Source organism: Thermochromatium tepidum ATCC 43061, from assembly GCF_009664085.1.
In the GTDB taxonomy this organism is placed as follows: domain Bacteria; phylum Pseudomonadota; class Gammaproteobacteria; order Chromatiales; family Chromatiaceae; genus Thermochromatium; species Thermochromatium tepidum.
On sequence record NZ_CP039268.1, the window covers coordinates 2,275,001 to 2,387,877 of the forward strand.

Consider the following 112,877-nt stretch of genomic DNA (forward strand, 5'->3'; position numbering starts at 1 on the left):
GGGTGCGTCGTCGCAGTTCCCGGTTGATGCGTTCCAGCCCGTTGGTGGTGCGCAGGCGCACGCGGTGGGCGGCGGGGAAGTCGAAGACCGTCAGACTTTCCGGGACGGCAACTTCAGCCCATTCGGCCAGCTTGGGGTGTTCCTTGCGCCAGGCTTCCAGGGCGGTTTTCAAAAGCTGCTCGGCCTGTGCCCTGTTCGGGGCGTTGAAGATCGTGCGCAGCTGGGCGGCGATGGTCTTTTTCGCCTCCTGCCGGGTGACGAACTGGCCGGCGTTCTGTTGCAGATGGAACTGGCAGCGCTGCCAGGGAACGGCGGGCAATACCGCCCGGCGGGCTGCCTTGAGCCCCGCATGGTCGTCGGCCACGATGAGCTTGACGCCATGAAGCCCGCGGGCAAGCAGACTCTCCAGGAAGCGCCGCCAATTGATCTCGGCTTCGCTCGTGGCCACCGTGCAACCGAGCACCCGGCGCTTGCCCGAAGCCTCGATGCCGACGGCGATCAACACGGCGCAATCATGGATGCGGCCTTCCAGACGCACCTTCTCGTAGCGGGCATCCAGGAACAGATAGGGCACGTCCCCCTGTGGGCGCTCGCGCCAAGCCTTGAGCCCCTCGTCGAGTTTGGCGGCGGCCCGGCTCACCTGGGCGGTCGAGAGCGAGATCTCCGGCCCCAGGAGGCGCTGCAACACCTCGATGACCCGGCGGGTGGAGACGCCTTGAACATACATCTCGGCCAAGGCGAGATTGACCGCCTGATCGGTACGGGTGCCTTTCTCCAGGGCGGAAGGATAGAAGTCGCCGGAACGCACTTGCGGCACCTGAAAGGTCAGCTCCCCCACACGGGTGAGCATGGTCTTGGGCTTGAAGCCGTTGGCGTAGTCACGGCGAGTGGCTGTGTGCTCGTAGGGCGCGGCGCCGAGAAACTCGGAACGTTCGATCTTGGCGGCCTCGTTGACGAGGATACGCAGGGCTTCGCCAGCGCCGTCCAGGCCGTTCTCAAGCAACACGGCATAGGCCGTCTCCAGGGGGTTGGTTTCGACACGCATCGCCATGAAAGTTTCTCCTTTCTCGAAGTCATGGCATCATGCCGCCGCCGCGCCGTTTTGCCGGGCGGTCGCCCCGGGCGCTACGCGCCCAGTTCGTCCGCCCGGCAAAACTTCTCGCCTGCGGTAAAAACGGAATTTACAGAAAAAACGATACACAACTCCATAGAGCTCCATAGCCGCCTTACCCCTTCACGCACACCACCTGCTTCAAGGTATGCAGCGTCTCGGTGAGGTCCTTCTGGTTCTCCATCACCGCATCGATGTCCTTGTAAGCGCCGGGAATCTCATCGATGACGCCCCGATCCTTGCGGCAGATCACACCCTTGGTCTGGCGGGCAAGATCGGCCTCGGTGAACCGCTTTTCGGCTGCGCTACGGCTCATCCTGCGCCCGGCGCCATGGGCGCTGGACATGAAACTTTCCGGATTGCCCAGGCCGCGCACGATGTAGCTGCGCGCGCCCATGCTGCCCGGGATGATGCCCAAATCGCCCGCGCGCGCCCGGATCGCCCCCTTGCGCGTCACCCATACGTCGGCGCCGAAGTGATGCTCGCGCGCGACATAGTTGTGATGGCAATTGACCACCTCGCTGGTGACCTCGAAGGGTGGCAGGTGACGTTTGAGCGCGGCCAGCACCAGCTCGACCATGCACTGCCGGTTCGCGAGGGCGTATTCCTGCGCCCAATGCACCGCCTCGACGTAATCGTCGAAATGCTCCGTGCCTTCGGGGAAGTAAGCCAGATCGCGATCCGGTAGATGGATCATCCAGCGCTCCATGTCCTTGCGGGCCAGATCGATAAAGTACTCGGCCAGGGCCTTGCCTATGCCGCGGCTGCCCGAGTGCAGCATGATCCACACCCGGTCGGCTTCATCCAGGCAGACCTCGATGAAGTGATTGCCGCCGCCGAGCGTGCCAAGCTGCCTGATCCATTTCGTCGTGCCGCCGATGGTCTTCCAAAGCGGCGGGTGTTTGTCCAGGATGCGTGCAAGGCGCGTTTCGAACGGTCGCGCCTGCTCGGCGAACGCACGGTCCTCGTCGTGCATCGCCCAGCCGACCGGCACATCGCGGCTGATCTGGTCGAAGACCTTTTTCAGGGATTTTTCATCCAAATCATTGGCAGTGAGCGAGAGCCGGCAGGCCACCATGCCGCAGCCGATATCGACGCCGACGGCGGCCGGGATGATGGCCTTGTGGGTGGCGATCACCGAGCCGATGGTCGCGCCGATGCCCAGATGCACGTCGGGCATCGCGGCGACGTGGTGGTGGATGAACGGCAGGCTGGCGAGGTTGGCAAGCTGTTTTTTCGCATCTTCCTCGACTTCGTCGGTCCAGATCTTGACCGGTACCCGCCCATCGGTCAGCACGTGCTTGATTGGCATGTCTCACTCCATTTCCGCCATCCATTCGTCAGCCGGCGCATTGTCGACCGACGAGTGGCCCAAAGGAAACGCTGAATAAATCGGCGAGCGGGATAGCGCCGTGCGCACGGAGCGCAGGATGCGAGACATATCAAGTAGATAGGCGAGCATCCGAAAACTGCCTCGCCCGCAATTCTTTTGGACACGAAATTGGGTTAAATAGACGTGTCTGAGAAAGGAGCGGGAAATGCTGAACGAGAATGAGGTTGGTGGGGTTGCGCTGGGCGGGCTGGAAGGAGCGCGTAGCGCGAATGGAAGCGCGCCCAGCGCGGCGGCCGAGGTCAAGCGCTGGTCGGCTGGACGAAAGAAGCAAGTCGTGCTGCGCCTGCTGCGTGGCGAATCCGTCGATGCGCTGCCAGACGACCTCGCCGGGCACCGGCAAGCCCTACGGCCTGGAACGGGTTTGCCGAGTGCTGGAGCTCCCCCGCTCGACGATCTACGCCCAGCGGGCCAGAGAAACCGCCAAGGTGGTGCCCCTGCACCCTGTCCGGCGCGGGCCGAAGCCGAAGGTCTCCGATGCCGATCTGCTGGCGGCCATCCGCGCCGATCTGGAAGCCTCGCCCTTTGTCGGCGAGGGGCATCGCAAGGTCTGGACGCGGCTGCGCATCCTCTCTGGCATCCGCGTGTCCAAGGATCGCGTCTGCCGGCTGATGCGTGAGAATGCCTTGCTGTCCCCGCATCGAGTGCCACAGGGTGCACCATCGGCGCACGATGGTTCGATCCAGGCCGAGGCGCCAAACCAGGTGTGGGGCACCGACGGCATTCGCATCCAGACCGTCGCTGGATGGTTGGGTGTGGGTGTTCTCGGCGGTCGATCATTTCGATGCCTGCTGCGTCGGCAGCATTCATGCTGTCAAGGTCGGCAATCTCATCAAGGCCCTGCAACCGATTGCCCAGGGGGCTTGAGACCCAGTTTGGCGCCACGGGCAAGGACGCCGGCAAGGGTTTGAAGCTGCGCATGGATCACGGCACGCAATACACAGCCGACGACTTCCTGAAGCAGATCGAGTTCTGGGGGATCGACAAAAGCTTCGCCTTCGTTGCCGAGCCCCAGACCAACGGTGTGGCCGAGCGCTTCAACCGGACGCTGAAGGAACAGGCCATCCACGGCCGCGTCTTCTGCAACCTCGAAGCGGTGCGACAGGCTGTCACCGAGTTCAGGGATCGTTACAATCGCCACTGGCGTCTCGAGAAACTGGGCTTCATGTCACCCCTGGAAGCCCGTCGGTCTTATGCCATCCGCAAGGCCGCATGAGCTGCAAATCAGTGTCCAATCAACTGCGGGCGGTATATGGGCTTGACCCTCACCAACCTGTCACTGCTGCTCTTTGCGACATTAGCGGGCGCGACACCCTGGGCACTCAACCGATCACTTCGTGTGCGCTCGATATAGCCGATCCGCTCACATCGCGACTCAAAAATCACACCACTGTCTCACTGGAGAACATCCCATGTCTTTGACTCGCAGACATTTCAATCGGCTCGTTCTCAGATCGCTCGCCCTTGCCACCTTACCGATGAGCGCCCTGGCCGATCTCATTGAAGGAGAGGACTGGCGCGCGATCACGCCGCCACAGCCGAGCAATACGCCCGGTAAGATCGAGGTGCTGGAATTCTTCTCCTATGGTTGCCCGCATTGCGCTTCCCTGAATCCACTACTCAAGCAGTGGGAATCGGTGCTGCCAGAAGACGTCGTGCTTCGGCGTGTACCCGTCACCTTCGGACGTCAGGCCTGGGCCAACCTTGCGCGTCTCTTCTATACGCTGGAAAGCCTCGAAGTGCTGGATCGTCTTGATCAGGCCGTCTTCACCGCCCTGCACGAGCAGCGCGTCAAGCTCTATACCGAACCCGCGATCATGGACTGGTTGAGCGACAAAGACGTCGACATCCAGCGCTTCAAGGACGTTTTCAATTCATTCGACATCCAGACCAAGCTGGGTCGCTCAGACTATCTGGCCGAGCGCTATCAGATCGACGCGGTGCCGACACTGACCGTTGCCGGGCGCTATGCCGTGCTGGGCCACAATGCCAAAGGGATGCCGGATCTCATCGCAATCGCCGATGCGCTGATCGTTCGAGCACGCGACGAGGGGGTGTTAGGGTAGGATATCGGATCCTGTGTCGCAGACCGGAGGTCTGGTCGAAGCGCGACTTGGCTCAAACCGAGCCGCGCGCTCAATCAAGCGATGGTGACCAGCGTCTAGGGCATCTGATCGAGGCCAATCTTGGATGAATCGCGCACAATGGGCTCGCTACGCTTCAGCGCCATCGGCACCAAGATGATCAAGGCCCCTACCAGCAACAGGATCTCGAATCCGTAAACGACGATGTATCCAACCTCAGGCCCTGTCAGTTCTGGCCCGAAGGTGCCGGCGCGAGCCATCCCGGACACTAGATCACGTATGCTACCGCCGAGCGCCATAGCGAGACCGTTGGCGGTTGCCTGAACCGCCCCCCAGGCACCAAGCGCTAAGCCACTATGCAGACCGCCATGATCCGCACCCGCCATATCCATAGCTGCCGTTAGAGTCCCAACGGCCAAGAACCCGCCGCCGAATCCGATCAAAGCAGTGCCGGCGCGAAACAGCATGAACGACCCGGAGCTGGCGGCATGAATGACCGCGTAGAAGGCGACCAGACCACAGAGCACGCCGATCGTCGTGAGCCGATAGGCATTGCCACCATGTCCTAGCCAATAGCCGGAGAGCACAAAGGCCACCAGGGTTCCTGTTGCCCAGAGCGCCGTCAGTGCGGTCGTTTGAGATACGGTCATCCCTAACACCTGACCGCCATAGGGTTCGAGCAGGATGTCCTGCATGGTGAAGCCGGCCGTGCCCAGACCGACGACGATCAGCAGTCGGCTGGCCTGACCACCAGCGGCGAACTCACGCCAGGTTTCGATGAAGGGAGGGCGCTTGACAGGATTGGCTGCACGCACCGCATCAATGGCTTCCTGCTTCCAGAGGGCGACGAGATTCAACGCGATCGTGGCTACGGCGGCCCCCTGGATGAGCTGAATTAGGAGTTGCTGCGAGAAATTGGTCAATAAGCGACCAAAGAGCAGCGCGCTGAGCACCATGCCGAGCAGCAGCGTGACATAGAGCAGCGCGACGACGCGGGGACGCTTGTCCGGTGGTGCCAGGTCGGTGGCCAGCGCCAAGCCAGCGGTTTGAGTGGTATGCAGACCCGCGCCGACCATCAAAAAGGCCAGACCTGCGCCCAACTTACCCAGGATATTGAATGTGTTCGAGGTATCGGCCAGCAACAGCAGGGCAAAGGGCATGATGGCGAAGCCGCCGAACTGCAACATGCTCCCCAACCAGATATAGGGAACGCGACGCAAACCAAACGCCGAGTGATGATAGTCCGAGCGATGCCCGATCAGGGCGCGGAATGGCGCAAAGACCAGCGGCAGGGCCAGCATAGTCGCCACCAGCCAGGTCGGAACACCGAGCTCAACCACCATGACGCGGTTGAGCGTTCCAGTGAGCAGCACCATGGCGATGGCGACCGAGACCTGAAACAACGACAAACGCAGCAGGCGCGGCATCGGCAAATCCGGGGTGGCCACGTCCGCGAAGGGCAGCAGTCGGCGTACGAGATCACGCCAGGCGAGTAACCTTGGATCAATGGGTTGACTCATGCCAATATCATCTCCGGGCTTGAATGAAACAGCGCGCAGCATGGACGCACGATAGATGACGGATGTCACCATCATTGTAAGGCGGCGATGGTACGCCCCCAGTGATGGGATTGGAAGCTCAGGGGTCACGCCGGACAGGCGCTGGAAACGGAGGGTCGGCGAGAGTCGTTCTTCAAAAACCACACTGCGGATGGAATGCACCCGAACATCGGGGATCCCATCCGCCGTACGATGTGCCGCATGACCTGGTATCGACCTCAGGGCCTGCCATCAGTCGGCACCTGAGATCGTCAGGCGTGCGATCACTGCCAGCCGAGACCGACCGAGAAGACGACCGCGTGGACAGCAATGGCCAGAACCAGCACGGCGTAGAAGATAGGCATCAGCCAGGTTGCGGGGTTGACGACCAGCCAGATCTTCCAATCGTCTTCGGGGTTACGCGGCTTTGCGACGTCGCTCATGGGATGTTCCTCTATTTCGAAAAGAGAAAATTAAAGACCTATTACCACCACGGATTGGCAGCGATCACCAGCAGATGCGCCAGGGCAGCCAGACTGACGAACGCGGTATAGGTCGTCTTGAACTGCTCGTGGAATTCCTTCGCCTGCTGCTCGGTCAGGCCCGACAGGGATTGCTCGGCCATCGTTTGATCTCCCACAGGGATAAAAGTGACTACTCAATGGTTTCATCGCGACTCTCTTCCGCGTCGCGACACGATGAATTCGGTGCTTACTGCGCCGCCGGAGCCGCCTCAACAGCCGCCGGAGCCGCCGGAGCATGCCAACCCTGACCTTCCAGACCAAAGGCCACGATGTGGACCAGCACCGCCGTCAGCGCCACAGCAATCAGCGTCGGGATCAACCAAGTCGCCGGATTGACCACCAGCCAGAACTTGTAGTCGTTTTCAAGAGGCTTGTAACCCATGAATTCAATAGTCATTGCTCAATACCTCTCGATTACCACCACGGATTGGCAGCGATCACCAGCAGATGCGCCAGAGCAGCCAGCCCTACAAACGCCGTGTAGGTCGTCTTGAACTGCTCGTGAAACTCCTTCGCCTGCTGCTCGGTCAGGCCCGACAGACTCTTCGTCTCAGCCATTGCTCAGTCTCCATATTCGGATATGCGATATCACCACTCGCACCTACAGCGGACCTCAAGCTCAGCCTCCGCCAGGTGCACACCCTGTCCTTCTCGGACTCGGAATCCTTAGGATCCTTCGAGATCCCAGGTGTCATTCTAGCTTGACACCTGTAGATGTCAAGTCCCCTGGACACTTTGTAAGAGCAAATTAGTAATGTCCGCCCCTGGCAAGTTAGAAATGTCCGCTTTGGATGGAAGCGGAGGTTCATGTGCAGGGGCGAATCGAGATGAGCGATCAGGAGGTCAAGCGGCTGCAAGTGATGGGTCAGCTGGTTGAGCGGGTCATCACCCAGGGGCAGGCAGCCGACAGACTCGGGCTGAGCAAACGGCAGGTGCGGCGGCTGTTGCGCCGCTATGAGAGGCAAGGGCAGCCGGACTGGTGAGCCAGCGGCACGGCAGGCCCTCCAACCGGCGCACCAAACAGGCGGTCAAGGATGCCATCCTCGCCCAGGTCCGGGCGCGCTATGGGGATTTTGGACCGACGCTGGCGTCAGAGTATCTGGCTGGGGACGGATTCAAGGTCTCCAAGGAGACTTTGCGACGGTGGATGATCGAGGCGGGTTTGTGGCAGGCCAAGATGGGGCGGATGCAACGGCCGCATCGAGCTGTGGCATGGGCAGGAGAGACTGCCCTTCAAGGTCTTCGATCCCGTGCAGTGCGTGCCCGAGCCGGTCGATGACAAGAGCCTCAATGCCCGCGTCGATGCCCTGGTCAAGGCGCGACACAAAGCCAGGAGCTATCGTCCCGCTCCCGATCACCCCTGGCGTCGCCGCACGCCGCAGCCTTCAGGGGGTGGCCAATTGGCCACCCCCTGAAGGCAAAACCACACCCCAACCGGACATTTCTATCTTGCCCAACTACCGGACATTTCTAATTTGCCTTTTTGCCTTGACAGTCCCCTGGACACTTATTTCTTGATCCTGGTCAACTCTTTGCGAATTTGCGGGAATCACCCAGGAAAATAGCGCTTTCTATGGGGGCGCAATGGGCGAATCCCAGGCCGGTAGGGACTTCCACCCCCAAGTCATCCCCTCACCACCACAGCTCGGAGATAACGCCAGTCACGACGCTGCGCGCCATGCCTCGTGCACCATAAAAAACCGGATCAAACCCGAGGCTTGATCCGGTTTCTTGGCCCCAGAAGAAACTTCTGGAGGCGGACTATCACACCATCAGGCGTGCCAGCCGAGACCGACCGCAAACACGACCCAGTGAACAGCGATGGCGATCGCCAACACAGTCAGCAGGATAGGCATCAGCCAGGTTGCGGGGTTGACGACCAGCCAGACCTTCCAATCGTCTTCGGGGTTACGCGGCTTTGCGACGTCGCTCATGGGATGTTCCTCTATTTCGAAAAGAGAAAATTAAAGACCTATTACCACCACGGATTGGCAGCGATCACCAGCAGATGCGCCAGGGCAGCCAGACTGACGAACGCGGTATAGGTCGTCTTGAACTGCTCGTGGAATTCCTTCGCCTGCTGCTCGGTCAGGCCCGACAGGGATTGCTCGGCCATCGTTTGATCTCCCACAGGGATAAAAGTGACTACTCAATGGTTTCATCGCGACTCTCTTCCGCGTCGCGACACGATGAATTCGGTGCTTACTGCGCCGCCGGAGCCGCCTCAACAGCCGCCGGAGCCGCCGGAGCATGCCAACCCTGACCTTCCAGACCAAAGGCCACGATGTGGACCAGCACCGCCGTCAGCGCCACAGCAATCAGCGTCGGGATCAACCAAGTCGCCGGATTGACCACCAGCCAGAACTTGTAGTCGTTTTCAAGAGGCTTGTAACCCATGAATTCAATAGTCATTGCTCAATACCTCTCGATTACCACCACGGATTGGCAGCGATCACCAGCAGATGCGCCAGAGCAGCCAGCCCTACAAACGCCGTGTAGGTCGTCTTGAACTGCTCGTGAAACTCCTTCGCCTGCTGCTCGGTTAGGCCCGACAGACTCTTCGCCTCAGCCATTGCTCAGTCTCCATATTCGGATATGTGATATCACCACTCGCACCTACAGCGGACCTCAAGCTCAGCCTCCGCCAGGTGCACACCCTGTCCTTCTCGGACTCGGAATCCTTAGGATCCTTCAAGATCCCAGGTGTCATCTTAGCTTGACACCAGTAGATGTCAAGTCTGTTTTACATCAGATAAAGACCATCGGCCTGACCGATGGGGCATCATCTGAAATACTCGATGACCAGGGCGATCAGGGCGATGGCCGCCGTCGCGATGAAGAGGACCTTTCCCATGTAGAACAGCATCGAGATCGCGGGACCCATACTGGGCAGGGTGACAGGTCGCTCATCACCCTGGCCGACATCATTACCCTGACCGGTGTCCTCCACGGCACCCTCGGCAACCGCCGTCGCCGATCCCGTCCGGCGCTGAGCAGGTTCCAAGCGGTAGGGTGCGGTACCAGCGACCCGGAAAAAGAATGGTTCGCTGACCTCGGTACCACGCGCCATGACGACAAACTCGGTATCGACCGCGAGCTGCTCGATGGTCGCAAATTCGAGGGCAAAGGACTGGGCATCGTCTGCTTCAGCGTGATGCTCCCAGGTGGGGGACTTGTCTGGCCAGGTTCTTTTAGCCGCAAACTTCACGTGCAATTCCTCTCTAAGATTTTATTCGGATCAACAAGGAACCTTGGCGCATCGTCGCGGCGGCGGCCCGTAGACGAGGCCATAGCGGTGAAAGCGCTGAAACGATGTTCTGCCAACAGAATGTTAGAAAATTGTATTGTTCGCTGCCTGGGTTGTCACGGTATCGTGCGCGGCCTGATTGTGCCGATTCCAGAAATTCATGGCGATGGGTTGCCGGAACATGATCCATCTTTGCACGCTGAGCCTCCAACATCAGTCATGCGTCTGTCGATCCATTCCAAGGTGTTCCTGACACTCCTGCTGGCCTGTGTGGTGGTATTGACGGGTTCCCATACCTTTGTGCAATGGTCGTTTCAGCGTGGACTGGTCGAGTTCGCCGACGCACGCGAACAGGAGCGCATCGCGCGCATCATCGAACGGCTGGCTGACATCCATCAGCGCGAAGGCTCTTGGCGTCCACTGATCGAGGATCGGCGTCTATGGTTTTACGCCTTGAACGGGCGGAGTGACCCTTGGGGCGAGCCACGCACCGCCCACCCGGAACGCGGACCATTCTGGATGCGCGAGACTGGATCCGATCCACGCGCCTGGCCGCCGCAACGTTGGCTTGATCAATTGCGTCAACACGAGCGCCCGGCGCCATTGGAACTGCGGCTCATGTTGCTCGACGCTCAGGGCGACATCCTCTATGGGCGTTCTGATCTGCTCGCCAAGACGCGCCGCTATCTCGTGGAGGTCGAAGGACGCAAGATCGGCGAGCTGGCGCTTTTGCCCGGCTCGCCCGTGCCAGAATCGGCCGAGCTGCACTTTCGTGCCACACTCGTCGACCGGCTCTGGATCATCGCCCTGGCCATGTTGCTGCTCGCCGCCGTCCTCGCCTATCCGCTCTCCAGCCGACTGGTGCGTCCGGTGCGCGCTGTCCAAGGTGTGGCGCGACGGCTGGCGGCCGGCGACTTCAGCGCGCGCGTGCCCACACATGGAGGCGACGAGCTGGCGCGTCTGGGTCAGGACATCAACGCCCTGGCGGCGGTGCTGGAGCGCAACGAACAGGCACGCCGTCGCTGGGCGGCCGACATCTCGCACGAGCTACGCACACCACTCGCCCTGCTGCGCGCCGAACTGGAAGCACTCCAGGATGGCGTGCGCCCCTTTGATCGCGACGCACTCGATGCCTTGCATGGCGATGTCCTACGTCTCGAGCGTTTGGTCGATGACCTCTATCAGCTGACCACCACAGACTTCGGCGCGCTCGGCTATCGCTTTGCCGACTGCGACATCACCGAGATCCTGGCGTCCGATGTCGATGCCTTCGCGCGGACCTTTCGCGAGGCAGGGCTGACGCTGGAGTTCGACGACACGCTCGGCGAACCCATCCTGATCCAGGCCGATGCCCAGCGGCTCTCGCAGCTCTTTCGCAATCTGCTGAGCAACAGCCTTAAATACACGGATCCAGGCGGCGGGCTGTACATCCGATTGCGGCGCGAGGCTGGACGGCTCGTCATCGACTTTCAAGACAGCGCGCCCGGGGTTCCGGCGGAAGACCTGCCGCGACTCTTCGAGCGGCTCTATCGGGTCGAGGGATCACGCAGCCGGCAGACGGGTGGGGCCGGACTGGGGCTGGCCATCGCGCATAACGTGGTCGAGGCCCATGGCGGAACCATCACGGCCCAGGCCGCCCCCCAGGGCGGGCTGTGGATTTGCGTGACCTTGCCGGTCAAGGGAACATCTGCGTAGCGTCGTGCCATTTTTGAGAGTCCTCACAAGGAGATCGTCATAATGACCACGACAGAGACAGCGTACATCCTGATCGTCGAGGACGAGGAACGGCTCGCCCGGCTGGTAGCAGACTATCTGCGGGCGAACGGACACCGGGTCGAGCATCTGGCCGAGGGAACAGGTGTCGTCGCCTGGGTGCGGCGCGAGCGCCCGGATCTGATCCTGCTGGACCTGATGCTGCCCGGCAAGGATGGATTGGACATCTGCCGCGAGATCCGCGCCGAGAGTTCGGTGCCGATCATCATGACCACGGCACGGGTCGAGGAGATCGACCGGCTGCTTGGTCTCGAGCTCGGTGCCGACGACTATGTCTGCAAGCCTTACAGCCCGCGCGAGCTGGTGGCGCGGGTCAAGGCGGTGCTCAGGCGCACCCTGGCGCCCGAACAGCCGGCAGCCGAGTCCGGGCCGTTGAGGCTGTACCGCGACGAGCTGCGCGTGCGCGCGGGTGAGCGCGAGATCGAGCTCACCGCCGTCGAGTTCGCCCTACTTGAAACCCTGTATGGTGCGCCGGGACGCATCTTTTCGCGCGATCGACTGATGGACCGTATCTATCGCGATCATCGGGTCGTCTCAGACCGGACCATCGACAGCCATGTCAAGAAGCTCAGGCGCAAGCTGGCCGAACTCGTGCCCGATCAGGAGTTGATCCATTCGGTCTATGGGGTCGGCTATCGCTACGAGTTGCCCGCCGCCGGCGATTAGGAATCAAGCGCCGTGCGGTCGAGGATATGGCGTGCCCAGCTGCTGTGGGTGGCCAGCTCGCACATGGAACCGCCGAACTTGAAGACCGCCTGCTCCGACTCTGCCAGGATGCGCCGCGCGGCCTCCAGATCGGTCGGCGAGACACGAAAGCTCTCCTCGATCAGCGGGAGCTGGCTCGGATGGATGGCGGTCTTGCCGCAGAGACCATGAGCGACGTCCTCGCCCAACTCCTCGCGCAGCAGCTCGGGGTGGTCGATGTGCTCGAACACCGGCGCGGTGAGTTGGAAGCCATAGGGTTTGAAGCAGGTCACGAGCTGGGCGATGGTCTGGCCCAGGGGTGTGCGATAGAGGGTACGGTCGCGCGGACGGCGCATACCGAGCAGGGAGAGCAGGTCATTACCGCCGATCCGCAGGGCCAGGATGCGTTCGTGAGAGCCGCGTTCGAGCAGATAATCGCGTAGGGCGACCATGCGCGCCGGATCGAAGGTATCGCGTGTCTCCAGGGTCGGCATGTATAGGTGGTTGGAGGCGTCCCAGTATTCGAGATAACGATCGGCGTTGCTCAAATCGAACTTGGGCAATACAAAGCCATCGAGCTTCTCGATCCCGGGCAACGCCAGCAGGCGAGCAAGGACCTCAGGACTGCGCACCCGCACGAACCTGAGCAGCGAGGGGCGCGGTTCCATCGCCTCCAGACAGGCGCCGAGCCTGGTCAACCCTGACTCGAGTGCGCGCGGGGCGATTGCATCCTCGGTGCAGAAGATGACTGAGCGCAGCTCGGGCCATTTGAGCCCGTTGGCGATATTGAGCACATCGCGATGGGTCGCTGGGACATAGAGGGAGCCGCCGAGGCGATAGGCATCAAGCATGGATCACCCCCTTGATGAGCGAAACGGCGTGATAGGGGAGGCTCGGGTCGCGCTGCCAGCAGACCCCCTTCTCGCGCGCGAGTTCCAGGAGATGGGCCACCTGTGGGTCCTCTGGATCGCGGAGGAGGACGCGATCAGGCACGCGGCGCAGCAGCACCCGCGTGGCCTCGCCGATCCCGGGTTTGATGCGGTTTTCATCCTCAATCCCAAACCGCGCCCGCAGCCTTGCAAGCAAGGCCCTGGAGTGTGCCTGAGCCCGGCGCGGATCGACCGGCTGGGCGTTGGGCATATAGCCTGCGGCGAGTAGGTCGCGCGTGTCCTCGAGCAGCTGCTCGATGAACCATACCGAGCGATCGGCGTGAGCGAATTCATGGTAATAGACACAGCCGTGGAAGTCCTCCGGGCCGATCTGCTCGTTGAGGATGGAACGGCTGACCAGTCCCGAAACGGTCGCATTGAGGATGCTCGACGGGATCAGATAGTCGGTGTCCGAGGGCGCGACCCCGACCCCGGCCAGGTCGGTGAGGGTATAGAGATCGGGATCGAGAGACAGGCCCCAATCGCGTTCGAGGTCGGCGAGCGCCCGGCGCAGTTCGCGCGCGATCACACCCTTGCCGGTCCAGCCGTCGACGAACACCAGCCCAGCCGGATCGCGCCTGGCCCGCTCGAGGATGAAGCGCAGTGCATTGCGGTCGATCCCGCGGTCGCGGATGATCGAGATCGAATAGTGCACGGGAGCGCGCCCGAAGACCTCGTGCAACACGTGCCTGAGCGCCACCCCGACCGGGGTGCCGGCCCGTGCCAGCGAGACCAGGGTGATCTCAGCTGACCGCCGCGCCGCGATGATCGCCGCCAGATCGAGCACGCCCTGGGCCATCGGCCTCAGACCCATGGCCAGTGCCTGCTGGAAGACCTCCAGATAGCGCGCTGAGGGCAGGGACTCGCGGCCGAGCATCTCGCTGTAGTGACGCCGGCCACTCTGAATGAGGCGCTCTTTCTCGACCAGATCGATGGGGTCGATGTCGATCGGCTTGAGCAGAAACTGGACATCGGTGGGCCGATAACTGCCGCAAAATGAGGCGGATCCCGGCTCCATGACTTCAGTCCCGTCGCACCAGATTGGCCAGGGTGGTGGCAAACAGCTGCGAGCCGCGCGGCAGGATGGCGTAGTCGCACTCGGCCATGAAGGACCCGTCGCTTAGGCTGTCACCGACCCCGATGGTCAAGAGCTCACCCCAGTCACGCTCAAGGCGCGTGATCAGATAGCGCACTGCCCACTCCTTGCCGAGCCAAGCCGGGAGTACGGCGAGGTTGTTGTCGTTACGGTGCAGGCGATAGCCCGGGCGGCGCTCGGCCACCCAAGGGGCGATCAGTTCGCCCTGCAGGCGCTCTAAGTCGGCGCTGCGACCCTCACGATACTTGGCGACTAGATAGAAATGGATCCCGAAATCGGCGATCAACCGCGCCTGGAGCGCGAGCCGCTCCTGGGCGACAAAGGTCAGGATCCGATCCAGCAGGGTATTGAGCTCGTCGAGCGAGTCATGCGCGTGTGCCGCCATGCGCGCCAGCCAGGCGCCATCTGGGTGGCCCTCGGGATCCAGGATGACCCCGCCATAGTCGAGGATGCGCCAGCTCCGGAACGGCAGGTCCACCCGGCACAGTGCATCATGATCCCGCGCCGTGGTAGGGATAAGGGTCGCCTGATCGTCCAGGAGCTGCCATAGCGAGCGCTGGCGCGCCGTCATGAACGAATGGGCGCGACCATCGGCCAGATAGGCGGCTGGGCGCAGCCCACCCGCGCTCGGACACTTGCGCCGGCTCTGGAACAGGGTGTCGTCCAGGTCCAGGAAGACCAGGCGGTGCAGGCTCAAAGCTCGAATTCAGACGGGTTGAGGTTTAGCTCCATCGCCATCCGCCGGGCGACGCGCTTCTCGCTGTCGTCGAAATGCCCATCGGCGCCACCGATGGCGATGGCCAACCGCAGGATCAGACGCGCCGCCTCGTCGTTGCCCTTCATCTTGCGGATGGCCTCATAGGCCTTGGCCTCGCCGAGGTCCTTGTCGAACTCGATCTGGGTCATGAGGTTCTGAAAGGCCTCGATGATCTCCTTGCTCGAGAACACCGACAGGGCCTCGTAGTTCTCGATGAAGCGCAGCATCTTCTGCTTTTCGTCGGACGAGACATGGCCATCGGCCATGGAGATGAGCACCGAGCCGCTGACGGCGGCGTTCAAGAAGTCCTTGTTCTTGAACTTCATCACCTCGTTCTTGAGGTCGGCGGCTTTCTGCTTGAGGTTGTTCAGGAAATCTTGGAAGGCCATGATCATCTCACCTGTAGATAAAAGGTCTTGAAAGGTCAATCCTTGCGGCCCCGGACCCACTCTAGTCCCCAATGATAGGCCTGGTCCATGTCCAGATGACCGCGATAATAGTCCACCAGCTTGGTGATCTTGATCGCCCCGTCCTGGTTCTCCAAGAGCGCGATGGCACACATGGGTCGATCATTGCGATGCGAGTCGAGTCGCACCTCGATCTCGGGCTGACCCGGCGTCTTGAGGATGATGCGCGCCTCGGCCTCGGCCCAGTTGGGCGCGCCCTCGTAGATGAAGGCATAGACCAGGACGCGCCTGATCTGATCCCAATGCTGACCATTGATGCGCAGATTCTCACCCTCGGCACTGGAGCCGGTGCGATCGTCGGCATCCAGGGCGATATAGGGCGGACCATAGTAGTTGCCGAAGGTATTGCCCAGGGCCTGCACCGCGCTCTTGTCGCCGTTGGCTAGCTCGTAGAGACACCCGAGGTCGAGATCGGTGCGGCCTGGGCCCAAGAGTCCGCTCAACCCTCCCCGCTTGTGTGCGGCGACCGGACGCCATCTGAGATTCACCAGGATCTCGCCGTAGGCGGCATCGGCCTGCTTTTGCAATGAGACCGAGTTGCCGCGCTTCTCCAGCGTGATCTTGTTGAGATTGACCGACGACGGCTGGGGCTTGGGCGGCGGGGCCTGGGACTCGATCGCCACGGTACCGCCGAAGTGAGTCACTAAGGCCGCCAGACCGCCCTTGAACCCCTGGCCGAGGGCACAGGTCCGCCAGCTACCGTCCTTGCGATAGATCTCAAGCAGCATGAGCGCGCGTTCCTCGGCGAAATCCGCACCAGTGAAGGCGAAGCGCCCGGCCTCGCGTCCGCTGTCCATGAAACGGACATGGCCCTGCCGGATCTGGGACATGGTCCCGGCACCATCGATGGAGGCCGTGACGGTCAGGCGCTCGATCGTCGCCGGCAGTCGCCCGAGATCGATCGCAAACCCCGCCTGATCACCTGGCGGCACCGCCAGCGCCACCCCGCCACAGGGCGAGGTCGGCTGGTTATAAAAGATCATGTAGCGCTCATCGGCAAGCCGCCCCGCCCCATCCAGCCCAAAACAGGTGAAATCGAGGATCAGACCGGGCGCGTCGATCGCCACGCCCAGGGTGAAGCGCTGGCCGTTTGGAATGAGATCAACAATCTTGGTGCGCTGTCCACGCGAGAGGTTCATCAGACGTTGACACCGTGTTGCAGCGCCAGGGCGCGCAGCCCGCCAGAATAGCCCTGACCTACGGCGCGGAACTTCCAGTCACCGCCATGGCGGTAGATCTCGCCGAAGATCATGGCCGTCTCGGTCGAATAGTCCTCCGACAGATCGAAGCGCACGACCTCCTGATTGGTGGCGCGGTTGACGATGCGCACGAAGGCATTGCTGACCTGACCGAAGTTCTGGCGGCGGGCCTCGGCCTCGTGGATGGTGACCACGATCACCAGGCGCTGGATCTCGGGCGGCACCTTGGAGAGTGTGACCAGGATCGCCTCATCATCGCCCTCGCCCGCACCAGTGCGATTGTCACCGGTGTGCTCGACCGAGCCCTCGGGCGACTTGAGCTGGTTGTAAAAGATGAAATAGGCATCGCTCGGGACCTTTCCGTCGGCCTTGACCATGAACACACTGGCATCCAGATCGAAGTCCTGACCGTCTGTGGCGCGCGCATCCCAACCCAGACCGACAAGCACGTTCTCGAGATTGGGGGCCTCCTTGCTCAGATTGACATTCCCGCCCTTGCTCAGACTGATGGCCATGCTTTGCTCCTTTGTAGAGTGGTCAGTCGTCAAATCGTTATTCGGCAGACCCAAGGTGATAGAGCCGATGATGCGGCCCTAGGGTCTGCAACAGCGCGTCGAGCCCCGCACGCGGCGTCTCGTGACAGACGATAAGGCGCGCATAGTCTCTCGGATCGACATTATAGAGATAATTCGGGATCCCCTCGCCGTAATTGTCCGCAAAGACGTGTCGCGACCCAACGTCGGCGCCGATCAAGATCGGCGAGCGGGTGGTGGCCTGGACCGCGACCTGAAAGCCCCAGGATTCCAGCCCCAACCCGACCCGGAAGGCAAGATGCATGAACTCGCCGGTGCCCAGGACCAGGAGTGGATCGCCGGGTCTTAGCCCCTCGACCAGGGGTTCTAGATCGGCGTGCGGTACGCGAATCGGGCGCTCGAGGCCGAACCGACCCAGATCCTCGGCGAGCTGGTGGGGTTCGAGTCGGTTGTCGCCGACAGCGGGCGGAGGCGCGTCGGTCGACCAGGACGCCGCCGGCTCGAAGCTGAACTCGCCATGCAGCGCGGCCACGCACTCGATCGGCAACCCCAGGCGTGCGGAGAAACGCGCTGCACGATCGGCACCACCGAATTGGGTGATGGAGACGAAGTGGACGCGCTCGATGTCGGGATTGAGTCGTCGGTAGGAGTCGACCAGATGGCACAGGGTATCGCCGGTGCTGATCTCGTCGTCGATCAGGACGAGCTCGCGTGCCGACTCAAAACACGCCCGTAAGTCGGGCCGGATCGGGACATAGAGCAGCTGATCGGGGGCGTGACAATGGGTTTCTTGAAACTCGAGCGCCGCGCGTCCGGCGATCCGGTAGCGGGTCGAATGGATGAACAGCGCCTGGGTCTCGGGGTGCTGTTCGCGCCAGGATTCGAACACGCCCTGACCCAACCCGGTCGCGGTCTCAGCCAGGGCGACGAACAGACAGGGGCCCTTGCCCAGGGCGAGCTGACCAGCCAGATAGGTATGAATCTCGCGCATCCGGGTCGGCGTGACCGGCCAGTGCTTACCCAAGACCTTGCTCAGGAACAGAAAGCCGCGCCGGCGGTTGTGGCGCGCCGCAAAGCCGCACAGCGCATCGAGGGCAAAGGCCGATTCATACACCCGCACCCACAGTCTGCCGGTGACCAGGGCGATGGTGCGTTCGACCGCGGCCACCTGGCTCATACTGCGCCCCCGTGGTGCTGGTACTGGGTCAGCTCCAGGACCCGCATCTCTGGTGCCAAGCGCGGGGCGTCCCGAGAGTCTTGCGCGTTAAAACCCCGGATCAGGCCGCGCAGCGCCAGATAGGGGAGGTTGAGTCCTGTCGGGCCAGTGTAGCCGATCCCACCCGAGAACCGTGGATTGACCTCCAGCAGACGCGGGCCATGCGACCCCTCGCGAAACTGGACGTTGAAGAGACCGCTCAGGCCAAAGTGCCCGGTCAGTTCGGAGACCGCCTGGGTCAACTCAGGCCGCGCGACGATCCGCTGACCATAGGCACCACCCGCCCGCTTGCAGCGTTGGGTCAGGGCGATCAGGCGCTGGCCATCACCGACCGCATCCAGGCTGTATTCATCACCCGCGAGATACTCCATCAGCAGCCAGGTCTGTTCGGGGGGGTGTTGGACCAATAACTGACGCAGACAGCCGAGCCGAATACTGTAAAGGCCGTCGCGGACCAGGCCGTCCAGCCCTGCATGTTCCTCCCGGATGACGCGAAAGCCCTCGCCGTTTACCCCCTTGGCGGGCTTGAGACACAGCACCTCATGGATAGAGCGCAGCCGCTCGTAGGCCGACTCGAACTCGTCTGCGGTGCGAAAGGCGATGGTCGCGGGCGTGGGAATATGAAACCGGCTTGCCTCGAGCGCAAAACGCGCCTTGTCGTACAACAGCCCCAGGACCTGGGGCGTGGCGACTGCCAGAACCTGGACCCCGATGGCGGCGAAGCGCGCGCGCTGCTCGACCAACAGAGTTGCCTCCTTGCCCGGCCAGAGCGCCTCGATCCGGTGGGTGCGACAGAACTCGAGACAGAACTCGACATAATCGGCGCCGCTTAGCCTGGGGGGCTCCAGGGCATGCTCGTCTGCCGCCAGGAAGCCTGGAAAGCCTGGATCCGGGTGGGTGCAGATCAGGCAAAACTCAGCGTCAGCGTCCCCCTGCCGGATGAGGTCGAGGACGGCGCGGACATTCGAGAAGGTCTGATTGAACCAGACGCGGGTCAGGGTCAAGTCCTCAGGCCAAGGCCTCGACATCCCGATCGCGCATCCCAAGCAGATAGAGGATGGCGTCGAGTCCCACGGTGGCGATGGCATGACGCGCCTGTTCGGTGACGATGGGCTTGGCGTGGAAGGCGATACCGAGTCCAGCGATGGCCAGCATCGGCAGGTCGTTGGCACCGTCACCGACCGCAATCACCTGCTCTAACCGAATGCCTTCCCGGGCGGCGATCTCGCGCAGGAGCTCAGCCTTGCGTGCACCATCGATGATCTCGCCTGCGACCTCGCCCGTGAGCTTGCCGTCCCTGAATTCGAGCCGGTTGGCATGGACATAATCGATGCCGAAGCGCCGGGCGAGATGCTCGGCGAAATAGGTGAAGCCGCCCGAGAGGATGGCGACCTTATAGCCAAGCCGCTTGAGCGTGGCAATCAGCCGGTCGGCGCCCTCGGTAATCGGCAGACGCGCGGCGATCTCGGCCAGCACGGATTCGTCTAATCCCTTGAGCAGGGCTAGGCGTCGCCGGAAGCTCTCCTTGAAGTCCAGCTCACCGCGCATCGCCGCCTCGGTGATGGACGCGACCTCGGCCCTCACGCCGGCAGCGGCCGCCAGCTCGTCGATGACCTCGGTCTGAATCAGGGTCGAGTCCATGTCAAAGCACACCAGCCGCCGGTTGCGGCGGAAGATGTCGTCCTCCTGGACCGAGATGTCGACGTCTAGCACCCGTCCGAGCGCCAGCAAGGCGCCATGGAGTTCGGTCAGGTCGGGCACGGCGCCGCGCACCGAAAGCTCGACCGAGGCCAGCGCCGATGGTGTAGGCGCGCGGCGCGAGATGCGCCCAGTCAGGCGCGCGATGCGGTCGACGTTCAGACCGCGCTCGGCAACCACAGCTGCGACGCGGGCGATGTGCTCGGCCTCGATCTCGCGTCCGACCAGGGTCAGGATATGACGCGGGCGTCCTTGCTCGCGCACCCAGCCTTCGTAATCATCCTCGGTGATGGGCGTGAAGCGGATATCCAGACCCAGGCGATGGGCACCAAACAGCAGTTCCTTAAACACCCCGCAGTCGGACCGGGGCAGCTCGACCATCAGCCCCAGCGCCAGGGCGTTGTGGATGGTCGACTGACCGATGTCGAGGATCGGCACCTGGTAACGGGCGAGGACGGCGGTCAGGGTCGCCGTGATCCCAGGACGATCCTCGCCGGTGACATTGATCAGGACGATTTCACTCATGGCACACTCATTCCCCGGCGATCGTCATGCGCTCGATCAGCCAGGAGCCGGTGCGGGTGCTGCCCGGAAAGTCGCAGTCATTGCCGACGGCGACCAGTCCGGCAAACATCTGCTTGAGGTTGCCGGCGATGGTGATCTCCTCGACCGGATACTGGATCGCACCGTTCTCGACCCAGAAGCCAGACACCCCACGCGAATAGTCGCCCGTGACTAGGTTGACGCCGTGGCCCATGAGCTCGGTGACCATCAGCCCGGTGCCCATCTCGCGCAGGAGTGCGTCGCGGTCCAGTGTGCCCATCTCGATGGTGAGATTGCGCACCCCGCCTGCATTGCCCGTGGTCGGCATCCCCAGCCGGCAGCCCGAATAGGTGTCGAGCACATAGGTCTGGAGCACACCGTCGCGCACCAGATCCTTGGCGCGCGTCGCCACGCCGTCGCCGTCATAGGGGGCGCTGGAGAGTCCACGCAACAGATGGGGCTGCTCATGGATGCGCACGAACTCGGGGAAGATCGGCTGGCCGAGCTGGTCGAGCAGGAAGCTCGAGCGCCGATAGAGACTGGCGCCGCTGATGGCCGAGACCAGATGGCGCAGGAGTCCGGTTGCGACCTCGGCACGAAACAGCACAGGCGCATCGCGCGTGCTGAGCCGCCGCGCGCCGAGCCGCGCGACCGTGCGCTCGGCCGCCCGCACGCCGACCGCCTGCGCCGAATCCAGATCGGAAGGTGCGCGCGCCGTGGTCCACCAATAGTCGCGCTGCATCGATTCCCCATCCTGGCCGATCACGGCGCAGCTGAGGCTGTGGCGCGTGCTCGCATAGCCGCCGAGGAAGCCATGCGTATTGCCGGCGACCTGGAGGCCGAGGTGGGTCGAGAGACTCGCACCCTCGGAGTTGACGATCCGCGGATCATGGGCACGCGCGGCGTCCTCGCAGGCGATGGCCAGCTCGATCGCCTGCTCGACCTCGATCGCCCAGGGGTGATAGAGATCGAGGTCCAGGATCTCTGTGGCCATGAGTTCGGGTGGGGCCAGATGGGCGCAGGGGTCGTCCTGGGTATGCTGAGCGATGGCGCGCGCGGCGCTGACGGCATCGCGCACGGCGGCAGGGCTCAGATCCGAGGTGCTGGCCGAGCCCTTGCGCTGGCCGAAGTAGAGGGTGACGCCCAGACCGTTGTCGCGCGTGTGCTCGACCGTCTCGACCTCGCCGAGCCGAACCGAGACCTCTAGGCCGGTGCTGCAGCCGACCGAGGCCTCGGCGGCGCTCGCGCCCTGGCGCTTGGCTTCCTTGAGGAGGTCTTCGATGATCTGTTGCAGCCGAGCCAGACGCTCGGCGGTGTCCTCTGTGGTCAGGATGGGCATGGTGGACTGTGGTGTCTCGGCTGGAGTTCGGATCGACGGGGTCGCCTTGTCAGCGGTTTGCGGGGACATGATAGCAGCTCGACTCGGAAAATCCGTGTCCAGGTTCGGGATCTACGCGCTGGCCTAGCGATTCGGTGAAGATCCCGGCGGGCGTGATCCTTTGGGGTATGGCAGATGCCGCCCCCGCTCACCCCTCTACCGGCGACGGGCGTTCTTGGTGGGCGGCCTGGGCGGGGCACGCCGACCCTCGGGCATCCTGCCCGTCCCCGGTGGCTGGATGCTTGGCACCAGGTGGCGCTTGCCGTTGCCGATCAGATCGGCGCGGCCCATGTCTTTGAGCGCCTGACGCAGCAGCGGCCAGTTCTCGGGGTCGTGATAGCGCAAAAAGGCCTTCTGCAAGCGGCGCTGACGCAGACCACGCACCACAGAGACGGTTTCTGAGTCACGGGTCACCCGTTTTAGCGGATTGCGCCCGGTGTGATACATGGCGGTGGCGATCGCCAGCGGTGTCGGCAGAAAGGACTGGACCTGATCGAGCCTGAGCCTGTGGCGCTTGAGCCAGACGGCGAGGTTGAGCATATCGACATCGGTGGTCCCGGGATGGCCGGCGATGAAATAGGGGATTAGATACTGCTCCTTGCCCGCCTCGCGTGAATAGCGCTCAAAGAGCGCCTTGAAGCGATCGAAGACCCCGATGCCGGGCTTCATCATCTTGCTCAAGGGCCCAGGCTCGGTGTGCTCGGGCGCGATCTTGAGATAGCCGCCGACATGGTGCGTCACCAGCTCGCGGATGTAGGCCGGCGAGCGCATGGCCAGGTCGTAGCGCAGACCCGAGGCGATGAGCACCCGTTTGATCCCAGGCACGGCGCGCGCCTTGCGGTAGAGCTGGATCAGGGGGCCGTGATCGGTGTTGAGGTTACGACAGATGTCGGGATAGACGCAGGACAGCTTGCGACAGGCGGCCTCGATACGTGGATCGCGACAGCCCAGGCACCACATGTTGGCCGAAGGCCCCCCGAGATCCGAGATGGTGCCGGTGAAACCGGGTGCGCGGTCGCGGACCTCGCCGATCTCGCGCAGGATCGAGTCCTCAGAACGGTTCTGGATGATGCGCCCCTCGTGCTCGGTGATCGAGCAAAAGGTACAGCCGCCGAAACAGCCGCGCAGGATGGTGATCGAGTGCCGGATCATCTCCCAGGCTGGCAGTCGCGCCTCGCCATAGCTCGAATGGGGGCGACGGGCGAAGGGCAGTTCATACAACCGGTCGAGTTCGGAACTGGTGAGCGGGATCGGCGGCGGGTTGAGCCAGACCTCCCGATCGCCATGCGCCTGGACCAGGGCGCGCGCATTGCCCGGGTTGGTCTCCAGATGAAAGACGCGCGAGGCATGGGCATAGAGCACCGGGTCGTCGCGCACCTGTTCGTAAGATGGCAGCCGGATCACGGTCCGGTCGCGCCCGGCACGCGGCGCCAGGGTCACCACTGGCACACCCTCGGCCCGCCGCTCACAGCGCGGGTCGTCTTCATAGGGGTCATTGTGGAGCCTGAGCGGTCCAGGCGTGTCGAGCCGGGTCGAGTCGATCACCGTCCAACCCTCCGGCAAAGGCCCCCGCCGCATGAAGGCCGTGCCGCGCAGATCGCGGATCGACTCGATCGGTTCGCCGCGCGCCAGGCGGTGCGAAAGCTCGACGATGGCGCGCTCGGCATTACCGTAGATGAGCAGATCGGCCTTGGAGTCGACCAGCACCGAGCGGCGCACTGTCTCCGACCAATAGTCGAAATGGGCGATGCGGCGCAGACTGGCCTCGATCCCGCCGATGACGATGGGCACCCCCGGATAGGCCTCGCGCGCGCGTTGAGCATAGACGATCACCGAGCGGTCGGGGCGGCGTCCGGGCTCGGCGTTCGGCGTATAGGCATCGTCGGAGCGCACCCGCCGGTCGGCGGTGTAGCGGTTGACCATGGAGTCCATGTTGCCCGCCGTGATGCCGAAGAACAGATTCGGCCGCCCGAGACGCCGGAAATCGTCCGCCGAGGTCCAGTCCGGCTGCGCGATGATCCCGACCCGAAAGCCCTGCGCCTCCAGCAGGCGCCCGATGATCGCCATGCCGAACGACGGATGATCAACATAGGCATCCCCGGTGACGATGACGATGTCGCAACTGTCCCAGCCGAGCAGGTCCATCTCGGCGCGCGAGAGCGGCAGCTCGGGGGCGGTGCCGAATTTATAGGCCCAGTACTTACGATAGGAGAAGAGATCAGGGGCAGAGCGCATGGTGGTCTGGGGCGTCGAACAGCGATCGGATTCGCATTGTAGCGTCAGGGCGCCGAGAAGATGTCTGGACCCATCGGGCACAATCACCGAAAATGCATCTCTTGCATGGTTCATTCAGTACATCGGACGCTCCGGCGGTTGTTGCAATCGAGGTTGATGACGTGGATCTGGCAACCCTCTTGGGCTTTGTTGGCGCCATCGGCGTCATGATCGGCGCGATCGTGCTCGGTGGCGATATCGGGGTCTTCATCGATGTCCCATCGATCGTGATCGTGTTCGTCGGTACCACCTTCGTGGTGCTCTTTCGCACCACCCTGGGTCAATTTCTGGGTAGTTTTAAGGTCGCCATGGGGGCCTTCTTCGCCAAGCCCGTCCAGCCCCAGTCGCTGATCGAGGAGGCGGTGGCCCTAGCCAATATCGCGCGTCGCGAGGGCCTGCTCGCCCTGGAGGGTAAGCAGATCTCGCATCCCTTCCTCCAGACCGGTATCTCGCTCTGTATCGACGGCCACCCGCCCGAGGTGGTGCAGAAGGTGCTGAGCAAGGACATCAATCTGGCCATCCAGCGCCAGGAGGCCGGCTACAGTGTCTTCAGGGCCACGGCCGAGGTCGCACCCGCTATGGGGATGATCGGTACCCTCATCGGTCTGGTCCAGATGCTGTCCAATATGTCTGACCCCAAGAGTATCGGTCCGGCCATGGCCGTGGCGCTCCTGACGACACTCTATGGTGCCGTACTTGCCAATGCCGTGGCCATCCCGATCGCCGAGAAGCTCAAGCTGCGCGCCAACGAGGAAAAACTCTCCAAAACTCTGATCCTGGAGTCGATCTCGGGCATCCAAGAGGGTCTGAATCCGCGCGTGCTCGAACAGCTCCTCATGACCTATCTCCCGGAGAACCAGCGCCAGAGCGGGAAGGACTAGCGACACCCCACTTCAATCCAATGAGGCCGGTACCATGGTAGAGGAATGCGAATGCCCAGATCCGCCGCCAGCCGGTGCGCCCGAATGGATGGCCACCTTCGCTGACCTCATGTCGCTGATGATGTGCTTCTTCGTGCTGTTGTTGTCGTTCTCCGAGATGGACGTCATCAAGTACAAACAGGTCGCAGGCTCACTCAAGGCCGCCTTCGGCGTGCAGCGCGACATCGAGGCCCAACAGGACCCGCTCGGCACCAGTATCATCATGCAGGAGTTCTCACCGGCCCAGCCGCAGCCGACCGTGGTCACTGAGGTCCGGCAACAGACCACGGACGAAACCAAGCGCTTGCTCGAGATCCTCGACCCAGCGGTCGAGGACGCCCAGGACAAGGCCGAGGATCTCAAGCATGAGCTCAAGCTCGAGATCGAAAAGGGTCTGATCGAGATCAACACCATCGACGATCAGGTCGTCATCCGGATCCTTGAGAAGGGTTCCTTCCCCTCGGCCTCGGCCCGGATTAGCCCTGATTTCAAGGCGATGCTGATGAAGATCGCCGACGCGCTCAATCAAATCGAGGGACGCATCCTGATTGCTGGACACACCGACAATGTCCCGATCGAGACGGCCGAGTTTCCCTCCAACTGGGTGCTCTCGGCGGCACGCGCGGCAGCCGTGGCCCATACCATGACCCAAAAGGGCGGGATCGCCCCCGAGCGCGTCGAGATCCGTGCCTATGGGGAGAACCGTCCGATCGATTCCAATGACACCCTGGAGGGCCGCGCCCACAATCGCCGCGTCGAGATTGTGGTGCTCGGCGATCGCAGCGCCCAGACGCTGCTCGAAAACATCGATGGCGACAACAATCCGCAGGCGAAGAAAGGGTTATGATGAGCAAAGACGAGCCAGTCCGGCCAAGCGCATCCGAGCCGGAAGACCATCAGGATCGCGACCGGCGGCGTTACTTTCGCATCGAAGATCGTTTGGGTCTGCTGGTCGTTCCACTCGGACCAGACGAGGAGGTCCGTCTGATCGAGAGCCTGGAGACCCCAAGTTCGCGCGCGGGTCTGCTAAACGATCTGCACGCCATCCGCGACCTGCATCTACCCGAGCGCCGCGCCCTGGAATACAAGTTCCCGACCGTGGCCGCCTATATCAAGGTGATCGAGACCCAGATCGAGATGCTGGCCCAGGCGATTGGCGATGGCGAGGGCTTTCCGAACTCGCCTGACACGGATGCCTGCCTCAGCGCCCAGGGCATCGGGTTCCACTGGCCGATGTCCCTTGAGATCGGCGGCTGTGTCGAGTTGCGTCTGACGCTCTTTCCCGACCGAGTGCATGTACGGGCGCTGGCGCGGGTGGTGCGTTGCGACGCGACCGAGGGTCAGGATTATCAAGTCGCCGTCGACTTCACGCATCTGCGCGAGGCCGACCGCGAGGCCATCATCCGCCATGTCCATCGCGTCCAGCGTCTGTGCCTCCAGGCCCAGGCCGAGGCGGCCTTCGAGGCGCGCCACCAGGCCGGCCTCAAGCCACTCCAGGACAAACCCAGCCGCGGTTAGGCCGGTGTGCGCTCGACCGTAGGGGTGACGATGGTTGCTGGGCGCCTCCGCCCCCGGATCAGCACGAAGAACAACGGCACGAACAGCACCCCGAGCAGGGTCGCGGCGACCACGCCGCCGAGCACACCGGTTCCGATCGCGTTCCGTCCGCCCGAACCAGCACCCGTGCTGAGCACCAGCGGCAGCACCCCAAAACCGAAGGCCAGCGAGGTCATGACGATGGGTCGGATCCGCATCCGCGCGGCCTCCAGCGCCGCAACCAAGGCGTCGCGCCCCTCCCCCTGGAGCGTCTTGGCGAACTCGACGATGAGGATCGCGTTCTTGGCCGAGAGTCCAATCGTTGCCAGCAACCCGACCTGAAAATAGATGTCGCTCGGCAGACCGCGTCCCAGGGCCGCAACCACAGCCCCGAGCACGCCGATCGGCACCACCAGCATGACGGCAAAGGGCACCGACCAGCTCTCGTAGAGCGCCGCGAGCGCCAGGAACACCACCAGTGCCGAGAGGGCATAGAGGGCCGGGGCCTGGGCGCCGGCCGCGCGCTCCTCATACGAGATCCCGGTCCATTCCAGACCGATCCCAGGCGGCAGTTTGCGCGCCAGTTCCTCGATGGCGGCCATGGCCTGGCCGGTGCTCAATCCAGGTGCCGCCTGACCGAGGATCTCGGCCGAGGGCAGACCGTTGTAGCGCTCGAGACGCGGTGAGCCATAGCTCCAGGTGCCGGTCGCAAAGGCCGAGAAGGGCACCATGTCGCCTTCGGCATTGCGCACATACCAGGCGTTCAGGTCCTCAGGGACCATCCGATAAGGCGCATCGGCCTGGACATAGACCTTCTTGACTCGACCCTGGTGGACGAAGTCATCGACATAGGCGCTGCCCCAGGCGATCGCCAGGGTGCGATTGATGTCGGATAAAGACAGACCGAACGCGCCGGCCTTGGTGCGATCGACCTCGACCTGATACTGGGCCTCGTCCTCGCGTCCGTTCGGACGCACCGCGATCAAGCGCGGATCCTGCATCGCCATCCCGAGGAATTGACCGCGCGCCTCGGCCAGCACCGCGCGTCCGACGCCACCCTTGTCCTGTAACTGCACATCCCAGCCCGAGGCCGTGCCCAGCTCGATGACCGCCGGCGGCGGGAAGGCAAAGACGCGCGCGTCGCGGATGCGCGAGAAGGCCATCATCGCCCGTCCGGCCACCGCCTTGACGTGCAGATCGGGCCGCCGACGTTCCGACCAGTCCCTGAGCTTGACGAAGCCGATGGCCATGTTCTGACCCTGACCAGCAAAGCTGAAGCCGGCCACGGTGATGAGCTCCTTGACCGCCGCCTTTTCGTCCTCCAGGAAGTGTCTCTCGACCTGTTCGAGCACCGCGCGCGTGCGTTCGAGCGTCGCCCCCGAGGGCAGCGTGACCTGCATGATCAGGATGCCCTGATCCTCGTCGGGGAGGAACGCCGTCGTCATGCGCTCGTGCAGCACGATCAGCATGCCGACCAGCCCCAGATAGACCACCAGGAAGATCCAGCGTCGCCGCGCGATGCCAGCCACACCCTTGCTGTAGAGATCGACGCTGCGCTGGAAGTTGCGGTTGAACCAACCGAAGAACCCAGACCGCGGCCCGGACGGCCTGGGCTTGAGCAGCGAGGCGGCCAGGGCCGGACTTAAGGTGAGCGCCACCACCACCGACAGCAGCATGGCCGAGACAATGGTGATCGAGAACTGGCGATAGATGACCCCGGTCGATCCGCCGAAGAAGGCCATGGGCACGAACACTGCCGCGAGCACCAGGGCGATGCCGATCAGGGCGCTGGTGATCTGATCCATGGATTTGCGCGTCGCCTCCTTGGGCGGCAATCCGTCCTCGTGCATCACGCGCTCGACGTTCTCGACCACCACGATGGCGTCGTCGACCAAGAGTCCGATCGCCAGCACCATCGCAAACAGGGTCAGGGTATTGATGCCGAAACCGAAGGCCGCCAGGACGCCAAAGGTCCCCAAGAGCACCACGGGCACCGCGATGGCCGGGATCAGGGTCGCGCGCAGGTTCTGGAGGAATAGATACATAACGATGACTACCAGGATCACCGCCTCGATCAGGGTCTTGACCACCTCGCTGATCGAGATACGCACGAAGGGTGTGGTGTCATAGGGATAGACCGCCTCCATCCCCGCTGGGAAGAAGGCCGAGAGTTCGGCGATCTTGCGCTTGACCGCATCGGACGTCTCCAGCGCATTGGCACCGGCGGCCAGCCGGATCGCCATGCCGGCGGCCGGGCTGCCATTGTGACGCGCCATCTTGCCGTAGCTCTCGCTGCCCAGCTCGATGCGGGCGACATCGCGCAGATGCACGGTCGAGCCGTCGGCCTGGGTACGCAGCCGGATGGCGCCGAACGCATCCGGGGTATTCAAACGATCCTGGACATTGACGGTGACATTGAGTTGTTGGCCCTCCAGCGCAGGGAGGGCGCCCAGCTGACCGGCCGAGACCTGGGCATTCTCGGCCTCGATCGCCGCGATCACGTCGCTCGGCGTCAGTCGGTACTGGTTGAGCCGATTGGGATCGAGCCAGACGCGCATCGCGTACTGGGTCTCAAACAGGGTGACCTCGCCCACCCCGGGGACGCGGCTGATCGGATCCTTGACCAGGCTGGCGGCATAGTCGGCGAGATCGGCATTGCTCAGGCGCCCATCGCGCGAGACGAAGGCCACCACCATCAAAAAGTTGCGCACGGATTTCGCGACCTGGATCCCCTGGCGTACCACCTCGTCCGGGAGGAGGGCCGTGGCCAGTTGCAGCTTGTTTTGGACCTGCATCTGAGCCAGGTCGGGATTGACGCCGTTCTCGAAGGTGAGTGTGATGGTCGCAACACCGTTGGACTCGCTGGTCGAGGACAGATAGCGCAGACCATCGAGACCATTCATCTGCTGCTCGATGACCTGAGTCACCGCGTCCTCGACGGTCTGGGCCGAGGCGCCGGGATAGATGGCGGTGATGGCGATCGCCGGCGGGGCGATGGCGGGATATTGCGCAACGGGCAGGATACGGATCGACAGCAGCCCGGCCAGCATGATGACGAGGGCGATGACCCAGGCGAAGACGGGTCGGTCGATGAAGAAACGGGCCATGGTGGGATGCTCGGTGATCAGTGGTCGGTGGTCAGTGCTCGGTAGTCAATGGCTGGTCGAGCACCACGGGCTGGGCCTTGTCGCCTGGACGCACCTTCTGCAGACCATCGAGGATCAGGCGGTCACCGGCCTCCAGACCCGCATCGACCAGCCAGTCGCTGTCCAGTGCCCGATCGATCTCGAGCAGGCGCTGCTCGACCAGGCCCGCGGCGTTCAGCACCAGGGCATAGGGCCGGCCACGCCGGTCGCGCTGCACCGCCCGTTGCGGGACCAGGATCGCCTCCGGCCGCGTACCCTCCTCCACCCGGGCCCGCACGAACATGCCAGGTAGCAGGACATGATCCGGATTGGGGACGATCGCGCGCAGCGTGACCGCGCCCGTGCTCGGATCGACGCTGACCTCGGAGAACGCAAGCCGCCCGGCGAGCGGATAGTCGCTGCCGTCCTCCAGCACCAGGGTCACGCGCGGCTGATCACCTTCGGGACGCTTCAGACGCCCGTCCTCCAGGGCGCGGCGCAGACGCAGCAGTTGCGCGCTCGATTGGGTGAGATCGACATAGATGGGATCGAGCTGCTGGATGGTCGCCAAGGCCAGTTCCTGATTGGCGGTGACCAGTGCGCCCTGGGTCACGGACGAGCGCCCGATGCGCCCGCCGATCGGTGCCGTGACTCGGGTGTATTCGAGATCAATGCGCGCGCGTGCCAACTGGGCCTCATCGACTGCCACGCCGGCGGCGGCCTCCTTGAGCGCGGCCTCGGCATCGTCGAAGTCCTCCTGACTGATGGCCTTGGCCTTGAGCAGATTGGCGTAGCGTTCGGCCTTGAGCCGGGCACGCTCGAAGGTGGCGCGTGAGCGGTTGAGCGCGGCCTGGGCGCTGTTGTAGGTCGACTGATAGACGGACGGGTCGATCTGATAGAGCACCTGTCCCGAGTGGATCAATGCGCCTTCCTGAAACAGCCGCTCCTTGATGATGCCGCCAACCTGGGGGCGAACCTCGGCGATCCGATAAGCGGCTGCACGCCCTGGTAGCTCGGTGGTCAGGGCCACTGCGTGTCTCTGGAGTGTCAGGATGCCCACCTCGGGTGGCAGTCCACCTGGACCACCGGGTCCGCCCGGTGGTGGACCGGGCGGCGCCGAGCGCCCACAGCCACCGCTGGCGACTGCCACAATCAGCACGCCTAGCCAGGCACAGGCCCAAGGCCAAGGGATCAAGGGGTTCATGCACACCTCGAAAGAAGATTAGGATATATAGAATGCCCACTCTAGAATGAGCGTTCAATCTAGGCATTCGAGGCCGATTCGTCAAGCACCAAGGCATGACCCAAGAACGAGGAGCGACCCCAGCATGACCCTGACGACCCAACCCGACCCAGAACAGACGCGCGCCCAGGCGCGCCGACGTCAGATCCTCGATGCCGCTGCGTACTGCTTTGCGCGCGAGGGCTTTCATGGCACCAGCATCGCCGCGCTCTCCCAGGCGTCTGGGATGAGCGCGGGGCACATCTATCACTTCTTCGCCAACAAGGAGGCGATCATCGCGGCCCTGGTCGAGCGCAGGCTGGAGCAGTCGCTGGAGCTGGTGCGCCAATTCGAGAACGCCGAGGACGTGTTTCAGGCGCTGATCGATCGCGTCGACCTGGGATTGAACGAGAAGGCGAATCTAGACCACGCCGCCCTGGAGCTGGAGATCCTGGCCGAGGCGGCGCGCAACCCGCGCGTCGCGGCCAGCGTGCGCGCGGCCGATCGCATCAAGCGCGACCGTCTGATCGGGGTCCTGGGACGGGCACGCCAGGGGCTGGGGCGCCAGGCTGACACTGCGGATGCCGAGGCCGTGACCGAGCTCTTGATGGCGCTGTTCGATGGATTGATGGTCCGGATCGTCAATCACCCCGATCTGGATCGCGCCGCCTTGGCCCCGCTGATCCGTACCGCGTTGCGGACCTTCATCGATGGCAACTGAAGGAAATACGGAAACACTCCATCCATGGAGTATCTCAGCCCGCCTCGTCCCGGTATCGGCCCAGGATGGGCACCTGTGTGGGTGCGACGGCCCCCACTATTCCATCAAGACCATCGGATAAGAAAGCTGCAACACGCTTCGAGCGGTCCGTGAACGATAGAACAATTTCAAGCCGTGGCCCTGTCAAGGTAGATCTCGGCAAAGCGGGTCGGCGTCTCTGTATAGGAGCGCCTTCAGGCGCGATCCACATCTGCCAAGATCGCGTCTAAAGCCGCCCCTACGGGAGGCGTGGGTGGGTAGGAGCGCCTTCAGCGCGATCCACATCTTTTTGAGGGCTGGTTAATAAAGGGCGCCATCCGCTTCCGGCCTAGTCGTTCCAATAGAAGGCTTGTTCCACAGCGCCCGTGGCCGGTATCTCGATCGTGCGGGTCTGGACCTGACCGGCGTTGTCGACCTGGAGGACATAGCGCCCCGGTGCCAGCTTGGCATAGAACCACGGGCCCTGTGAGACGGCCTCGAGTAGGGTCGGTCCGGCGGCATCGTCGATACGTACCCGTACATTGGCCAGATAGGACCCGGAGCCGGCAACAGCAAAGAGCAGGCGCAGGTTGAATTTGGATTTGACCTCCTGCATCTCGGTGCGCTCCGAGACACCGATGCCGCCGCTGATATAGGGCACACCGCTGGTCAGGTCGGCGGCAGGCAGGGGCGCGGGTGCTGGGGTCGGTATGGGAGTAGGCTGAGGCTGAGGCTGAGGCTGGACGGGCGCGGACGGTTCAGCAGGCAGGATGGCGCCACCCGGGAGGATGGTCCCGGGCGGCAACAACAGGCCCTCTTGCAGCACCGTACCCTCTGGGAGCTGCACCTGGGTCGGCGGCGGTTCATCCTCGGGCGCGATGGCCCATTCAGTCCTCAGCCCCTGTTCGACCGGCGCCGGCGGCGCCGACTCGTACTGGGCCTGGGCCAAGGCAACGCCCATCGGTAGGGTCAGCACCAGTACCAGGCTGATTCTCAAACACAGGTCGATGCGTGTCATAAGGCACCTCAGATGGCATTCCGATGATTCCAAAACCCTACGGGGAGGATAGTGGATTTTAGTCAGTCCGTCCCCGCCGCCTGACCGCTCCAGCGGCTCGGGAACTGGCTCTCGATGACGCCCGAGCGATGCAGGATGGCGATACCAAGCGCATAACCGCGATAGCTGGCGATGACCTGTCCCGGCGGATGGACGGCCCGCTGTTCGCGCGTGGGCGCGAAGGTCTCGCGCCGCAGATAGGCATCGCGCTGTTTGCGGCTGAGTTCGAGCCGAAAGCGCGTCACCTCTGGTCCAATGAGCAGGGCCCCGCTGGTGGTGGGCTTGGGCGGGTGGACATTGGTGCGATGGAAGAAGAGCCCGTGCCCCGCAGCCGGGGGGACGGCGGGCGGGGCATGATCGGCGGCCATCAGATGCAGACCGCGCCTGGTCTGACGGTGGACGCGGTAGCGGCACCAATAGCCCTCGGGCAGCCCATACTTGGACCGCAGTCCCTCCAGCCATTCATCGTGCCCGTCCCCGTCTAGGGTGGCGAGTTCTGGCTCGGGTTCTGGCGAGAGCCCGGCGTCCTTCTCCAGCAACGCGATGAAAAATCCGCCGGTGTCGTTGCGGTGGGGCCAAAAACGCCGGCATCGTGCGAGTTCAGGCGGTAGCACACGACCCTGCCACTGGGTCACACCGGGCGCGGTGTCGAAACCGGGGATGTCGATGGCCCTCAGCCTGAGCCTGCCGTCGCACTCGGCCAGGATGTCGGCCACCACCAGCTCATTTTCCTCGGGCGCGAAGGTGCAGGTCGAATACAGGATCAGACCACCGGGACGGCAACGCTGCACCGCCTTGCGCAACAGGGCGCGCTGGCGCGACCCGAACCGCTCGGCGTCGGACGGATCCAGTCGCTGCAACAGGGACGGATGGCGCCGGAGGGTGCCCTCAGCGGAGCAGGGGGCATCGAGCAGGATGCGGTCGAACTGACCGCCGGCGCTTGGCCAGTTGCTCGCATCGCTCTGGGTCGTGGTCACATTGAGCACACCGAGCCGATCCAGATTGCCCTGGAGCGCCTTGAGGCGCGCGTATGAGATATCGTTGGCGACGACCGTGCCCCGGTTGTCGAGCGCAAAGGCGATCTGGGCGGTTTTGCCGCCGGGAGCGGCGCACATGTCGAGCACGCGCTGACCGGGCTTGAGGTCCATGAGCGTCACCGGCAGCTGCGAGACGGCCTCCTGCGCATGGGCCAGGCCCACGCAGTACCACCACTGCTGACCGGCCCGGAACTCGGGCGGGAGGTTCAGGGCGTTGGGCAGCCCCTGGATCGGTTGTGGCGACAGCCCCTGCTCGACGAGCAGCTCGGTCAGCGCCGCGACCGAGATCCGCCCCGGATTGGCCCAGAGCGTGACCGGTAAGGGGCGACCAAGTGCTTCGGCGAAGGCGTCCCAGTCGTCGACCAGATCGCGATAGCGTGCGAGCCAGGAGGCGGCGATCTGGTCGGGCCTGAGAAGCGAGGCCGCGCTGACGCGGGCGGTGCGTTGGTTCATGACTGAGTATGACCCCTTTCTATTCAAATGACCCTTGGTCAGCCTCGCGTGCGGCCAGCAAGCACCCAGCGAATTCGGCAAACAGGTTGCGGATACTGGTGGCCTGCGAGAGCGAACGCGACACGGGTTGATTGGTCGGCGTCAGCTCCAGGGCGGCGGCGCGATCGAGTCGACGCTCGACCAAGTGCTCGCCGAGAACTCTGGCAGCGATGCGCCTAGGAGGCGTCTTGGAACGCGGAGAGGAATCGCTGAGCTTAGACAGCACGTTCGCCATTCCCTGAAACCTCGCGCCTGTCTATTTGTCCGCCTTGGCCTGACGCCGCCGATCGAGCCGCCGGACGAACTCGGCGATCAGGCGCGCATAGAGCGCATCGCCCAGCACCCCATCCTCGACCCCGGCATCCAGACTGGGATTGTCGTTGACCTCGATCACGACCGGACCCGCGGGCGTCTCCTTGAGGTCAACACCATAGAGCCCATCGCCGATCAGATCCGCCGCCTTGAGTGCGGTACGGATGACGGCCGGCGGAACATCCGCGATGGCGAGCGTCTCATAGCCCCCCTCGACGTGGCGCCCGTCGCTCTCGTGCTTGACGATCTGCCAATGATCACGGCTCATCAGATACTTGCAGGCATAGAAGGGCTGGCGTCCGAGGATGCCGATGCGCCAATCAAAGGGGGTATAGAGAAATTCCTGGGCCAGGATCAGATCGGACTCCTTGAACAAGCGCGCCGCGATGCGGGTCAGGCTGGCCCGATCCTCGGCCTTGTGGACACCGCGCGAGAAGGAGCCCTCCGGGATCTTGAGCACCACCGGATAGCCGATCCGCTCCTCGGCCTCCAGCAGTTGTTCCTTGCGCAGCACCAGGGTCTTGGGCCGGGGGATGCGATGCGCGGCCAGGAGTTCGGCCAGATAGACCTTGTTGGTGCAGCGCAGGATGGAGTCTGGATCATCGATGACGACCAGCCCCTCACTGTCGGCCTTCTTGGCGAAGCGGAAGGTGTGGTGCCCGATCCGGGTGGTCTCGCGGATGAAGAGCGCGTCGTACTCGGCGAGCCGGCTGTAGTCCTTGCGCTGGATGAGCTCGACGTTCACGCCCTGACTCTTGCCAGCCTTGACGAAGCGCGCCAGCGCCTTGGGGTCCGAAGGCGGCAGCTCCTCGGCCGGGTCGTAGAGGATCGCCAGGTCATAGCGATAGGACAGGCGCGCGCGCGGTTGGCGCCAGCGCTTGGACAGATAGCCCTCCAATGCCGCAAACAGCGGACCCTCGGTCTCATTGGTGATGCTCGTGATCGACAACGCCTTGATCGCGCCGATGCGCCAGGTGCCGTGGAGCCGGAACTCGACCCTGAGGATGGGACAACGAAAGGTCTCGAAGATCAGCCGCGCCAGGGGCTGCAATTCCTTCACATCACACTGACCAAAGCAGATCGTCAGCTCATAGGCGGTCGGGGTGAGCGCACTGGCCTTGCGCCGCCCAAGCAGACGCTGTGCCAGGGTGTTGAGCTCCTCGGTCGCCAGGTCGTAGAGCTCGCGGCTGGAGAGCTCCTGGATGGTGCGCACCGTCGGGATGACCTTGTGACCGCGCGCCTCGGCCAGCAAGGAGCAGTAATAGCCGAGCGAGAGATAGCGATAACTGCGGCAGAGGTTGATGACGCGCAGATCACGCTTGGCCGCCAGCTCGCCGCCGGCCAGATAGTCGCGCGCCGTGACCACGGGCAGACGCGGAAAGCCAGGCCTCCAATCGCCCGGCTGTTCCACCAACAGGAGATGTTCGGCCATGTGGATCGCATTCGTTCAGGGGCTGGAGACGAGCACGACGGCCTGCAAGCCGACCCGGCCATAGCGGGCCATGCGGGTGAATTCGTCGCGCCGGATCGGCATGTCGATAGAGTCGATGGCGGTCTCGCCGTTGTCGTAATCGACATAGGGGTCATGGACATAGACGAAGTGCTCGTCGAACCCTGTGATCACGACCCAGTGCGGGAACTTCTCGCCATAGATGCGGTAGGAGCTGATCAGCACCAGGGGCACGGCACCGGCATCCCAGCGCTGCTGGATGTCCTGGATGCTCAGGGTCTGATAGTGAATCGGGATGCCGAGCTGCTCGGCCTCGGCGAGCATGTCCTCATGGACCAGACGCATGACCTCTTTCTTCTCGGGGCTGCGGACTGAATCGACCAGCGGCACGCCGGTGTCGTTGACATGGACCTCGACGGCGAAGTTCCGGCGCTGGGCGGCCAGCGCCAGCCCGATTGGGCCACAGCCACCATGCCCCGAGGTCATGAAGATGGTGGTGGATTCGCGCCAGATACGCAGCTCCAGGGTACGGCTCAGTTCCAGACTCGGGCGCAGTGCCTGCATGGCCATCATCAGCGACGAGGGGCCACAGGTAAAGTCCAGGGTCTGCTCGTAGAAGGGGACACGCTTGAGCTCGGGTTTGAGACCGGGCGCCATCGCCTTCTCGTAGCGCAGCGCCTCCGTGTGGTCTTCGTAATAATCCGAGAGCACCCCGAAGCGCCGATAGCCGGCGCGCTCGAACAGCTGTTGCGAGGCCAGGTTGTCGCGCCGGATCTCTAGACGCATATAGGCACGCTCCTGCGCCCAGGCCGCCTGCTCGGCAGCGGCGACCAGGGCGCGACCGATCCCGCGCCTGCGCGCGTGTTCGGCGATGGCGATCGAATAGAGCCGGGCGACCGAGGTGGCGCGGCTAAAGAGCACCAGCACATAACCTAGCAGCTCGCCATCGGCCTCGGCCACCAGGGTACTCGCATGTCCGCGCGTGAGCAGATAGCGGAACTGGCGCCGGTTGATGCGATCGCCTGCGAAACAGTCCTGTTCCAGACGCAGCAGGGCGCTCAGATCGCTGAGGAGGGCCGGGCGGATGACGAATGGCGGGGTGTCGGAGGGCGTTGACACAAAGGGCGCGCTTAGGTGATTTCCATTGCAGCTTGCACGGGCAGCAATCTACAGTGTGGCCTAAAAAACGCAAGATCACCCCAACCATCGCCCTCGCTACCCGGAGCGCCCTCGGTAGACCATGACCACCCAGCCCCCACCCCTCAAGACCATGCTCGCAGGGTTGATCGAAACGCCATCGGTGAGCAGCGTCACACCCGCCCTCGACCAGAGCAATGAACCACTGGTCAGTCTGCTGGCCGGCTGGATGGAGAGCGCCGGATTCCGCGCCGAGATCCTGCCGGTCCCTGGACATCCGGGCAAGTTCAACCTGCTCGGCACACTCGGCTCCGGCCCCGGCGGTCTGGTGCTCTCGGGTCACACGGATACCGTCCCCTTCGACGCACCGCTCTGGACCCATGACCCGCTCAGGCTGACCGAGGCCGATGGGCGCTATTACGGGCTTGGCACCTCGGACATGAAGTCCTTCTTCGCGCTGGCGCTGGAGGCGGCGCGTCCATTCCGCGCCTCGGATCTCAAATGCCCGCTGATGATCCTGGCCACTGCCGACGAGGAATCGGCCATGCACGGCGCGCGCGCCCTCGCCGAGGCTGGACGCCCGCTCGGGCGCCATGCCCTCATCGGCGAGCCGACCAGCCTGCGCCCGGTGCGTCTGCACAAGGGGGTGATGGGCGAGGCGGTGCGGCTGATCGGACGCAGCGGCCATGCCAGTGATCCGAGTCTGGGCAACAACGCGCTCGATGGCATGCATGCGGTGATGTCGGTCATCCTCGACTGGCGCACCGAGTTGCAGAAGACCCATCGGCATACCGCCTTTGCGGTCCCCTACCCCACCGTCAATCTGGGCCACATCCATGGCGGCGACAATCCAAACCGCATCTGCGGTGAATGCGAGCTGCATCTGGACCTGCGTCTCCTGCCTGGGATGGATCCGGTGGAACTGCGCACCGCCCTGGCAGAGCGGGTCGCCGAGGTCGCCCACCGGCGCAGACTCCAATGGTCGGTCGAACCGCTGTTTACACCCATCCCCCCAGCCGAGACCCCGGCGACGGCGGCGATCGTGCGTGTCTGCGAGGCGCTGACCGGACAGGCGGCCGAGGCGGTCAACTTCGGCACCGAGATGCCGTTTTTGAACCGGCTTGGGATGGAGACCCTGATCCTAGGGCCGGGCGATATCGCCCAGGCCCATCAGCCCGATGAATTCCTGGCACTGGACCGCATCCCGCCGATGCTCGAGCTGCTGCGCGCGCTCATTCGGCGTTTTTGTGTCGAGGCCGAGGCCATCACAGGCTGAATCCTTCAGGACACCGGGATCGACCCGCCGCCGACTACCCACTGACGCTCGATCCCAGCCCGCCGCCCTGATCACGGGCGAGCGCCACGAAGGCGCGCAGATACTCGATGTCGGACTCGCGCTCACGGATGCCGACGAAGATCTGTTTGGCGATCCCCTGGGCTCCGAGCCGTATCGCGGCCAGATCGAGCGTTCCGGCCTGTTCGTCCACCAGCCAGCGGGGCAGGGCCGCGACACCACGACCGCTGGCGACCATCAGCAGCAGGATCTCGGTCGTCTCGATCGGTTTGTGACGCCTGGGCCGGATGCCGGCCGGCAACAGGAAGCGGGTATAGATGTCGAGCCGGTCGAGGGCGACCGGATAGGTGATCAGTGTCTCCTCGGCCAGGTGTTCCGGTTCGATGTAGGGCAGACCACGCAGCGGATGCCCTGGTCCGACCACCAGCACCTGCTCATAGTCGAACACCGGCTCGAACTTTAGGCCGTGGGTATAGAGCGGATCGGGCGTCACCAGCAGATCGATCTCGTGCGCGAAGAGTGCGCCGATCCCGCCGAACTGAAACTCCTGCCGGACATCCACATCCACGTCCGGCCAGGCGGCCAGATAGGGTGAGACCACCCTCAACAGCCATTGATGGCAGGGATGGCACTCGATACCGATGCGCAGGGTGCCGCGCTCACCCTGGGCGAACTGCCGCAGGCGCTCTTCGGCCTGGGTGAATTGCGGCAGCAGACGCCTGGCCACCGCCAGCAGATAGGCACCGGCCTGCGTCGGACGCAGACGGCGCCCCTCCCGGATCCAGATCGCTACCCCGAGCTGATCCTCCAGCTTGCGGATCGCATGGCTCAAGGCCGATTGGGTGAGGTGCAATTGCTCGGCGGCGGCGGTCAGCGAACCGTGCTGATCGACGGCACGGACGATCGCCAGATGGGTGCGTTCCAGTTGGGCCATCGCAGGGGTCTTATATGAATGCTATACATGATCGGATGAAATCATACCATTTCCATTCATGATTCACGCTGACGAGAATGGCGCCATCCTTCATCCGTCAGAGCAATCGACATGGTCATCACACACAACCTCGGCTTTCCGCGCATCGGGGCCAAGCGCGAACTGAAATTTGCCCTGGAATCCTACTGGAAGGGTGAGTCCTCACGCGACGCACTCAGGGCGGTCGGCGCCGAGCTGCGCGCGCGCCATTGGCAAGACCAAGCGGGTCTGGATCTGATCCCGGTGGGCGATTTTGCCTTCTATGATCAGGTGCTCGACATGAGCTTCACACTGGGCCATCTCCCCGAGCGCGTGCGCGGCGTCAAAGATGATGTCCTCGACACCTATTTCCGCGTGGCGCGCGGGCGCTCGGCGCCGGCGGCCGACGCACAGGCCGGTTGTACCAGCGGCGTCGCCGCCGGCGAGATGACCAAGTGGTTCGATACCAACTATCACTACATCGTGCCGGAGTTCACGGCGGCCACCGATTTCGCGCTCGATGCCTCGCGTCTGCTCGAACAACTGGCCGAGGCCAGGAGCCAGGGTCTCAATGCCAAACCGGTCATCATCGGTCCCGTCACCTATCTGGCCCTGGGCAAGAGCAAGGACGGCTCTGACCGGCTCGCACTGCTCGATCGTCTGCTGCCGGTCTATTCTGAGTTGCTGAATCAGTTGGCCGCGCAGGGTGTCCAATGGGTGCAGATCGACGAGCCGATCCTGGTCACCGAGCTGGACGAACGCTGGCGTCACGCCTTCGAGATCGCCTATCACGCCTTCAAGACCGCCCCGGTCAAGCTGCTGCTTACGACCTATTTCGGCGACCTCCAAGATCAAGGCTATCTGGCGGCCCATCTGCCGGTGGCTGGACTGCACCTCGACATGGTCAGGGGGCGAAACGACCTGGCACCGCTGCTGAATCTGCTGCCCTCGACCAAGATCCTATCGCTCGGCGTGATCGACGGACGCAATGTATGGAAGACGGATCTGAACGCCGTGCTCGACTGGCTGGAGCCGGTCCGGGACCAGCTCGGCGAGCGGCTGTGGATCGCGCCCTCCTGTTCGCTGCTGCATGTGCCTGTGGATCTGGACAGCGAGCAGAGGCTCGACCCTGAGGTCCGGCCCTGGCTGGCCTTCGCCCGGCAGAAGCTCGATGAGCTGCAGGTGTTGGCCAGGGCGCTGAATCAGGGTCGTGAGAGCGTCCGGGCCGAGCTGGACGCCAATCGCGCGGCCATCGATTCACGACGCCAATCAGCGCGCGTCAACGACCCCGCGATCAAGGCGGCGCTCAGCCGGATCGATGCGCAGATGGGCCAACGTCAGAGTCCCTACGCCGAGCGCGCCCTCAAGCAGGCCGAGCGGCTCAGGCTGCCCAGGTTCCCGACCACCACCATCGGCTCCTTCCCCCAGACGCCTGAGATCCGTCGAGCCCGCCAGCAATTTAGGTCTGGGGCGATCGATGAGGCAGGCTATGTCGGGTTCATGCGTGGCGAGATCGCCCGCTGCGTGCGCGAGCAGGAGAGGCTGGGGCTGGATGTCCTGGTGCACGGTGAGGCCGAGCGCAACGACATGGTCGAGTACTTCGGCGAACAGCTCACGGGCTTCACCTTCACCGAGTTTGGCTGGGTGCAGTCCTATGGTTCGCGCTGCGTCAAGCCGCCGATCCTGTTCGGTGACGTCCATCGTCCCAAGCCCATGACGGTAGACTGGATCACCTACGCCCAGTCGCTGACCGAGAGGCCCATGAAGGGCATGCTGACCGGCCCGGTGACGATGCTCAACTGGTCCTTTGTGCGCGACGACCAGCCGCGTTCGGTGTCCTGCCGGCAATTGGCGCTGGCGATCCGCGAAGAGGTGTTGGATCTGGAGCGCGCCGGGGTGCGCGTGATCCAGATCGACGAACCGGCGCTGCGCGAGGGCCTGCCGCTTCGGCGCTCGCAGTGGAAAGGGTATCTCGACTGGGCGATCGAATGCTTCCGGATCGCCGCCAATGGGGTGTCGGACGAGACCCAGATCCACACCCATATGTGCTATTCGGAGTTCAACGACATCATGGCGTCGATCGCCGACCTGGATGCCGATGTCATCACCATCGAGACCTCACGCTCGGATATGGAACTACTCGCGGCCTTTGAGCACTTCCAGTATCCGAATGCGATCGGTCCAGGCGTCTATGACGTCCACTCGCCTAATATACCGAGCGAGGCGCAGATGGTCGAACTCATCCGCAAGGCCGCTGAACGCATCCCACCCGAGCGGCTGTGGGTGAATCCGGACTGCGGACTCAAGACCCGGCAGTGGAACGAGGTCATTCCGGCACTCACCAACATGGTTGCGGCGGCCAAGACGCTGCGCGCCGGACTGGGCTGATCGCCTGAGGGGGGCTTTAAGCGACCCCATCGAACCTTGCTGCTCTCACACTAAAGTGCGCCAAAGTGCGCACTTTTGTTTCCTGCCCCGAGCCCAGGCCCGTCTCTGGCAGGCGTGCCCCCCAAGGCCCGTACCAGAGCGGCATTCTCATCGGGCGTGCCGACCGTAAAACGCAGGCAGTCGGCCAACAGCGGATGCGTGCCATCGAGATTCTTGACCAGGATCCCGGCCTGCTTGAGTCCGGCGAAGATCGCCCCGGCGCGCCCCGCAGGGACCCGGGTGAGGATGAAATTGGCCTCACTCGGATAGGGATGCAGCCCGGGGATCGAGTCGAGCGCCTCCAGAAGCCGGCTGCGTTCGGCACGGATGGCACGCGCCTGGGCATCGAACACCGCCTTGTGTCTGAGGGCAAAGGCCGCCGAGACCTGGGTGAGCACATTGATGTTATAAGGCAGGCGGACCTTGTCGATCTCGGCCAGCCACGCGGGCGGCCCGACCAGATAGCCAAGCCGCAGCCCGGCCAACCCCATCTTGGAGAGGGTACGCATGACCACGAGGTTGTTCCAGTCGCCGACCAGACCCAGGAAACTGGCGTCGGTGAAGGGTGCATAGGCCTCATCGACGACCACCAGACCGGATGCTGACTCGATGATCCGTACCATGTCGTCGGCGTCGAACCTGTTGCCGGTCGGGTTGTTGGGATAGGCCAGATAGATGAGCGCAGGGCGCTCGCGTTCGATGGCTGCGAGCACTGCCTGCAGGTCGAGCGAAAAGTCCTCGGACTGGAGCGGCACCCCGACATAGTCCATCCCGGCGAAGAGCCCGATCATCCGATACATGACGAAGCCCGGGTCGACCGAGAGGACCTTGGCACCCGGCTGAGCGAGCGTGAGCGCGAGCATCTGGATCAGCTCATCGGAGCCGTTGCCGAGCAAGACCCCCATCTCGTCCGGGATCGCCATCGCCTCGCGCAAGGCTGCTTGGAGCACGAGTCCCTTTGGATCGGGATAGCGGTTGAGTTCCAGCCCGCGCAACGTCTCCAGCCACTCGGACTGGAGCGCCTCCGGCCAGGTGTAAGGGTTCTCCATGGCATCCAGCTTGATCAGCCCGGCCGACTCGGGGACCTGATAGGCCCTGAGCGCGCGGATCTCGGGGCGAACCAGGGACTCGATGCGTGCATTCATGCCCCGAAGCCTCCGCGATACTCGGCCGAGCGCGCGTGCGCCGTGAGCCCCTCGCCCCGGGCCAATAGGGCGGTAGTCTGCGCCAGTCGCGCGGCGCCCGCAAACGAGGCCATGATCAGGCTGGAGCGCTTCTGGAAGTCATAGACCCCGAGCGGCGAAGAGAAGCGTGCCGTGCGCGCGGTCGGCAAGACGTGATTGGGTCCGGCGCAATAGTCACCCAGCGCCTCGGCGGTATAGCGCCCCATGAAGATGGCACCGGCGTGCCGGATGCGTCCGACGATCGACTCAGGATCGGCGACCGAGAGCTCCAGGTGCTCAGGCGCGATCTGGTTGGCGACCGCGATGGCCTCGTCCAGGTCGCGCACCAGGATCAGCGCCCCACGTGCGCGCAAGGCCGCCTCGATGATGGGCGCACGCTCCAGGGTCGGCAGCAGCGTGTCGATGCTCGTCGCCACCCGATCAAGGAACCCGGCGTCCCAGCTCACGAGGATCGACTGCGCATCCTCGTCGTGCTCGGCCTGGGAGAACAGATCCATGGCAATCCAGTCCGGCGGCGTGTCCCCGTCGCAGATCACCAGGATCTCGGACGGTCCGGCGACCATATCGATCCCGACCTGACCGAAGACGGCACGCTTGGCGGCAGCGACATAGATGTTGCCTGGTCCCACGATCTTGTCGACGGCAGGGACGGTCTCGGTGCCATAGGCAAGCGCGGCCACCGCCTGGGCCCCACCGATGGCAAAGGCGCAATCGACACCCGCGACATGCGCCGCCGCCAGCACCAGCTCGTTCAATTCGCCATCCGGTGTGGGCACCACCATGATGAGCTCAGAGACGCCCGCGACCTTGGCCGGGATGGCGTTCATCAGCACCGAAGACGGATAGGCCGCCTTGCCGCCAGGGACATAGAGTCCGACGCGATCCAGCGGCGTGACCTGCTGACCGAGCAGGGTGCCATCCGGGTCGCGGTAACTCCAACTCTCGAGGCGCTGATGCTCGGCATAGGCGCGGACGCGCTCGGCGGCGGCTTCGAGCGCGGCGCGCTGCTCGGCAGGGATGGCGCTCCAGGCCTGCTTAAGACGCACGCGCGGCAGTTCCAGGTCGGACGGTGTCGCCGGCGTCCAGCGATCGAGGCGCACGGTATAGTCTATGAGTGCGGCATCACCCCGCGCGCGCACCGCGCGGATGATCTCGGCGACGACCTGCTGGACCCGCTCATCGGCGACCGACTCCCAGGCCAGCAGTCCAGCGAGACGGGTGGCGAAATCTGCGTCCGAAGTGGAGAGACGTTGGATGTCAGTCACGGCGGTATGCTCCTAAACTCGGTCAAGAACGCTTGGGACACGAATGATGCGGTTTGCCAGCTCACCGCATCCAACGATAGATCAATGGATTGCGCAGAAATCGCTTGGTCATCTGGATCAGGCCCCGCGTTCGGACACGGCTGCGCGCAACGCCTCCAGGAGGGCCGTCACGGCCTCGTGCTTCATCTTCCACGCGGCCTTGTTGACCACCAGACGGGAGCTGATGTCGGCGATGTGCTCCAAGGGCACTAGTCCATTGGCCTTGAGTGTGTTGCCGCTCTCGACCAGATCGACGATGAGATCGGCCAGCCCGACCAGGGGCGCCAGCTCCATCGAGCCATAAAGCTTGATGATCTCGACCTGCTGGCCCTTGGCGGCGAAATGGCGCTCGGCCGAGCGGACATACTTGGTGGCGACGCGCAGTCGGCGCGTACCGGGTTCGGGCATCCCGGGGCGACCTGCGACCATCAAACGACAGCGAGCGATCCCCAGGTCCAAGGGTTCATAGAGCCCATCCCCTCCATGTTCCAAGAGCACGTCCTTGCCGGCCACGCCCAGATCGGCGGCCCCATATTCGACATAGGTGGGGACATCGCTCGCGCGGATGATGACGAATTTCACGCGCGGGTTCGAGGTCTCCAGGATCAGCTTGCGGCTGGTCTCCGGATCATCGCGCGGCTCGATCCCGGCATGGGCCAGGAGCGGCAGCGCCTGATCGAAGATGCGGCCCTTGGAGAGCGCGATGGTCAATGGCACGTTGAGATTCATGGGGATGGGGTCCGGTCAGCCCTGGTGATGCGCCGGATATCGGCGCCCAGGGTCGAGAGCTTGACCTCCATGGTCTCATAGCCGCGATCCAGGTGATAGACACGATCCACCAGGGTCTGGCCGTGTGCGACCAGCCCGGCCAGCACCAATCCAGCCGAGGCGCGGAGATCCGTGGCCATCACGGGGGCTGCCGTGAGACGATCCACCCCATGACAGACGGCGACATGTCCGTCGATGCGGATGTCGGCCCCCATGCGCTGGAGCTCGGGGACATGCATGAAGCGGTTCTCGAAGATGGTCTCGGCCACAGTGCCCACGCCCTCGGCGATGGCGTTGAGTGCGCAGAACTGGGCCTGCATGTCGGTCGGAAAGGCCGGATAGGGCGCGGTATGGATATCGACCGCGCGCGGACGCCGCCTGCCCATGTCGAGCTCGATCCAGTCGGCACCCGTGGTCACCTCGGCCCCAGACTCGCGCAGCTTGTGGAGCACGGCATCGAGACAGTCGGGCCTGGTATCCCGGACCCGGACCCGCCCCCCGGTCATGGCCGCGCCGACCAGGAAGGTGCCGGTCTCGATGCGGTCAGGCATGATCCGATGCTCGCCGCCGCCAAGCTGCGTCACGCCCTGGATGCGGATGAGATCCGTCCCCGCGCCCTCGATCCGCGCACCCAGGGTGTTGAGGAACTCGGCCAGATCCACGACCTCGGGCTCGCGCGCGGCGTTTTCGATCAGGGTCTCGCCGGAGGCCAGGGCGGCGGCCATCATCAGGTTCTCCGTCGCGGTGACCGAGACCAGCTCCATGACGATCCGTGTCCCGCGCAACCGGCGGGCGCGCGCCTGGATATAACCGCCCTCGACCCCGATCTCGGCGCCCAGGGCACGCAGCCCCTCGAGGTGCAGATTGACTGGGCGCGCCCCGATGGCACAGCCGCCCGGAAGCGAGACATCGGCCTGGCCATAACGCGCGACCAGTGGTCCGAGCACCAGGATCGAGGCGCGCATGGTCTTGACCAGATCATAGGGCGCGATGAAGCTGGTCAACTCGGCGGGCTCGCTGTGGAGACGGTCGGCCCCATCCTGGGTCAGGCGTGCGCCCAAACGTCGCAGCAGATCGAGCATGGTCTGGATGTCGCGCAGACGCGGCACATTGGTGAGGGTCACTGGCCCCTCGGCCAGCAGGGTGGCGGCCAGGATCGGGAGCGCCGCATTCTTGGCGCCTGAGGCGCATACCTCGCCCTGCAAGGGGATGCCGCCGGTGATGAGGAGTTTGTCCATGTGAAACGATGGAGTTTAAAGACTATGAGGCAGCGCCCGGTTTCCGGACACTAGCGTTCAGTGTCCGGATTGACCAGTGGCTGAAGGCCGGCGGCTGGTGGCTTGAAACTGGCAACCGGCAGCACGGCATCCAGGTTCGAGACAGCCGCGAGTCGTTGCAGCGACTCGGGTAGATGGACATAGCTCAGACTCAGGCCGCCGGCGTGGGCCACCTCCAGCCACTCCAGCAGCAACGCGAGCCCGGCACTATTGGCGCGTTCGACCCCGGATAGATCAACCACCACTGACGTCCGACCCTCTGCGACTGCAGCGCGCAACCATGCCCTCCCCTCGCTGGCGAGCCGAGCCACGGCGGCGAAGTCGAGCACGCCGGATATTAAGAGGGTGCCTGCCTCCAGAGGGGTCAGTGTTGCCGACGGATTCATAGACCCTCCGCAAGGAAACCCGCGACTTGAGTCGCGGGAGGAATGGCGGGCGCGCGAAGTGCGCCATGTGGTGTATAATGCACCGCAAGTGTGGTCTCCGGGCGCACGCCGACTGCAACGCCAGTCGAAACCTGGCCCGGATTGGCAGTGGAGCCCCGCTGCCAAGGGCGGCTGTAAACACGCCCAATGTTGGGGATGCGGTCAACCATGTTTGCTGCGTCTTACAATAAAGCCTTCGACTTCAGTCGAGGGTTGTTTACTCCTCGCCCCGCTGGTTCAGCGTGCTGAGCCGAGCGATGAGTCCGTCGATGCCGTTCTGACGGATCTCGGCGGCGAAACTGCTGCGATAGTTGCCGACCAGACTGGCATTGTTGATGACCACGTCATAGACCTTCCAGCCGCTTCCACCGTTGTACATCCGGTACTCGACCGGGATGGGCGCTGCCCCGGGCTCGCGCACCTCGGTCGCGACAGTCACCATCGTGGGGCGGTTGCCCGGCTTGGACGGCAGATAGCGGATCTCCTGGCCCGAATAGCTCAGGAGCGAGCGCGCATAGGTTCGGATCAGCACCTGTTTGAAGCCATCGACCAGTTGGCGCTGTTGGTCCGGGGTGGCCTGACGCCAGTATTGACCCACCGCACCCTGGGTGATGCGCTCGAAGTCGAAGTGCGGCAGGACGATGGTCTCGACCAGCCCATAGATCAGCGCCGGGTTGTGCTCGATCTCGGCACGGCGCGCCTCAAGCGTGCCAAGCATGCGCTCGGCGGTACGCCGGACCAGCGCAGTCGCCTCGTCGTCCTCAGCCAGGAGTGACCCGCTCGAAACCAGCAATACCGGGACTAACACAAGGGATAGGAAATGACGTCGTTTTAGAAACATCAACCGCTCTCACCTGCTTTTTTGAAAAGGAACTGTCCGATCATCTGTTCGAGCACCAGGGCCGACTGGGTATTGACGATCTCGTCGCCATCCCGCAGGACCTCGGGACTTCCGCCCGGCTCCAGCCCGATGTACTGCTCGCCGAGCAATCCCGCGGTGAAGATATTGGCGAAGGTGTCGTCCGGGATTGAATCGACCGCCGGATCGATCCGCATCGACACCACGGCCTCGTAAGTGTGCTTGTCGAAGCGGATCGATTCGACACGCCCGATCCGCACCCCGGCCATGGTCACTGGGGCGCGCACCCTGAGGCTGCCGACATTGGCAAAGCGCGCCTGGAGCAGATAGCCTTCACCAGAGGCACTCAGGCTGAGATTGCTCACCCGCATCGCCAAGAAGAAGAGCGCAACCAGGCCCAGGGCCACGAAGGCCCCGACCATCAGCTCGATGTTGCGTCGTTTCGCCATCGTCTCAGTCTCCAAACATCAGCGCCGTCAAGACGAAGTCCAATCCCAGCACGACCAGTGCTGAGTGCACCACGGTGCGGGTGGTCGAGCGGCTCACGCCCTCGGCAGTCGGGATGGTGTCATAGCCCTGAAAGAGCGCGATCCAGGTCACGACCAGCCCGAAAACCAGACTCTTGACCACGCCGTTGGCCAGATCCGCGGTAAAATCGATCCGGGCCTGCATCTGGCTCCAATAGGCCCCCTCATCGACCCCGAGCAGACCCACGCCGACGAAATAGCCGCCCAGCACCCCGACGGCACTGAAGATGGCTGCCAGCAGCGGCATCGCCAGGACCCCGCCGAGGAAGCGGGGTACCAGGAGGCGGTGCACCGGATCGACCGCCATCATCTCCAAGGCGGCGAGCTGCTCGGTCGCCTTCATGAGCCCGATCTCGGCGGTGAGGGCCGAACCGGCGCGTCCGGCGACCAGCAGGGCCGTGACCACGGGGCCAAGCTCGCGCACCAGCGAGGCGGCGACCATGACCCCCAGGCTCTCGGCGGCACCGAATTGGGAGAGCACATAATACCCCTGCAATCCCAGCACCATGCCGACGAACAGCCCCGAGACCCCGACGATCGAGAGCGACAGAACCCCGATGTTGAACAGCTGATCGATGAGCAGACGCGGACGGCGCAGCACCTCGCCCAATCCAAGCAGGATCGCCAAGAGCAACAGATGGGCACGCCCGAGCCGCTCCAGGGCATCGAGCACGCCGCGACCGAGTCGCGCCACGGCCTCGAGCATCAGCCCCTCCCCCCGAACAGATCCTCGGCCAGGGGGGGCGCTGGATAATGAAAGCGCACTGGACCATCGGGCAAACCGTCCAAGAACTGACGCACCCAGGGCGAACGATCGTTCGCCAGCGCGTCCGGCGTGCCCTGGGCCACGACCCGCCCCTCGAAGATCAGATAAAGATGATCGGCGATGCGGGCCGTCTCGCGCACATCGTGCGAGACCAGGATGCTGGTCAGGCCCGAGGCATCGTTGAGCTGGCGGATGAGCGCCATCAGCATCCCCATCGAGATCGGATCCTGACCGGTAAAGGGCTCGTCGTAGAGGATCATCATGGGATCGAGTGCGATCGCGCGCGCCAAGGCGACCCGACGCGCCATGCCCCCGGACAGCTCGTTCGGCATCAGGTCGCGCGCCCCGCGCAATCCCACGGCCTCGAGCTTGAGGAGGACCAGTTTGCGCACCAGCGAGTCGCTGAGCTTGGTGTGCTCGCGCAGCGGATAGGCGACATTGTCGAAGACGCTCAGATCGGTCAAGAGCGCGCCGGATTGAAACAGCATCCCCATGCGCCGACGCAGCCGGTAGAGCCCATCCCGACCAAGCCGGCCCACATCCTCTCCTGCGACCCGGATGGTCCCAGCCTCTGGATGCAATTGACCGGTGATGAGCTGAAGCAGCGTGGTCTTGCCGGTCCCGCTCGGGCCCATCACCGCCGTCACCATACCGCGACGGATGTCGAGATCGAGATCCTCGAAGATGACGCGCTCGCCGCGGCGAAAACAGAGGCCACGGATCTCGACGAGCACGTCCGGACCTGGCGCCTCATCCACCCTCAGAGGTTGCGCCTCATCCATCTCAGGATCCGACTCGACTCCTTGACCAGCCATTTGAAAACGTGCATCGACTCAAAGCGGCTGATTCTCGTCTTCCGGGCGATGGGGCGTCAAGCCGATTCAATCCTGGAGCTGGTGCGGATCCGCCCCAGGATTCAATATTAGGGAAACGCCGATTTATTCCATTCGTGGCCAAATCCTTTCTTGTAACCCATTGATTTATTAGGAGCGGCTTTAGCCGCGATTTAGAGTCTAGAAGACCCCAGCGGAATTGGTGGCCCGAACGGGAGTGTCCGAACACAAGGGTCTGACCGATCTGCACCTGGATGCGATGGCTGGAGTGGCGCTAAGGCCTCTGGTGTGGCGGGCCTGACGTCTGATCCAGGGCTCAGACGTGTTATTGTTTGCGCCGAATGTTGCTCCAGACAGCGGATCGATCGACATGACTGAACGACGACGACTCGGCACGACGCCAGCTGTGCTCTCACCGAGTGAGGCCGAGCAGATCGCGCGCCTCGGACGTGCCGTGATCGAGACCGAGGCCGAGGCCGTAGCCGCCCTGGCTGCACGCATCGACTCGGTCTTCGTCCGCGCCTGTGCCCAGATGCTCGCCTGCGACGGGCGGATCGTGGTGCTCGGCATGGGCAAGTCCGGCCACATCGGCGGCAAGATCGCCGCCACCCTGGCCAGCACCGGGACCCCAGCCTTCTTCGTCCATCCCGGCGAGGCCAGCCATGGCGATCTGGGTATGATCACGCCGCGCGACGTGGTACTGGCCATCTCCTACTCGGGCGAGACCCAGGAGCTGTTGACCCTCTTGCCCATCCTCAAACGGCTTGGCGTCCCCCTGATCGCCATGACCGGGCGATGTGAATCGACCCTGGCGCGCGCCGCCGATATCCATCTCGACATCAGCGTCGCCACAGAGGCCTGTCCGCTCGGTCTGGCACCGACATCCAGCACCACGGCGGCCCTGGCCATGGGTGATGCCCTGGCCATCGCGCTCCTGGAGAGCCGAGGGTTCACTGCCGAGGACTTCGCCCGCTCCCACCCAGGCGGACAGCTTGGGCGACGGCTGCTGCTCCATGTCGATGACATCATGCACCGGGATGAGCGCCTGCCCCGGGTCGAGCTCGGCACCCCCTTGCTCAAGGCCCTGGAAGAGATGTCGCGCAAGGGGCTCGGGATGACAGCCGTCCTGGACCAAGGGGGTGCCCTGGTCGGCATCTTCACCGACGGCGACCTGCGCCGTGCGCTCGATCGCGGCATTGACGTCCATCACACATCCATCGACACCGTCATGACCCGTCAGTGCACCACCATCCAATCGGGTGCGCTGGCCGTCGAGGCGGTGCAGCTCATGGAGTCGCGTGCCATCAATGGTTTGCTGGTGGTCGATGCCGAGGGACGGCTGATCGGGGCACTCAATATGCATGACCTGCTGCGGGCTGGAGTCGTCTGAGCCTTGACCCAATGAACTCGTATTGACCCCAGCGCGCGAAGCGGCTACAAGGCAAGCCTCCCACCCTGGACGCAGGCATCACGACCATGACAGAGCTTCGAGAACGCGCCTCTCGCATCCGGTTGGTCATCTTCGACGTCGATGGCGTACTCACCGACGGCAGCCTCTATCTCGGCGACGATGGCCAGGAATACAAGGCATTCAATGCGCGCGACGGTCACGGCATGGTCCTGCTTCAGGAGTCCGGGGTCCACCTGGCCGTGATCACGGGGCGCACCTCCAATGTGGTCCGGATGCGCATGGAGAGCCTCGGTGTCTCCGACATCTTCCAGGGCTATCGCCACAAACTCCCAGCCTACGAACAGATCAAACAGCGTCACGGGCTCAGCGACGACCAGATCGCCTATGTCGGCGATGACGTCATCGACCTGCCGGTAATGCGCCGGGTAGGATTGGCGATCGCGGTCGCGGATGCCGATCCCCGTGTGCGCGAGCTGGCCCACTGGCGCACCACGGCGCCCGGCGGACGCGGTGCGGCGCGCGAGGTCTGCGAGCTCATCCTCGACGCCCAAGGCCGGCTCGCCCCCTTGCTGGCCTCCTACGCATGATCCAATTCGCCGAGCGTCGGTCTGGGGCGCGTCGCCCATGGCTGCTTGGGGCCGGCTTCGCGCTCTTGGGACTCGCGGCCTGGTGGCAGTGGCGCTCGCTGCACGAGGACGATGCGGTGCGCCCGCCGCGCGAGCGACGCCCGGACGCTATCGTCCAGCAGCTCTCGGCCCTGGAGACCGACGCCACAGGCCGCCCGAGCCGGCGTCTGAGCGCCAAGCAACTGCGCCATTATGCCGACGAGGATCTCTCTGAACTCGACGAGCCGCACCTGGTGCTCTATCGCCCCGACGGACCGCCCTGGTTTGCCCGAGCACGCCGGGGCCAGGTGCGGGCCGGCGGTGATCAGGTGCATCTGATCGGGGACGTGCATCTCGATCGTGAAGGGGATGCCACAGGGCGAGCGCTCCATCTGCGGACCGAAGCCATGGTCATCTGGCGCCAGACCGGGCTGGCCGAGACCGATCGTCCGGTAACCATCGACAGCGACGGCGACTCGATCACCGCCAAGGGTATGAAGCTCTGGTATCTGGAAGACAACTCGCGCGTCAGCCTCCAAGGTCGTGCCCACATCCGGCTCTCACCCCAACCCGAACACCGTTCGGCACCATGAGACGTCCCATGTCCTCCAGCTTTTCCAAGTGGCTGCCGCTACTCGGCCTTCTGGTCGGTCTTGGTCTGGGCGCAAACGCCTGGTCGCTCGAAACCGACAGCAAACAGCCGATCTATATCGAGGCCGATGAGGTCGAGGTCCGCGAGTCCGACAACACCAGCATCTATGTCGGTCAGGTCCAGGTCGAACAGGGCAGCATGCAGCTGCGCGCCGACCATGTCACTGTCTATCATCGCGAGGACCGCCGCCCGCGTCTGATCATCGCCCTCGGCACGCCGGCCAGCTACAAACAATTGCTCGACGACGATCAGGGCGAGGTCCGGGCGTTTGCCAAGCGCATGGAATACGACGCTGACAAGGACGAGCTGGTGCTGATCGGTGAGGGTCTGCTGATCCAGGGCGAGGACCGTCTCACGGGGGAGCGCATCCTCTACGACCGGGCCAGGGCCCGTTTCCGTGCCGGCGGCGCAGGTCGGGTCAAGATCACCATCACCCCGGATGCCTCATGAGCGGTCTGAGCGCCGAACACCTGATGAAGCGCTACGGCAGTCGTCAGGTGCTCCAGGATGTCAGTGTCAAGGTCGAGCCGGGTAAGGTCGTGGGCCTGCTCGGGCCGAACGGCGCCGGCAAGACGACCTGCTTTTATCTGATCGTCGGTCTGATCCATGCCGACCAGGGTCGCATCCTGCTCGACGGGCGCGACCTTACCCGGCTGCCCATGCACGCCCGGGCGCGCGCCGGTCTGAGTTACCTACCCCAGGAACCCTCGGTCTTTCGCAAGCTGACTGCCCGCGAGAATATCCTGGCCATCCTCGAGACGCGGCGCGATCTCAAGCGCGCCGAACGCGAGGAACGCGGTGAGCGTCTGCTCGAGGACCTGGGCATCGCCCATGTGGCCGACTCGCTCGCCCTCAGCCTCTCGGGTGGCGAGCGCCGCCGGCTGGAGATCGCCCGCGCCCTGGCGGTTGAACCCAGGGTGATGCTGCTCGACGAGCCCTTCGCTGGTATCGATCCGATCGCCGTCGGCGACATCAAATCCATCGTCACCCATCTGCGTGATCGCTCCATCGGGGTACTCATCACCGATCACAATGTGCGCGAGACGCTCGCCATCTGCGACCATGGCTACATCATCGGCAGCGGCACCGTGATCGCCGCCGGCGAACCGGCCGAGTTGTTGGCCAACCAGCGGGTGCGCGATGTCTATCTAGGTGCCGATTTTTCCATGTAGACTAGACTCAGATTACGGACACCCCATGATGGCTTAAACAGCAATAGACAGACCACAGTTCGGACGCCAACTCGATCGATGAAGCCATCCCTTCAGCTTCGACTCAATCAGCAACTCACGATGACGCCCCAGTTGCAGCAAGCGATCAAACTGCTGCAGCTGTCAACGCTCGAGTTGCAGCGCGAGATCCAGGAGGCGCTCGAAAGCAATCTGATGCTTGAAGAAGGCGAGGAATCCGAACCGCTCGAGGCGGAGTCACTGGAAGATTCCCCTCTGACCCAGCTCGAAGATGATCCCTTCGGTTCTAGCGCATCCGAGTCCGAGTGGCTCCTGGAACGCGAGGTACAAGCCGAGTCGTATGAGATACCGGAGGAGCTGCCGGTCGATACCCAATGGACCGACGTCTTCGACAGCTACCTGCCGCCAACGGCCCACGGCATGAGGGATGACACAGACCAGGACCCACTGTCGAACCGCTCACGTCCGCAGACGCTCTGGGATCATTTGATCTGGCAGCTGAATCTCAGCCGTTTGAGCGAGCGCGATTTCATGATCGCCCAGGCCGTGGTCGACGCCATCGATGCCAACGGCTATCTGCGCGCCGATGTCGATGAACTGGTGGCCACACTCGCCGATCCCACGATCGGCGCCGATGAAGTCGAGACCCAGATCCATCGCGTCCAGTCACTCGACCCAGCTGGCGTCGGGGCGCGCAATCCGCGCGAGTGCCTGTTGATCCAGCTGCGCCAGCTGTCGCCCGAAACGCCCTGGCGCAACCTGGCCATCGCCGTGTGCGAGGCCGGATTCGAACATCTGCCGCGCGGCGACGTCACGGCCCTCTCACGCCTGCTCAAGGCGCCCGAGGACGACCTGACCCAGGCGCTCGATCTCATCCGCCGGCTCAACCCGAAGCCGGGCCGCTTGCTCGCAGAGACGCCCTCGGAGTACGTTGTACCCGACATCTTTGTGCGTAAGAAGGATGGCCGCTGGCAGGTCGAGTTGAACCCTGACATCACCCCCAGACTCAGGGTCAACGCCGACTATGCGCGCCTGGTACGCCGCGCCGACCAGAGCAGCGATGGCCAGACGCTCAAGAGTCACCTCCAGGAGGCGCGCTGGTTCATCAAAAGCCTGGCAAGCCGCAACGAAACTGTACTGCGCGTGGGCGCCAAGATCGTGGAGATGCAGCAGGACTTCCTCGAATACGGCGAAGTGGGGATGCGGCCCATGGTGCTGCGCGACATCGCCGAGGCCCTGAATCTGCACGAGTCGACCATTTCACGGGTGACCACGCAAAAATACATGCATACACCCCGAGGCACATTCGAGCTCAAGTATTTCTTCTCGTCCCACGTCAATACCACCTCTGGCGGCGAGTGCTCGTCGACGGCGATCCGCGCCCTGATCCGCAAGCTGATCGCGGGAGAATCCCCGCGCAGACCTCTCAGCGACAACAAGATCGCTGAGGAACTGGCAAGACAGGGCATCGACGTCGCACGCCTCACAGTCGCCAAATACCGTGAGGCTATGGGTATCCCGGCCTCGAGTGAGCGCAAACGCCTGGCTTAAACAGGCTGTTTGATTCTTTATCAAGGAGTTTAATGATGCAAATCAATCTGACGGGTCATCACATCGACGTCACCGATGCGCTGAAGTCCTATGTCGACAGCAAATTCGAGCGTCTGGCACGCCACTTCGACCACGTCATCAACGCCCATGTCGTCCTGAGCGTCGAAAAGCTCGAGCAGAAGGCCGAGGCCACACTCCATGTCAATGGCGGCAAGGTCTTCGCCGACTCTGTGCACGAGGACATGTATGCGGCCATCGACAGCCTGGTCGACAAGCTCGATCGCCAGGTCATCCGCTACAAGGAGAAGAAGAGCAGTCACCGCGGCGGAGCCGTCAAGACGGCCGAAGCGGAATGAGATCGGCCTCTCCAGTACCTTGGAAGCCGTGTCTTCCGAGGTGATGGAGGCAACACCCATCACACCTCGGTGGCCGGTGCCGCCGGCGCCTGAGGTGTCTTTACATCGAGAACACGACAGAGCGATCAGGCACCAAGTGCGCCCGTCCGCCCGAGGTACCCCAATCTATGACCAGCATCGAATGCCAGCAGCATCCTGGTTGGATCAGCCATTACCCCCGACCACCTGCGGGCGCGTCGGCGGTCAACAGGAGTTGGAGCCATGTTCGGCCCTGACCTGATCAACGAAGCCCGTATCGGATGCGGTCTCGAGATCGCCAGCAAGAAGCGTCTGCTCGAGACCCTCGCCGAACTCCTGGCCAGGGATCATCCCAGGCTCCAGCCCGAGACCGTCTTCGAGCATCTGCTCGAGCGTGAGCGCCTGGGCAGTACCGGACTCGGCCATGGCATCGCCCTGCCCCATGCGCGCATGAAGGACGTCGGCGAGGCGATCGGTGCCTTCGTGCAAACCGTCCGGGGCGTCGATTACGACGCGGCAGATGGCGAGCCGGTCGATCTGGCCTTCGCGCTGCTTGTGCCCGAGTTGGCCAACGAGGAGCATCTGCGGCTTTTGGCACACCTAGCCAGCCTGTTTAGCGACCCGAACGTGCGCGCTCGACTGCGTGAAGCCACCTCGCCTGCCGAGATCCTGCACGTCCTGAGCGCCTTCTAGACCCATGCGACCCGCCCGATTCGCATGATCGACAGCCTCCAGAGCGTCGTCATCCAGACCGGCGCCCAGCTCAAGCTGCGCTGGCTGACCCCAGAACCCCAGACCCCTCGTCCGTTGCGCGGGGTGGACCCAGAGCAGTCGCTGATCGGCTCGCTCAACCTCATCCACCCCAATCGACTCCAGGTCGTCGGCCCCCCCGAACAACGTTACCTGGCGGCACTTGGACGCACCGCCCACGACGAGGCGCTCGACAAGCTCTTCGCCGACCGGCCCGCCGCCGTGATCTTCAGCGATGGACTGGAACCGGGGGCCGATTTCTGCGAGCGCGCCCGCTCAACCCAGACCCCCCTGCTCGGGTCGCTGCTCGGCGATCAGGAACTCATCAACCATCTGCGCTATTTCCTCACCCAGGCCCTGGCCGAGCGCAAGACCATCCACGGCGTCTTCATCGAGGTGCTTGGGATGGGCGTGCTCCTGATCGGCGCGCCGGCCGTCGGCAAGAGCGAGCTCGCGCTCGATCTCATTACCCGCGGCCATCGGCTCATCGCCGACGATGCACCGCGTTTCGCCCGCATCGCCCCTGAAGTGATCGAGGGGAGCTGTCCGGAGACGCTTAGAGATTTCCTGGAGGTACGCGGTCTAGGGATCCTCAACATCCGCGCCATGTTCGGCGAGGGCGCAGTCCTACGTAACAAGACGCTCAACCTCGTCATCGATCTCCAGCCGCTGGCCCAAACCGAACTCGAGTGCATCGACAGGCTCACCGGCAGTCTATCGGCCATGAATGTGCTGGGCGTGGCCATCCCCAAGATCGTCATGCCGGTCGCCCCGGGTCGCAACCTGGCGATCCTGGTGGAGGCGGCCGTCAGACATCAGATCCTGCGCATCCGCGGCTATGATGCCGGCGTGGACTTCATCGACCGCCAGGCGCGCGCCATTCATCTGGACCGACCCGATCCACCCGTCGCCCGCGACTGATCCTATGCCAAATCGCTCGACAGGAGACCCGCCCATGCAGCTGATCATCCTCAGCGGTCTGTCCGGTTCCGGTAAGAGCATTGCGCTCCACACGCTGGAGGACATGGGCTTCTACTGCATCGACAATCTGCCCTTTTTCCTGCTCCAGGATCTGGTGTTCGGGTTGCGCGAGACGCTCGACGAGTCCTTCGGCAAGACGGCGGTCGGCATCGACGCGCGCGGCAATCTCGCGGCACTGCGCCAACTTCCTGAACTGGTGCGCGTCGCCCGCGAGCGCGGGATCGACTGCCGTGTGCTCTTTCTGGAGACCGCGCTGGAGATCCTGATCCAGCGCTATAGCGAGACCCGCCGTCGTCATCCACTCACCAATGGCGACCGCCCGCTCCGCGAGGCCATCCAGCTTGAACAGGAATTCCTGCAGCCGGTGCGTCGGCACGCCGACCTGGTGCTCGACACCACCAGAACCAATATGCATGAGCTGCGCGACCTGGTACGTGGCTGGCTGCTGAGCGGAGAGTCGCCCCGGATCTCGATCCTGCTCCAGTCCTTCGGCTTCAAGCATGGCGTGCCGCCCGACGTCGACTTCGTGCTCGATGTGCGCTGTCTGCCCAATCCGCACTGGGAGGCCGAGCTCAGGATGCTCACCGGGCTGGATCCCAGGGTGGCGCGCTTTATCGAATCCAGCCCCCAGGCGCTGGAGATGCGCGCCGATATCCTCGCCTTCTTCGAGCGCTGGGTTCCCCGATTCGAGACCGACGGGCGCAGCTATCTGACCATCGCCATCGGCTGCACCGGTGGTCAGCATCGTTCGGTCTACATGACCGAATGGCTCGGCGAGCACCTGAAGTCACTCGGTCATAGGGTCATCGTCCGTCATCGGGAGCTGGCGTGAGCGTCGGTATCCTGCTCCTTACCCATCGTCCCCTCGGGGAGGATCTGTTGCGTATCGCCAGCGAGATCCTCGGCCGGGTGCCGGACGGGATCGCCTGCTGTGAGGTCGTCAACGACACCCCACCCGATGAGATCCTCGACCGTTGCCGGTGTCTGGCCGAGACCCTTGACCAGGGCGAGGGCTTACTGGTGCTAACCGATCTCTATGGTGCCACACCGGCCAATGTCGCACGTGCGTTCGCCGACTCGCGCGCCCAGGTGCGTGTGGTCAGCGGTCTGAACCTGCCCATGCTGCTGCGCACCCTCAATTATGCCGCGCTCGATCTCGACCATCTGGCCGAAAAGGCCCTCAGCGGCGGTCGCGACGGTGTGCGCCGTGGCAACTGAGTCCGGCTTGATCCGCAGGCCACCTGGTCGATTCCAACGCATCCAAAGGCAGTTTGGGTACTAATCTTAAAGATCAGAAGGATCACAACTAGATGATTCGCCGAGAACTCGAGATCCGCAACAAGCTCGGGCTGCACGCGCGGGCCTCGGCCAAGCTGGTGCAATGCGCCAATCGCTTCGAGAGCGAGATCATGCTCGAGCGCTGCGGCCAAAGCGTCAACGGCAAGAGCATCATGGGGATCATGATGCTGGCTGCCAGTCAGGGCAGCAGGATCACGGTCGAGATCACAGGCAGGGACGAAGAGGAGGCCATAGCCGCTATCGAGCAACTCATACTGGACCGCTTCGGAGAACCAGAGTGACCCTCGCCTTCCAGGGTATCGGGATCGGCGCGTCGAATGCGATCGCGCTGGGTCCGGCCTTCATCGACATCAAAGGACAAAGGATCTTGACCCAAACGCCGATCCGCGCCGACGAGATCCAGGACGAGATCGCTCGCTTCGATCTGGCGGTCGAGGCGGCACGCCGCGCGCTCAAACGGGTGCATGCCCAGATCCCGCCGGACACACCGATTGAAATCGTCGAATTCATCGACACCCATCTGCTCATGCTCGAGGACACGGCGCTCATCGACGGCGTGCGCCATCTCGTGGCCGAGCAGCTATGCACCGCCGAATGGGCGCTGCAACGCCAGCGCGACATCCTAATCGCGGTCTTCGATCGCATGGATGACCCCTATTTGCGCACACGCCGCGACGATATCGAGCATGTCGTGCGCCAGATCCAGAGCTTTCTGCGCGGCGAGTCGAACGAACCGAATCTGGCGCAGCAGGATCTGGCCGGCCATGTCGTGGTGGCGCGCGACCTCATGCCCGCCGACGCCATCCTGCTGCATCATCGCGGCGCCGTGGCCTTCGTGACCGAGTACGGCGGACCCATGTCGCATACCGCGATCCTGGCGCGCAGTCTCGGCGTACCTGCGGTCATGGGGCTACACGACATCAGCCGCTATCTGCGCCCCGGGGAACTGCTGATCGTTGACAGCGCCAGCGGCACCGTCATCGCCAACGCCGACGCGCAACTCATCGCCGACTACCGTCGGCGCCTCAGCGCGATCCAGGCACGTCAGGGTCGCCTGCGCGCCCTCGTCAGCCGCCCGACCCGCACGCGCGACGGCGTCGAGATCCGGCTCCAGGCCAATCTGGAGCTGGCCGAGGACGTCGAGCTAGCCAAGATCAATGGCGCGCATGGTGTCGGACTCTATCGCACCGAATTCCTCTATATGAACCGCAGCGACCTGCCGGACGAAGAGGAACACCTGGCCGACTATAGCGCCATGTTGGCCGCGCTCGACGGACGTCCCCTCACCATACGCACACTCGATCTTGGGGTCGACAAGCACTGCGAGGCCCTGGCCCGCCCCGGCTCGAACGTCAGCAATCCCGCACTGGGGCTGCGCGCCATCCGGCTCTGTCTGAAGGAGCCCGAACTCTTTCGGCCCCAGGTGCGCGCCATCCTGCGTGCCTCGGCGCTCGGCCCGGTGCGGCTGATGCTGCCGTTGGTGACCAGCGTCCACGAGCTCGACCGTGCCCTGGCCATCATCGCCGAACTCAAGCGTCAGCTCGACCGCGATGGACTGGCCTATGACGATGCCATGCCGGTCGGCGCCATGATCGAGGTGCCGTCTGCCGCGCTCACCGCACGTGCCATTGCGCGCCGGATGGATTTTCTCTCGATCGGTACCAATGATCTGATCCAATACACCCTGGCCACCGACCGCCTGGACGACGCGGTCAACGATCTCTTCGACCCGGCGCATCCGGCCATCCTGCGTCTGATCCAGCTCACCATCGAGGCCGGACGCGCGCTCAACGTCCCGGTCGGGATGTGCGGTGAGATGGCCGGCGATCCGCGCTTCACGCGCCTCCTGCTCGGCATGGGGCTGCGTGAGTTCAGCATGCAGCCCGGCGCCCTGCTCGACATCAAGGAGATCCTGCTCGACTCGGATGTCGGCGCCCTGGCCAGGCGCGCCGAGCGACTCTTTGCCCAGATCGATGAGTTAGACTCCAGTGATCTGCTCTCGGCCTTCGAGTCGGTCTGAATGCCTGCTCACTCGAAACCGACCGGCGCTGCTTGGTGCCAGTGCGTCACGTGCTGGTAGCGGTGTGCCACATTGAGCAGACGGGCCTCTTGAAAGTAGTTGCCGATGATCTGCAAGCCGACCGGCAGGCCGTCGACGGGTTCAACCGGGATCGACAGCCCCGGCAATCCAGCCAGATTGGTGGCGATGGTGTAGATGTCGTTGAGATACATCGACACCGGATCGTCCAGCTTGGATCCGAGTGGAAAGGCAGTCGTGGGGCTGGTCGGCCCCATGATGACATCGACCTGCTCGAAGGCGCGCTTGAAGTCTTCGACGATCAGCCGACGGATCTTCTGCGCCTTGAGATAGTAGGCGTCGTAATAGCCGGCCGAGAGCACATAGGTGCCGATCATGATCCGACGCTGGACCTCGGGACCGAACCCCTCGGCGCGACTGCGCTCATAGAGGTCCAATAGGTCTTTCGGGTTCTCGCAACGATAGCCATAGCGTACCCCATCGAAGCGCGCCAGGTTCGATGAGCACTCGGCGGGCGCAACCACATAGTAGACGGGCACCGAGAGCGGACTGTTGGGTAGGCTGATCTCGATGATCTCGGCACCGAGCCGCTCATACTCCTTGATCGCGTCCATGACCACCTCACCGACGCGCGGATCGAGTCCCTCGCCGAAATATTCCTTGGGCAGACCGATGCGCAACCCTGTGATGTCGTCGTCGAGCGCGTCGACATAGTCAGGGACCGGGACCTCGGCGCTGGTCGAGTCGCGTTCGTCGAAACCGGCCATCTCATCGAGGATGAAGGCCGCATCCGCCGCCGAGCGCGCCATGACCCCAGCCTGATCAAGCGAAGAGGCAAAGGCGATCATGCCCCAGCGTGAACAGCGTCCATAGGTCGGTTTGATCCCGGTGACGCCGCACAGTGCCGCCGGCTGGCGGATCGAGCCGCCAGTGTCGCTCGCGGTGGCCGCTGCGCACAGCCGCGCGGCCACGGCTGCCGCCGAGCCGCCCGAGGAACCACCCGGAACTCGGGTCTGGTCCCAGGGATTCCTGACCGGACCATACCAGCTCGTCTCATTGCTCGACCCCATGGCGAACTCATCCATGTTGGTCTTGCCAAGCACCACAGCCCCGGCCGCCGCCAGCCGCTCGACGATGGTCGCATCATAGGGGGCAATGAAGTTATCGAGCATCCGCGAACCGCAGCTGGTCTTGAGTCCCTGGGTGCAGAAGATGTCCTTGTGGGCGATCGGGATGCCGGTCAGCGGCCCGGTCTCACCCGATCTGAGCGTCCGGTCGGCGCGCTCGGCCGCCGCAAGCGCCGATTCGGTCGCGACCGTGATGAAGGCGTTTAGCATCGGATCGAGCCGCGCGATGCGCTCCAGATAATGCTGCGTCAGCTCGACGCTGGAATAGGTACGTAGCCGCAGATCCGCGGCCATTTGCGCAATGGATTTGTTCTGCATCAGTCGATGACCTTCGGAACCAGATAGAGTCCAGCCTCGGTCAGGGGGGCGATGGACTGAAAGCGTTCGCGTTGATTGGTTTCATTGGGGACATCCGGACGCAGACGCTGGGTCATGTTCAGCGGATGGGCCAGGGGTTCGATGCCCGAGGTATCGACGGTATCCATCCGGGCGACCAGGTCGAGGATATTGGAAAGATCCGCCGCATAGCGCGCGCGCCGCTCGGGAGCGACGGCGAGCCGGGCCAAATGGGCGATCTTGTCGATGTCGGATAAGCTCAGTGACATGTTGGACAGCCGTTGGCGATGAAATTGGTTGAAAATAGCACAAATGAGCGTTCGGGCGGGCCACTCGACCCGAGGGTCCGGCGGAGCGACACAGCGGGCGCCTTGCCGATCGAGGTTCACGTTGCTAGATTAGCGCCCCAATTATCCAGGGATCCCGTATCGGAACCGAGATCCGGCTCACTCATCCTCGGCGACGCCGCGCCCATCCAAGGCGTTCCTTTACCACCCGGAAGGTGTCTTTACTGATGTTTTTCAGAAACATTCGCGGAATGTTCTCCAATGACCTATCGATCGACCTGGGGACCGCCAATACACTGATCTATGCCCGTGGCCGCGGCATCGTACTCAATGAACCCTCGGTCGTGGCCATCCGGCACGAACGCCATGGAGGAACCAAGACGGTGGTGGCCGTCGGCGAGGAGGCCAAGCAGATGCTCGGGCGCACCCCTCAAAACGTCACCGCGATCCGGCCGATGAAGGACGGCGTCATCGCCGACTTCACCGTCACCGAGAAGATGCTCCAGTATTTCATCCACAAGGTCCATGAAACCAGCTTCCTGCGTCCCAGCCCGCGCGTGCTCATCTGCGTGCCCTGCGGCTCGACCCAGGTCGAGCGCCGCGCCATCAAAGAATCGGCCGCGGGCGCTGGGGCGCGCGAGGTCTATCTGATCGAGGAGCCCATCTCGGCCGCCATCGGTGCCGGACTGGCGGTGCACGAGCCACGTGGCTGTATGGTCATCGACATTGGCGGCGGCACGGCCGAGGTGGCAGTGATCTCACTGAGCGGCATCGTCTATGCCGAGTCGGTGCGAGTCGGGGGCGATACCTTCGACGATGCCATCATCAACTATGTGCGCCGTAACTATGGCACCCAGATCGGTGAGGCCACCGCCGAACGCATCAAGCACAGCATCGGCTCGGCCTTCCCCGGCAATGAGGTACTGGAGATCGACGTCAAGGGCCGTAGTCTGGCCGAGGGCGTGCCGCGCAGCTTTACGCTTAACAGCAACGAGATCCTCGAGGCCTTGCAGGAGCCGTTATCGATGGTGGTCCAGGCGGTCAAGATGGCGCTCGAAAAGACCCCACCCGAGCTGGGCGCCGATATCGCCGAGCGCGGCATTGTGCTGACCGGCGGGGGTTCGCTCTTGCGCGGCTTCGACCGGCTGATCGAGGAGGAAACCGGGCTGCCGGTGATCGTGGCCGAGGATCCGCTGACCTGTGTTGCCCGTGGCGGCGGCATGGTGCTGGAGATGCTCGACTCCCAGGAGAGCGCCCTATTCGCGACCGAATGACATGACTCGGCCGCCAGTTACCAGCCGCCAGCGACCAGCCGAAGGAATGTTCTGGCTGGAGGCTGAAGGCTTGGAGCTGAACGCTGGAGGCTGGAAGCTGAGGTGCTGCCGTCATCAAACCGCTGTTCAATCCAGGTCCGTCACTCAATGCCCGCGTCATCCTGGCGATTCTGATGGCATTAGGGTTGTTGGTGGCCGATCATCGTCAGCATCATCTCGAATTGCTGCGCACGGCACTCTCACTCCTGACCTATCCGCTGCAGCTAGCCGCTGATCGCCCCAGTCAGCTCTTCCGTGAGGCGCGCGAACGTCTCGCCAGCCAGGACAGGCTGCGTGACGAAAACTCCGAGTTGCATCGCGAGAACCTATTGCTCAAGGCGCGACTCCAGCAGTTCGAGGCCCTGGAGGCCGAGAACGCGAGGCTGCGCGAGCTCCTCGGCTCCTCGCTCGACGTCGGCGAACGGGTGCTGATCGCCGAGATCATGGCCGTCGAACTCGCGCCCTATCGTCAGCAGGTCTTGCTCAACAAGGGGACCAACGCCGGGGTCTTCGTTGGTCAGCCGGTGCTCGACGCCAATGCCGTGATGGGACAGGTCATCCGCGTCAATCCCTTCTCCTCGGTGGTACTCCTGATCACCGACTCGGATCACGCCCTGCCGGTCGAGGTCAACCGCAACGGACTGCGCACCATCGCCGCTGGCACCGGGCCGAATCATGATCTGGAGCTGCTCTACATCCCCAAGAACGCCGACATCCAGGTCGGTGACCTGCTGGTGACATCGGGCATGGACGGGCGTTTTCCCCCCGGTTATCCGGTGGCGCGGGTCAAGACCGTGCGTCAGGATCCGGACAACCCCTTCACCACCGTCCTGGCCGAGCCCACAGCCCGACTCGATCGCAGCCGCGAAGTCCTCCTGGTCTGGAATCTGAATGAGACCTCGCGCCTGCAGGCCCTGACCGCCGAGGCACTCAAACCCAAAAACATGGCGCCGTGAAGATCATCAAGAAGCGTTCGGGCAAACCGTCCTACAGGCCTCATCAACCTTTCTGGCCGATCATGCTCTCATTCATCCTGGCGATGTATCTGACCATCCTGCCAGTGTCGGATTGGCCCTGGGACTATCGTCCCCCCTGGTCCGCCCTGGTCGTGCTCTTCTGGTGTTTCGCGACACCGCGCCAGGTCGGCATCTTCACCGCTTTCCTGGTTGGCCTGCTGCTCGACGTGCTCACAGGCGCCTTGCTCGGTCAGCACGCGCTGACCCTTTCGGTCACGGCCTATCTGGCCCTAGTGCTGCGCCCACGCATCCGGATCTTTCCGCAGTGGCAGCAGGCCTTCTTCGTGGCCCTGATCCTGCTGGCCGAACGCCTGCTGACGCTCTGGATCATCGCCGCGACCGGCCAGCCGATTCCGGCCCTGACTTACTGGATCTCGGCGTTGGTCGGCCTGGCCTTCTGGCCGATCATGGCCTGGCTGTTGGTGCCCTTCGAACGTCGTCTGGAGATGAGTTGACTGCCATGCTTGAGAGCAGTCTGGAGGATCGCCGGCGCGAACAGCGCCTGGTCAGGGCGCGGGCTGGCGTCGCCGCAGTATTTGTCGTCCTCGGTCTGAGCCTGATCCTGGCACGGCTGTACCATCTTCAGCTGGAGCTTCACGACCACTTCAGCGTGCTCTCGACCGAGAACCGGGTCAAGATCCAGCCGGTGCCGCCCAACCGGGGGCTGATCTTCGACGCCAAGGGCGTGGTGCTGGCTGAAAACAACCCCTCCTTCTCGCTGATGATCACGCTCGAGAAGGTCGAGGATCTGACCGCCACCATTGCCGAGCTCAGACGGATCCTATCGATCGAGGAGGTGGATCTGGCCCGCTTCGAGCGGCTCAAACGTCAGCGCATGCGCTTTCAACCGGTCCCGATCCGTTTGAACCTCACCCCCGAGGAGGTCGCGCGCTTTGCCGTCGATAGCTACCGTTTTCCCGGGGTTGAGGTCCAGGCCGAGCTGATCCGGTTCTATCCAAAACGCGAGCTCACGGCCCATGTGCTCGGCTATGTCGGACGCATCAACGACCGCGAGCTCGCGCACATCGACAAGGGCAACTATGCCGGTACCAACTTCATCGGCAAAAGCGGGGTCGAGCTGGCCCACGAGGACGTGCTCCACGGCAAGGTCGGCTATCGCCAGGTCGAGGTCAATGCGCGTGGCCGCATCCTGCGCACGCTCGAGAGCACACCCCCGGCCCCGGGTCAGGATCTCTATCTCTATCTCGACATCGGGCTGCAACAGGCGGCCACCGAGGCGCTTGGCACGCATCGCGGCGCGATCGTGGCCATCGATCCGCGCAGCGGTGGCGTGCTGGCCCTGGTCAGCACCCCGAGCTTCGATCCCAACCTCTTCGTTGAGGGCATCAGCCAGAGCGATTACAACGCCCTGCTCCATTCGCCCGACAAACCGCTCTACAATCGCGCCATTCGTGGTCAGTATCCGCCCGGCTCGACGGTCAAGCCCTTCGTCGGACTCGGCGGCCTGTCGCTCGGCTTCGTGACGCCGCGCAGCACGACCTATTGTCCGGGATACTTCTCACTGCCGGGCCAAAAACACCGCTTCCGCTGCTGGCGGCGCGGCGGACACGGCACGGTCGACCTGGAGTCGGCCATCGTGCAGTCCTGTGACACCTATTTCTACTGGCTGGCCAACCAGATGGGGGTCGACAAACTGCATGCCTTCCTCTCGGAGTTCGGCTTTGGTGCGCGCACCGGCGTCGACGTCTCGGGCGAGCTGCCCGGATTGCTGCCCTCGCGTGAATGGAAGGAGCGGGTGCGCAAGCAGTCCTGGTATCCGGGTGAGACCCTCATCATGGGCATCGGTCAGGGCTATTTCCTGGCCACACCCATGCAGCTGGCGGCGGCGGCCGCCGCCATAGCCAACAAGGGACGCTTCATCCAGCCGCGACTGGCCTATGCGCGCCGGGTTCCGGGTGCCGACGTAGCGACCGTCTTCCCCACGGTGGCGCGCCAGATCCGCATCTCGAATCCGTCCGACTGGGACATCATCATCGAGGACATGGCGAAGGTCATTGAGAGTCCACGCGGAACTGCCAAACACATCCGTTCCAACGATTACCGCATCGCCGGCAAGACCGGCACCTCACAGGTCTTCACCATCGGCCAGAAGGAACGCTATGACGCCTCCAAGATCTCGGAACGTCTGCGCGATCATGCCCTCTTTATCGCCTTCGCCCCGGTCGAGGATCCGCGCATCGCTGTGGCCGTGATGGTGGAAAACGGCGGTTCAGGGAGCGGGACCGCCGCGCCGATCGCACGCCGGGTGATCGATGCCTATCTCGGCGGTAGGCCGCTGGCAGACGCGTCGGAGTCGAAGGACGATGGCGACTGATCCCCTGTCCTCACGGGCGATCTGGGAGATCGAGACCACGGACGAGGGTTGGTTGCGTCGGCGCCACATCGACGCCCCGCTCCTGACCGGACTGCTGGCACTGTGCGGATTCGGTCTCATGGTGCTCTACAGCGCCGGCGACAAGGACTGGTTGATGATCGAGCGCCAGCTGGCACGACTGGTCGTCGCCTTCGGCCTCATGCTGGCCATTGCCCAGGTGCCTTCCAGCTACTTCAAGCGCTGGTCGCTGGGGCTCTATGTATTCGGTGTTCTGATGCTGGTGGCCGTACTCCTCTTCGGAGACATCGGCAAGGGTGCTCGACGTTGGCTGGATTTCGGCCTGGTGCGTTTCCAACCCTCGGAGTTGCTCAAGCTCGCCGTGCCCATGACTGTGGCCTGGGTGCTGTCCCTGCGTCCGCTGCCGCCACGTCTGTTGGGCGTGCTGCTGGCGTCCGTCCTGAGCCTGATCCCGGTCGGGCTGATCGCCAAGCAGCCGGATCTGGGCACCGCCCTGCTGGTGCTGAGCGCGGGCGTCATGGTGCTCTTCATCGCCGGGTTGAGCTGGCGCATGATCCTCGGAATGGCGCTCTTGGTGGCTGCCGTGATGCCTCTGGTCTGGATGCACATGCACGATTATCAACGCGAGCGTGTCATGACGCTGCTCGACCCGCAGTCCGATCCATTGGGGAGTGGTTATCACATCATCCAGTCACAGATCGCCATCGGCTCGGGCGGGCTCTCGGGCAAGGGCTGGCTCAACGGCACCCAATCGCATCTGGAGTTCCTGCCCGAGCGCCACACCGACTTCATCTTCGCCGTCATCGGCGAAGAATTCGGCTTTACCGGCATCCTGGCGCTGATGGCACTCTATCTGTTCATCATCGGACGCGGACTCATGATCGCCGTGCGCGCCCAGGATAACTACGAGCGTCTGCTCGCCGGGGGGCTGACGCTGGTGTTCTTTATCTATCTGTTCGTCAACACGGGGATGGTCACCGGCCTGCTGCCGGTGGTCGGCGTGCCTCTGCCATTGATCAGCTATGGAGGCACCTCGATGGTGACACTCATGGCCGGTTTCGGGATACTGATGTCGATCGAGACCCATCGTGCCAAAAAATGAGTCGGATCATGCGTGTTATGCTCGTCCTAACCCCCATCAGCGCCCTCCTGCTGCTCGCGCTGACAGGCTGTGCCAGTCGGGGTGAACTCGACGACGAGGCGATCGCCCGCATCCCGGACGCGGTGCCGAGGTTCGAGCCACTGGCCAGGTTGGGCAACCCCGATTCCTATGTGGTCTTCGGACGGCGCTATTACATCAAGAAGTCCGCGCGCGGCTATGTCGAACGCGGGCTGGCCTCCTGGTATGGGCAGCCCTTCCATGGTCGCCAGACCAGTTCGGGCGAGACCTACGACATGTACGCCATGAGCGCGGCGCACAAGACGCTCCCTCTGCCGACCTATGTGCGCGTCACCAATCTCGAGAACGGACGCAGCGTCGTGGTAAGGATCAACGATCGCGGTCCCTTTCAAGATGATCGCGTCATCGACCTCTCTTATACGGCCGCCGTCAAGCTCGGGATGAAAAACCAGGGTACGGCGCGGGTCGAGGTACGGGCCATCGAACCCAGGCGACGCTTCTGGGGCCTTTTATCCTTCCTGGCCGATCGGGCCGAGCGATCGACCGACACCAACTGACCAACCCAGCCCGCGGCTGCGCTGCAAAACTGAAACACTGTGCCATTTTTACGATTTAAGCGGTAAAATACGCGACAAACTCCCTCGTCACCCCGAGTGTTCGGATCATCCATGAAATCAGCCATCAAGCGCCTGCTCCCGTGGTTCCTGTTGCTGCTCAACTTCGGCCTGCCCGTCGGCGCGCAAACGACCACGCCCGCCCCACCCGAGCTGGAGGCCCGGGGTTATCTACTGGTCGACTTCCATACAGGCAAGGCCCTAGCCGAGCTCAATGCCGATGAGCGGGTCGAGCCGGCGAGCCTGACCAAGATCATGACCGCCTATACGGTGTTTCGCGAACTGGCCTCGGGGCGCATCAGTCTCAGCGATCGCGTGACGATCAGCGAGCGCGCCTGGCGCACCGGCGGCTCCAAGATGTTCATCGAGGTCGGCAAGCAGGTCAGTCTAGAGGATCTGCTCAAGGGCATGATCATCCAGTCGGGCAATGATGCCAGCGTGGCCCTGGCCGAATACGTCTCGGGCAATGTCGAGTCCTTCGCCAATCTCATGAACGCCCATGCCAAGCGGCTTGGCATGACCAACAGTCATTTCACCAATCCCAATGGCCTGCCGGACCCGGAGCTCTATACGACGGCGCGCGACATGGCCCGGGTCGCCGCGGCCCTGATCCGCGAGTTCCCCGAGTACTATGCCTGGTACTCCACCCTTGAGTTCACCTACAACGGAATCACCCAGCAGAACCGCAACCCGCTGCTCAGACGCGACCCCACGGCCGACGGCATCAAGACCGGCTACACCAAGGCGGCCGGTTACTGTCTGATCGGCTCGGCCAAACGCGACGACATGCGCCTGATCTCGGTCGTGATGGGTGCGCCCACGCCCCGCGCGCGCGCTGAGGCCAGCCTGGCGCTGCTCAACTATGGCTTCCGGACCTACGAGAGTCACAAGCTCTATCCGGTCGGTCAGCCGATCCAGAACCTGCGTGTCTGGTTTGGCGAACAGGAAACGCTGCCGGCGGGTCCGGAACGCGACGTGGTCGCCACCATTCCGCGCGGCCAGTATGCCAAGCTCAGCGCGCGCATCGAGAAGACCTCGGACATGAACGCCCCCATCGCCCGGGGCGAGCGACTCGGTGATATCGTCGTCTTGATGGGCGAGGAGGAGATTACGCGCATTCCGCTCATCGCCCTCCAGGATCTGCCCAAGGGCGGTCTCTGGCGTCAGGTCAAGGACAGCGTGTTGCGGATGTTCTAGTGGACGATCGCGCTCGATACCCGGCGTGCGGCCGACGAGATCTGGCTCAGCCGCTCGACGCGCGAGGTTCTACCGGTGACGCGGCTTCGAGGCGAGCCGGTGGGCGATGGGCGTCCAGGGTCGTTCTGGCGGCGGATGGATGCGCTTTATCAAGACGACAAGGCGTGGGTGCCTGAAGGCCATGTCTGATCCACAGCAAACCCTGCTGACCTTTCCCTGCCGCTTTGCGCTCAAGGTCATGGGACCGTCCGGGCGCGGTCTGGAGGCGGTGGTGGTCGAGATCGTCAGCCGTCATGCCGAGGGCGTCGACGAGACGGCGATCTCGGTGCGCGAGAGCCGAGGGGGCCAATGGATTGCCGTCACCCTGACCTTCGAGGCCCACAGCAAACACCAGCTCGACGCCATCTATCAGGAACTCTGCGCCCACGAGCTGGTGGCCTGGGCGCTGTGAACACACCACCCTGTCTGTTGCGCATCCGCTATCTGCCCGGGCTCCAGGACTATCGGGCGACCTGGGCCGCGATGCGCGCCTTCACAGATACGCGCGAGGCGGATACGCCGGACGAACTCTGGCTGCTCGAACATCCGCCGGTCTTCACCCTCGGTCAGGCCGGATGTCCCGAGCATCTGCTCGCCCCTGGGGAGATTCCGGTGATCCAGACCGACCGCGGCGGGCAGGTCACCTATCATGGTCCGGGGCAACTCGTTGCCTATCTGCTGCTCGATCTGCACCGCGCGGGGATCGGCATCAAACGGCTGGTGAATCGACTGGAACAGGCGATCATCGAGCTGCTGGCCACGCACGGCGTCGCGGCCGAGCGGCGCGCCAATGCACCTGGCGTCTATATCGCCGGGTCCAAGATCGCGTCATTGGGTCTGCGCGTGCGTCATGGCTGCTGTTATCACGGTCTGGCGCTCAATGTCGACCTGGACCTGGAGCCCTTCGGTCGCATCAATCCCTGCGGCTATGTCGGACTGACCGTCACCCGGCTCGTCGATCACGCCCCAGGGATCACGCTCATCGAGACGGCTCAGGCGCTGGGCGAGATCCTGCCGCGACACCTGAACCGACGGGATTGAGGCCGACTCAAGCAGCACTCGTCCTCGATCCGGTCGAGCAGATCCAGCCCTTCGCGGTGTCCGTAGTGCTTGAACAGGGCACGGATATGGTTGACCTGACTGCCGACGACGAGGCCAAATTCGCGTCTCAGGGCACCCGCGCCACCGGACGCATCTCCTTGTCACAGGTACCGCCGACACTCACCGCGCGCATCGTACCCGCCCCCTGGCAGGTCTCGCCGCGATCGGCGATCCGGCAATGGAGTTCAACCGGCTCACCTGAACCGAGCCAGTTCGGCACCTTGCGATAGCGTCCGGTACCAAGCGAAGGACAGCCGCCCGGGATGCCATAGGGCAAACAGTCATCCGGACGCTTCAGCGAGACCTTGCGCGCATCGACCAGAAAGCCCGGATAGCTGTCCTGGACGCGGACGACATCGCGATCCGGCTCCTGAGTGACCAGGAACTCCTTGAAGGTATAGCCCCAGCCGGACTTGATCCCGACCTCGATCCGGGTATTGGCGATGAGCGCAAAGTCACCATCCTTGCGTGCCACGGCGCCGGTCATGTACTCGACCCGGTCGTGGTTGGGAAAGCATTGGCCCATGGCCGGGGCGTGGTAGTAATGGCGCGTGTTGGTCAACTCGATCAGACTGTTGCCGGGGAAGACGGCGCGCAGACCCGAATCACCGCCATAGAGGATCTGCTCGGCATCCGGCACGGTCTGGGCATACATGGCCTGGAGCTTGGCATAATTGTCGTGTTCGGCCAGATCCGGACGCAGATAGCAGGCGGTCAACCCCGAGATCTGGGTCAGATACTCGTCCCAGATGTTGTATTGCGAGGGTGTAGAAGCGACGCCCTGGATGTCGCCTGGAAAGCGACAGCCTTGACGGACTTGACACTGGAGGGCGCGATTGCGGATCGACAACACCACGATACTGCGCTCGCAGGCGCCATAGGCCGAACAGCCCCGTCCCAGATGGCCCTCGTAGAGCGCGGTGCGCATGGCGTAATCCAGATGCTTGGCGCGTTCGAGCATGGTCGGCGAGCCGAGATCCGAGCGCCGGGCGATGAACGTCTCCCAGGCGCGCTCCAGGGCCTGACGGCGGCGCGTCAGACGCGCGTTGACCGAGGCGCATTCGTTGGAATCATGGAAGGCACGCACGATGCGGTCGAGTTCACTGACACCGCCCGCCGAGTCGCTGCGCCCGCCCGAGCGCGGCGGATCGAAGAAGGGCGCCTTTTCCAGTGCATAGAGCTCGCGTACATGGATGACGTTACGCACGCTCGCCGGGCAGTGATGGTTGGGTACCTGGAGTCCCTTGCGCTCGGCCAGGGCGCGCTTGAAGATCTCGGTCGAGTCCGGGGTCGCCGAGCGCGGATCGACCACGACCTCGAAGCCGACATAGGGCGTGCCATCCCTGTCGGTCAGCGGCTCGCCGTCGCGGATCATCAGACAGGGGATGAGTGAGGTGCCCTGCGCCAGGGTCCCGGCAGGTTCAGCGGCAGTACCGACCCTGGCGAAGCGGTCGGCGTCGTAATAGGGGACGTCCAGTGGGCCGTTGAACTTGTAGACCGTCATCACGGGTGTGGCCGGGATCGCGGCCGAGAGGTCGAACGAGACGAAGAGCGCGAGCGCGCCGAGCCAGAGACGCATGGGACTGAACCCTCTTCGAGGTCGGATACCATGGGTAGGTCCTAGGCTAGGTCAAGCCGGGGCGCGAATCCAGAGGCGATCTGCACGCACAGGGCGCCTCGATGGTCCCTATCAAGACAGTTTCAAGGATCAAGTCACCATGTCGAGTACACTCAGGCTATTCGTCGGGGCAGTGCTGATCGTCATGAACGGCCTGGTCATGGCCGGCGCGGACCGTCTCCAGCGCATCCAGACCACCCAGACCCTGCGTGTCTGCATCTGGCCCGATTACTACGGCATCTCGTTTCGCCACCCCAAGACGCTCCAACTCTCGGGGATCGATATCGATCTGGCACACGAACTGGCCCATGAACTCGGAGTCAAGGTCGAATTCGTCGACAGCAGCTTCGCCACCCTGATCGAGGACGTGCTCGGCGACCGCTGCGACATCGCCATGTTCGCCATCGGCATTACCCCGGCGCGTCAGCAACACCTGCGCTTTACCCAACCGCATCTCGCCAGCGACATCTACGCCATCACCACCCGCACCAATCGGCGCATCCGCGACTGGTCCGACATCGACCAACCGGGCACCGTGGTCGCCGTGGCCAAGGGCACGTTGCACGAGCCGATCATGCGCGAAAAACTCCAGTACGCCGAACTGCGCGTGTTCGATACCCCCCATGCCCGCGAGCAGGAGGTTCGATCGGGACGGGCCGATGTCTTCATGACCGACTATCCTTACAGCCGACGTATGCTCAAACACCATGACTGGGCGCGGCTCGTCTCGCCGAGCGCAAGCTATCACGTCACGCCTTACGCCTGGGCCATGGCGCCTGGCGACGACGCCTTCTACGCTCGCGTCGAGCGTTTCATCACCACGATCAAGACCGATGGCCGACTCCTGGAGGCGGCGCGGCGTCACGGACTCGAACCCATCGTGGTGCATTGAGCCAGCCTGGCATCTGGCCGTATTCATGCCGCACCGCGAATCACAGCGACACGGCCTGATCCTGGCCGCCCTGGTCTTATTGGCGAGCGGCTGGATGGCGGCCTTCGGCATTACGCTCTGGCGCTTGCATGCCAAGGCCATCAACGACGGTTTCATCGCGGCGCAGATGCACGCGCGCCACTTCGAGGACTCTCTGACCAAGACACTCCAGGTCATCGAGCTGGGCGTGGGCAATCTGCCGCCGGACCAGGATCTGACCGACCACAGCGCGCTCGCGGCCTATCTGACCGCATTGCTGCGTCCCTCGCCCTTTCTGCGTTCACTGTCGATCCTGACGTCGGAGGGACGGGTGATCGCCAGTTCGGACGCGCGCAACCTGGATCTGCGCATCGATCTGGGGGGGTTCTATCCGGATGCCGGTCTGGCCGGCACGCAATTGCGCATCGGTCGGCCCTGGATCGGACGGGATCTGGCGAACGCGACGCCGAGCACGGGTGATCCGCCGCCACCGCGTTCATCGAGTCTGGTGCCAGTCATGTACAGCTTTCGCCTCCATGAAGGGACCTACTGGTGGCTCGCCGCGCTCAACCCAGACGACTTCATCGACCATTTCAGCCAGGGGCTGCCGACCGAGGAAGGTCGCGTCCAGCTCCTACGCTACGACGGCCTGTTGCTACTCTCGTCCAGCCCTGACGACATCCCGGGACGATACGATCAGGCTGGCGCGGTGCGGGCCCAGCTCGAGCACCAAGAGCAGGGCGAGCTGGAACAGACACTCACTGGCAACCATCGGGTTCTGACGGCCTATCGGGTCTCGCGCCTCTACCCAGCCGTGATCGCCGTCCATCTCGACCGCCGGTTCATCCAGCGCCAATGGCTCGGCGAGGTGCACCGGCTGTCGATGATCGTCGTGCCGATCCTGGGGGCGCTCTCGGTCGCCATTCTCCTGCTGTGGTTACGAAGCCGGCATCTGGAACAGCAGCGCGCCGAGCTGGAGCGCCAGCGCCGGCTGACCTCCAGCGTCTTCGAGGCCAGCAGCGACGCCATCATGCTGACCACGCCCACAGGCGAGATCCTCTCGACCAATCCGGCCTTCGAGCGCATGACCGGCTACAGCAGCGCAGAGGTGCTGGGCCGTAATCCGCGCCTGCTCTCCTCTGGGCTACACGATCAGGCCTTCTATCGCGCCCTCTGGGACGCCGTCATCACCTATGGTCACTGGCGCGGCGAGATCGTCAACCGTCGCAAGGATGGCCAACTCTATACGGCGATCCTGACCATCGATGCCGTGCGCGACGAACAGGGCGAGCTCAAGCACTATGTCGGCGTCACCTCTGACATCACCGAACGCAAACGTCACGAGATCGAACTGCTGGCGGCCAAGGAGCACGCCGAGCGTGCCGCACGCGCCAAGACGACCTTCCTCTCGACCATGAGTCATGAGTTGCGCACGCCCATGCACGGCATCCTGGGCATGACCGAACTGCTGTTGGAATCGGACCTAAGCGAGCGCCAGCGTCGCCAGCTCGATGCCGTCAAGCGTTCCGCCGAGACGCTGCTGGCCATCCTAGCCGACATCCTGGATTACACCCGCATGGACGCCGAGCAACTCCAGATCCAGCCGGGCCCCTGCGATCCGCTCCGGATCGTGCGGGATGTCATGGCCGTCTATGCCCCCCAAGCCGAGAAAAAGGGACTGGCCCTCGTTCTAGACACCCACCGTCCAGCACCTGGATGCGTGGTCGTCGATGCGGGGCGCTTGCACCAAATACTCGACAAGCTGACAGCCAATGCCGTCAAATTCACCCACGAAGGCGAGGTCCGGCTTGCCGCCTGGCTCGACACCGAGACGGGCATCGATGGCCGTCTCTGGCTCGTCATCGATGTGACGGATACCGGGATTGGCATTCCGGTCGAGCTGCATGACTGCATCTTCGAGCCCTTCGTCCAGGCCGACGGCTCGCATACGCGCCGTTATGGCGGCACCGGGCTGGGTCTGGCCATCGCGCGTCGTCTGGCCGAGGCACTGGGCGCAACCCTGAGCCTAGAGAGCGAACCCGGACGGGGCAGCCGCTTTAGTCTGCGGATTCCGGTTCAGCCGTCGACGCATCGCCCTGATCCGTCTGCCGAATCTCCACCGCACTGATCCATGGGTCTAGCGTTCAATCTGCATCCACCCCCGTCGAGTCCTTCCATCTGGATCGGTCTTGGTAGCCTTGTGCTGCTGCTCTGGGCGTTTCCAAGCCTCGATTTGGCCGTCTCCGGGCTGTTTTACACGCCCGGCGCCGGATTCACGCTCAAAGGCACCCCCTGGGAGCGCGCGCTCCATGAGTCGGTCGCAGTCCTGATGGTGGTGGTGAATCCGGCGCTGATCACACTCTGGTGGTTCAACCGGCGCCTGGGGCGGCGCTGGCTGAACTTTGACGGGCGCAAGCTGGCGTTTTTACTCTGTCTGCTGATCCTAGTGCCGGGTCTAATCGTCAACCAGGGCCTCAAGGGGCATTGGGGACGGGCACGACCGGTCACCGTAGTCGAGTTTGGAGGAGACAAGACCTTTACCCCGGCCTTCGTGCCCTCGGACCAAGGTGGAGGGTCCTTCTGTTCGGGACACGTCGCGGCGGCGGCCTATCTGGTAGCTGTGGCCGCCACCCTGGCGGGGCCCAGTTCAGCCTGGGTGTGGATCGCACTCATCTATACACTCGCCATTGGGGTGGCACGTTTGGTCGCGGGCGGGCATTTCTTGAGCGATGTGCTCACGTCGCTACTGCTGGTGTGGTTCGGTTATCGGCTGCTCGGCTGGGTGTTCTTCAGAGCAGGCCGGATGACGGCAGATGGCCGTGATCGCTAAAACGGTAAAGACAGCATCGCCATCAGGAGCCCAGCAAACATCCGCCAATCCCTCGATTTAACGCGGCCTCGGCTCGACAGGCCAGACACCACCACGGATAATGACTAAAACACACTTCAGACACGCCAGCATGCAGACACGCGAGAATAGGATCTCGATCATCGGCCAATCCTTGCTCCTGGTGGTCGCCACGCTATTGATCGGGTTTCTGTTTCACTGGTCAGGGATTCCAGGGCCGGATGCCGACCAGGCGTCGCTGGAACTGTCCGCTCCGCCGGTCGGGGGGGATTTTACACTAGATTCGGCTACCGGCCCGGTGCGCTTGAGCAATCTACGTGGACAAGTGGTGTTGGTCTATTTCGGCTACACGTTTTGCCCAGACATCTGTCCGACCAATCTGGTCCAGATTGCCGAGGCCCTACGCTCGCTGCAACCGAGCGAATTGGAGCGTACCCGCGTGCTCTTCATCAGCGTCGATCCCGAGCGCGACGATCCAGGGCGTCTGGCGGGCTATGTCGCCTATTTTCACCCCAATATCCTGGGACTCACAGGCACACCTGAGCAGCTGGCCGAGATCGCCAAACGCTATGGCGCGGCCTATCGGCGCGTCGCCGACAGCGACTCGGCCTTCGGTGATCTGATCGATCACTCGGCCTTCACCTATGTGATCGACCCAAACGGGCGACTGGTTGAGACGCTCGGGCATGCCAGTCCTCCCGAGACCATCCGGGCCGCGATCCGCCGAGCATTCGGCCCAGAATCCTGATCGACATCACGGAGACCTTCGAAGATGCACCAGATCCGCACCCTGTTTGTCGGTGCCCTTTTGTCGAGCACCAGCCTGACCCTCAGCGCCGCTGGTCTGGAGGTCGGCGACCCCTATGTCCGCGCCGTACCACCCGGACAGCCAAACAGTGCCGCCTTCATGAGGCTACACAACCCCGGCACCGAGGCGCGCGCCCTGATCGGCGCCGAGAGTCCAGCCGCTGAGACCGTCGAGCTGCACACCCATGTCGAACAAAACGGCATGCTGCGGATGCGCCGCCTCGAGCGGATCGCGGTGAATGCCGGTGAGACCAAGACGCTGGCACCCGGCGGACTCCATCTCATGCTGATCGGACTCAAGTCCGAGCTGACGCCCGGTCAAAGGATCGAGCTGACACTGATCCAGGACGACGGCGAGCGCCTGGTGATCCAGGCGCCAGTGCGGCGGATCGAGTCGATGCCGCCCGCCATGTAATCTTGAGCCGGACGCGGTCTCTCTGCACCGAATGTCTCTTGATCCACCAAGCTATCCAGGTATCCGGTTTGACCCAAGGGTCAAGCGTCTGATATACATTAGCGGATTTTTACTCCCCTCCCTCGGGCGTTGGCCTGATTCGGCCGCGAATACGAACAAACATTTTAGGCACTCGCATGAAGAAGACTTGGCTGACAACGGTTTCAGTAGTGGCGGTTTTGGCGAGCGGTTCGACCTGGGCCGCAGAGGGGCTCCAACCGGCAGACCCCGCGCGGGGCGAAGCAAAGGCCAACGCCATCTGCATGGCGTGCCACGGACCGCAAGGCAATAGCATCGTACCCCTGTGGCCCAAACTCGCCGGCCAGCATCCTGAGTACATCATCAAGCAGTTGACGAACTTTAAGGCTGGAGAACGCTACAACGTCCAGATGACGCCCATGGCGATGCCGCTGACCGAGCAGGAGATCCGTGACGTAGCGGCCTACTTCTCGACCCAGACTCAGAGCGGTGGCCAGGCCGATCCTGAACTGGCCGCGAAGGGCGAGGTGCTCTATCGAGCAGGCAATCCTGCGACCGGCGTGCCTGCGTGCAGCGCCTGCCACGGTCCAGCCGGTATGGGCCAGGGTCTGTCGAAGTTCCCGCGCATCTCTGGCCAACACGCCGACTATGTCAAGCAGACCCTAGAGCACTTCCGCTCGGGTGAGCGCGCCAACGATCCCAACGGCATGATGCGTGGTGTCGCCGCGCGACTGACCGACCAGGAGATCGCCGCCGTGTCGCAATATATCCAGGGTCTCTCGAAGTAATTCGCAAGCCACAGGATCGATCGAAAAGGCCGCAACAAGCGGCCTTTTTCGCGCTGAGTGTGGGGCGCTCACTCTACCTTGCCACGGCTTGGACGAACAGGCGATCGGCTAGTCATGCCTGCGTTCGACCCAACTCGTGATATTAATGTGGCTGACGACGATACCACCGCGGACATGTCGGATCGGTGCGACATACATCAGATACCGTTGAGTCACGCCGTCGGTCGGCGCCGAATACTCCAGACAAAAAGAAGAACGCTCACCGGTCATGACCTGCTTGATCCCTTCCAGCGCCTCGGCGGCATGGGGCGCACTCGCGAGCCGCCCGTTTTCACAGGCGACGAGATAATCGGCCCCGACCCCAATCTCTTTAAGATCGGGATCGCCGTGCGCGCGCGCAAAATCACGCCAGGCGTTGTTGACCATGGTCACGACACCCTTGCTGTCGAGCACGGCGATATGTTCGGGTAGAGAATCGAGCACTGCCTGTAGGTGCTCGATGTCGCGCAGGGTGGTCACATCCACAAAGGTCGCGACCGCCCCGCGCGGTTCGCTGGCACGCACCGCATAGGGGAGGACGCGCACCAGATACTGACGGTCGTTAGCGGCCTTGATCTCGTGTTCGAACATCTCCCCCCGGTCGATGGTCTGGCGCAGATCGGTGATAAAGTCCGGGTACTGGAGCAGATTGGTGAAGTCATCGATCGGACGACCCAGGTCGCCGTCGCGGATCTTGAAGAGCGTCGTGGCCTCGGGCGTGAAGCGGGTCAGACGGAGCTGCGAGTCGACAAAGACGGTGGCGATGGAGGCGGCCTTGGCCATGCCATCGAGATCGGCGTTGAGCCGGTTGAGGATCTCGATCTTTTCTTGGTTTTCGGCGTTGACGGTATAGAGCTCCTCGTTGACCGATTGCAGCTCCTCGTTGGAGCTTTGCAGCTCCTCATTGGAGGCCATGAGCTCCTCGTTGGTCGCTTGAAGCTCCTCATTGGCCGTTTCAAGCTCCTCAATGGTCGCCTGGAGGCTCTCGCGGGTCGCGGCCAGCTCGCGCTCCAGGTTCTCGATGCGCTGGACGGTCTCTTGATCCAGACTGATGGTCTCGATCTTCTCGGCGCCCTCGCCATCGATGAGGCGCAACGGACCCGACTCGGGCGGCAGCACATCGTTCGGGCCATGACGGGTCACTGGCTCGAAGGACAACAGCAGATGCAGCTCGCCGCCCGGCGGCTCGACCGGACGGGCCACCAGACGCAGGCGCTCGGTGCGATCGTCGGCAAGCGTCAGCCCGATGATGTCCGAACGCAAGGGTACCCGATCGCGCGCGGCCTTGTAGAGGAGCGCCTTGGCGACGGCGACCAGGGCGCTGGGCAGGAGCTTGGACAGATCCAGGCTGACGCTGCCCTCGCCGATGCGTAGATAGGGGCCGACGTCGCCAAAGACATGCAGCAGGTCGTGGTGCTGGTTGAGCAGCAGGCTGGTCGGTGCATAGCTGTGCAGAAGCAACCCCTGGGCCGTATCGATCGCGGCGGCATCGGTTGCTATGCCATGGGTACGCACACCTGGACGCGGCGGCGTGGTCGCGATCGCCGTCTGACGTGCGCGTGGCGGATTGGTCGCGTCCAACGGCAGGGCGACATGGCGCAGGATGCGATAGATCTTGTGCTTGGAGCTGACCGCTGTGAAATCCGTATGCAGGTTGGCGATGGTCTCGCTCGGGCCGAGGAACAGAAAACCGCCGGGCGCCAGGGCATATTGCAACCGGCGCAGGGCGCGCTCCTGGGCCTCGGGCCGGAAATAGATCAGTAGATTGCGACAGGAGACCAGATCCATCCGGGTGAAGGGTGGATCCTCGAGCAGATTGTGGCGCGCAAAGACGATGCTCTGACGGATCTCGGTCTTGACCACAAAGTGATTGCCGCGCCTGATGAAGAACTGCTCCAGGCGCTCGGGCGAGATCTCGGCGGTGATGGCCTCGGTGAAGACCCCAGCGCCGGCGACCTCGATGTTCTGCGGCTCGACATCGGTGGCGAACAGCTTGAAGTTCGGCCAGCGACGCGCCTTTTCGAACGCCTCGGCAAACAGGATGGCGATCGAGTAGGCCTCCTCGCCGGTCGCCACACCCGGCACCCAGACCCGGATTGGCTGATTGCCGTTGTGATCGCTGACGATGGTACGCACGGCGGTCTCGGCCAGCACCTCGAAGGCGTCTGGATCGCGGAAGAAGCTGGTCACCGGGATCAGCAGCTCGCGCCTGAGCGTTGCCAGCTCGCCGCGATCGCTGCTCAGGAGCCGCACATAGTTGAGCAGATCCGGGGTCTGGCGTACTTGCATCCGGCGCTCCATTCGCCGCATCACGGTGGCCGGTTTGTACTCGCGGAAATCGATACCGCCTGCATGTTGTAACAGATGCATGACCTCTTCATGGGCGCTGTCGCGGTCGATCTCCATCGCCATCGAGGGCGGGCGCACCTTGGGCTGGGGGCGCTGATGGATATGGTCGAGCAGACGCGGCCCGATCTCCTCGGGCGGCAGGATGGCATCGACCAGACTGGTGGCGATGACACTGCGCGGCATACCGTCGAACTTGGCCGTCTCCGGATCCTGGGCCACCAGGAAGCCACCGGCGTCGTTGATGGCCACGGCGCCGCGCGTGCCGTCCGAACCGGTGCCGGAGAGGATGACGCCGATGGCGTGATTACCGAATTCCTTGGCCAGCGAACTAAAGAACAGATCGATCGGCAGGGTTAGACCGCGCGGATTCTTGGGGCTCAGACGCAGCACATCGCCGCTGACGGTCATCAGGCTCGCCGGCGGGATCAGATGCACCCGATTGGCCTCGATACGCATGTCGTGCTCGACGGTCACCACCGGCATGCGCGTGTGACGCGCAAGCAGATTGGCCATCATGCTCTTGTGGTCGGGCGACAGATGCTGGACCACGACATAGGCCGCGCCCGTGTCCGCTGGCAGTCCCTGGAAGAACCGCTCCAGGGCATCGAGCCCACCGGCCGAGGCGCCGATGGCCACCACATAGCCGTCAAATCGGCCTGGACTCGGACTCTGATCAGCATGGCCTGTCGCTTTCGGGTCGCTAGACATAAACCACTCGGCTCCTTATCGACAGATTGGTGTCGAACCGCGTTCCAGCTAACCAGCTGGTCTGGCGAGCCTGCGGGTCCTCGACAAAGCGATTCGAATATCCGGCTTATTATAAGCAAACCCGCACGCGGATCAGTTCCGGAGGCTCGCTGGTCGCGCCAGGTCTAGACCATCGATCACCTGCATGGCGCCGATCCCGACCAGACCACCGATCAGCATCGCCAGATAGAGCACGGCGACGGGCTGCTCGACCAGGGCGAATCCGAGCAAGGCTAGACCCGCACCGAGTTCCAGTGCCCCATTGCGCCAGATGGGCGCGTACCCTGTCTTGCGATCGCGGGCCTTGGGTGTGCGCACGAACTCGGTGCGATGCCCAAGCAGGGCCTCCAGACCGCCACGCGCGTTCGACAGCAACAAACCACTTGTCAGCACCAGGGCGCTCAGGATCTCGATGAAGGTCAGATGCAGACCCTCTCCGCGCCCAGCCTGGGCCAGAAACGCGATGGGGGCCACGAAGCCCAGAAACGAGGTGACGAAGGCCACCAGACTCAGCCCGGAGCCGCCGACCACGGCGCCGGCCATGAAGGGCAGTCCCATGATGAGACAGGCCACGCCCACCACAAACGCCAAGGACTGGCCAATCTGGAAGCTGATCATGAGCTTCTGCCAGGCAGCCAAGTGCCGACTCCGCCAGACCAGCGGAATCAGCTTGATAAAACACTGCGCAAAGCCCTTGGTCCAGCGAAACTGCTGCACACGCCAGGCACGCGGCGAGGTCGGCAGCGCGCCGGGCACCACCAGATCGCCCATGAAGCCCGAACGCCAGCCGGCGAGCGTGGCGCGCAGGCTCAGATCCAGATCCTCGGTGAGGGTGTCGCCGTCCCAGCCCCCAGCCGAGTCGATGGCCGCGCGGCGCCACAACCCGCAGGTGCCGTTAAAGGGCAGCGGCAGACCCAGACGCCAGCGCGCCTCTTGCTCGACGCCAAAGTGCGAGTCGAGCAGGCGTGCCTGAACGCGGGTGAGCAGACTCTCATCGCGATTGAGATGGCCCCAGCGGGTCTGGACATAGGCCAGGTCGGGATTGGCGACGAGTGCGCCGACCGTCCGGCGCAGAAAGTCGGGTGGTGGTACGAAATCGGCGTCGAAGATGGCGACGAAGGGGGCCTTGGAGCGTTCGAGTCCAGCGGCGAGCGCCCCGGCCTTAAAGGCCGTGCGCTGGACGCGGTGCAGGAGCTCGATGTGCACGCCCTGCTGCTTGAGTGCGGCGACCGCTCGCTGGCTGATGGCGAGCGAACCGTCGAGGCTGTCGTCGAGCACCTGGATCTCCAGTCGATCGCGCGGCCAGTCGAGCGCCATGACCGCTCCCAGGAGGCGCTCGATCAGATCGCCCTCATTAAAGAGCGGTAATTGCACCAGGACACGCGGACATTCGGCGTCGGCGAACTTGGCCACAGCGAGCCGCCGATCGGGTATAAAGCGGCGCACCAGGGTCAACACGATCAGATTGAGCGAACAGAGTGCGAGGATGACGAGGCCGAGTATCAGGTAGTACTCGACCGAGGTTTCGGCCGCAAGCATGGATTAAATTCCGCTGGCTGAGGGATGGACTGGAGACAGAACGAACACCGGACACCCAGTCGACCATGAACGGCCGTTGATCTGGGACTTACTAGATTCTGATGTCCTACCGAAATCTACCGGCGGGGGCCGGAAAACGCCTCCCGGACAGGAGGCATGGGTCGCAGCGACCAATGGTGCTACAGCATAGATCGGCCCCCTAAGAACAACAAGCCCGACACGCAAGGAAATTTCGACGACGGCCCGATGGTCCGCACGACACCAAAGGTGTTTTCATAACAAACGCCCCCGCGGCGGAGGGCGCTTTCAGCGTGATCCTCCCCGGATGGCTGGAGTCAGCCTTCGCCAGTGAGGCGCTTGTACTTGGCGAGCAGCTCTTCCTCGCTCTCCTCGTGGTTGGGATCCTTAATGATGCAGTCGACCGGGCAGACCTCGACGCACTGCGAGGTCTCGTAGTGACCGACACACTCGGTGCAGAGATTGGGGTCGATCACATAGGTCTCGTCACCCTGCGAGATGGCGCCGTTGGGGCACTCGGGCTCACACACATCGCAATTGATGCACTCATCGGTAATCATCAAGGCCATCGGAATACTCCTTGCTGCTTTTTAGTTAGACAAATCTGGCTGGGGTTGAGTGTAGCGTAGATCTTATCCAAACCGGGCGTGCAATGCAGCCTGTACCGCTGGCGTGACGAAGGCCGAGACATCGCCCTTGAGTCGGGCGATCTCGCGTACCAGCGACGAAGAGATATAGGCATATTGCTCGGACGGGGTAAGAAAGAGCGTCTCGATCTCCGGAGCCATGTGTCGATTCATACCCGCGAGCTGGAACTCGTACTCGAAATCCGAGACGGCCCGCAGCCCGCGTATGATGACCGAAACCCCGAGGGCACGCGCGAAGTTCACGAGCAGGCCCTCGAAGGGCAGGATCTCGACATTGGGATGATCCATGACACTGCCACGCACCAGCTCTACGCGCTCCTCGATCGAGAACACCGGCGTCTTGCCAGTGTCAGCCGCAACCGCCACAACCACTCGATCGAACAGCCGGGCCGCGCGATGGATGAGATCCACGTGTCCTTTGGTGATGGGATCGAAGGTTCCTGGATAGACCACGGTGCGCAAGCGTCGGCTCCTTTAATAGTTGACGTGCTCGGCTTGACGGCGACTTTGCTCGGTGGTCGAGCGTGATATGGCCAAGCCCCCTTCGGACCACCGGCGCGCAACATAGCACAAACCCAGCGGGCTGAACGAACGCCAGAATTCCACCCGGAGGATCTAAACCGATGATCGGTGCGCAGCACCTGTGCCTGCGGACGTGCCTAGAACGGGCTGACCCTGATCAGGCCGTAACGGACCTGCCCAGCCGTCTTGTCGCGGATCAGTTCCCAGGAGAGGGGCAAGGGCGGAAAGCCGCTTTGGACCTGAGCCTCGAGATAGACCCTGGCCTCAGGCGCCAACCAGCCATGACGGTCAAGCCCGGTGATCGCCGGGGCAAGCAAACCCTCAGCGAAGGGCGGATCGAGAAAGACCAGGTCGAATAGCTGCTCGCTGCCCTGCTCCAGCCAGACCAGGGCATCGGCCTCATGGACCTGGAGATTGGCGGCACCGAGCCGCTTGGCATTGGCGCGCAGCTGGCGGGCGACGGCGGCAGCGCGCTCGACCATCACCACCTCGCCGGCGCCGCGCGAGAGGGCCTCGAAGCCGAGCGCCCCGCTGCCGGCGAACAGGTCGAGACAGCGCGCCCCCTCGATCAGGGGCGCGACCCAGTTGAACAGCGTCTCGCGCACCCGATCCGGGGTCGGACGCAGTCCCGGCTGGTCGGGGAAGCTCAGACGGCGCCCGCGATGGCGGCCACCGATGATCCGCAGCCGATTGGCAAGACGCGCCCTAGGGCGTGCCACGGGCCAGTGAGACCTGCGCGGCCCCGGCGTCGCCCAGGGCCCCCGTGGCGGGTGCCCCGACCATGACGATGGCCAACCGCTCGGGATGGAGGCGCCGCGCGAAGGCATCGCGGATCTGCTCGACCGTGACCGACTCGATGCGCTCGCGGAAGCGCTCGAGATAGTCGAGCGGCAGGCCGTAGAATCCGATCACGGCCAGATACTGCACGATGTTGCTGTTGCTCGCGATCTTGAGCGGAAAGCCGCCAGTGATGTTCTTCTTGGCCGCCATCAGTTCCGCCTCGGTCGGTCCCCGCTCGATGAAGCGCTTGAGCGTATCGATCATCACGGACCGTGCCTGCTCGGCCTGATCGTTACGCGTCTGAAGCGACATCAGAAAGGGTCCGGGTTGGGCGAGCGGCAGGAAGGCGCTGTAGGTGCTGTAGGACAGGCCGCGTTTCTCGCGGATCTCGTCCATCAAGATGGAGATCAGGCCGCTCCCGCCCAGGATGTGATTGCCGACATAGAGCGCGAAATAGTCCGGATCACCGCGCCGCATCCCCGGCTGACCGGCCAAGACTGTGGTCTGGCTCGATGGGAAGTCGATCGCGGTCAGGGTGGCCTCGGCCAGTGGCGGCACCTCGGGCAGGGGGGCGGCCGGCTCGCCCCTCGGTAGGCCGCCAACGAGTCGATTGGCCAGCGTCTCTGCCCCGGCCCGGTCGAGCGCGCCGACGATGGCCAGCACGGCGTTGGAACCCACATAGTGACGGGCATGAAAGGCGATCAGCTCCTCGCGCCTGAGATCTGCCACCGACTCGGGCGTACCTGAAGGGTCGGCGGCATAGGGGTGGGTGCCGAAGACCGCACGATAGAGCGCCTTTTGTGCGACGCGACGCGGCGATTCATCCTCCTGACGCAGGGCGACGAGTCGATTCTGACGTACCCGCTCCAGCGCCTCGGGCGCAAAGGTCGGACGTGCGATCAGGGTCGCGAAGGTATCGATGGCGGTGTCGAAGGCCGGCTGACGGGTCAGGGTGCGCAGGGCGACCGTGGCCATGTCGCGATCGACATCGGTACTCAGGACGGCGCCGACGCCATCGAGCCGGTCGGCAATGGCATCGGCACCCCAGTCGCCCGCACCCTCGCTGAGCATGGCGGCCGTCAGCGCGGCCAGACCGGAACGCCCGCCGTCGCGTGCACTGCCCGCCGCGAACACCAGATGCACATCGACCATAGGGATCTCGGGCGCGGCGACGAAGAGCACGCGCGTGCCATTCTCGGTGTTCCAGGTCTGGATCTCGGGCATGGCCTGAGTCAGGAGCGGGCTGGTGAACAATAGGGTCCCGGCGAGCCAGGCGCTCAGGGTCCGGATGGCGCGCTCGATCCGGTCGGATTGTCGTTCAACGCACATGGGTCGATCCTCCCTGGTGAGAAGAGAGAGCGGCCTGGGCCTTGGAGCCCAGGGGTTGTGGGTCGAGGATGGCGACCGTCAGTCGCTCGGGGGTCAGATAGGTGCGCGCCACGGCCTGGATCTGTTCAGGCGTCACCTCGGCAAGCCGATCGACATAGGTATCGGCCAGACGCCAGTCGAGCCCGATGGTCTCCAAGAGCCCGATCTGCATTGCCTGATAAAAGAGCGAGTCGCGCTCGAAGACCTTGGCAGCGATCACCTGATTGCGCACCCGCTCTAGTTCGAGCGGATCGACCGGCACTGACTGGAGGCGCGCGACCTGTTCGCGCAAGGCGGCCTCGAGCGTCTCAGCGGTCTGCCCCTTGGCCGGCACGCCCTCAAACAAGAACAGACCTGGCAGACGCTCGAAGGCACTATAGTCCGCACTCACCGAGGCGGCGATCTGGTGCCCACGCACCAGCTCGCGCGCCAGGCGTGCGCTGTCGCCGCCGTCGAGGATATAAGACAACATCTCCAGCGCATAGGGCTCCCAGGGCGCCTTGGCCGTGGCCAGCGCGGGCGTCTTGTAGCCCATCAGTAGATAGGGCTCCTTGGCCGGTATCTTGAGGCGCAAGCGCTTCTCGCCGAGCGGCTCGGGCTCCAGTTGGGCCTTGGGCGGGCGGATGTCTTCGGCGGCGAGCGGTCCGAAGTGTTTCTCGGCCAACGCGAAGACCGACTCGGGTTCGACATCGCCCGCGACCACCAGGGTGGCGTTGTTGGGTGCGTACCAGAGCCGGTACCAATTGCGCAGGTCATCCAGACTGAGCTGTTCCAGATCGCCCGGCCAACCGATCACCGGATGGCGATAGGGCGAGGCGTCATAGGCCACAGCACTGAAACGCTCGTAGGTCAGGGCGTGCGGATCGTCTTCGGTCCGCATACGCCTTTCTTCCTTGACCACCTCCAGTTCCTTCAGAAACTCCGGCTCGCTGAGCTTGAGATGGCGCATCCGCTCAGCCTCTAGCTCAAAGGCCACCTCCAGCCGGTCATTGGCGAGATTTTGATAGTAGGCCGTGTAGTCGCGCCCGGTGAAGGCATTCTCCTCACCACCGTTCTCGGCAATGATGCGCGAGAATTCACCCGGCGCCAGATGCTCGGTGCCCTGGAACATCATGTGTTCCAGGAGGTGTGAGACACCGGTGATGCCGCCGTATTCATAGCTCGACCCGATGCGATACCAGACCTGCGAGGTCAGGATGGGCGCGCGATGATCCGGTTTGACCAGGATCTTGAGTCCATTGTTGAGCCGACGCTCGTGGACCTCGGTCGCGGCCAGGGTGGACCCAAAGGTCAATAAAAGTAGCATAAACGCGACTAAGTGTTGCACAATGGAAACTCCAAATATTGAATGCCATGAGTCGAGCTTGCGTTAGTCAGTCGGGTCGATGCCTGAGTTCCCCGTCTCAGTACAGTACAAGAAAATAGCCTCCCCTGCCTCACCGAGAGGGGCAGCCGAAGCAGAGGTCCTGTTCGACCTGGTAGGGTTGTCCATCCAGCCGGGATCCCAGCACACAGGGGGAGCCCGGGGTGAAGGTCTCGAGCTTGGCGATGCAGATGCTGGACTTCCTTGTCCCAAGGCATATTCACGCTGGTAGTCCGGGACGATGTAGAAGCATTCTTGGAACCCCTCCTCGATGATGTAATTTGTGATTTTCGATGCGGGCCATCTCTCTGCGCCTTCTTGGCTGTTTCGATCAGCGGGTTACGCGATGCGAAACCGACCACCCCGACAACACCGCCTCGGCCTGCGCGAGCACCGTTTGCACCGCGCTGTCCTGAAGGTCGGGCGGGTAGCCATACTTGCGCAGAATGCGCTTGACCAGCACGCGCATGCGCGCGCGGGCCGATTCGCGGTGCGCCCAATCGACGGTCACGTTTTCGCGTAGGCTCACCAGCAACTCATGGGCGATCACCTTGAGCTGGTCATTGCCCATCACCTGCACGGCGCTCTCGTTCTCGGCCAGGGCGTCGTAAAAGGCGATCTCCTCGTCTGACAGCCCGGACTCTTCGCCACGCTGGCGCGCTGCACGGATGTCCTTGGCCAGCTGGATCAGCTCCTGCAGCACCTCGGCGGTGGTGATGGCGTTGGCGTGGTAGCGCGCCACCGCGTCCTCCAATCGTTCGGAGAACGCGCGGGTCTCGACCACATTGGCCTTACTGCGCGAGCGTATGCCGTCGTTGATCAGCTTGCGCAAGGCTTCCAACGCAAGGTTCTTCTTCTCCATCTGCTGCACTTCGGCGAGGAATTCGTCCGAGAGGATGGAGATATCGGGGCTCTTGATGCCAGCAGCGGCCAGGATGTCCACGATCTCGGTCGAGACCACCGCACGACTGACGATCTGCTGGATAGCCAGCTCGCGCTCTTGCTGGGTCACGCCGGAGCCCTTGCTGCTCTTGACCAGCGCGGCACGGATGGCCTGAAAGAAGCCGACTTCCTCCCGGATTTCGCGGGCCTCGTCCGAGGCGGAAGCCAGTGCGAACGCCTTGGACAAGGCCAGCACGGCGTCCGGGTATCGACGGTGCGCGTTCTTCTTGCCTTTTTTGGTCTCCTCTTTCGCTGCCAGCTTCTGTTGCAGGTCGAGAATCCACTCGATGGCCCCCGCCATCATCGCAAGGCGCTCCTGCGGCGTACCGTTCAACGCGGAGACGTAGTCAAACCTGTGGAACATGTCCCGCACGACCTCGTACTTCTCCATCATCACCGCAATGGCTTGCGCTTCGTCGACGCCCGTGTTTTCCTGATCGTTCTTGGAGTACTGCTGCAACGCCGACTTCAGGTTCTGCGCAATGCCGATGTAATCGACGATCAACCCAGCCGGTTTGTCGCGGAACACGCGGTTGACGCGCGCAATCGCCTGCATCAACCCGTGGCCGCGCATCGGCTTGTCCACGTACATCGTGTGCATGCAGGGGGCATCGAAACCGGTCAGCCACATATCGCGCACGATCACGAGCTTCAAGGGATCGTTCGGATCGCGCGCACGCTTGGCCAGCAAATCCCGCCGCGCCTTGTTGCCGATGTGCTGCTGCCACTCGGGCGGGTCGCTCGCTGCGCCCGTCATCACGATCTTGACCGCGCCCGCGTTGTCATCAAGGCTGTGCCAGTCCGGGCGCAGCTTGACGATCTCATCGTAGAGCTTCACGCAGATGCGCCGGCTCATGCAGACGATCATCGCCTTGCCATCGAGCGCGGCGACGCGGTCTTCGAAGTGGCGCACGATGTCTTCCGCCACCAGCCGCAGGCGCTTCTCCGCGCCGACCAGCGCCTCGACCGTGGCCCATTTTTGCTTGACGCGCTCGCGCACCGGCTCCGCCTCGTCTTCGAGCAGTTCCTCGATTTCCGCATCGATCTTCGGCTTTTCGTCCTCGGCGAGTTCGATACGCGCCAGCCGCGATTCATAGTAGATCGGCACCGTCGCGCCATCCTCCACCGCCCGGCTGATGTCGTAGATGTCGATGTAGTGACCGAACACTGCCGGGGTGTTGACGTCGTCCGCCTCGATGGGCGTGCCGGTAAAGCCGATGAAGGATGCGTTCGGCAGGGCGTCGCGCATGTATTTGGCAAAGCCGTAGGAGATTTCCCCGGTCTTGGCGTCCACCTTGGCTTTGAAGCCGTATTGACTGCGGTGCGCTTCATCCGCGATCACGACCACATTGCGGCGCGTGGTGAGCGGCCCGTCGATCTCACCGAACTTCTGCAGCGTCGTGAAGATCACCCCGCCCGAGGCGCGATTGAGCAGTTCCTTCAAATGTTCGCGCCCCTCGGCCTGCACCGGTGTTTGGCGGATCAAATCGCGGCACATGGAGAAGGTCGAAAAGAGCTGGTCATCCAGATCGTTGCGATCGGTCAGCACCACCAGCGTGGGGTTTTCCAGTGCCGGGTGTTTGACCAACTGCCCCGCATAGAACGCCATCAACAGGCTTTTGCCCGACCCTTGGGTGTGCCAGATGACGCCGACGCGGCGGTCGCCTGGGCGTTGGTCCTTGACCGAAGGCAGGCCATAGCGGGCCGGGTCTTCCCGCACGAGGTTCGCGGGCGGCATCGCGCGGATGGTTTGCTCCACCGCCTTCTTGACCGCATGGAACTGGTGGTAGCCCGCGATGATCTTGACCAGGCCCGAACCGGTTTCGCCGAAGACCGTGAAATCGCGCAACAAATCAAGCAGGCGGCGATGCTCGAACACGCCCTCGATCAACGTCGAAAGTTCCGCCGTCCCCTTCGCAGCAATGTCCGAGCCGTCGGTGGTGCGCCACCGCATGAAGCGCTCGATGTCCGCGGAGAGTGAACCCACCCGGGCGGCAATGCCATCCGATGTCACCAGCAGCGCATTGGTATGAAACAGCTGCGGAATCTGCTGTTTGTAGGTCTGCATCTGGTTGAAGGCACCCAGTAGATCTGCGCCAACGCTGCCCGGCGCTTTCAGCTCAATCACGCCCAGCGGCAAGCCGTTCACGAACACCACCACATCGGGCCGCCGGTTGTTCTGGCCGTGGATCACCACGAACTGGCTCACCGCCAACCAGTCGTTCTGTTCTGGATGGTCGAAGTCGATCAAGCGCACCTTGCCTGCCGTCAGCGTGCCATCCTCGGCGAAGTACTCGACGTCTACGCCTTCTGTCATCAGCTTGTGGAGGCGGCGGTTTTCTTCGAGCAATGAGGGGAGTTCAGACTGCGTTACCTTCCGAATGGCATCCTGACGCGCCTCCAAGGGCAGGCCAGGGTTCAGACGCGCGACGGCATCTTCAAACCGCTTCTTGAGCACAACCTCATCGTGACTTTCGCGTTCCGGTCGATGACCATCGGGGCCGATCTCCTCCTCACGTTCGATGCTGTAGTCGAGCGCGTGTAGCTGATCCAGCAGCGCCTGCTCCACGGCGACCTCCGGCAGAAACGCCATTACGGTTCTCCTCTTGCCTGACCTGAATTCATCGGATTCTCGCGATCCAACGCCCATTGCAGCGGATTGTTGACGATGTATTCACGGATGCGCGCCAAGTCGTCATCGTTACGGATGATGTGTTCGTAGTAGTTGCGTTGCCAGAGTGAATCGCCTGGTGTGCCGCGTAATTCATTGATGCGTTTGGTGACGGCAGATTTGAATGCACGAATGATGGTTGGAATCGAACCCGGGACTGGCTGCCCGAACTGTTCCACCGTAGGGGCACGGCGCGCCGTGCCCCTACCATCATCATTCAACACCACAATACCGTGGAAATGGTTGGGCATCACAACCCATGCATCCAATTCGATTTCGTCGCGGATTTCGGCGGTTTTCATCCATTCGTCGCCAACGATGTGTCCCCATTCATTCAACCGCATCTCCCCATCCACCACCTCTCCGAACAAGCATTCCCTGCCTTGGGTGCAGATCGTCACGAAATACGCGCCGGCCTGAGCGTAGTCGTAGCCGCGCAAACGCAGGGAATGGCGATGGTGTGGTATTGCGTGCGAGAAGCCAGGCATGCTCAATCTTCCTGAGCAACCGGCAACGCCAGCATGTTTTCGATCAGGCGGATCATCACGTCCTTGTTCTTGGCGTCCGATTCGGCCACGAGCAGCGCGCGCGCGGCCAGGCCGACGTCGTTGATGACGGGCTGCCCGCGCGGATCAGCCGCCCGTTGCGGGCCAAAAAATCGACGAACAAGAACGCCCCCGTGCGCTTGTTGCCGTCAGAAAACGGGTGGTTTTTGATCACGAAATAGAGCAGATGCGCCGCCTTGGTCTCCACCGTGGGATAGGCCGGCTCGCCAAACACCGTCTGCTCCAGATTGCCCAGAAGCGCCGCGAAGGCGTCGCCCCGCTCGCGCCCGAACAGGTCGGAGGCCTCGCCGCGCGCCATCAGGTCGGCCTTGAGCCGCGCAATCGCGGCGCGGGCTTCGTCTAGCGTGGGAAGTACGCCGCCGGGGCTGCCCGCAGGTTCGGTGAGCAGCCCCTCGTCATAGCGTTGCAGCCACAGAAAGGTCTGCGTGTAGCGGGCGATCACGTCCACCAGCCCGCGCCCCTGATCGAGCGTGAGCGCTTCGCCTGCGGCGGCCTTCTTCACCAGTTGCAGCGCGGCTTCCAGCTCGGCGGCGTTCTGCTCGAAGCGCTGGCGGTCGAGCGAAAACCCGCGGGTCAGGTGCTCGCGCAGCACGCGCGTGGCCCACTGGCGAAAGCGGGTCGCGCGTGGAGTTCACCCGGTAGCCCACCGAGATGATGGCATCGAGGTTGTAGTGCTCGATCTCCCGCACCACCTCGCGTTCGCCCTCCCGTTGAACTGTTGCATTTTTTGCAACGGTTGCTGCACGCTCCAGCTCGCCGCTGGCAAAGATCGCCTTCAGGTGGCGCGAGATCACCGACTTGTCGCGCCCGAACAGCTCCGCCAGCTGCTGAAGGCTCAGCCAGACGCTTTCGCGCTCGACGCGCACCTCGACGCGGGCTTCGCCGCCTTCGTAAATCACCACTTGGTTATCGGCTTTCACAACCCCCGCTCCTTGAGAAAGGCTTCGGCGTCTTGGATGCGCAGCGCGCCTGAGATCAGCTTGGGCAGCAGGGCGTCGCGCAGTTGGGCGAGGGTGCGGGATTCGCGGTCATTACCTGCAATGCCTGCAATCATTGGGCTGACTTGTTGCGAGAACCTATTGATTAGTTCTTGACTAACACGCGGAACATGTGTCGCAGATACGATCTCTGGACGAACAGCAGGATATGCTCCGCCGTCCGCCAAATTCGAAAGTCTCTCGATGTTCTCCCGTGAAGTAGCGGCGAGATAAACAAATTCGGCGCATTCACGCCGCAGTGGCCTAAGCACAGCGAACCCGGTACTGCCTGTCAGCCCTTCATCTGAGATCAAGGCATAGGAGCCATTTCCAGGGCGGACGATGCCGACAATCGTATCTAGAGGACGCAATATTCGTTGTGCTCGGCTCGGTGCATCGTCGCCTTCGTAGTTCGTGACGCTTTCAACTCGCCCCCACTTTGTGTTTGAAAGATCGACGTACCGAATCTGCTTTGGGCGTGTCCGCTTTGTCCAAGATTCAGGATTCAGAGAAGAATATTCCGAAAGCGATGTTATTTCCCACCCCTCCGGAATCTCCCCCAGCTCCGATTCGACGAGCCGGTCGGGGAAAAGGTCGTAGAACCTGCCTGCCGCGCCTGCGGCAGCAGCGCAGGCAGGGTGCGCGGGCAGGCCGGGGAGCGACTGACCGGGCTGCCAGCCTGCCTGGGCGTTGCACGCAGACAGGCGGCCTTCGAGCTTGGCGCGCACCGGCTCGAAATCCACGAACCAGGCCTTGAACAAGGCGCGGGCCATCGCCTCCAGCGTTTCGTTCTGCCTGCGGTTGAGTTCGATCTTGTCGTCCAGCGTGCCGAGGATGTGGGCGATCGCGCGTTGTTCGGGGAGGGGAGGAACTGGAACAACCAAATAGTCCAATGAGTCAATCGGCACCCTTTGACGGCCCGACGTTCCTGTCATCTGGCAGATCGCGTAATCGCGTACCTCCTCCCACTGCGTCAGATAGTAGGCAAAGTTGGTATCCGTGATACCAGGACGCCCTCGAATCACAATGAACTCTGTTGAGCCATGCGCAACTCCGGAGCCTTGATGAGCGCAAAAGCGGGCGATCTTCCCGTTTTCAAGGCAGGGCGTGATGCGGGCCATCAGCGTGTCACCGTGCTGGAATCGAGAACCGCCGCCGGAAAACTCGCGTTCCTCTATCGCATATGCACAGCGTGATCCGGGCCTCACGGCGCCAATGTCAACGAACGGGTAGCGCCGGCCGCGTTCGAGTCGCACCGTTGGATTGACGAGTACCGCCTCGCTGAACGGGAGCTTTCGCCACTCACCCCCCATCCCCAATCTCCATCAACTTTGTCTCGATCATCGCAACCCCCGCGCTATTTCCCGCGCCTCCACTCTCGACTGCACGATGCCACGCTTTCATCCCTGGCTTTCTTCGTTGAGGATCGCCATATAGGCCCGGTACGCAAAGACGCGCTCGCGTTTTTTGCCGGTGATTTCCTGCACGATCTCCAACCGCTGTAAGGCTTCGATGGCGCGCGCGGCGGTGGCGAAGCTCAGGCCCGTGCGCAGGGCCAGCGCGTCGATGCTGGCGAGCGGCTGCCGCCGCAGCGCATCGAAGACGCGCAGGGTGTTGGCCGCGGCCCGCCCCAGGGTCTGGATGCGGGCGGCGTCCCGCTCGAAGAGGGCAAGCAGCCGGTGTGCGGTGTCCACCGCGCCGCGGGCGGTTTGGTGCACCCCCTCCAGAAAGAAATCGAGCCACGCCTCCCAGTCGCCGGTTTGCCGCACGGCGTCGAGCAGCCGGTAGTATTCGGCGCGGTGCCGCTTGAAGTAGAGGGAAAAGTAGAGCAGCGGTTGGCGAAGCACGCCGTCGTGGTGCAGGATCAGGGCGATCAGCAGCCGCCCCACGCGCCCGTTGCCGTCGAGGAAGGGGTGGATGGTCTCGAACTGCACGTGGGCAAGCGCCGCCTTGACGAGCGCGCCGGGGGCCTCGGGCGAATGCAGGAAACGCTCCAGCGCCGCCATGCAGGGTTCGACCTCGGTCGGGGGCGGTGGCACGAAGGCGGCGTTGCCGGGCCGCGTGCCGCCAATCCAGTTCTGGCTGCGGCGGAACTCGCCGGGCTGCTTGTCGGCGCCGCGCCCGTGGGCGAGCAGCTTGGCGTGCACTTCGCGCAGCAGTCGGTTGCAGAGCGGAAAGCCCTCGCGCAGTCGGGCCAGCCCGTGTTCCAGCGCAGCGACGTAGTTGGAGACTTCGACCACGTCGTCGAAGGGCACGCCCGGCGCGGCGTCGAGCTCGAAGAGCAGCAGGTCGGAGAGCGAAGATTGCGTGCCTTCGATCTGACAGGACGCCACCGCCTCGCGCCGCACGTAGGCGTAGAGGAAGAGGTCGGGATCGGGCAGCAGCGCGGTGATCGCATCCAGCCGCCCGCAGGCAAGCCACGCGCGCTCGAGCAGCGCCTGCCGCGCAGCCTCCATCGCCAGCGGCGGCTCCGGCAGCAGCGGGTGCGGCACGAAGGCGCGAACCGCCTCGCCCAGGGTGGTCGTCGTCCGGTATTGGCCGGTGGGGCCGCGCTGCATCGATCCTCCCGCTGTTTTCAGTGGCGTGAATAGCGTTGAGCGCTATTTTCAAAAGTGGCGCTTCGTGTGAATAGTATCACGGCCTAAGGAACCGCAGCGTCGTAGTAACCCTCGGTTGCCGGTCGATCCGCGCGGACTGGCGCTACCCAGAAATACACGCTCCGCGTAAATGAATGCACGCGCGTTAACCGGATAACCGCGCGCGGTTATTTATGCGCGGCGCTCATACCAAGCCCCTTTCTTACTCCCGTGGCGCACGATCCGCCCATCCTCCACCAACCGAGTCAGCAGGCGGTAGGCCTGATCGGGGGAAAGTCGACAAAGCTCCGCCGCATCCTTGCGCGTGATGCGCCCGTGCTTTTCCACGTATTGCAGCACCATCTGTTCCTGTTGCAGCGGCTCGAATCCGCGCTGGCGGACGTAGGCGGCCTTGTCTCCCAGCGCCCGGTAGGTGGCGGCCGAGAGATGCCAGGTGCGCCCCTTTTTGTGGCCCCGCTCTTCGATGAGTCCTGCCTCCACCAGCCGGTGCAGCGTGGCGCGGGTCTCAGCCTCGGGATTCTGGGTGAGGTGCGCCGCCCCCTCCGTCGTCAGGCTGCGCTCCTGCCAGAGGGCGTTGAGAATGAGCAGTTCGTCGAGCCCAAGGGTGCGCCCCCCTTGTGCTTCGGTAACCAAGAGGCGCACGAAGTCAAGGTTGGCTTCGCCGCCGGGGATGATCACGACCACGCCGGCGCTGTCGCTACGCGCGTAGGACGGTGCAGGGCGGCCGTTACGCAATTGTTCGTAGAAGATCGTGTCGATGCCGCGCGCGGTGCGTTCGACGATGCCGGCGCGCTTGAAGGCATCGGCCAGCAAGGGATTGCGCGGGCGCGGGGCGGTGACGAGCAGGTTGTCGAGTCGCACGCCGTCAGGAAATCCGCCCGGGCTGCTGATCTCGATATGGTCGGAATACCATTGAAAATGTACGGCACCCAGACGCTGGTAGTCACGGTGGATGAGGGCGTTGGCCACCGCTTCGCGCAGCGCGCGCTCGGGGTAGTCCGGGACGCCCACGCGCAGCAGCCCGACCATCAGCTCCTGCTCGCGGTTGCGCACACGGATGCGCGCCTCGATCTCCTCCATCAGCCGCAACAGCGGCCAGCGGAAGAAATCGTTGACCTCGACGTCAAGACCGCGCAGCGCCTGGAACGCCACCTCATGGGTAGGAACGAAGCGCCGCAGCGCCTCTTCTTTCCCAAACAGCAGCAGGGCGGCCAGGCGCACCCCACGGACGCTGCCATTGGTCTCGACCACACCCAGCGCCTTGGCCAGCTCCAAGTCCGAGAGTTCGAGCAGGGTTTCATCGCTGCGGCCGCGCCGCTCGCGGATGCTGCGGCGGAAACGTTCGAACTCCAGCGGGTCGAGGTCCTGCCAGACGGCGCCGGGGACGATCTGCGCCGAAGGATCAAGCTGTCCCCGACCCGATTGCAGGGATTGCACGGCATAGGCATCCATCGGCACGCAGGCGGGTTTGCCGTCACCACCGATCGCACGACGCAGAAACTGACCGTCGGCGGAGGCGACCGGGTGCTGCTGCGGGGGAATTTCGATCACGATGATCGAGTGGCCATCGAGCTCGACCCGCTCGACCCGCACGGCCACGGAAGGCCGGGTCTGGTTGGCGATCAGGGCGGCCAGCTTGTCGGGATCGGTCGCATCGCCATGTCGCGGCCGCGCGCCGGTGATGCGGCCATCGTCTTCGACGCCGACCAGGAGATAGGCCGGTTCATTTCCGCTGCGATTGGCCAGGCACACAACGGTTTTCACCAGATCGCGGTCGTTGAGCGCAGCTCGCGCCTCGCCCTTGAACTCGACGGCGAGCGTCTCGCCTGCCGCGATCAGGCGCCGTAGTTTATCGGGACTCATTGCTCGTTCCATGGACCGCCACGGTCAAAACCCCAACGCCCGCAAATTCGCCTCAATCGCCGCATCGAGCTTCGCCGCCTCGTCCCGCTGCGCGCGCCATTGGGCCGAAAGCCGCGCCATCTTCTCGGCGAAGGGCTCGCCGTCGTCGTCTTGTTCCGCTGCGCCGACGTAGCGCCCCGGCGTCAGCACGTGGCCGTGCTTGCGGATGTCCTCCAGCGTGGCGGATTTGCAGAAGCCCGTCACGTCGGCGTACTCGCCCGCGCCGGGTTCGCCGCGCCAGGCGTGGTAGGTGTCGGCGATGCGTTTGATCTCGTCATCGGTGAGTTCGCGCCGGGTGCGGTCCACCAGCACGCCCATCTTGCGGGCGTCGATGAACAGCACCTGCCCGCGCCGGTCGCGCCAGCCTTTGCCCGGGTTTTTGTTGCGGGCCAGAAACCAGAGGCAGGCGGGGATTTGGGTGGAGTAGAACAGCTTGTCGGGCAGCGCCACCATGCAGTCCACGGCGTCGGCCTCGATCATCGCGCGGCGGATGTCGCCCTCGCCTGACTGGTTGGAGCTCATCGAGCCATTGGCCAGCACCACGCCCGCCGTGCCGTTGGGCGCGAGGTGGTGCCAGATGTGCTGCAGCCAGGCGTAGTTGGCGTTGCCCACGGGCGGAACGCCAAACTTCCAGCGCACGTCTTCGCGCAGGCGCTCGCCGCCCCAGTCGGAGATGTTGAAGGGCGGGTTGGCGAGGATGTAGTCGGCCTTGAGGTCAGGGAGTTCGTCCTTGTGGAAGCTGCCCTCGTTGTTCCAGCGGATGTCGGCATCGATCCCGCGCACCGCCAGGTTCATCTTGGCCAGCCGCCAGGTGGTGTAGTTGCTCTCCTGCCCGTAGATGGCGATGTCGCCGATGCGGCCGCCGTGCTCCTGCACGAACTTTTCACTCTGCACGAACATCCCGCCCGAGCCGCAACAGGGGTCGTACACGCGGCCTTGAAACGGTTCCAGCATTTCGACCAGCACGCGCACGACCGAGCGGGGCGTGTAGAACTCACCGCCGCGCTTGCCTTCGGCACCGGCAAACTGGCCAAGGAAGTATTCGTACACGCGCCCGAGGATGTCTTTGGAACGGCTGCCTTCCTCACCCAGCGCGATGCCGGACATGAGGTCGATGAGCTCACCGAGCATCACCTTGTTGAGCGCGGGGCGGGCGTAATCCTTGGGCAGCACGCCCTTCAAGGACTCGTTGTCCTTCTCGATGGCGCGCATCGCCTCGTCGATGAACACGCCGATGGCGGGATGTTTGGCGTTGGCGCGCAGGTGCGACCAGCGCGCCTCCTTGGGCACCCAGAACACGTTGTCGGCGGTGTACTCGTCTTTGTCCTCCGCGGCCAGCGGGTCCTCGCCCATCAGGGCGGCATGCTTGGCCTCGAAGGCATCCGAGATGTATTTCAAAAAAATCAGGCCCAGCACGACGTGTTTGTAGTCGCTGGGCTCCATGTTGCCGCGCAGTTTGTCGGCGGCTTTGAAGAGTTCGGCCTCGAAGCCGATGGTGCCTCCGTTGGCGTTCTTGCTGGTGTCGTTCTGTGCCATCGTGTTCTTATCCTTTGCGTGATGTCTTGGCTCCAAGGCTTGATACCTGTTTTATTTAGCCCCGGCGCAGGCTTGGCGTTGTCCGACCGTTCGTTGGTCTACGGCGCAAGACGCTTCCAGGGGAGGTTGGTTTCGATACGCAACGCCACGGATGGCGATCTCTTCATCGCTTGTTGACGACCTGCGTGCGTCTGTGTCCTGCGATTGATCCTGCTCGACCAAGCCGGATCCGACAGCGATCCAGGGGGCGATCTGGTAGCATTACTGATCCCCGATCACCCTCAATCGCGAAAATCTGCCTTATGTTCGGTTTTGGAAAGAAAAACCAGACCACCGCCCCTTCCGAACCTCGTTCGCTCGACAATCGCGAACCATCGATGCCGGCAACTGCCTCGAGCGAAAGCCCGGCACAACCGCAGGCTCCCAGTCATGCCGAAGCACCCAAGAGGCCCTGGTTCGGCAAGCTCTTCCGCTCAAACAAACCAGCGACCACCGAGCTGGAGTCGGTCCCTGCCGCCGCTGAACCCGCACGCGAACCGTCGCCGCCGAAGGCTCGACCTCTATTGACCAAGCCCCTGGAGGCCAGGGCCCCCGTCAAGGCTCCTGAACCCGTCGGGTCCTCGTCCCTCGTCAGCCCCCTGCCCCAGCTCGAACCCAGGTCCGAGACGGAGCCTCCCCCAAAACGCAGCGCACTCGCACGTCTGCGCGAACGTCTCTCCAAGTCGCGCGCCCAACTTGGCGGCGGACTCGGTAACCTGCGGCGCGGACGCCAGAAGATCGACGACGAGCTGCTCGAAGAGCTCGAAACCCTGCTCATTACTGCCGACGTCGGCATCGAGACCAGCACCCGCCTCATCGCCGATCTCAGCGCGCGGGTGAAGCGCAAAAAGATCACCGACCCCGAGACCCTGTTTGCGGCACTCAAGGAGGATCTGCGCGAGATCCTGCGGGCCGCCGATGGCCCGGTCAAGCAACCCGCCCCCGGGAGACCACAGGTTGTACTCATGGTCGGCGTCAATGGTGCTGGCAAGACCACGACCATCGGCAAACTTGCCAAGCGACTCCAGGAAGAAGGCAACAGCGTCATGCTCGCCGCTGGTGACACCTTCCGCGCCGCCGCCATCGAGCAGCTCGCGACCTGGGGTGAGCGCAACGGCGTACCGGTCGTCGCCCAGCATACCGGGGCCGACTCGGCCTCGGTGATCTTCGATGCCCTCCAGGCTGCCACAGCGCGCGGGATCGACGTGTTGATCGCCGACACCGCCGGACGCCTGCACACCAAAACCAATCTGATGGACGAGCTGTCCAAGGTCGCGCGCGTGCTCAAGAAGCTCGACCCGGAGGCCCCGCACGAGGTGATGCTGGTGGTCGATGCCACCACGGGCCAAAATGCCCTCACCCAGGCCGAGCACTTCCATCGCGCCCTGGGCCTGACCGGCATCACGCTCACCAAGCTCGACGGCACGGCCAAGGGCGGCATCCTGTTTGCCATCGCCGAACGGCTGCGGGTCCCGATCCGCTTCATCGGCGTGGGCGAGTCGATCGAGGATCTACGCCCCTTCGACCCCGACGAATTCGTCGAGGCCCTATTCGGCTGACGCACAGACACGGGCGACGGTCAGCCTCAGGCCGAGAGCGTCTGGAAACCATTCGATGAGGTGCGAGCGACCATGATCCGCTTCCAGAACGTCTTCAAGCGTTATCCCGAGCGCGGCGAGGCCCTGTCCGCGATCAACTTCGAGATCCAGACCGGCGAGATGGTCTTCCTGACCGGGCACTCGGGCGCCGGCAAGAGTACCCTGCTGCGTCTGATCGGCCTGCTCGAACGACCATCGCGTGGACAGGTCTTGGTCAACGGACGCAATCTCAGCACCCTGCCGCGCCGCGAGATCCCCTACCATCGCCGCCAGGTCGGAATGATCTTTCAGGATCATCGGCTCTTGCCCGATCGCACCGTCTTCGACAACGTGGCCCTGCCGCTGGTGGTCATGGGCGTGCATCCGCGCGAGATCGGGCGACGGGTGCGCGCCGCGCTCGATCAGGTGGGACTCCTCAAGCGCGAACAGGCCACACCCATGGCGCTCTCGAGTGGTGAGCAGCAGCGTGTCGGCATCGCCCGGGCCCTGGTCGGGCGCCCGCCGGTGCTTTTGGCCGACGAGCCGACTGGCAACCTCGACCCCAACCTCTCGCGCGAGATCTTCGAGCTTTTCGAGCGCTTCAAATACGTCGGCATGACCCTACTGATCGCGACCCATGATTTCGGCCTGGTGAATGATCTGCGCCACCGCACCCTGACCCTGGACGAGGGTCGACTCGTCGGCGACACGGGAATCTGGTGAGCCATGGGCAGAGGACGTCTCTTTTCGCGCCCTCCCCGTACGCCACCCAGGTCCCGCGCCCGTAGCTCCAGGTTCCTAGAACGTCCCGGGATCTGGTTCAACCTGCATCTGCGGACCCTCGTCGAGACCCTGGGCCGGCTGCGCGCCAACCCACTGGCCTCGACCATGACCGTGGCCGTCATCGGCATCTCGCTCACCCTGCCCTCAGCGCTCTATGTGTTGAGTGAGAATCTGCGCGCCATGGCGGGCAGCTGGGACCAGACTGCGGCCATCTCGATCTTTCTCCATCTCGACGTCGACGACCAGAAGGCGGCCGCCCTGGCCGATCAACTCAGAAACTGGGAGGAGATCGCGCGTATCCAGCTCATCACACGCGATCAGGCCCTGGCCGAGTTCCGCGACCTCGGCGGCTTCGAGGACGCACTCGACAAGATCACCAAGAACCCCTTGCCGAACGTGCTGGCCGTCTATCCAGAACACGAGCAGGCCAGCCCAGAGCGGCTGGAGATCCTGCAAGAACGCCTGCTCAACCTGCCAGAGGTGGATTTCGCACGCATGGATACGCTATGGCTGCAACGGTTGCAGGCGATTCTGGACCTGATCGAGGTCGTTGCACTCTTGCTCGGCGGACTGCTCGGCATCGGTGTACTGCTGATCGTGGGCAACACCATCCGGCTAGAGATCCTCAACAGGCACGTCGAGATCGAGATCATGGAGCTGGTCGGCGCCACGGCGGCCTTCATCCGCCGCCCCTTCCTCTATACCGGTCTCTGGTATGGGCTGTTGGGCGGGGTGACGGCCTGGTTGCTGGTGACCGCGGCGATCCTGATCTTGCAAGGCTCGGTGTCGCGCCTGGCCTCGCTCTACCACAGCGAATTCAGGCTCGTTGGCCTGGGGTTCGGCGATACCCTCAAACTGTTCGGCATCAGCATCCTACTAAGCCTCACTGGCAGCTGGCTGGCGGTCAATCATCATTTGCATGAAACCGAGGCGCACTGAGTCGCTTCCTTAGAGAGCAGGCTCACACGGGAATTCGAGCAGTCGCACCCCGACCGGCAACTCGATCCGCATACTGATGGGCAGATGGTCCGAGAGTGCATAATCGACCACGCGCGCCGAGACGACCTCAATCGGGCGTGACACCAGGATATGATCGAGATTGTGACGCGGGCGCCAGCTCGGGAAGGTCTTGAGCTCGCAATCCAGTCCTCGCATCCCGGAGCGACTCACCATGTCGCGCAGTCCCCGGGAGCCGCAGCCGCAGTTGAAGTCCCCCATCAGAACCAGATAGGGATAGGCACGGGTGAGACGGCTCAGGTAGTCTAGCTGGAGCCGGCGCGCGTTCCAGCCGAGCGCTAGATGCACGATGCCGATGGCCAGAACCTCGCCGTCGTCGAGCGCGAACTCGGCCAACACCATGCCCCGCCCGGGCAGACCGGGCAACCGATGCTCGATAATACGCGCCGGACGCGGACGAGCCAGCAGGCCATTGCTATGCTGGGCGAAGGGGGCCAGATTGCGGTTGACTTGACGATACCAGTGCGGAAAGTCGCCCTGGACAGCCAGATACCGGGTCTGATCGATATTGGAACTGCGCAGACTGCCGGCGTCGACCTCTTGCAGTCCAACCACGTCGAACTGACGCAGCAGCTGGGCGATACGCCCCAGATTGACCACGCGCTCGGGATGGGGAAGCAGATGCTTCCAGCTCTGGAACAGATAATCACTGTACTGACGCGACGCGATCCCGACCTGGACGTTGTAGCTCAGGAGGCTTAATTGTTGTCGCATGTCGGGGTTCCAACCGGCAGCGGTAGGGCGCGTGGATGCCGGATGCGCAGACGTTTGTAGCGTGCCTGCTCGCCGCCGAGGAGTTCGACCTGGGACAAGGGTACATCGAAGGCAGCGGCGATGAAGCGTCGCAGCGCCTGATTGGCCTTGCCCTCGACCGGCGGCGCCTTGAGCCTGAGTCGGTAGTAGTCGCCGCTGGGATCTGGCGCCACGAAGGCATCCCTGGGCGCGCGCGGCTGGACCCGCACCCTTAGTTCCAGATCCTCACCGTCCCAGCGATACCAGTTCAAGCCGGCAGGCCCATCAGAAAGGGCTGGCGACCAGCCATTTGAGTGGCGGGATCAGCAGCATATTGAGCAGCACCAGAGCGATCATCACCAGCATTGGCGCAAGATCGATGCCGCTGATCGGTCGAATCAGTCGCTGGGCCGGACGCATCACGGGCGCGGTCAGCCGGTCGAGCAAGGCAGTGGCCGGATTATAGGGGTCGGGATTGACCCAGCTTAGGATGACCTGGATCAGGACTGCGAACAGAAAGATATTGATGAAGAGCTCGACCATGCTCGGGATCGCCCAGCCGAAGGCCATGAACAACGAGCGGTCCAACCCGACGACCAGCGCGATCAGCCCTAGCTCGACTGTCGTCAGCAGCCAGATCAACACGAGCGCGGCCAGGTCCAATCCGCCATAGCCGGGGATGATGCGACGCAGCGGACGCAAGATTGGCGAAGTCAGGCGCACCACAAACTGCGAGATGGGGTTATAGAAATCGGCCCGCACCCATTGCAGCAGAAAACGCAGCGCAACCACAACCACATAGAGCCCGAACAGGGTCTGGATCAAGAACACCAGCGGATCGAGCAGATAGGAACCCGTCATGGCGCCTCCGAGAGCGTTTGTGACAGCTCGACGGCGCGATCGTGCGCGGCACGGGCGGCGCGTTCGACCAGGGCACGCAGGTCGGCCGCGTCGAAGACCTTGAGCGCGCACTCGGTGGTCCCGCCGGGCGAGGTCACCTGTTCGCGCAGACGCGCTGGCGGGGCGTCGCTCTCCATCGCCATCTTGGCCGCACCGAGTGCAGTCTGGATGGTCAGCAGGCGTGCCGTCTCGGTGTCTAGGCCGAGTTCGATCGCGGCCTGTTCCAGCGCCTCCATAAGCAGGAAGAAATAGGCCGGTCCACTGCCCGAGATGGCCGTGACGGCGTCGATGCGCGATTCGCTCTCGACCCAGCGCACCAGCCCGACGGCACGCAGGATGGTCTCGGCCCGGTTGCGGCCCTCGGCGTCGACCTCGGGGCTGGCGTGCAGTCCGATGGCGCCGGTCTGGACCATGGCTGGGGTATTGGGCATGGCGCGCACGATTGGCAGGGATGCGCCGAGCCAACGCTGGATGGACTGTTCGAGTACGCCGGCCATTACCGAGACGATCAGCGGGCGCCGCTCGGCCAGAAAGGGCGCGAGTTCGGCACAGACCGAGGCGGCCATCTGTGGCTTGACACAGAGCACCAGGGTCTCGGCCTCGTCGAGCGCCTCGACATTGCTGGCGAGCGCACGCACACCCAGGCGGGCCTGCAACGCATGGCGCCGTTCGGGATTGGGGTCCGAGACTTGGATGCTGTGCGGTTCATAGCCATCGGCGATCAGACCGGCAATCAGACTGGTGGCCATGTTGCCGCCACCGATGAAGCGAATGTTGGCTGTACTCATGGCAATCGCGACAGGTTCAGTGTGAAGAACGACGCAGATTGTACGGCAACTTACAATCCGTCATCAGCCAGCAAGACGCAGGTCGATCCCCGCGTACGCGGGGCAGACTGGGTGTGTGTATGTTTTGAGACTTGAATAACAGGTCGATCCCCGCGTACGCGGGGCAGACCCTATTCGTCATCCTTTCCTAGTGCCATCTCAAGGTCGATCCCCGCGTACGCGGGGCAGACACTAGGTACGCGAACAATACTCCCCCAACATGGGGTCGATCCCCGCGTACGCGGGGCAGACGCGTCGGGGTCGGCGTCGACGTCGGGGTCGGGGGGTCGATCCCCGCGTACGCGGGGCAGACGGCTTTGTCATGATAAGCCTGATGCTTATAGAAGGTCGATCCCCGCGTACGCGGGGCAGACCTCCATAGGAGAAAAAAATGGACTCCCTTCGTGGGTCGATCCCCGCGTACGCGGGGCAGACGTTGTATCCCGGACTGCACCATCCGGGATACGAGGTCGATCCCCGCGTACGCGGGGCAGACGAAATGATCTCGACCTTATCGGCCGCCAACAAAGGTCGATCCCCGCGTACGCGGGGCAGACGCGCCGAATGTACGATGTATCTAACAGCGTACAGGTCGATCCCCGCGTACGCGGGGCAGACGGCAACATACACCAAGGTCCGACCGCGTATTAGGGTCGATCCCCGCGTACGCGGGGCAGACACGCGCTTGCGGAACATTTGGATGCCGATGCTGGGTCGATCCCCGCGTACGCGGGGCAGACTCTTCATTGTAACCCTTTGAACGAGCTTAAAAACCGGTTTTTAAAGATCATTCGTTACCAGGAGACGCAGGTCGGCGGGCGAGAATCAGCCCATCGACTTCGGCAAACGCGATGGGCGGCGTGCCCAGCGTACGCACAGCTTGACCTCCCGGCATTTCCCGCTCCTGCCAGATCATGACGATGCTGGCCCCTTCTTCGTTGGGAAACCAGTCGGCCAGCACGCTCCAAATGCGCTCGCGCACCGCCGGCGAAATGCGCGGGGCGCTATAGACCCCGGGCGCCAGCTCCAGCATCGCGGAAGCCAGAAATCCGCGCACACGCGCCGAAACGTTACGCGTCACCACCACGGTCATCGACATCGAACAGCGCCTTAATCCGGTCGATCATTTTGGGAATGAGCTTTTCCTGCCGAAACAGCCGGGCCGCGCGCTTGCGCACTTCGCGTTCAATCGATGCGTCGCCTTTTCCACTCTTGACGGCCTGCACGCTGGCAAAGGCCAATGGTAGCGTCACCTCCACACGCCACAAATCGGCGATGTCAAGGGTGAAGGCGTTGCTGGAGCCCTCATGGATGAAGCCCAGCGGCGGCAGCGCACCGACTGCGGCCACGGCGATGTCGGCAGCGGCCTCGACGAAGGTCGCAGCATGGTTGACGGCCTGGTTGGGCAGGTCGGCGGCCTCTGGATTGTCGCGGTCGTAGCGTCTTCCATGCCACTCGATGCCGAAGCGTTGCGCGACGAGTCTGTAACTTTCCTTCATACGCGCGCCTTCAATGCCGCGCAAGGTTTCGATGTCCCGATGCGGCAAGACACGGCCGAAGCGCCAGGCATAAAGCCGGCGCGCGGTGTCGAGCCGCAGACCAGGGTCGGCCCAGCGTTCGGCATGAAGGCGCGCAACATCCGACCGACCCTGCCCCATCGGCGGGGCGGTGTAGCTTTTTACACCCCCCTCGCCTACCGCGGCGATCAAAACGCCGTGACGGGCGCACAGGCGCAGCACATCCTGCGTGAGACTCGTCCCCGGCCCCAGCAGGATCATCGACACCACCTGGTACGGTATGGCGTAGTCGCCAGCATCCAGGGTTTCACTTTGTGCAGCGACGAAGCGCAGCGTGCCGTCCTCGACCGACAGTCGCCCATACTCCAGATACAGCAGGCCATGCCGGTCGGCATACGGAATGCGCGCGGCGGCCAGTCCAAGACGACCGGGCAGCAGACCGGGAGCGGGATTCATCGCGGCGGGCCGAGCAAGATCATGCCAAAGCCAAAAGCCCGGTGGCGGCCAATGCCGCGGGTGAGCAGCGCAGCGAACCCTCCAGGGTCACGAATCATTCCCTCGCCGGCAAAGAGCGCCAGGGGCCGCTCGATACGCTTCAATCGGTTCGCGCCATTGCGATCCCGGCGAAGCAGCGGCACGCAGGCGCGCATGCCCAGTAGTTCGAGATGTTCAAACTCCACGGTTCCTTGCCACTGCCGCAGAAACCACCGCCGATAGACTTCGCCGCGAGGTGGGACGGCATCGCCTTGCCGATCGAGCGCGCGCAGAAAGACATCTTTTTCCTCGTCATCCCTGCGGGAAACGGGGCAGGCGAGCACTTCGAGATGCAAGCGCTGGCCGAGGCGCCAGTCTTCAGGCATCGGTTTGCTCGCCACGTTTGCTCTATCCAGCGCCGCCAAGGCAGCGAGCGAGCCGCAGCGTTCCGCCCGATCCAAGAGTGTTGGCGCATCGTGCGGCGCATAGGCAAGCACTTCGCGGCGGGATTCGAAGTAACGGAAGGGTTTGGGAGCCGCCTCGCCAAAGAGCGCAGCCAACCAGGCATGCAGCGTGTAGCCGAGCGTCTCGTCCTCCTCACGGATGCCATGCTCGAAGGCAAAGCGTAGCAGCCGAGGTGGATCGATGGGCAACCGAAGCAGGTGCAGCGCGCTCATGCGGTGATCTCCATGAGTCCCACTGCATAGCGCCGGCTGCCGCGGTGGATGTTGTTGCGCCAGTCGCGTAGGTCATAGCGCTCTTCCGTTCCCTGCCCCGCCTCCTCATCCAGCGGCCAGAGGGCTTCGATCATGCGGGGATGCCGGCGAGGGCCGATGTTGGCAGGGGGCTCGGCGGCAAGCGCTGCCTTGACACCCGGAGCCTCGCGCCGGCCAATCAGGAGCGGGCCTGCCGGCAGACAGGGTTTGCGGCCGATGAAAAGGGGCCGCGCCGGCGCGCGCAGGGCGGCTTCCAGCTCATCGAGGGCGGGAGCGCCTTCACCGTCGAGCGCGATGGCGACGGTGGCCACACCGTTGGCCCAGTAGTCGCGCAGCCGAATGTGGGTGCCGGTGGCGGCCGGTCCGCCCTTGCGGTCCTCCCGCCTGCCGCGGGTGGTCCAGCCGGTGTCGACGAGAAAATCCTGTCTGAGATCGACGGTCTGGTAGTCGGTGACGGGTTGCGGTTCGGCATCCCAGCGCGCGGCAAAGCGCAGCCGATCCTGCAAGGCCTGAAGTTTGTCTGTATCGCGGTGATCCCAGCCGAGTGCGTTGCCCAGCAACCCGGTGAGCATCGCAGCGCCCGGAAAGCGCCAGGTGGGGTTGTTCTGGTCGACCACCACCGCCCCGAAACTCATCAATGGCGCGTCGAAGCGTAAGATGAGGCAGTCCATGATCAGCTCCAGAGCGCATCGAGGGCTGCCTTCACGTTATCCGTCACCGACTGTCTAGACGGGAGAGCGTCGGGAAGGGAATCGAGCGATGCAGAAAGCCCGCGGTAGCCGTCAGGTTTTCCATACATCGCATCAAGCTCAGTCAGGTATTTCGCGAGCTTTTCCGCGGCGATGACGCGCAGATCGCGGTTTGCGCCCTTGTACGGGATGGCCTCCAGAAAAGCGTTGGCGAGCGTGCGGGGTTGAGCGCGTCCTGTCTCAAGCAGCAAGAGGTCAGACCAAGCGTAAGGCGCGGTGCTGCCCTTCTTGGCGCCAGGGCTTTGCTGCAGGATGCTGGAAATGAGCGCCGCCAGCACCCGGCGTAGCAGGTCTTGCTCTTGGTTGCGCCAGTCTTTGGCTTCACAGCCGGTGAGGTTGGAAACGAGAAGGGGGATATCGATGGCCACGTAGCCATAGTAGAGGCCGGCGCCGAGTTCGGTCTGGTTGGTGTGCGCCGCCCCCGTTTCATCGTCGCGGTTGAGATCATCGACAACCGTGAAGTAGTCCATCTCGGTGTTGGCGGCATGCACCGTAAAGGCATGGGCCACATGCACGGGGGCATTGACGCGGGAGAGGAGATCAGAAGTGACCATGCGGCCGAACAGCGCCGCCGTGAGTCCCGCAGCAGCTTTGCCCATTGCTTCGAGGTTCTTTTTTTCTTCTTTGGACTTGAATCGCTCGGTGAATGCTTTGACGGGGTCGGGTTGTTTTGCCGCTTCCGCGAGCAATTGGGCGAAATAGTCGGCCTCGCGCAAGCCGAACAACACAGGCTGGCTCAAGTCTCCACCTTCCTTGACGCCGCCATCGATCACCGCCTTGGCCAGCGGCTCGATCAGCGATTGGGCCAATGCAGCATCGACTCCAGCTCTGATCGCTTTGGGTAACACCGTCCGGGTGAAAAACGAGCGCGTGCGCTGGGCATCGGGAATATCCGGCAGCTGCGCGGTCATATCTTCGCGCCAGTGGCGTTTGAGGCATTGGCTGGAGATGCGTAGCCGTACGGCGTTGCCAAAGGGGATGCGTTTGGCGAGCTCCGCATCGTCGCGGTTCAAGAGGCTGGCCGGGTAGCTGGTGAGGGTATGGATTTGCAGGAACATAACATCTCTCCTCGTGGTTCAGAACTCTTTGTGTTGGTGGCGATAGAAGGCCGCGGCGATGCGGCGATGCAAGGCCTCGCGCTTGGCGGGGTCGGTGATGAGCAAAAACTGCGCTGCCTCGCGCCAATCGAAGGATTCGCCTTTGGCGGCCAGAAAACGCACCGCATCCATGAAAAGCTTGAGGCGCACCTCTTCTGGCGCGGAGAGGAGCCGCTCCAGCCGCCCTTCGGCAAATTTGGTTTCCGCGAGCGCCTGGCCAAGGGGGCGGCGCGGGTCATGCGCGCCTTCTCCCAGCATTGCCAGTCCCCAGGCGAGCGTCATCCACGCCGGGGTTTGCCCTTCTGGCGGTAGATCAGCAGCGAGGTAATGCAGCCAGAGGCGGTAAAACGCCAGTGGCACGGCTTGATCGGGCGCCCAGCGGCGCAGCGCGGCGTGATCCCCTTTGGGGTAGTGGCTGGCGGCGATCGCATTGGCCATCTGGGCGACCAGGGATCCGAGTGAAGATTCGGCTGTAGTCTGTGCGGTATCAGCGAGTGTCATGACGTGGCTTCCTCCGGGGTGAGCGATTCAATGCGGTTTCGTTGCGGCCTGAGCAGTTCCTTTTTGTGCAACATCGCCCTAAAAACACCTTGCGCCTGGGTAATCGCCCGCCAGGTGCGGTTGGCGGGCAGCGGCAGCCGTTCGATGGCTTGATCGAGCAGCGCCTGGGCGCCATCGATGAGGTATTGCTGCCAGCCCTGGCGCACCGCCTCTGGGGCCTCTTCTGCCCCACGCCACAAGGCGGGGAAAAACTGCGCCTCCCAATGGCGGCTGAAGTCCTTGCGGCTATTGGCAAGCCAGGCCTTGACCCGTTCGAAATCGGGTTTCTCCGGTTCGCAATCGGGTTTCTCCGGCCCGCACCCGCCTTCGGAAAGCAGCACAAGCGCAGTGTCCAGGATTTGCTGCACCGTCTTGGCGTCGGCCAATAACTGCTGGGCTAGATGCCCCAGCGTTTCGCGCGATTGTTTGTTGATGATGGCCAGGCGGGCTTTGGGGGGGACAGGGAGCTCAATGTGATAAAACCCATCTGTTTTACAATTTCCATCACTAGCTAATACGCTCCCTATTAGAAATCCGTAGTCATCTAGTTGCTCTGCTAAAAGAAAACCATGTTTCTCAATCCTATTGAAAAAAACAAGATCTGTAATAATCTGTGGAGAAAAGCCGGGCGCTTTTATGTTTAGCGCAGCCTGAGTTTTTGAAACAATTGGAAGCCAAGGATCTCCTACATTTCCATTTCTAAAGCTATCCGGGCCAACTTGGGGGCGGGTAGGTGCTCTCCGCACACTGATTTCCCCATTTGTACTCACTAGTCTTATAAAACGGCACGATTCAATAAAAAAAGGTTCCAAATCTTCAATCGTGAACTGATTCTCTTTTCTATTCCATGGCTTTATCCATGTAAGGCAAACCCCTTGTTGGCGAAACTTAAAGCCTTGCTCCAAAATTTTCGAGCGTTCTCTAATTGAGCGCTGGGTTTCTCTGATGAACCGTTTTGATGGATGAGGGTCTGCAACCCAAGCCACAATGCACCGACTTCCTATGCCTGAATTCATCCGCACGACGCCATGGATCGTTCCTTTCCCGCCGCCGTAAGGACTTATGGTCTGCGAGGTCACGATTGCAAAGAGCCATGCTTCAATATCACTGTTATGTGTTCTTGCACTTTTGATGTCATGCCCCCTTGCTGTCATTACCACATCTAATTCATCCGGAGAGGTTGCAGTCACCTTGAAAGTTGAAGATTCATCTTTGTCCGTATCCGTCCACGGATGCTGCATGAACGCCGGCTGGGTGACCTCTTCCCAAACCAGATGCCAGGCGCTTGGTTTGCCCTCGGCCAGATCGAGCAGCCCATCGCGCCAATAGCCAGGGTCGGTGGGCAGGGCAGCGGTGGGATGGCGCGCCTGGATGCTGGCGGCCAGTTGCACGAGGAAGACATGCCAGGGGTCGGCTTGGTGGGCTCTTAAGCCCGTGTAGCCATTGATCTTGCCAGCGCTTAATCCTGCTAGGAGTTCGGGCAGGGTGACGCGCTGCACGCCTTCGGGGGTGTGCACGCCGATGAGCGGGTCGGTCAGCAGGTCATACATCGTCTTGCTCCAGTCCAAAGCGGGTGTAACGGAATTTTCTGTCCGCCACGGCAAAGCGGAAGCCCTCAGGGGTCTTTTCTGCGGCGACAGTACCGGGCAGCTCGCTGCCTTCCAGCCAGCGCGCCGGGATCGTGACGCGGTGAATGGTCGCCCCAAAGGGAGAGGGCATGGGCTGGGCAAGCGGCAGATCGAAGGTCGGGTCGCCCAGGCGGGTGAGTACGCGTTCGCCCTTATCGGGATAGTGGAGTTCGCCAAAAGGTTGTTCGTCGAGCAGCGAGCGCATCGCCTGGATGATTTCGGCCTGTATCCGCCCTTCCAGCAACTGCCGGTGTTTCCGCCAGAGGTCAGGTAGGGCATCGAGCGCTTCCGGGTGGGTGGTGCGCTCGATCAGTTCGCGCGCCTCACCGGGCAGAGCAATTTCCTGCCGTGCTGCGAGTAACTCCCAGGTGGCCGCCAACACCCGCCCGTCGGCATAGACGGGACCTAAGCCCGCAGGGGCGCGCAGCTCCCCCTTGTCGTTGAGGTAGGCGCTGAGCTCCTTGCTTGGGACGCGCACCAGCGCTTGCGGGGTTGCGAACCCAGCGGGACGTTCAGGCCGCGCATGCCGGTGCAGCCGCCCAAAGCGCTGGATGAGCACATCCATCGGCGCAAGATCGGTGACGAGCCAGTCGGCATCGATGTCCAGGCTCTGTTCCAACGTCTGGGTGCCGATAAGGAGCTTGGCGCCAGAACGCGAGTCTTTGCCCAGTTGCGCGGTCACCGCGGCATCCAACAATTCGCGGTCTTCCCGCGCAAAGCGGCCGTGGTGCGGGCAGCGCACGCCGTCCAGGCCAAAGAGTGCAGGGAGCAGATGCGGATGTGTCGCGGCAAGCGCCGCCTCGAGCTTGCGAAAGAGGGCGTTGGCCCGGCTTACGGTGTTGCACACCACCAGAACACGGGCACCGGCTTCGAGCG

At 63.5% G+C, this 112,877-nt stretch carries 113 protein-coding genes, 2 pseudogenes and 1 CRISPR repeat array (2 of these 116 running past the window's edge); of the genes and pseudogenes, 44 read left to right on the top strand and 71 right to left on the bottom strand.

From position 1 onward, the window contains the following. The 3 genes from E6P07_RS10445 to E6P07_RS13750 form a co-directional block, all read right to left on the bottom strand. Positions 1-1,051, bottom strand: partial view of an IS256 family transposase gene (locus tag E6P07_RS10445; RefSeq protein ID WP_153975548.1) — the 5' portion only. The gene continues 116 nt to the left of window position 1, outside the view; only the first 1,051 of its 1,167 coding nucleotides appear in the window; it begins with the start codon at positions 1,049-1,051; its stop codon lies off the left edge, out of view. Between the two features lie 175 nt (positions 1,052-1,226). After that, positions 1,227-2,423 carry an RtcB family protein gene (locus E6P07_RS10450; RefSeq protein WP_153975549.1) on the bottom strand — a complete coding sequence of 399 codons (1,197 nt, stop codon included), beginning with the start codon at positions 2,421-2,423 and terminating at the stop codon, positions 1,227-1,229. Between the two features lie 3 nt (positions 2,424-2,426). Further along, positions 2,427-2,573 (bottom strand): hypothetical protein, encoded by a 147-nt coding sequence (locus tag E6P07_RS13750; protein WP_211363105.1) that lies wholly within the window; start codon positions 2,571-2,573, stop codon positions 2,427-2,429. 236 nt (positions 2,574-2,809) lie between these two features. On the opposite strand from E6P07_RS13750, the gene E6P07_RS10455 reads away from it, so the two are divergent. From E6P07_RS10455 to E6P07_RS10460, 3 genes are all read left to right on the top strand, one after another. After that, positions 2,810-3,412: an IS3 family transposase gene (locus tag E6P07_RS10455; protein WP_211363106.1), complete on the top strand. Its 603-nt coding sequence runs from the start codon at positions 2,810-2,812 to the stop codon at positions 3,410-3,412. After that, a complete protein-coding gene (locus E6P07_RS13755) occupies positions 3,409-3,717 on the top strand; it encodes an integrase core domain-containing protein (protein ID WP_211363107.1) in 309 nt (102 codons plus the stop codon). Before E6P07_RS10455 ends, E6P07_RS13755 begins: the two co-directional genes overlap by 4 nt. A gap of 196 nt (positions 3,718-3,913) precedes the next feature. Continuing rightward, positions 3,914-4,567, top strand: a complete 654-nt coding sequence (locus E6P07_RS10460) for a thiol:disulfide interchange protein DsbA/DsbL (protein ID WP_153975550.1) — start codon at positions 3,914-3,916, stop codon at positions 4,565-4,567. 95 nt (positions 4,568-4,662) lie between these two features. On the opposite strand, the gene E6P07_RS10465 is transcribed toward E6P07_RS10460, so the two are convergent. The 5 genes from E6P07_RS10465 to pufB (E6P07_RS10485) form a co-directional block, all read right to left on the bottom strand. After that, the gene (locus E6P07_RS10465) at positions 4,663-6,105 is read right to left on the bottom strand and encodes a BCD family MFS transporter (RefSeq protein ID WP_153976210.1); all 1,443 of its coding nucleotides are present in this window, start codon (positions 6,103-6,105) and stop codon (positions 4,663-4,665) included. 302 nt (positions 6,106-6,407) lie between these two features. Next, the gene (pufA, locus tag E6P07_RS10470) at positions 6,408-6,566 is read right to left on the bottom strand and encodes a light-harvesting antenna LH1, alpha subunit (protein WP_153975551.1); all 159 of its coding nucleotides are present in this window, start codon (positions 6,564-6,566) and stop codon (positions 6,408-6,410) included. Between the two features lie 41 nt (positions 6,567-6,607). Beyond that, positions 6,608-6,748: a light-harvesting antenna LH1, beta subunit gene (gene pufB, locus E6P07_RS10475; protein WP_153975552.1), complete on the bottom strand. Its 141-nt coding sequence runs from the start codon at positions 6,746-6,748 to the stop codon at positions 6,608-6,610. Between the two features lie 86 nt (positions 6,749-6,834). Continuing rightward, positions 6,835-7,044, bottom strand: a complete 210-nt coding sequence (gene pufA, locus E6P07_RS10480) for a light-harvesting antenna LH1, alpha subunit (protein ID WP_153975553.1) — start codon at positions 7,042-7,044, stop codon at positions 6,835-6,837. A gap of 17 nt (positions 7,045-7,061) precedes the next feature. Beyond that, positions 7,062-7,205 carry a light-harvesting antenna LH1, beta subunit gene (gene pufB, locus E6P07_RS10485; RefSeq protein ID WP_153975554.1) on the bottom strand — a complete coding sequence of 48 codons (144 nt, stop codon included), beginning with the start codon at positions 7,203-7,205 and terminating at the stop codon, positions 7,062-7,064. 269 nt (positions 7,206-7,474) lie between these two features. On the opposite strand from pufB (E6P07_RS10485), the gene E6P07_RS10490 reads away from it, so the two are divergent. Further along, positions 7,475-7,630 carry a helix-turn-helix domain-containing protein gene (locus E6P07_RS10490; protein ID WP_162008628.1) on the top strand — a complete coding sequence of 52 codons (156 nt, stop codon included), beginning with the start codon at positions 7,475-7,477 and terminating at the stop codon, positions 7,628-7,630. 789 nt (positions 7,631-8,419) lie between these two features. On the opposite strand, the gene pufA (E6P07_RS10495) is transcribed toward E6P07_RS10490, so the two are convergent. The 5 genes from pufA (E6P07_RS10495) to E6P07_RS10515 form a co-directional block, all read right to left on the bottom strand. Beyond that, a complete protein-coding gene (gene pufA / locus E6P07_RS10495) occupies positions 8,420-8,581 on the bottom strand; it encodes a light-harvesting antenna LH1, alpha subunit (RefSeq protein ID WP_153975556.1) in 162 nt (53 codons plus the stop codon). 41 nt (positions 8,582-8,622) lie between these two features. Further along, complete coding sequence (gene pufB, locus E6P07_RS10500) at positions 8,623-8,763, bottom strand: light-harvesting antenna LH1, beta subunit (protein WP_153975552.1); 141 nt, start codon at positions 8,761-8,763, stop codon at positions 8,623-8,625. Between the two features lie 86 nt (positions 8,764-8,849). Beyond that, positions 8,850-9,059: a light-harvesting antenna LH1, alpha subunit gene (gene pufA / locus E6P07_RS10505; protein WP_153975553.1), complete on the bottom strand. Its 210-nt coding sequence runs from the start codon at positions 9,057-9,059 to the stop codon at positions 8,850-8,852. Positions 9,060-9,076: 17 nt separating this feature from the next. Further along, positions 9,077-9,220: a light-harvesting antenna LH1, beta subunit gene (gene pufB, locus E6P07_RS10510; RefSeq protein WP_153975557.1), complete on the bottom strand. Its 144-nt coding sequence runs from the start codon at positions 9,218-9,220 to the stop codon at positions 9,077-9,079. 209 nt (positions 9,221-9,429) lie between these two features. After that, positions 9,430-9,855, bottom strand: a complete 426-nt coding sequence (locus tag E6P07_RS10515) for a hypothetical protein (RefSeq protein ID WP_153975558.1) — start codon at positions 9,853-9,855, stop codon at positions 9,430-9,432. A 258-nt stretch (positions 9,856-10,113) separates the two neighbouring features. On the opposite strand from E6P07_RS10515, the gene E6P07_RS10520 reads away from it, so the two are divergent. Together E6P07_RS10520 and E6P07_RS10525 are read left to right on the top strand one after the other, a co-directional pair. Then, positions 10,114-11,589: an ATP-binding protein gene (locus tag E6P07_RS10520; protein WP_153975559.1), complete on the top strand. Its 1,476-nt coding sequence runs from the start codon at positions 10,114-10,116 to the stop codon at positions 11,587-11,589. A 42-nt stretch (positions 11,590-11,631) separates the two neighbouring features. Continuing rightward, the gene (locus E6P07_RS10525) at positions 11,632-12,333 is read left to right on the top strand and encodes a response regulator (RefSeq protein ID WP_153975560.1); all 702 of its coding nucleotides are present in this window, start codon (positions 11,632-11,634) and stop codon (positions 12,331-12,333) included. On the opposite strand, the gene E6P07_RS10530 is transcribed toward E6P07_RS10525, so the two are convergent. The 11 genes from E6P07_RS10530 to E6P07_RS10580 all read right to left on the bottom strand — a co-directional run bounded on the left by E6P07_RS10530 (position 12,330) and on the right by E6P07_RS10580 (position 24,402). Further along, the gene (locus tag E6P07_RS10530; protein WP_153975561.1) at positions 12,330-13,202 is read right to left on the bottom strand and encodes an HpcH/HpaI aldolase/citrate lyase family protein; all 873 of its coding nucleotides are present in this window, start codon (positions 13,200-13,202) and stop codon (positions 12,330-12,332) included. The genes E6P07_RS10525 and E6P07_RS10530 overlap by 4 nt on opposite strands. Further along, complete coding sequence (locus E6P07_RS10535) at positions 13,195-14,298, bottom strand: cysteine protease StiP family protein (RefSeq protein WP_153975562.1); 1,104 nt, start codon at positions 14,296-14,298, stop codon at positions 13,195-13,197. The genes E6P07_RS10530 and E6P07_RS10535 overlap by 8 nt, the downstream gene beginning before the upstream one ends. Before the next feature lie 4 nt (positions 14,299-14,302). Further along, a complete protein-coding gene (locus E6P07_RS10540; RefSeq protein ID WP_246172819.1) occupies positions 14,303-15,073 on the bottom strand; it encodes an HAD family hydrolase in 771 nt (256 codons plus the stop codon). Next, positions 15,070-15,522, bottom strand: coding sequence for a tellurite resistance TerB family protein (locus E6P07_RS10545; RefSeq protein ID WP_153975563.1), 453 nt, complete (start codon positions 15,520-15,522; stop codon positions 15,070-15,072). Before E6P07_RS10545 ends, E6P07_RS10540 begins: the two co-directional genes overlap by 4 nt. A gap of 35 nt (positions 15,523-15,557) precedes the next feature. Then, positions 15,558-16,739, bottom strand: coding sequence for a TerD family protein (locus E6P07_RS10550; RefSeq protein WP_153975564.1), 1,182 nt, complete (start codon positions 16,737-16,739; stop codon positions 15,558-15,560). Beyond that, on the bottom strand, positions 16,739-17,314 hold the full coding sequence (locus E6P07_RS10555) for a TerD family protein (protein WP_153975565.1): 576 nt from the start codon (positions 17,312-17,314) through the stop codon (positions 16,739-16,741). The genes E6P07_RS10550 and E6P07_RS10555 overlap by 1 nt, the downstream gene beginning before the upstream one ends. A 37-nt stretch (positions 17,315-17,351) precedes the next feature. Then, complete coding sequence (locus tag E6P07_RS10560) at positions 17,352-18,509, bottom strand: phosphoribosyltransferase domain-containing protein (RefSeq protein WP_153975566.1); 1,158 nt, start codon at positions 18,507-18,509, stop codon at positions 17,352-17,354. Continuing rightward, the gene (locus E6P07_RS10565; RefSeq protein WP_246172820.1) at positions 18,506-19,576 is read right to left on the bottom strand and encodes an ATP-grasp domain-containing protein; all 1,071 of its coding nucleotides are present in this window, start codon (positions 19,574-19,576) and stop codon (positions 18,506-18,508) included. Before E6P07_RS10565 ends, E6P07_RS10560 begins: the two co-directional genes overlap by 4 nt. Next, positions 19,557-20,771 (bottom strand): phosphoserine phosphatase SerB, encoded by a 1,215-nt coding sequence (gene serB, locus E6P07_RS10570; protein WP_153975567.1) that lies wholly within the window; start codon positions 20,769-20,771, stop codon positions 19,557-19,559. Before serB ends, E6P07_RS10565 begins: the two co-directional genes overlap by 20 nt. Positions 20,772-20,778: 7 nt before the next feature. Next, positions 20,779-22,128 (bottom strand): metalloprotease PmbA, encoded by a 1,350-nt coding sequence (gene pmbA, locus E6P07_RS10575; protein ID WP_153976213.1) that lies wholly within the window; start codon positions 22,126-22,128, stop codon positions 20,779-20,781. A gap of 195 nt (positions 22,129-22,323) precedes the next feature. After that, on the bottom strand, positions 22,324-24,402 hold the full coding sequence (locus E6P07_RS10580; RefSeq protein ID WP_153975568.1) for a YgiQ family radical SAM protein: 2,079 nt from the start codon (positions 24,400-24,402) through the stop codon (positions 22,324-22,326). 161 nt (positions 24,403-24,563) lie between these two features. Here E6P07_RS10580 and pomA point away from each other — a divergent pair, with 161 nt between their 5' ends. Genes pomA through E6P07_RS10595 form a run of 3 tightly spaced genes read left to right on the top strand, consistent with a single transcriptional unit; the run spans position 24,564 to position 26,879 of the window. Beyond that, positions 24,564-25,322: a flagellar motor protein PomA gene (pomA, locus tag E6P07_RS10585; RefSeq protein WP_153975569.1), complete on the top strand. Its 759-nt coding sequence runs from the start codon at positions 24,564-24,566 to the stop codon at positions 25,320-25,322. A gap of 34 nt (positions 25,323-25,356) precedes the next feature. Then, a complete protein-coding gene (gene tssL / locus E6P07_RS10590; protein ID WP_153975570.1) occupies positions 25,357-26,208 on the top strand; it encodes a type VI secretion system protein TssL, long form in 852 nt (283 codons plus the stop codon). Continuing rightward, the gene (locus E6P07_RS10595) at positions 26,208-26,879 is read left to right on the top strand and encodes a PilZ domain-containing protein (protein ID WP_153975571.1); all 672 of its coding nucleotides are present in this window, start codon (positions 26,208-26,210) and stop codon (positions 26,877-26,879) included. Before tssL ends, E6P07_RS10595 begins: the two co-directional genes overlap by 1 nt. Here the strand turns inward: E6P07_RS10595 and E6P07_RS10600 are convergent. Continuing rightward, entirely contained in the window at positions 26,876-30,004 is a 3,129-nt protein-coding gene (locus E6P07_RS10600) for an efflux RND transporter permease subunit (RefSeq protein ID WP_153975572.1), read from the bottom strand. The two genes, E6P07_RS10595 and E6P07_RS10600, sit on opposite strands and share 4 nt — an antisense overlap. A 31-nt stretch (positions 30,005-30,035) precedes the next feature. Beyond that, complete coding sequence (locus tag E6P07_RS10605; protein WP_153975573.1) at positions 30,036-31,226, bottom strand: efflux RND transporter periplasmic adaptor subunit; 1,191 nt, start codon at positions 31,224-31,226, stop codon at positions 30,036-30,038. A 124-nt stretch (positions 31,227-31,350) separates the two neighbouring features. On the opposite strand from E6P07_RS10605, the gene E6P07_RS10610 reads away from it, so the two are divergent. Next, positions 31,351-31,965, top strand: coding sequence for a TetR/AcrR family transcriptional regulator (locus tag E6P07_RS10610; protein ID WP_153975574.1), 615 nt, complete (start codon positions 31,351-31,353; stop codon positions 31,963-31,965). A gap of 367 nt (positions 31,966-32,332) precedes the next feature. On the opposite strand, the gene E6P07_RS10615 is transcribed toward E6P07_RS10610, so the two are convergent. From E6P07_RS10615 to E6P07_RS10635, 5 genes are all read right to left on the bottom strand, one after another. Continuing rightward, a complete protein-coding gene (locus tag E6P07_RS10615; protein WP_153975575.1) occupies positions 32,333-33,001 on the bottom strand; it encodes a carboxypeptidase regulatory-like domain-containing protein in 669 nt (222 codons plus the stop codon). A 62-nt stretch (positions 33,002-33,063) separates the two neighbouring features. Continuing rightward, positions 33,064-34,530, bottom strand: a complete 1,467-nt coding sequence (locus tag E6P07_RS10620; RefSeq protein ID WP_153975576.1) for an RsmB/NOP family class I SAM-dependent RNA methyltransferase — start codon at positions 34,528-34,530, stop codon at positions 33,064-33,066. 19 nt (positions 34,531-34,549) lie between these two features. After that, positions 34,550-34,804 (bottom strand): hypothetical protein, encoded by a 255-nt coding sequence (locus E6P07_RS10625; protein ID WP_153975577.1) that lies wholly within the window; start codon positions 34,802-34,804, stop codon positions 34,550-34,552. A 21-nt stretch (positions 34,805-34,825) separates the two neighbouring features. Continuing rightward, the gene (locus E6P07_RS10630) at positions 34,826-36,313 is read right to left on the bottom strand and encodes a RimK family protein (RefSeq protein WP_153975578.1); all 1,488 of its coding nucleotides are present in this window, start codon (positions 36,311-36,313) and stop codon (positions 34,826-34,828) included. Between the two features lie 15 nt (positions 36,314-36,328). Continuing rightward, positions 36,329-37,450 carry a GNAT family N-acetyltransferase/peptidase C39 family protein gene (locus E6P07_RS10635; RefSeq protein WP_153975579.1) on the bottom strand — a complete coding sequence of 374 codons (1,122 nt, stop codon included), beginning with the start codon at positions 37,448-37,450 and terminating at the stop codon, positions 36,329-36,331. 121 nt (positions 37,451-37,571) lie between these two features. Here E6P07_RS10635 and argE point away from each other — a divergent pair, with 121 nt between their 5' ends. Next, positions 37,572-38,744 (top strand): acetylornithine deacetylase, encoded by a 1,173-nt coding sequence (argE, locus tag E6P07_RS10640; RefSeq protein WP_153975580.1) that lies wholly within the window; start codon positions 37,572-37,574, stop codon positions 38,742-38,744. 34 nt (positions 38,745-38,778) lie between these two features. On the opposite strand, the gene E6P07_RS10645 is transcribed toward argE, so the two are convergent. Then, positions 38,779-39,696 (bottom strand): LysR family transcriptional regulator, encoded by a 918-nt coding sequence (locus E6P07_RS10645; RefSeq protein ID WP_153975581.1) that lies wholly within the window; start codon positions 39,694-39,696, stop codon positions 38,779-38,781. Positions 39,697-39,807: 111 nt separating this feature from the next. Here E6P07_RS10645 and metE point away from each other — a divergent pair, with 111 nt between their 5' ends. Beyond that, positions 39,808-42,102 carry a 5-methyltetrahydropteroyltriglutamate--homocysteine S-methyltransferase gene (gene metE, locus E6P07_RS10650; protein ID WP_153975582.1) on the top strand — a complete coding sequence of 765 codons (2,295 nt, stop codon included), beginning with the start codon at positions 39,808-39,810 and terminating at the stop codon, positions 42,100-42,102. 50 nt (positions 42,103-42,152) lie between these two features. Here the strand turns inward: metE and hisC are convergent, their stop codons facing one another. The 9 genes from hisC to E6P07_RS10695 form a co-directional block, all read right to left on the bottom strand. After that, entirely contained in the window at positions 42,153-43,286 is a 1,134-nt protein-coding gene (hisC, locus tag E6P07_RS10655; protein WP_153975583.1) for a histidinol-phosphate transaminase, read from the bottom strand. Beyond that, positions 43,283-44,590 (bottom strand): histidinol dehydrogenase, encoded by a 1,308-nt coding sequence (hisD, locus tag E6P07_RS10660; protein ID WP_153975584.1) that lies wholly within the window; start codon positions 44,588-44,590, stop codon positions 43,283-43,285. The genes hisC and hisD overlap by 4 nt, the downstream gene beginning before the upstream one ends. A gap of 117 nt (positions 44,591-44,707) precedes the next feature. After that, positions 44,708-45,358 (bottom strand): ATP phosphoribosyltransferase, encoded by a 651-nt coding sequence (gene hisG, locus E6P07_RS10665; RefSeq protein ID WP_153975585.1) that lies wholly within the window; start codon positions 45,356-45,358, stop codon positions 44,708-44,710. After that, the gene (murA, locus tag E6P07_RS10670) at positions 45,355-46,635 is read right to left on the bottom strand and encodes a UDP-N-acetylglucosamine 1-carboxyvinyltransferase (RefSeq protein WP_153975586.1); all 1,281 of its coding nucleotides are present in this window, start codon (positions 46,633-46,635) and stop codon (positions 45,355-45,357) included. Before murA ends, hisG begins: the two co-directional genes overlap by 4 nt. Before the next feature lie 50 nt (positions 46,636-46,685). Continuing rightward, entirely contained in the window at positions 46,686-47,060 is a 375-nt protein-coding gene (locus E6P07_RS10675) for an STAS domain-containing protein (RefSeq protein WP_153975587.1), read from the bottom strand. A 256-nt stretch (positions 47,061-47,316) separates the two neighbouring features. Next, positions 47,317-47,940 carry an MlaC/ttg2D family ABC transporter substrate-binding protein gene (locus E6P07_RS10680; RefSeq protein ID WP_153975588.1) on the bottom strand — a complete coding sequence of 208 codons (624 nt, stop codon included), beginning with the start codon at positions 47,938-47,940 and terminating at the stop codon, positions 47,317-47,319. Then, a complete protein-coding gene (mlaD, locus tag E6P07_RS10685) occupies positions 47,940-48,407 on the bottom strand; it encodes an outer membrane lipid asymmetry maintenance protein MlaD (RefSeq protein ID WP_153975589.1) in 468 nt (155 codons plus the stop codon). Before mlaD ends, E6P07_RS10680 begins: the two co-directional genes overlap by 1 nt. Before the next feature lie 4 nt (positions 48,408-48,411). Beyond that, positions 48,412-49,191, bottom strand: a complete 780-nt coding sequence (gene mlaE / locus E6P07_RS10690; protein WP_211363109.1) for a lipid asymmetry maintenance ABC transporter permease subunit MlaE — start codon at positions 49,189-49,191, stop codon at positions 48,412-48,414. Beyond that, complete coding sequence (locus E6P07_RS10695; RefSeq protein ID WP_246173005.1) at positions 49,191-50,033, bottom strand: ABC transporter ATP-binding protein; 843 nt, start codon at positions 50,031-50,033, stop codon at positions 49,191-49,193. The genes mlaE and E6P07_RS10695 overlap by 1 nt, the downstream gene beginning before the upstream one ends. 421 nt (positions 50,034-50,454) lie before the next feature. Between E6P07_RS10695 and E6P07_RS10700 the strand changes: the two genes are divergently transcribed. The 13 genes from E6P07_RS10700 to ptsP all read left to right on the top strand — a co-directional run bounded on the left by E6P07_RS10700 (position 50,455) and on the right by ptsP (position 60,917). Then, complete coding sequence (locus E6P07_RS10700) at positions 50,455-51,474, top strand: KpsF/GutQ family sugar-phosphate isomerase (protein ID WP_153975592.1); 1,020 nt, start codon at positions 50,455-50,457, stop codon at positions 51,472-51,474. Between the two features lie 86 nt (positions 51,475-51,560). Further along, positions 51,561-52,082, top strand: coding sequence for a 3-deoxy-manno-octulosonate-8-phosphatase KdsC (kdsC, locus tag E6P07_RS10705; protein ID WP_153975593.1), 522 nt, complete (start codon positions 51,561-51,563; stop codon positions 52,080-52,082). Beyond that, the gene (lptC, locus tag E6P07_RS10710) at positions 52,079-52,693 is read left to right on the top strand and encodes an LPS export ABC transporter periplasmic protein LptC (protein WP_153975594.1); all 615 of its coding nucleotides are present in this window, start codon (positions 52,079-52,081) and stop codon (positions 52,691-52,693) included. Before kdsC ends, lptC begins: the two co-directional genes overlap by 4 nt. An 8-nt stretch (positions 52,694-52,701) precedes the next feature. Further along, a complete protein-coding gene (lptA, locus tag E6P07_RS10715; protein ID WP_153975595.1) occupies positions 52,702-53,202 on the top strand; it encodes a lipopolysaccharide transport periplasmic protein LptA in 501 nt (166 codons plus the stop codon). Next, entirely contained in the window at positions 53,199-53,924 is a 726-nt protein-coding gene (gene lptB, locus E6P07_RS10720; protein WP_153975596.1) for an LPS export ABC transporter ATP-binding protein, read from the top strand. The genes lptA and lptB overlap by 4 nt, the downstream gene beginning before the upstream one ends. Before the next feature lie 78 nt (positions 53,925-54,002). Next, a complete protein-coding gene (locus E6P07_RS10725) occupies positions 54,003-55,493 on the top strand; it encodes an RNA polymerase factor sigma-54 (protein ID WP_153975597.1) in 1,491 nt (496 codons plus the stop codon). A gap of 35 nt (positions 55,494-55,528) precedes the next feature. Beyond that, positions 55,529-55,849 (top strand): ribosome hibernation-promoting factor, HPF/YfiA family, encoded by a 321-nt coding sequence (hpf, locus tag E6P07_RS10730; protein WP_153975598.1) that lies wholly within the window; start codon positions 55,529-55,531, stop codon positions 55,847-55,849. A 261-nt stretch (positions 55,850-56,110) separates the two neighbouring features. After that, complete coding sequence (locus E6P07_RS10735) at positions 56,111-56,560, top strand: PTS sugar transporter subunit IIA (RefSeq protein WP_153975599.1); 450 nt, start codon at positions 56,111-56,113, stop codon at positions 56,558-56,560. A 24-nt stretch (positions 56,561-56,584) separates the two neighbouring features. Then, positions 56,585-57,538 (top strand): HPr(Ser) kinase/phosphatase, encoded by a 954-nt coding sequence (gene hprK / locus E6P07_RS10740; protein WP_153975600.1) that lies wholly within the window; start codon positions 56,585-56,587, stop codon positions 57,536-57,538. A 34-nt stretch (positions 57,539-57,572) separates the two neighbouring features. Further along, positions 57,573-58,430: an RNase adapter RapZ gene (gene rapZ / locus E6P07_RS10745; protein WP_153975601.1), complete on the top strand. Its 858-nt coding sequence runs from the start codon at positions 57,573-57,575 to the stop codon at positions 58,428-58,430. Further along, entirely contained in the window at positions 58,427-58,816 is a 390-nt protein-coding gene (locus tag E6P07_RS10750; protein ID WP_153975602.1) for a PTS sugar transporter subunit IIA, read from the top strand. The genes rapZ and E6P07_RS10750 overlap by 4 nt, the downstream gene beginning before the upstream one ends. A gap of 92 nt (positions 58,817-58,908) precedes the next feature. Then, positions 58,909-59,178 (top strand): HPr family phosphocarrier protein, encoded by a 270-nt coding sequence (locus E6P07_RS10755; RefSeq protein ID WP_153975603.1) that lies wholly within the window; start codon positions 58,909-58,911, stop codon positions 59,176-59,178. Beyond that, the gene (gene ptsP / locus E6P07_RS10760) at positions 59,175-60,917 is read left to right on the top strand and encodes a phosphoenolpyruvate--protein phosphotransferase (RefSeq protein ID WP_153975604.1); all 1,743 of its coding nucleotides are present in this window, start codon (positions 59,175-59,177) and stop codon (positions 60,915-60,917) included. The genes E6P07_RS10755 and ptsP overlap by 4 nt, the downstream gene beginning before the upstream one ends. A gap of 8 nt (positions 60,918-60,925) precedes the next feature. On the opposite strand, the gene gatA is transcribed toward ptsP, so the two are convergent. Next, positions 60,926-62,380, bottom strand: a complete 1,455-nt coding sequence (gatA, locus tag E6P07_RS10765; RefSeq protein ID WP_153975605.1) for an Asp-tRNA(Asn)/Glu-tRNA(Gln) amidotransferase subunit GatA — start codon at positions 62,378-62,380, stop codon at positions 60,926-60,928. Next, the gene (gatC, locus tag E6P07_RS10770) at positions 62,380-62,667 is read right to left on the bottom strand and encodes an Asp-tRNA(Asn)/Glu-tRNA(Gln) amidotransferase subunit GatC (RefSeq protein ID WP_153975606.1); all 288 of its coding nucleotides are present in this window, start codon (positions 62,665-62,667) and stop codon (positions 62,380-62,382) included. The genes gatA and gatC overlap by 1 nt, the downstream gene beginning before the upstream one ends. A 245-nt stretch (positions 62,668-62,912) precedes the next feature. Between gatC and E6P07_RS10775 the strand changes: the two genes are divergently transcribed. The 10 genes and pseudogenes from E6P07_RS10775 (at position 62,913) to lipB (ending at position 71,378) form a co-directional block, all read left to right on the top strand. After that, positions 62,913-63,959: a rod shape-determining protein gene (locus E6P07_RS10775; protein ID WP_153975607.1), complete on the top strand. Its 1,047-nt coding sequence runs from the start codon at positions 62,913-62,915 to the stop codon at positions 63,957-63,959. Positions 63,960-64,081: 122 nt separating this feature from the next. Further along, a complete protein-coding gene (gene mreC / locus E6P07_RS10780) occupies positions 64,082-64,954 on the top strand; it encodes a rod shape-determining protein MreC (RefSeq protein WP_281346829.1) in 873 nt (290 codons plus the stop codon). Further along, positions 64,951-65,469 (top strand): rod shape-determining protein MreD, encoded by a 519-nt coding sequence (gene mreD, locus E6P07_RS10785; protein WP_153975609.1) that lies wholly within the window; start codon positions 64,951-64,953, stop codon positions 65,467-65,469. The genes mreC and mreD overlap by 4 nt, the downstream gene beginning before the upstream one ends. Positions 65,470-65,474: 5 nt before the next feature. Beyond that, positions 65,475-67,349 carry a penicillin-binding protein 2 gene (gene mrdA, locus E6P07_RS10790; protein ID WP_153975610.1) on the top strand — a complete coding sequence of 625 codons (1,875 nt, stop codon included), beginning with the start codon at positions 65,475-65,477 and terminating at the stop codon, positions 67,347-67,349. Then, positions 67,339-68,469, top strand: a complete 1,131-nt coding sequence (gene rodA / locus E6P07_RS10795; protein ID WP_153975611.1) for a rod shape-determining protein RodA — start codon at positions 67,339-67,341, stop codon at positions 68,467-68,469. Before mrdA ends, rodA begins: the two co-directional genes overlap by 11 nt. A 17-nt stretch (positions 68,470-68,486) precedes the next feature. Beyond that, positions 68,487-69,044, top strand: coding sequence for a septal ring lytic transglycosylase RlpA family protein (locus E6P07_RS10800; protein ID WP_425505132.1), 558 nt, complete (start codon positions 68,487-68,489; stop codon positions 69,042-69,044). A 111-nt stretch (positions 69,045-69,155) separates the two neighbouring features. Then, positions 69,156-70,298: a D-alanyl-D-alanine carboxypeptidase family protein gene (locus E6P07_RS10805; protein ID WP_153975613.1), complete on the top strand. Its 1,143-nt coding sequence runs from the start codon at positions 69,156-69,158 to the stop codon at positions 70,296-70,298. 24 nt (positions 70,299-70,322) lie between these two features. Beyond that, positions 70,323-70,487, top strand: a pseudogene (locus tag E6P07_RS13945) (D-amino acid aminotransferase); the annotation flags it as partial. After that, complete coding sequence (locus E6P07_RS10810; protein ID WP_153975614.1) at positions 70,480-70,749, top strand: YbeD family protein; 270 nt, start codon at positions 70,480-70,482, stop codon at positions 70,747-70,749. The pseudogene E6P07_RS13945 and the gene E6P07_RS10810, both read left to right, overlap by 8 nt. Positions 70,750-70,820: 71 nt before the next feature. Continuing rightward, on the top strand, positions 70,821-71,378 hold the full coding sequence (lipB, locus tag E6P07_RS10815; protein WP_425505166.1) for a lipoyl(octanoyl) transferase LipB: 558 nt from the start codon (positions 70,821-70,823) through the stop codon (positions 71,376-71,378). Here lipB and cowN read toward each other — a convergent pair. Continuing rightward, positions 71,330-71,509 (bottom strand): N(2)-fixation sustaining protein CowN, encoded by a 180-nt coding sequence (cowN, locus tag E6P07_RS14075; RefSeq protein WP_343031254.1) that lies wholly within the window; start codon positions 71,507-71,509, stop codon positions 71,330-71,332. The genes lipB and cowN overlap by 49 nt on opposite strands. Further along, a complete protein-coding gene (locus E6P07_RS10820) occupies positions 71,506-73,017 on the bottom strand; it encodes an eS19 family ribosomal protein (protein WP_153975616.1) in 1,512 nt (503 codons plus the stop codon). The genes cowN and E6P07_RS10820 overlap by 4 nt, the downstream gene beginning before the upstream one ends. A gap of 139 nt (positions 73,018-73,156) precedes the next feature. Between E6P07_RS10820 and E6P07_RS10825 the strand changes: the two genes are divergently transcribed. From E6P07_RS10825 to E6P07_RS10850, 6 genes are all read left to right on the top strand, one after another. Continuing rightward, positions 73,157-73,948 carry an ABC transporter substrate-binding protein gene (locus E6P07_RS10825; RefSeq protein WP_153975617.1) on the top strand — a complete coding sequence of 264 codons (792 nt, stop codon included), beginning with the start codon at positions 73,157-73,159 and terminating at the stop codon, positions 73,946-73,948. 25 nt (positions 73,949-73,973) lie between these two features. Then, positions 73,974-76,094: a PAS domain-containing sensor histidine kinase gene (locus tag E6P07_RS10830; RefSeq protein WP_162008629.1), complete on the top strand. Its 2,121-nt coding sequence runs from the start codon at positions 73,974-73,976 to the stop codon at positions 76,092-76,094. Positions 76,095-76,097: 3 nt separating this feature from the next. Then, entirely contained in the window at positions 76,098-76,796 is a 699-nt protein-coding gene (locus tag E6P07_RS10835) for a phosphatase PAP2 family protein (RefSeq protein ID WP_153975619.1), read from the top strand. 130 nt (positions 76,797-76,926) lie between these two features. Continuing rightward, on the top strand, positions 76,927-77,562 hold the full coding sequence (locus E6P07_RS10840; protein ID WP_153975620.1) for an SCO family protein: 636 nt from the start codon (positions 76,927-76,929) through the stop codon (positions 77,560-77,562). Between the two features lie 24 nt (positions 77,563-77,586). Further along, entirely contained in the window at positions 77,587-78,036 is a 450-nt protein-coding gene (locus tag E6P07_RS10845) for a copper chaperone PCu(A)C (protein WP_153975621.1), read from the top strand. A gap of 176 nt (positions 78,037-78,212) precedes the next feature. Next, positions 78,213-78,842 (top strand): c-type cytochrome, encoded by a 630-nt coding sequence (locus E6P07_RS10850; RefSeq protein WP_153975622.1) that lies wholly within the window; start codon positions 78,213-78,215, stop codon positions 78,840-78,842. Between the two features lie 108 nt (positions 78,843-78,950). Here E6P07_RS10850 and E6P07_RS10855 read toward each other — a convergent pair whose 3' ends face one another. The 14 genes and pseudogenes from E6P07_RS10855 to E6P07_RS10920 all read right to left on the bottom strand — a co-directional run bounded on the left by E6P07_RS10855 (position 78,951) and on the right by E6P07_RS10920 (position 99,405). Beyond that, on the bottom strand, positions 78,951-81,938 hold the full coding sequence (locus E6P07_RS10855; RefSeq protein ID WP_153975623.1) for a chemotaxis protein CheB: 2,988 nt from the start codon (positions 81,936-81,938) through the stop codon (positions 78,951-78,953). 132 nt (positions 81,939-82,070) lie between these two features. Next, positions 82,071-83,516 carry a glycosyltransferase family 2 protein gene (locus E6P07_RS10860; RefSeq protein WP_153975624.1) on the bottom strand — a complete coding sequence of 482 codons (1,446 nt, stop codon included), beginning with the start codon at positions 83,514-83,516 and terminating at the stop codon, positions 82,071-82,073. A gap of 335 nt (positions 83,517-83,851) precedes the next feature. Next, complete coding sequence (locus E6P07_RS10865) at positions 83,852-84,103, bottom strand: YfhL family 4Fe-4S dicluster ferredoxin (protein ID WP_153975625.1); 252 nt, start codon at positions 84,101-84,103, stop codon at positions 83,852-83,854. Between the two features lie 63 nt (positions 84,104-84,166). After that, on the bottom strand, positions 84,167-84,643 hold the full coding sequence (coaD, locus tag E6P07_RS10870) for a pantetheine-phosphate adenylyltransferase (RefSeq protein WP_153975626.1): 477 nt from the start codon (positions 84,641-84,643) through the stop codon (positions 84,167-84,169). Positions 84,644-84,840: 197 nt separating this feature from the next. After that, on the bottom strand, positions 84,841-85,422 hold the full coding sequence (gene rsmD / locus E6P07_RS10875) for a 16S rRNA (guanine(966)-N(2))-methyltransferase RsmD (RefSeq protein ID WP_246172825.1): 582 nt from the start codon (positions 85,420-85,422) through the stop codon (positions 84,841-84,843). Beyond that, positions 85,409-86,812, bottom strand: a complete 1,404-nt coding sequence (locus E6P07_RS10880) for a M16 family metallopeptidase (protein WP_246172827.1) — start codon at positions 86,810-86,812, stop codon at positions 85,409-85,411. The genes rsmD and E6P07_RS10880 overlap by 14 nt, the downstream gene beginning before the upstream one ends. Beyond that, the gene (locus E6P07_RS10885; protein ID WP_153976214.1) at positions 86,802-88,157 is read right to left on the bottom strand and encodes a M16 family metallopeptidase; all 1,356 of its coding nucleotides are present in this window, start codon (positions 88,155-88,157) and stop codon (positions 86,802-86,804) included. The genes E6P07_RS10880 and E6P07_RS10885 overlap by 11 nt, the downstream gene beginning before the upstream one ends. 388 nt (positions 88,158-88,545) lie before the next feature. Beyond that, complete coding sequence (locus tag E6P07_RS10890; RefSeq protein ID WP_153975628.1) at positions 88,546-91,749, bottom strand: type I restriction endonuclease subunit R; 3,204 nt, start codon at positions 91,747-91,749, stop codon at positions 88,546-88,548. Beyond that, entirely contained in the window at positions 91,749-92,315 is a 567-nt protein-coding gene (locus tag E6P07_RS10895; protein WP_153975629.1) for a transposase, read from the bottom strand. Before E6P07_RS10895 ends, E6P07_RS10890 begins: the two co-directional genes overlap by 1 nt. 2 nt (positions 92,316-92,317) lie before the next feature. Next, a pseudogene (locus E6P07_RS10900) lies at positions 92,318-93,313 on the bottom strand (virulence RhuM family protein/type II toxin-antitoxin system death-on-curing family toxin). Beyond that, positions 93,310-94,491, bottom strand: coding sequence for a restriction endonuclease subunit S (locus tag E6P07_RS10905; protein ID WP_162008630.1), 1,182 nt, complete (start codon positions 94,489-94,491; stop codon positions 93,310-93,312). The pseudogene E6P07_RS10900 and the gene E6P07_RS10905 overlap by 4 nt, the downstream one beginning before the upstream one ends. A 279-nt stretch (positions 94,492-94,770) precedes the next feature. Next, a complete protein-coding gene (locus E6P07_RS10910; RefSeq protein WP_153975631.1) occupies positions 94,771-95,928 on the bottom strand; it encodes a Fic family protein in 1,158 nt (385 codons plus the stop codon). A 210-nt stretch (positions 95,929-96,138) separates the two neighbouring features. Next, positions 96,139-97,830, bottom strand: a complete 1,692-nt coding sequence (locus E6P07_RS10915) for an RNA-binding domain-containing protein (protein ID WP_153975632.1) — start codon at positions 97,828-97,830, stop codon at positions 96,139-96,141. A gap of 24 nt (positions 97,831-97,854) precedes the next feature. After that, the gene (locus E6P07_RS10920) at positions 97,855-99,405 is read right to left on the bottom strand and encodes a class I SAM-dependent DNA methyltransferase (protein ID WP_153975633.1); all 1,551 of its coding nucleotides are present in this window, start codon (positions 99,403-99,405) and stop codon (positions 97,855-97,857) included. 302 nt (positions 99,406-99,707) lie between these two features. Here E6P07_RS10920 and ftsY point away from each other — a divergent pair, with 302 nt between their 5' ends. The 3 genes from ftsY to ftsX all read left to right on the top strand — a co-directional run bounded on the left by ftsY (position 99,708) and on the right by ftsX (position 102,743). After that, positions 99,708-101,003, top strand: coding sequence for a signal recognition particle-docking protein FtsY (gene ftsY / locus E6P07_RS10925; protein ID WP_153975634.1), 1,296 nt, complete (start codon positions 99,708-99,710; stop codon positions 101,001-101,003). 72 nt (positions 101,004-101,075) lie between these two features. Then, positions 101,076-101,744: a cell division ATP-binding protein FtsE gene (ftsE, locus tag E6P07_RS10930; RefSeq protein ID WP_153975635.1), complete on the top strand. Its 669-nt coding sequence runs from the start codon at positions 101,076-101,078 to the stop codon at positions 101,742-101,744. A 3-nt stretch (positions 101,745-101,747) separates the two neighbouring features. Beyond that, positions 101,748-102,743: a permease-like cell division protein FtsX gene (gene ftsX, locus E6P07_RS10935; protein WP_153975636.1), complete on the top strand. Its 996-nt coding sequence runs from the start codon at positions 101,748-101,750 to the stop codon at positions 102,741-102,743. Between the two features lie 9 nt (positions 102,744-102,752). Here the strand turns inward: ftsX and E6P07_RS10940 are convergent, their stop codons facing one another. The 12 genes from E6P07_RS10940 to cas3 form a co-directional block, all read right to left on the bottom strand. Further along, the gene (locus E6P07_RS10940) at positions 102,753-103,535 is read right to left on the bottom strand and encodes an endonuclease/exonuclease/phosphatase family protein (RefSeq protein ID WP_153975637.1); all 783 of its coding nucleotides are present in this window, start codon (positions 103,533-103,535) and stop codon (positions 102,753-102,755) included. Further along, the gene (locus E6P07_RS10945; protein WP_153975638.1) at positions 103,520-103,825 is read right to left on the bottom strand and encodes a DUF167 domain-containing protein; all 306 of its coding nucleotides are present in this window, start codon (positions 103,823-103,825) and stop codon (positions 103,520-103,522) included. The genes E6P07_RS10940 and E6P07_RS10945 overlap by 16 nt, the downstream gene beginning before the upstream one ends. A 13-nt stretch (positions 103,826-103,838) precedes the next feature. Next, positions 103,839-104,414 (bottom strand): YggT family protein, encoded by a 576-nt coding sequence (locus tag E6P07_RS10950; RefSeq protein ID WP_153975639.1) that lies wholly within the window; start codon positions 104,412-104,414, stop codon positions 103,839-103,841. Next, positions 104,411-105,241 (bottom strand): pyrroline-5-carboxylate reductase, encoded by an 831-nt coding sequence (gene proC, locus E6P07_RS10955; RefSeq protein ID WP_153975640.1) that lies wholly within the window; start codon positions 105,239-105,241, stop codon positions 104,411-104,413. The genes E6P07_RS10950 and proC overlap by 4 nt, the downstream gene beginning before the upstream one ends. An 80-nt stretch (positions 105,242-105,321) precedes the next feature. After that, positions 105,322-106,020: a CRISPR direct-repeat array (repeat unit 28 nt; unit sequence GGTCGATCCCCGCGTACGCGGGGCAGAC). Between the two features lie 47 nt (positions 106,021-106,067). Beyond that, entirely contained in the window at positions 106,068-106,379 is a 312-nt protein-coding gene (gene cas2e / locus E6P07_RS10960) for a type I-E CRISPR-associated endoribonuclease Cas2e (protein ID WP_153975641.1), read from the bottom strand. Then, complete coding sequence (gene cas1e, locus E6P07_RS10965; RefSeq protein WP_153975642.1) at positions 106,351-107,253, bottom strand: type I-E CRISPR-associated endonuclease Cas1e; 903 nt, start codon at positions 107,251-107,253, stop codon at positions 106,351-106,353. Before cas1e ends, cas2e begins: the two co-directional genes overlap by 29 nt. Beyond that, positions 107,250-107,948 carry a type I-E CRISPR-associated protein Cas6/Cse3/CasE gene (locus tag E6P07_RS10970; protein ID WP_153975643.1) on the bottom strand — a complete coding sequence of 233 codons (699 nt, stop codon included), beginning with the start codon at positions 107,946-107,948 and terminating at the stop codon, positions 107,250-107,252. Before E6P07_RS10970 ends, cas1e begins: the two co-directional genes overlap by 4 nt. After that, the gene (gene cas5e / locus E6P07_RS10975) at positions 107,945-108,658 is read right to left on the bottom strand and encodes a type I-E CRISPR-associated protein Cas5/CasD (protein ID WP_153975644.1); all 714 of its coding nucleotides are present in this window, start codon (positions 108,656-108,658) and stop codon (positions 107,945-107,947) included. The genes E6P07_RS10970 and cas5e overlap by 4 nt, the downstream gene beginning before the upstream one ends. Positions 108,659-108,660: 2 nt before the next feature. Continuing rightward, positions 108,661-109,794: a type I-E CRISPR-associated protein Cas7/Cse4/CasC gene (gene cas7e / locus E6P07_RS10980; protein WP_153975645.1), complete on the bottom strand. Its 1,134-nt coding sequence runs from the start codon at positions 109,792-109,794 to the stop codon at positions 108,661-108,663. A gap of 18 nt (positions 109,795-109,812) precedes the next feature. Beyond that, positions 109,813-110,334 (bottom strand): type I-E CRISPR-associated protein Cse2/CasB, encoded by a 522-nt coding sequence (gene casB / locus E6P07_RS10985; protein ID WP_153975646.1) that lies wholly within the window; start codon positions 110,332-110,334, stop codon positions 109,813-109,815. Continuing rightward, on the bottom strand, positions 110,331-111,923 hold the full coding sequence (locus E6P07_RS10990; protein WP_153975647.1) for a type I-E CRISPR-associated protein Cse1/CasA: 1,593 nt from the start codon (positions 111,921-111,923) through the stop codon (positions 110,331-110,333). The genes casB and E6P07_RS10990 overlap by 4 nt, the downstream gene beginning before the upstream one ends. Further along, positions 111,916-112,877: the 3' portion of a CRISPR-associated helicase Cas3' gene (gene cas3 / locus E6P07_RS10995; protein ID WP_153975648.1), read on the bottom strand. The gene runs 1,594 nt beyond the window's last position; only the last 962 of its 2,556 coding nucleotides appear in the window; the start codon falls outside the window, past its right edge — the gene reads right to left on this strand; the stop codon is at positions 111,916-111,918. The genes E6P07_RS10990 and cas3 overlap by 8 nt, the downstream gene beginning before the upstream one ends.

Bases quoted from the DNA above. Each gene is read 5' to 3' on its own strand.
- E6P07_RS10450 (WP_153975549.1), bottom strand. From the start codon at position 2,423: ATGCCAATCAAGCACGTGCTGACCGATGGGCGGGTACCGGTCAAGATC.
- E6P07_RS13750 (WP_211363105.1), bottom strand. From the start codon at position 2,573: ATGCTCGCCTATCTACTTGATATGTCTCGCATCCTGCGCTCCGTGCGC.
- E6P07_RS10455 (WP_211363106.1), top strand. From the start codon at position 2,810: ATGCGCTGCCAGACGACCTCGCCGGGCACCGGCAAGCCCTACGGCCTG.
- E6P07_RS10460 (WP_153975550.1), top strand. From the start codon at position 3,914: ATGTCTTTGACTCGCAGACATTTCAATCGGCTCGTTCTCAGATCGCTC.
- E6P07_RS10465 (WP_153976210.1), bottom strand. From the start codon at position 6,105: ATGAGTCAACCCATTGATCCAAGGTTACTCGCCTGGCGTGATCTCGTA.
- pufA (WP_153975551.1), bottom strand. From the start codon at position 6,566: ATGAGCGACGTCGCAAAGCCGCGTAACCCCGAAGACGATTGGAAGATC.
- pufB (WP_153975552.1), bottom strand. From the start codon at position 6,748: ATGGCCGAGCAATCCCTGTCGGGCCTGACCGAGCAGCAGGCGAAGGAA.
- pufA (WP_153975553.1), bottom strand. From the start codon at position 7,044: ATGACTATTGAATTCATGGGTTACAAGCCTCTTGAAAACGACTACAAG.
- pufB (WP_153975554.1), bottom strand. From the start codon at position 7,205: ATGGCTGAGACGAAGAGTCTGTCGGGCCTGACCGAGCAGCAGGCGAAG.
- E6P07_RS10490 (WP_162008628.1), top strand. From the start codon at position 7,475: ATGAGCGATCAGGAGGTCAAGCGGCTGCAAGTGATGGGTCAGCTGGTT.
- pufA (WP_153975556.1), bottom strand. From the start codon at position 8,581: ATGAGCGACGTCGCAAAGCCGCGTAACCCCGAAGACGATTGGAAGGTC.
- pufB (WP_153975552.1), bottom strand. From the start codon at position 8,763: ATGGCCGAGCAATCCCTGTCGGGCCTGACCGAGCAGCAGGCGAAGGAA.
- pufA (WP_153975553.1), bottom strand. From the start codon at position 9,059: ATGACTATTGAATTCATGGGTTACAAGCCTCTTGAAAACGACTACAAG.
- pufB (WP_153975557.1), bottom strand. From the start codon at position 9,220: ATGGCTGAGGCGAAGAGTCTGTCGGGCCTAACCGAGCAGCAGGCGAAG.
- E6P07_RS10520 (WP_153975559.1), top strand. From the start codon at position 10,114: ATGCGTCTGTCGATCCATTCCAAGGTGTTCCTGACACTCCTGCTGGCC.
- E6P07_RS10525 (WP_153975560.1), top strand. From the start codon at position 11,632: ATGACCACGACAGAGACAGCGTACATCCTGATCGTCGAGGACGAGGAA.
- E6P07_RS10530 (WP_153975561.1), bottom strand. From the start codon at position 13,202: ATGCTTGATGCCTATCGCCTCGGCGGCTCCCTCTATGTCCCAGCGACC.
- E6P07_RS10535 (WP_153975562.1), bottom strand. From the start codon at position 14,298: ATGGAGCCGGGATCCGCCTCATTTTGCGGCAGTTATCGGCCCACCGAT.
- E6P07_RS10545 (WP_153975563.1), bottom strand. From the start codon at position 15,522: ATGGCCTTCCAAGATTTCCTGAACAACCTCAAGCAGAAAGCCGCCGAC.
- E6P07_RS10550 (WP_153975564.1), bottom strand. From the start codon at position 16,739: ATGAACCTCTCGCGTGGACAGCGCACCAAGATTGTTGATCTCATTCCA.
- E6P07_RS10555 (WP_153975565.1), bottom strand. From the start codon at position 17,314: ATGGCCATCAGTCTGAGCAAGGGCGGGAATGTCAATCTGAGCAAGGAG.
- E6P07_RS10560 (WP_153975566.1), bottom strand. From the start codon at position 18,509: ATGAGCCAGGTGGCCGCGGTCGAACGCACCATCGCCCTGGTCACCGGC.
- E6P07_RS10565 (WP_246172820.1), bottom strand. From the start codon at position 19,576: ATGTCGAGGCCTTGGCCTGAGGACTTGACCCTGACCCGCGTCTGGTTC.
- serB (WP_153975567.1), bottom strand. From the start codon at position 20,771: ATGAGTGAAATCGTCCTGATCAATGTCACCGGCGAGGATCGTCCTGGG.
- pmbA (WP_153976213.1), bottom strand. From the start codon at position 22,128: ATGCCCATCCTGACCACAGAGGACACCGCCGAGCGTCTGGCTCGGCTG.
- E6P07_RS10580 (WP_153975568.1), bottom strand. From the start codon at position 24,402: ATGCGCTCTGCCCCTGATCTCTTCTCCTATCGTAAGTACTGGGCCTAT.
- tssL (WP_153975570.1), top strand. From the start codon at position 25,357: ATGGTAGAGGAATGCGAATGCCCAGATCCGCCGCCAGCCGGTGCGCCC.
- E6P07_RS10595 (WP_153975571.1), top strand. From the start codon at position 26,208: ATGAGCAAAGACGAGCCAGTCCGGCCAAGCGCATCCGAGCCGGAAGAC.
- E6P07_RS10600 (WP_153975572.1), bottom strand. From the start codon at position 30,004: ATGGCCCGTTTCTTCATCGACCGACCCGTCTTCGCCTGGGTCATCGCC.
- E6P07_RS10605 (WP_153975573.1), bottom strand. From the start codon at position 31,226: ATGAACCCCTTGATCCCTTGGCCTTGGGCCTGTGCCTGGCTAGGCGTG.
- E6P07_RS10610 (WP_153975574.1), top strand. From the start codon at position 31,351: ATGACCCTGACGACCCAACCCGACCCAGAACAGACGCGCGCCCAGGCG.
- E6P07_RS10615 (WP_153975575.1), bottom strand. From the start codon at position 33,001: ATGACACGCATCGACCTGTGTTTGAGAATCAGCCTGGTACTGGTGCTG.
- E6P07_RS10620 (WP_153975576.1), bottom strand. From the start codon at position 34,530: ATGAACCAACGCACCGCCCGCGTCAGCGCGGCCTCGCTTCTCAGGCCC.
- E6P07_RS10625 (WP_153975577.1), bottom strand. From the start codon at position 34,804: ATGGCGAACGTGCTGTCTAAGCTCAGCGATTCCTCTCCGCGTTCCAAG.
- E6P07_RS10630 (WP_153975578.1), bottom strand. From the start codon at position 36,313: ATGGCCGAACATCTCCTGTTGGTGGAACAGCCGGGCGATTGGAGGCCT.
- argE (WP_153975580.1), top strand. From the start codon at position 37,572: ATGACCACCCAGCCCCCACCCCTCAAGACCATGCTCGCAGGGTTGATC.
- E6P07_RS10645 (WP_153975581.1), bottom strand. From the start codon at position 39,696: ATGGCCCAACTGGAACGCACCCATCTGGCGATCGTCCGTGCCGTCGAT.
- metE (WP_153975582.1), top strand. From the start codon at position 39,808: ATGGTCATCACACACAACCTCGGCTTTCCGCGCATCGGGGCCAAGCGC.
- hisC (WP_153975583.1), bottom strand. From the start codon at position 43,286: ATGAATGCACGCATCGAGTCCCTGGTTCGCCCCGAGATCCGCGCGCTC.
- hisG (WP_153975585.1), bottom strand. From the start codon at position 45,358: ATGAATCTCAACGTGCCATTGACCATCGCGCTCTCCAAGGGCCGCATC.
- murA (WP_153975586.1), bottom strand. From the start codon at position 46,635: ATGGACAAACTCCTCATCACCGGCGGCATCCCCTTGCAGGGCGAGGTA.
- E6P07_RS10675 (WP_153975587.1), bottom strand. From the start codon at position 47,060: ATGAATCCGTCGGCAACACTGACCCCTCTGGAGGCAGGCACCCTCTTA.
- E6P07_RS10680 (WP_153975588.1), bottom strand. From the start codon at position 47,940: ATGTTTCTAAAACGACGTCATTTCCTATCCCTTGTGTTAGTCCCGGTA.
- mlaD (WP_153975589.1), bottom strand. From the start codon at position 48,407: ATGGCGAAACGACGCAACATCGAGCTGATGGTCGGGGCCTTCGTGGCC.
- mlaE (WP_211363109.1), bottom strand. From the start codon at position 49,191: ATGCTCGAGGCCGTGGCGCGACTCGGTCGCGGCGTGCTCGATGCCCTG.
- E6P07_RS10695 (WP_246173005.1), bottom strand. From the start codon at position 50,033: ATGGATGAGGCGCAACCTCTGAGGGTGGATGAGGCGCCAGGTCCGGAC.
- E6P07_RS10700 (WP_153975592.1), top strand. From the start codon at position 50,455: ATGACTGAACGACGACGACTCGGCACGACGCCAGCTGTGCTCTCACCG.
- kdsC (WP_153975593.1), top strand. From the start codon at position 51,561: ATGACAGAGCTTCGAGAACGCGCCTCTCGCATCCGGTTGGTCATCTTC.
- lptC (WP_153975594.1), top strand. From the start codon at position 52,079: ATGATCCAATTCGCCGAGCGTCGGTCTGGGGCGCGTCGCCCATGGCTG.
- lptA (WP_153975595.1), top strand. From the start codon at position 52,702: ATGTCCTCCAGCTTTTCCAAGTGGCTGCCGCTACTCGGCCTTCTGGTC.
- lptB (WP_153975596.1), top strand. From the start codon at position 53,199: ATGAGCGGTCTGAGCGCCGAACACCTGATGAAGCGCTACGGCAGTCGT.
- E6P07_RS10725 (WP_153975597.1), top strand. From the start codon at position 54,003: ATGAAGCCATCCCTTCAGCTTCGACTCAATCAGCAACTCACGATGACG.
- hpf (WP_153975598.1), top strand. From the start codon at position 55,529: ATGCAAATCAATCTGACGGGTCATCACATCGACGTCACCGATGCGCTG.
- E6P07_RS10735 (WP_153975599.1), top strand. From the start codon at position 56,111: ATGTTCGGCCCTGACCTGATCAACGAAGCCCGTATCGGATGCGGTCTC.
- hprK (WP_153975600.1), top strand. From the start codon at position 56,585: ATGATCGACAGCCTCCAGAGCGTCGTCATCCAGACCGGCGCCCAGCTC.
- rapZ (WP_153975601.1), top strand. From the start codon at position 57,573: ATGCAGCTGATCATCCTCAGCGGTCTGTCCGGTTCCGGTAAGAGCATT.
- E6P07_RS10755 (WP_153975603.1), top strand. From the start codon at position 58,909: ATGATTCGCCGAGAACTCGAGATCCGCAACAAGCTCGGGCTGCACGCG.
- gatA (WP_153975605.1), bottom strand. From the start codon at position 62,380: ATGCAGAACAAATCCATTGCGCAAATGGCCGCGGATCTGCGGCTACGT.
- gatC (WP_153975606.1), bottom strand. From the start codon at position 62,667: ATGTCACTGAGCTTATCCGACATCGACAAGATCGCCCATTTGGCCCGG.
- E6P07_RS10775 (WP_153975607.1), top strand. From the start codon at position 62,913: ATGTTTTTCAGAAACATTCGCGGAATGTTCTCCAATGACCTATCGATC.
- mrdA (WP_153975610.1), top strand. From the start codon at position 65,475: ATGCTTGAGAGCAGTCTGGAGGATCGCCGGCGCGAACAGCGCCTGGTC.
- rodA (WP_153975611.1), top strand. From the start codon at position 67,339: ATGGCGACTGATCCCCTGTCCTCACGGGCGATCTGGGAGATCGAGACC.
- E6P07_RS10800 (WP_425505132.1), top strand. From the start codon at position 68,487: ATGCTCGTCCTAACCCCCATCAGCGCCCTCCTGCTGCTCGCGCTGACA.
- E6P07_RS10805 (WP_153975613.1), top strand. From the start codon at position 69,156: ATGAAATCAGCCATCAAGCGCCTGCTCCCGTGGTTCCTGTTGCTGCTC.
- E6P07_RS10810 (WP_153975614.1), top strand. From the start codon at position 70,480: ATGTCTGATCCACAGCAAACCCTGCTGACCTTTCCCTGCCGCTTTGCG.
- lipB (WP_425505166.1), top strand. From the start codon at position 70,821: ATGCGCGCCTTCACAGATACGCGCGAGGCGGATACGCCGGACGAACTC.
- E6P07_RS10820 (WP_153975616.1), bottom strand. From the start codon at position 73,017: ATGCGTCTCTGGCTCGGCGCGCTCGCGCTCTTCGTCTCGTTCGACCTC.
- E6P07_RS10825 (WP_153975617.1), top strand. From the start codon at position 73,157: ATGTCGAGTACACTCAGGCTATTCGTCGGGGCAGTGCTGATCGTCATG.
- E6P07_RS10830 (WP_162008629.1), top strand. From the start codon at position 73,974: ATGCCGCACCGCGAATCACAGCGACACGGCCTGATCCTGGCCGCCCTG.
- E6P07_RS10835 (WP_153975619.1), top strand. From the start codon at position 76,098: ATGGGTCTAGCGTTCAATCTGCATCCACCCCCGTCGAGTCCTTCCATC.
- E6P07_RS10840 (WP_153975620.1), top strand. From the start codon at position 76,927: ATGCAGACACGCGAGAATAGGATCTCGATCATCGGCCAATCCTTGCTC.
- E6P07_RS10845 (WP_153975621.1), top strand. From the start codon at position 77,587: ATGCACCAGATCCGCACCCTGTTTGTCGGTGCCCTTTTGTCGAGCACC.
- E6P07_RS10850 (WP_153975622.1), top strand. From the start codon at position 78,213: ATGAAGAAGACTTGGCTGACAACGGTTTCAGTAGTGGCGGTTTTGGCG.
- E6P07_RS10855 (WP_153975623.1), bottom strand. From the start codon at position 81,938: ATGTCTAGCGACCCGAAAGCGACAGGCCATGCTGATCAGAGTCCGAGT.
- E6P07_RS10860 (WP_153975624.1), bottom strand. From the start codon at position 83,516: ATGCTTGCGGCCGAAACCTCGGTCGAGTACTACCTGATACTCGGCCTC.
- E6P07_RS10865 (WP_153975625.1), bottom strand. From the start codon at position 84,103: ATGGCCTTGATGATTACCGATGAGTGCATCAATTGCGATGTGTGTGAG.
- E6P07_RS10880 (WP_246172827.1), bottom strand. From the start codon at position 86,812: ATGTGCGTTGAACGACAATCCGACCGGATCGAGCGCGCCATCCGGACC.
- E6P07_RS10885 (WP_153976214.1), bottom strand. From the start codon at position 88,157: ATGCTACTTTTATTGACCTTTGGGTCCACCCTGGCCGCGACCGAGGTC.
- E6P07_RS10890 (WP_153975628.1), bottom strand. From the start codon at position 91,749: ATGGCGTTTCTGCCGGAGGTCGCCGTGGAGCAGGCGCTGCTGGATCAG.
- E6P07_RS10895 (WP_153975629.1), bottom strand. From the start codon at position 92,315: ATGCCTGGCTTCTCGCACGCAATACCACACCATCGCCATTCCCTGCGT.
- E6P07_RS10905 (WP_162008630.1), bottom strand. From the start codon at position 94,491: ATGGCCCGCATCACGCCCTGCCTTGAAAACGGGAAGATCGCCCGCTTT.
- E6P07_RS10910 (WP_153975631.1), bottom strand. From the start codon at position 95,928: ATGCAGCGCGGCCCCACCGGCCAATACCGGACGACGACCACCCTGGGC.
- E6P07_RS10915 (WP_153975632.1), bottom strand. From the start codon at position 97,830: ATGAGTCCCGATAAACTACGGCGCCTGATCGCGGCAGGCGAGACGCTC.
- E6P07_RS10920 (WP_153975633.1), bottom strand. From the start codon at position 99,405: ATGGCACAGAACGACACCAGCAAGAACGCCAACGGAGGCACCATCGGC.
- ftsY (WP_153975634.1), top strand. From the start codon at position 99,708: ATGTTCGGTTTTGGAAAGAAAAACCAGACCACCGCCCCTTCCGAACCT.
- ftsE (WP_153975635.1), top strand. From the start codon at position 101,076: ATGATCCGCTTCCAGAACGTCTTCAAGCGTTATCCCGAGCGCGGCGAG.
- ftsX (WP_153975636.1), top strand. From the start codon at position 101,748: ATGGGCAGAGGACGTCTCTTTTCGCGCCCTCCCCGTACGCCACCCAGG.
- E6P07_RS10940 (WP_153975637.1), bottom strand. From the start codon at position 103,535: ATGCGACAACAATTAAGCCTCCTGAGCTACAACGTCCAGGTCGGGATC.
- E6P07_RS10950 (WP_153975639.1), bottom strand. From the start codon at position 104,414: ATGACGGGTTCCTATCTGCTCGATCCGCTGGTGTTCTTGATCCAGACC.
- proC (WP_153975640.1), bottom strand. From the start codon at position 105,241: ATGAGTACAGCCAACATTCGCTTCATCGGTGGCGGCAACATGGCCACC.
- cas2e (WP_153975641.1), bottom strand. From the start codon at position 106,379: ATGTCGATGACCGTGGTGGTGACGCGTAACGTTTCGGCGCGTGTGCGC.
- cas1e (WP_153975642.1), bottom strand. From the start codon at position 107,253: ATGAATCCCGCTCCCGGTCTGCTGCCCGGTCGTCTTGGACTGGCCGCC.
- E6P07_RS10970 (WP_153975643.1), bottom strand. From the start codon at position 107,948: ATGAGCGCGCTGCACCTGCTTCGGTTGCCCATCGATCCACCTCGGCTG.
- cas5e (WP_153975644.1), bottom strand. From the start codon at position 108,658: ATGGACTGCCTCATCTTACGCTTCGACGCGCCATTGATGAGTTTCGGG.
- cas7e (WP_153975645.1), bottom strand. From the start codon at position 109,794: ATGTTCCTGCAAATCCATACCCTCACCAGCTACCCGGCCAGCCTCTTG.
- casB (WP_153975646.1), bottom strand. From the start codon at position 110,334: ATGACACTCGCTGATACCGCACAGACTACAGCCGAATCTTCACTCGGA.
- E6P07_RS10990 (WP_153975647.1), bottom strand. From the start codon at position 111,923: ATGTATGACCTGCTGACCGACCCGCTCATCGGCGTGCACACCCCCGAA.